This is a genomic window from Mesorhizobium salmacidum (SeqCode), from assembly GCF_037179605.1.
GTDB classification, from domain to species: domain Bacteria; phylum Pseudomonadota; class Alphaproteobacteria; order Rhizobiales; family Rhizobiaceae; genus Mesorhizobium; species Mesorhizobium salmacidum.
On sequence record NZ_JAPYKS010000003.1, the window covers coordinates 122501 to 234667 of the forward strand.

At 63.3% G+C, this 112167-nt stretch carries 105 protein-coding genes, 1 tRNA gene, 2 rRNA genes and 1 pseudogene (1 of these 109 running past the window's edge); 54 read left to right on the forward strand and 55 right to left on the reverse strand.

Going from position 1 to position 112167, the window contains the following annotated elements:
• The first annotated feature begins 290 nt into the window (after positions 1-290).
• The 3 genes from O7A60_RS05150 to O7A60_RS05160 all read left to right on the forward strand — a co-directional run bounded on the left by O7A60_RS05150 (position 291) and on the right by O7A60_RS05160 (position 3841).
• A 23S ribosomal RNA gene (locus tag O7A60_RS05150) occupies positions 291-3158 on the forward strand.
• Positions 3159-3431: 273 nt separating this feature from the next.
• Positions 3432-3546: ribosomal RNA gene (gene rrf, locus O7A60_RS05155) — 5S ribosomal RNA — on the forward strand.
• A 218-nt stretch (positions 3547-3764) separates the two neighbouring features.
• Positions 3765-3841: transfer RNA gene (locus O7A60_RS05160), tRNA-Met, on the forward strand.
• Between the two features lie 143 nt (positions 3842-3984).
• On the opposite strand, the pseudogene O7A60_RS05165 reads toward O7A60_RS05160, so the two are convergent.
• Positions 3985-4736: pseudogene (locus tag O7A60_RS05165) on the reverse strand (LysR family transcriptional regulator).
• 140 nt (positions 4737-4876) lie between these two features.
• Here O7A60_RS05165 and O7A60_RS05170 point away from each other — a divergent pair.
• Together O7A60_RS05170 and O7A60_RS05175 are read left to right on the forward strand one after the other, a co-directional pair.
• Positions 4877-5515 (forward strand): DsbA family protein, encoded by a 639-nt coding sequence (locus O7A60_RS05170; protein WP_337105325.1) that lies wholly within the window; start codon positions 4877-4879, stop codon positions 5513-5515.
• Between the two features lie 42 nt (positions 5516-5557).
• Complete coding sequence (locus O7A60_RS05175; RefSeq protein WP_337105327.1) at positions 5558-6169, forward strand: NAD(P)-dependent oxidoreductase; 612 nt, start codon at positions 5558-5560, stop codon at positions 6167-6169.
• 132 nt (positions 6170-6301) lie between these two features.
• Here O7A60_RS05175 and O7A60_RS05180 read toward each other — a convergent pair whose 3' ends face one another.
• The 8 genes from O7A60_RS05180 to O7A60_RS05215 are packed head-to-tail and all read right to left on the reverse strand — an operon-like array spanning position 6302 to position 15055.
• Positions 6302-7381, reverse strand: coding sequence for an ABC transporter ATP-binding protein (locus O7A60_RS05180; protein ID WP_337105329.1), 1080 nt, complete (start codon positions 7379-7381; stop codon positions 6302-6304).
• Positions 7378-8178, reverse strand: a complete 801-nt coding sequence (locus tag O7A60_RS05185) for an ABC transporter permease (RefSeq protein WP_337105331.1) — start codon at positions 8176-8178, stop codon at positions 7378-7380. The genes O7A60_RS05180 and O7A60_RS05185 overlap by 4 nt, the downstream gene beginning before the upstream one ends.
• Before the next feature lies 1 nt (position 8179).
• Positions 8180-9040 (reverse strand): ABC transporter permease, encoded by an 861-nt coding sequence (locus tag O7A60_RS05190; protein WP_337105332.1) that lies wholly within the window; start codon positions 9038-9040, stop codon positions 8180-8182.
• Positions 9041-9100: 60 nt separating this feature from the next.
• On the reverse strand, positions 9101-10105 hold the full coding sequence (locus O7A60_RS05195) for an ABC transporter substrate-binding protein (RefSeq protein ID WP_337105333.1): 1005 nt from the start codon (positions 10103-10105) through the stop codon (positions 9101-9103).
• A 59-nt stretch (positions 10106-10164) separates the two neighbouring features.
• Entirely contained in the window at positions 10165-11634 is a 1470-nt protein-coding gene (locus tag O7A60_RS05200) for an aldehyde dehydrogenase (RefSeq protein WP_337105334.1), read from the reverse strand.
• Between the two features lie 10 nt (positions 11635-11644).
• The gene (locus tag O7A60_RS05205) at positions 11645-12682 is read right to left on the reverse strand and encodes an LLM class flavin-dependent oxidoreductase (RefSeq protein WP_337105335.1); all 1038 of its coding nucleotides are present in this window, start codon (positions 12680-12682) and stop codon (positions 11645-11647) included.
• Positions 12679-14475 (reverse strand): alpha/beta fold hydrolase, encoded by a 1797-nt coding sequence (locus tag O7A60_RS05210; RefSeq protein WP_337105336.1) that lies wholly within the window; start codon positions 14473-14475, stop codon positions 12679-12681. Before O7A60_RS05210 ends, O7A60_RS05205 begins: the two co-directional genes overlap by 4 nt.
• The gene (locus O7A60_RS05215; protein WP_337105337.1) at positions 14468-15055 is read right to left on the reverse strand and encodes an amino acid synthesis family protein; all 588 of its coding nucleotides are present in this window, start codon (positions 15053-15055) and stop codon (positions 14468-14470) included. The genes O7A60_RS05210 and O7A60_RS05215 overlap by 8 nt, the downstream gene beginning before the upstream one ends.
• Before the next feature lie 114 nt (positions 15056-15169).
• On the opposite strand from O7A60_RS05215, the gene O7A60_RS05220 reads away from it, so the two are divergent.
• A complete protein-coding gene (locus tag O7A60_RS05220) occupies positions 15170-15847 on the forward strand; it encodes a GntR family transcriptional regulator (protein ID WP_027144617.1) in 678 nt (225 codons plus the stop codon).
• Positions 15848-15870: 23 nt separating this feature from the next.
• Here the strand turns inward: O7A60_RS05220 and O7A60_RS05225 are convergent, their stop codons facing one another.
• Both O7A60_RS05225 and O7A60_RS05230 read right to left on the reverse strand, forming a co-directional pair.
• Positions 15871-17316: an ROK family protein gene (locus O7A60_RS05225; protein ID WP_337105338.1), complete on the reverse strand. Its 1446-nt coding sequence runs from the start codon at positions 17314-17316 to the stop codon at positions 15871-15873.
• 34 nt (positions 17317-17350) lie between these two features.
• Positions 17351-18259, reverse strand: a complete 909-nt coding sequence (locus tag O7A60_RS05230; RefSeq protein WP_337105339.1) for a tagatose-bisphosphate aldolase — start codon at positions 18257-18259, stop codon at positions 17351-17353.
• A 282-nt stretch (positions 18260-18541) separates the two neighbouring features.
• Here O7A60_RS05230 and O7A60_RS05235 point away from each other — a divergent pair, with 282 nt between their 5' ends.
• The 4 genes from O7A60_RS05235 to O7A60_RS05250 all read left to right on the forward strand — a co-directional run bounded on the left by O7A60_RS05235 (position 18542) and on the right by O7A60_RS05250 (position 22770).
• Positions 18542-19447 carry a sugar-binding transcriptional regulator gene (locus O7A60_RS05235; protein WP_140503139.1) on the forward strand — a complete coding sequence of 302 codons (906 nt, stop codon included), beginning with the start codon at positions 18542-18544 and terminating at the stop codon, positions 19445-19447.
• 430 nt (positions 19448-19877) lie between these two features.
• Positions 19878-20855 carry an ABC transporter substrate-binding protein gene (locus tag O7A60_RS05240; RefSeq protein ID WP_140503137.1) on the forward strand — a complete coding sequence of 326 codons (978 nt, stop codon included), beginning with the start codon at positions 19878-19880 and terminating at the stop codon, positions 20853-20855.
• Between the two features lie 102 nt (positions 20856-20957).
• Positions 20958-22022, forward strand: a complete 1065-nt coding sequence (locus tag O7A60_RS05245) for an ABC transporter permease subunit (protein WP_337105340.1) — start codon at positions 20958-20960, stop codon at positions 22020-22022.
• Complete coding sequence (locus O7A60_RS05250; protein WP_140503133.1) at positions 22015-22770, forward strand: ATP-binding cassette domain-containing protein; 756 nt, start codon at positions 22015-22017, stop codon at positions 22768-22770. Before O7A60_RS05245 ends, O7A60_RS05250 begins: the two co-directional genes overlap by 8 nt.
• 98 nt (positions 22771-22868) lie before the next feature.
• Here the strand turns inward: O7A60_RS05250 and O7A60_RS05255 are convergent, their stop codons facing one another.
• From O7A60_RS05255 to O7A60_RS05280, 6 genes are all read right to left on the reverse strand, one after another.
• A complete protein-coding gene (locus O7A60_RS05255) occupies positions 22869-23375 on the reverse strand; it encodes an L-2-amino-thiazoline-4-carboxylic acid hydrolase (protein ID WP_337105341.1) in 507 nt (168 codons plus the stop codon).
• Positions 23372-24157 carry an ATP-binding cassette domain-containing protein gene (locus tag O7A60_RS05260; RefSeq protein ID WP_337105342.1) on the reverse strand — a complete coding sequence of 262 codons (786 nt, stop codon included), beginning with the start codon at positions 24155-24157 and terminating at the stop codon, positions 23372-23374. Before O7A60_RS05260 ends, O7A60_RS05255 begins: the two co-directional genes overlap by 4 nt.
• A 4-nt stretch (positions 24158-24161) precedes the next feature.
• The gene (locus O7A60_RS05265) at positions 24162-25037 is read right to left on the reverse strand and encodes an ABC transporter ATP-binding protein (RefSeq protein WP_337105343.1); all 876 of its coding nucleotides are present in this window, start codon (positions 25035-25037) and stop codon (positions 24162-24164) included.
• Entirely contained in the window at positions 25034-25864 is an 831-nt protein-coding gene (locus O7A60_RS05270; RefSeq protein ID WP_337105344.1) for an ABC transporter permease, read from the reverse strand. Before O7A60_RS05270 ends, O7A60_RS05265 begins: the two co-directional genes overlap by 4 nt.
• Complete coding sequence (locus O7A60_RS05275; protein ID WP_337105345.1) at positions 25861-26847, reverse strand: ABC transporter permease; 987 nt, start codon at positions 26845-26847, stop codon at positions 25861-25863. The genes O7A60_RS05270 and O7A60_RS05275 overlap by 4 nt, the downstream gene beginning before the upstream one ends.
• A 254-nt stretch (positions 26848-27101) precedes the next feature.
• Positions 27102-28712 carry an ABC transporter substrate-binding protein gene (locus O7A60_RS05280; RefSeq protein ID WP_337105346.1) on the reverse strand — a complete coding sequence of 537 codons (1611 nt, stop codon included), beginning with the start codon at positions 28710-28712 and terminating at the stop codon, positions 27102-27104.
• 364 nt (positions 28713-29076) lie between these two features.
• Between O7A60_RS05280 and O7A60_RS05285 the strand changes: the two genes are divergently transcribed.
• Positions 29077-30267, forward strand: coding sequence for a Xaa-Pro peptidase family protein (locus tag O7A60_RS05285; protein WP_337105348.1), 1191 nt, complete (start codon positions 29077-29079; stop codon positions 30265-30267).
• 206 nt (positions 30268-30473) lie between these two features.
• On the opposite strand, the gene O7A60_RS05290 is transcribed toward O7A60_RS05285, so the two are convergent.
• Genes O7A60_RS05290 through O7A60_RS05300 form a run of 3 tightly spaced genes read right to left on the reverse strand, consistent with a single transcriptional unit; the run spans position 30474 to position 32960 of the window.
• A complete protein-coding gene (locus tag O7A60_RS05290) occupies positions 30474-30890 on the reverse strand; it encodes a cupin domain-containing protein (protein WP_337105350.1) in 417 nt (138 codons plus the stop codon).
• Positions 30891-30896: 6 nt separating this feature from the next.
• Complete coding sequence (locus O7A60_RS05295; protein ID WP_027144632.1) at positions 30897-31754, reverse strand: phosphoenolpyruvate hydrolase family protein; 858 nt, start codon at positions 31752-31754, stop codon at positions 30897-30899.
• Between the two features lie 9 nt (positions 31755-31763).
• A complete protein-coding gene (locus O7A60_RS05300; RefSeq protein ID WP_337105352.1) occupies positions 31764-32960 on the reverse strand; it encodes a Tm-1-like ATP-binding domain-containing protein in 1197 nt (398 codons plus the stop codon).
• A gap of 140 nt (positions 32961-33100) precedes the next feature.
• On the opposite strand from O7A60_RS05300, the gene O7A60_RS05305 reads away from it, so the two are divergent.
• The 7 genes from O7A60_RS05305 to O7A60_RS05335 all read left to right on the forward strand — a co-directional run bounded on the left by O7A60_RS05305 (position 33101) and on the right by O7A60_RS05335 (position 39826).
• Complete coding sequence (locus O7A60_RS05305; RefSeq protein ID WP_337105354.1) at positions 33101-33778, forward strand: TetR/AcrR family transcriptional regulator; 678 nt, start codon at positions 33101-33103, stop codon at positions 33776-33778.
• Positions 33779-34143: 365 nt separating this feature from the next.
• Positions 34144-35460, forward strand: coding sequence for an ABC transporter substrate-binding protein (locus O7A60_RS05310; RefSeq protein WP_027144635.1), 1317 nt, complete (start codon positions 34144-34146; stop codon positions 35458-35460).
• A gap of 69 nt (positions 35461-35529) precedes the next feature.
• Positions 35530-36435 carry a carbohydrate ABC transporter permease gene (locus tag O7A60_RS05315; protein WP_015315632.1) on the forward strand — a complete coding sequence of 302 codons (906 nt, stop codon included), beginning with the start codon at positions 35530-35532 and terminating at the stop codon, positions 36433-36435.
• A 1-nt stretch (position 36436) separates the two neighbouring features.
• Complete coding sequence (locus tag O7A60_RS05320; protein WP_027144637.1) at positions 36437-37396, forward strand: carbohydrate ABC transporter permease; 960 nt, start codon at positions 36437-36439, stop codon at positions 37394-37396.
• Entirely contained in the window at positions 37393-37623 is a 231-nt protein-coding gene (locus tag O7A60_RS05325; RefSeq protein WP_337105358.1) for a hypothetical protein, read from the forward strand. Before O7A60_RS05320 ends, O7A60_RS05325 begins: the two co-directional genes overlap by 4 nt.
• On the forward strand, positions 37620-38723 hold the full coding sequence (locus O7A60_RS05330) for an ABC transporter ATP-binding protein (RefSeq protein ID WP_027144639.1): 1104 nt from the start codon (positions 37620-37622) through the stop codon (positions 38721-38723). Before O7A60_RS05325 ends, O7A60_RS05330 begins: the two co-directional genes overlap by 4 nt.
• Positions 38723-39826 (forward strand): ABC transporter ATP-binding protein, encoded by a 1104-nt coding sequence (locus O7A60_RS05335; RefSeq protein ID WP_337105359.1) that lies wholly within the window; start codon positions 38723-38725, stop codon positions 39824-39826. The genes O7A60_RS05330 and O7A60_RS05335 overlap by 1 nt, the downstream gene beginning before the upstream one ends.
• 7 nt (positions 39827-39833) lie before the next feature.
• Here the strand turns inward: O7A60_RS05335 and O7A60_RS05340 are convergent, their stop codons facing one another.
• Both O7A60_RS05340 and O7A60_RS05345 read right to left on the reverse strand, forming a co-directional pair.
• A complete protein-coding gene (locus O7A60_RS05340; RefSeq protein ID WP_337105360.1) occupies positions 39834-40265 on the reverse strand; it encodes a DUF4437 domain-containing protein in 432 nt (143 codons plus the stop codon).
• A 117-nt stretch (positions 40266-40382) separates the two neighbouring features.
• Positions 40383-41354 (reverse strand): AraC family transcriptional regulator, encoded by a 972-nt coding sequence (locus O7A60_RS05345; RefSeq protein ID WP_337105361.1) that lies wholly within the window; start codon positions 41352-41354, stop codon positions 40383-40385.
• A 176-nt stretch (positions 41355-41530) separates the two neighbouring features.
• Between O7A60_RS05345 and O7A60_RS05350 the strand changes: the two genes are divergently transcribed.
• Positions 41531-42745, forward strand: coding sequence for an MFS transporter (locus O7A60_RS05350; protein ID WP_337105363.1), 1215 nt, complete (start codon positions 41531-41533; stop codon positions 42743-42745).
• Between the two features lie 113 nt (positions 42746-42858).
• On the opposite strand, the gene O7A60_RS05355 is transcribed toward O7A60_RS05350, so the two are convergent.
• Positions 42859-43206, reverse strand: a complete 348-nt coding sequence (locus O7A60_RS05355; protein ID WP_337105364.1) for a GFA family protein — start codon at positions 43204-43206, stop codon at positions 42859-42861.
• A 116-nt stretch (positions 43207-43322) separates the two neighbouring features.
• Between O7A60_RS05355 and O7A60_RS05360 the strand changes: the two genes are divergently transcribed.
• Positions 43323-44618, forward strand: a complete 1296-nt coding sequence (locus tag O7A60_RS05360) for an amidase (protein ID WP_337105365.1) — start codon at positions 43323-43325, stop codon at positions 44616-44618.
• A gap of 24 nt (positions 44619-44642) precedes the next feature.
• Here the strand turns inward: O7A60_RS05360 and O7A60_RS05365 are convergent, their stop codons facing one another.
• From O7A60_RS05365 to O7A60_RS05385, 5 genes are read right to left on the reverse strand one after another with little or no spacing between them, the layout of a single operon-like run.
• Positions 44643-45032 carry a hypothetical protein gene (locus O7A60_RS05365; protein ID WP_027144646.1) on the reverse strand — a complete coding sequence of 130 codons (390 nt, stop codon included), beginning with the start codon at positions 45030-45032 and terminating at the stop codon, positions 44643-44645.
• A 39-nt stretch (positions 45033-45071) separates the two neighbouring features.
• Complete coding sequence (locus tag O7A60_RS05370; RefSeq protein WP_337105556.1) at positions 45072-46052, reverse strand: hydroxyacid dehydrogenase; 981 nt, start codon at positions 46050-46052, stop codon at positions 45072-45074.
• A 14-nt stretch (positions 46053-46066) separates the two neighbouring features.
• Positions 46067-46786 carry a FadR/GntR family transcriptional regulator gene (locus O7A60_RS05375; protein ID WP_337105367.1) on the reverse strand — a complete coding sequence of 240 codons (720 nt, stop codon included), beginning with the start codon at positions 46784-46786 and terminating at the stop codon, positions 46067-46069.
• A gap of 2 nt (positions 46787-46788) precedes the next feature.
• Positions 46789-47958: a mandelate racemase/muconate lactonizing enzyme family protein gene (locus tag O7A60_RS05380; RefSeq protein ID WP_337105369.1), complete on the reverse strand. Its 1170-nt coding sequence runs from the start codon at positions 47956-47958 to the stop codon at positions 46789-46791.
• 52 nt (positions 47959-48010) lie between these two features.
• Positions 48011-48898, reverse strand: coding sequence for a sugar phosphate isomerase/epimerase family protein (locus O7A60_RS05385; protein WP_027144650.1), 888 nt, complete (start codon positions 48896-48898; stop codon positions 48011-48013).
• Positions 48899-49298: 400 nt separating this feature from the next.
• Here O7A60_RS05385 and O7A60_RS05390 point away from each other — a divergent pair, with 400 nt between their 5' ends.
• The 3 genes from O7A60_RS05390 to O7A60_RS05400 are packed head-to-tail and all read left to right on the forward strand — an operon-like array spanning position 49299 to position 52484.
• Positions 49299-50354 (forward strand): sugar phosphate isomerase/epimerase family protein, encoded by a 1056-nt coding sequence (locus O7A60_RS05390; RefSeq protein WP_337105370.1) that lies wholly within the window; start codon positions 49299-49301, stop codon positions 50352-50354.
• A 53-nt stretch (positions 50355-50407) separates the two neighbouring features.
• A complete protein-coding gene (locus O7A60_RS05395; RefSeq protein WP_337105372.1) occupies positions 50408-51595 on the forward strand; it encodes a Gfo/Idh/MocA family protein in 1188 nt (395 codons plus the stop codon).
• A 37-nt stretch (positions 51596-51632) separates the two neighbouring features.
• Positions 51633-52484: a sugar phosphate isomerase/epimerase family protein gene (locus O7A60_RS05400; RefSeq protein ID WP_337105374.1), complete on the forward strand. Its 852-nt coding sequence runs from the start codon at positions 51633-51635 to the stop codon at positions 52482-52484.
• A gap of 87 nt (positions 52485-52571) precedes the next feature.
• On the opposite strand, the gene phnE (O7A60_RS05405) is transcribed toward O7A60_RS05400, so the two are convergent.
• The 12 genes from phnE (O7A60_RS05405) to phnG form a co-directional block, all read right to left on the reverse strand.
• The gene (gene phnE, locus O7A60_RS05405) at positions 52572-53939 is read right to left on the reverse strand and encodes a phosphonate ABC transporter, permease protein PhnE (RefSeq protein WP_337105557.1); all 1368 of its coding nucleotides are present in this window, start codon (positions 53937-53939) and stop codon (positions 52572-52574) included.
• A gap of 3 nt (positions 53940-53942) precedes the next feature.
• Positions 53943-54899, reverse strand: coding sequence for a phosphonate ABC transporter, permease protein PhnE (gene phnE / locus O7A60_RS05410; RefSeq protein ID WP_337105375.1), 957 nt, complete (start codon positions 54897-54899; stop codon positions 53943-53945).
• A gap of 57 nt (positions 54900-54956) precedes the next feature.
• Positions 54957-55865, reverse strand: a complete 909-nt coding sequence (gene phnD / locus O7A60_RS05415; protein WP_337105376.1) for a phosphonate ABC transporter substrate-binding protein — start codon at positions 55863-55865, stop codon at positions 54957-54959.
• A gap of 110 nt (positions 55866-55975) precedes the next feature.
• Positions 55976-56833, reverse strand: coding sequence for a phosphonate ABC transporter ATP-binding protein (gene phnC, locus O7A60_RS05420; RefSeq protein ID WP_337105377.1), 858 nt, complete (start codon positions 56831-56833; stop codon positions 55976-55978).
• A 130-nt stretch (positions 56834-56963) separates the two neighbouring features.
• Complete coding sequence (locus O7A60_RS05425) at positions 56964-57674, reverse strand: DUF1868 domain-containing protein (RefSeq protein ID WP_337105379.1); 711 nt, start codon at positions 57672-57674, stop codon at positions 56964-56966.
• A gap of 141 nt (positions 57675-57815) precedes the next feature.
• Positions 57816-58433 (reverse strand): DapH/DapD/GlmU-related protein, encoded by a 618-nt coding sequence (locus O7A60_RS05430; RefSeq protein WP_337105380.1) that lies wholly within the window; start codon positions 58431-58433, stop codon positions 57816-57818.
• On the reverse strand, positions 58430-59137 hold the full coding sequence (gene phnL, locus O7A60_RS05435; protein WP_337105381.1) for a phosphonate C-P lyase system protein PhnL: 708 nt from the start codon (positions 59135-59137) through the stop codon (positions 58430-58432). Before phnL ends, O7A60_RS05430 begins: the two co-directional genes overlap by 4 nt.
• A gap of 49 nt (positions 59138-59186) precedes the next feature.
• A complete protein-coding gene (phnK, locus tag O7A60_RS05440) occupies positions 59187-59963 on the reverse strand; it encodes a phosphonate C-P lyase system protein PhnK (protein ID WP_337105383.1) in 777 nt (258 codons plus the stop codon).
• Entirely contained in the window at positions 59960-60871 is a 912-nt protein-coding gene (locus O7A60_RS05445; protein WP_140712114.1) for an alpha-D-ribose 1-methylphosphonate 5-phosphate C-P-lyase PhnJ, read from the reverse strand. The genes phnK and O7A60_RS05445 overlap by 4 nt, the downstream gene beginning before the upstream one ends.
• Positions 60868-61980, reverse strand: a complete 1113-nt coding sequence (locus tag O7A60_RS05450) for a carbon-phosphorus lyase complex subunit (protein WP_337105385.1) — start codon at positions 61978-61980, stop codon at positions 60868-60870. The genes O7A60_RS05445 and O7A60_RS05450 overlap by 4 nt, the downstream gene beginning before the upstream one ends.
• A gap of 2 nt (positions 61981-61982) precedes the next feature.
• Complete coding sequence (gene phnH, locus O7A60_RS05455) at positions 61983-62594, reverse strand: phosphonate C-P lyase system protein PhnH (RefSeq protein WP_337105386.1); 612 nt, start codon at positions 62592-62594, stop codon at positions 61983-61985.
• Positions 62594-63055: a phosphonate C-P lyase system protein PhnG gene (phnG, locus tag O7A60_RS05460; protein WP_337105387.1), complete on the reverse strand. Its 462-nt coding sequence runs from the start codon at positions 63053-63055 to the stop codon at positions 62594-62596. Before phnG ends, phnH begins: the two co-directional genes overlap by 1 nt.
• Before the next feature lie 113 nt (positions 63056-63168).
• On the opposite strand from phnG, the gene phnF reads away from it, so the two are divergent.
• The gene (phnF, locus tag O7A60_RS05465) at positions 63169-63915 is read left to right on the forward strand and encodes a phosphonate metabolism transcriptional regulator PhnF (RefSeq protein WP_337105388.1); all 747 of its coding nucleotides are present in this window, start codon (positions 63169-63171) and stop codon (positions 63913-63915) included.
• An 8-nt stretch (positions 63916-63923) separates the two neighbouring features.
• Here phnF and O7A60_RS05470 read toward each other — a convergent pair whose 3' ends face one another.
• The 6 genes from O7A60_RS05470 to O7A60_RS05495 all read right to left on the reverse strand — a co-directional run bounded on the left by O7A60_RS05470 (position 63924) and on the right by O7A60_RS05495 (position 71589).
• Positions 63924-64940: a zinc-binding alcohol dehydrogenase family protein gene (locus O7A60_RS05470; RefSeq protein WP_337105389.1), complete on the reverse strand. Its 1017-nt coding sequence runs from the start codon at positions 64938-64940 to the stop codon at positions 63924-63926.
• 76 nt (positions 64941-65016) lie between these two features.
• Complete coding sequence (locus tag O7A60_RS05475) at positions 65017-65985, reverse strand: ABC transporter permease (RefSeq protein WP_337105390.1); 969 nt, start codon at positions 65983-65985, stop codon at positions 65017-65019.
• Positions 65982-67535 carry a sugar ABC transporter ATP-binding protein gene (locus O7A60_RS05480; protein ID WP_337105391.1) on the reverse strand — a complete coding sequence of 518 codons (1554 nt, stop codon included), beginning with the start codon at positions 67533-67535 and terminating at the stop codon, positions 65982-65984. The genes O7A60_RS05475 and O7A60_RS05480 overlap by 4 nt, the downstream gene beginning before the upstream one ends.
• Before the next feature lie 154 nt (positions 67536-67689).
• Positions 67690-68682 carry an ABC transporter substrate-binding protein gene (locus tag O7A60_RS05485; RefSeq protein ID WP_337105393.1) on the reverse strand — a complete coding sequence of 331 codons (993 nt, stop codon included), beginning with the start codon at positions 68680-68682 and terminating at the stop codon, positions 67690-67692.
• Positions 68683-69023: 341 nt separating this feature from the next.
• Positions 69024-70022 (reverse strand): aldo/keto reductase, encoded by a 999-nt coding sequence (locus O7A60_RS05490; RefSeq protein WP_337105394.1) that lies wholly within the window; start codon positions 70020-70022, stop codon positions 69024-69026.
• A gap of 61 nt (positions 70023-70083) precedes the next feature.
• On the reverse strand, positions 70084-71589 hold the full coding sequence (locus tag O7A60_RS05495) for a UxaA family hydrolase (RefSeq protein WP_027144671.1): 1506 nt from the start codon (positions 71587-71589) through the stop codon (positions 70084-70086).
• 244 nt (positions 71590-71833) lie between these two features.
• On the opposite strand from O7A60_RS05495, the gene O7A60_RS05500 reads away from it, so the two are divergent.
• From O7A60_RS05500 to gndA, 6 genes are all read left to right on the forward strand, one after another.
• Positions 71834-72736 (forward strand): GntR family transcriptional regulator, encoded by a 903-nt coding sequence (locus O7A60_RS05500; RefSeq protein ID WP_337105395.1) that lies wholly within the window; start codon positions 71834-71836, stop codon positions 72734-72736.
• 119 nt (positions 72737-72855) lie between these two features.
• Complete coding sequence (locus O7A60_RS05505) at positions 72856-73212, forward strand: DUF2946 family protein (RefSeq protein ID WP_337105396.1); 357 nt, start codon at positions 72856-72858, stop codon at positions 73210-73212.
• Positions 73213-73308: 96 nt separating this feature from the next.
• Positions 73309-73851: a copper chaperone PCu(A)C gene (locus O7A60_RS05510; protein WP_337105397.1), complete on the forward strand. Its 543-nt coding sequence runs from the start codon at positions 73309-73311 to the stop codon at positions 73849-73851.
• A 40-nt stretch (positions 73852-73891) separates the two neighbouring features.
• On the forward strand, positions 73892-74410 hold the full coding sequence (locus tag O7A60_RS05515) for a YcnI family copper-binding membrane protein (RefSeq protein WP_337105398.1): 519 nt from the start codon (positions 73892-73894) through the stop codon (positions 74408-74410).
• A gap of 55 nt (positions 74411-74465) precedes the next feature.
• Positions 74466-76100 carry a copper resistance CopC/CopD family protein gene (locus tag O7A60_RS05520; RefSeq protein ID WP_337105399.1) on the forward strand — a complete coding sequence of 545 codons (1635 nt, stop codon included), beginning with the start codon at positions 74466-74468 and terminating at the stop codon, positions 76098-76100.
• A gap of 135 nt (positions 76101-76235) precedes the next feature.
• The gene (gene gndA / locus O7A60_RS05525) at positions 76236-77663 is read left to right on the forward strand and encodes an NADP-dependent phosphogluconate dehydrogenase (RefSeq protein WP_337105400.1); all 1428 of its coding nucleotides are present in this window, start codon (positions 76236-76238) and stop codon (positions 77661-77663) included.
• Between the two features lie 49 nt (positions 77664-77712).
• Here gndA and O7A60_RS05530 read toward each other — a convergent pair whose 3' ends face one another.
• Entirely contained in the window at positions 77713-78645 is a 933-nt protein-coding gene (locus tag O7A60_RS05530) for a LysR family transcriptional regulator (protein ID WP_337105401.1), read from the reverse strand.
• A 93-nt stretch (positions 78646-78738) separates the two neighbouring features.
• On the opposite strand from O7A60_RS05530, the gene O7A60_RS05535 reads away from it, so the two are divergent.
• Entirely contained in the window at positions 78739-79533 is a 795-nt protein-coding gene (locus tag O7A60_RS05535) for an NAD(P)H-dependent oxidoreductase (protein WP_337105402.1), read from the forward strand.
• 57 nt (positions 79534-79590) lie between these two features.
• On the opposite strand, the gene O7A60_RS05540 is transcribed toward O7A60_RS05535, so the two are convergent.
• A complete protein-coding gene (locus O7A60_RS05540; RefSeq protein WP_027146776.1) occupies positions 79591-80640 on the reverse strand; it encodes a LacI family transcriptional regulator in 1050 nt (349 codons plus the stop codon).
• Between the two features lie 401 nt (positions 80641-81041).
• Here O7A60_RS05540 and O7A60_RS05545 point away from each other — a divergent pair, with 401 nt between their 5' ends.
• The 7 genes from O7A60_RS05545 to mgrA all read left to right on the forward strand — a co-directional run bounded on the left by O7A60_RS05545 (position 81042) and on the right by mgrA (position 88435).
• Positions 81042-82280, forward strand: coding sequence for an ABC transporter substrate-binding protein (locus O7A60_RS05545; protein WP_140503033.1), 1239 nt, complete (start codon positions 81042-81044; stop codon positions 82278-82280).
• A gap of 97 nt (positions 82281-82377) precedes the next feature.
• Positions 82378-83271, forward strand: coding sequence for a carbohydrate ABC transporter permease (locus O7A60_RS05550; RefSeq protein WP_015315676.1), 894 nt, complete (start codon positions 82378-82380; stop codon positions 83269-83271).
• Complete coding sequence (locus tag O7A60_RS05555; protein WP_140503031.1) at positions 83264-84199, forward strand: carbohydrate ABC transporter permease; 936 nt, start codon at positions 83264-83266, stop codon at positions 84197-84199. Before O7A60_RS05550 ends, O7A60_RS05555 begins: the two co-directional genes overlap by 8 nt.
• Positions 84199-85302 carry an ABC transporter ATP-binding protein gene (locus tag O7A60_RS05560; protein ID WP_415926799.1) on the forward strand — a complete coding sequence of 368 codons (1104 nt, stop codon included), beginning with the start codon at positions 84199-84201 and terminating at the stop codon, positions 85300-85302. The genes O7A60_RS05555 and O7A60_RS05560 overlap by 1 nt, the downstream gene beginning before the upstream one ends.
• A 54-nt stretch (positions 85303-85356) precedes the next feature.
• Positions 85357-86103 (forward strand): sugar phosphate isomerase/epimerase family protein, encoded by a 747-nt coding sequence (locus tag O7A60_RS05565; RefSeq protein WP_140745167.1) that lies wholly within the window; start codon positions 85357-85359, stop codon positions 86101-86103.
• Between the two features lie 11 nt (positions 86104-86114).
• Positions 86115-87257 carry a Gfo/Idh/MocA family protein gene (locus tag O7A60_RS05570; protein WP_337105405.1) on the forward strand — a complete coding sequence of 381 codons (1143 nt, stop codon included), beginning with the start codon at positions 86115-86117 and terminating at the stop codon, positions 87255-87257.
• Between the two features lie 131 nt (positions 87258-87388).
• Positions 87389-88435 (forward strand): L-glyceraldehyde 3-phosphate reductase, encoded by a 1047-nt coding sequence (mgrA, locus tag O7A60_RS05575; protein WP_337105406.1) that lies wholly within the window; start codon positions 87389-87391, stop codon positions 88433-88435.
• Positions 88436-88506: 71 nt separating this feature from the next.
• Here mgrA and O7A60_RS05580 read toward each other — a convergent pair whose 3' ends face one another.
• On the reverse strand, positions 88507-88668 hold the full coding sequence (locus tag O7A60_RS05580; RefSeq protein WP_337105407.1) for a hypothetical protein: 162 nt from the start codon (positions 88666-88668) through the stop codon (positions 88507-88509).
• 244 nt (positions 88669-88912) lie between these two features.
• On the opposite strand from O7A60_RS05580, the gene O7A60_RS05585 reads away from it, so the two are divergent.
• Positions 88913-89317, forward strand: a complete 405-nt coding sequence (locus O7A60_RS05585) for a Fur family transcriptional regulator (protein WP_140712072.1) — start codon at positions 88913-88915, stop codon at positions 89315-89317.
• Positions 89318-89460: 143 nt separating this feature from the next.
• On the opposite strand, the gene polA is transcribed toward O7A60_RS05585, so the two are convergent.
• A complete protein-coding gene (gene polA / locus O7A60_RS05590; RefSeq protein WP_337105408.1) occupies positions 89461-92418 on the reverse strand; it encodes a DNA polymerase I in 2958 nt (985 codons plus the stop codon).
• A gap of 437 nt (positions 92419-92855) precedes the next feature.
• Here polA and O7A60_RS05595 point away from each other — a divergent pair, with 437 nt between their 5' ends.
• From O7A60_RS05595 to O7A60_RS05620, 6 genes are all read left to right on the forward strand, one after another.
• Positions 92856-94241 (forward strand): M20/M25/M40 family metallo-hydrolase, encoded by a 1386-nt coding sequence (locus O7A60_RS05595; protein WP_415926800.1) that lies wholly within the window; start codon positions 92856-92858, stop codon positions 94239-94241.
• A gap of 148 nt (positions 94242-94389) precedes the next feature.
• Positions 94390-95010: a ribonuclease D gene (locus O7A60_RS05600; RefSeq protein WP_027143068.1), complete on the forward strand. Its 621-nt coding sequence runs from the start codon at positions 94390-94392 to the stop codon at positions 95008-95010.
• Between the two features lie 41 nt (positions 95011-95051).
• The gene (locus O7A60_RS05605; protein ID WP_140770679.1) at positions 95052-95255 is read left to right on the forward strand and encodes a hypothetical protein; all 204 of its coding nucleotides are present in this window, start codon (positions 95052-95054) and stop codon (positions 95253-95255) included.
• A 346-nt stretch (positions 95256-95601) separates the two neighbouring features.
• Entirely contained in the window at positions 95602-95811 is a 210-nt protein-coding gene (locus O7A60_RS05610) for a hypothetical protein (RefSeq protein WP_027143066.1), read from the forward strand.
• A 215-nt stretch (positions 95812-96026) separates the two neighbouring features.
• A complete protein-coding gene (locus O7A60_RS05615) occupies positions 96027-98294 on the forward strand; it encodes a transglycosylase domain-containing protein (RefSeq protein WP_337105410.1) in 2268 nt (755 codons plus the stop codon).
• A gap of 78 nt (positions 98295-98372) precedes the next feature.
• Positions 98373-99125 (forward strand): SDR family NAD(P)-dependent oxidoreductase, encoded by a 753-nt coding sequence (locus tag O7A60_RS05620; protein ID WP_140503016.1) that lies wholly within the window; start codon positions 98373-98375, stop codon positions 99123-99125.
• 27 nt (positions 99126-99152) lie between these two features.
• Here O7A60_RS05620 and O7A60_RS05625 read toward each other — a convergent pair whose 3' ends face one another.
• Positions 99153-100073 (reverse strand): zinc-binding dehydrogenase, encoded by a 921-nt coding sequence (locus tag O7A60_RS05625; RefSeq protein ID WP_337105411.1) that lies wholly within the window; start codon positions 100071-100073, stop codon positions 99153-99155.
• 95 nt (positions 100074-100168) lie between these two features.
• Here O7A60_RS05625 and O7A60_RS05630 point away from each other — a divergent pair, with 95 nt between their 5' ends.
• The gene (locus tag O7A60_RS05630; RefSeq protein WP_337105412.1) at positions 100169-100978 is read left to right on the forward strand and encodes an AraC family transcriptional regulator; all 810 of its coding nucleotides are present in this window, start codon (positions 100169-100171) and stop codon (positions 100976-100978) included.
• A 27-nt stretch (positions 100979-101005) separates the two neighbouring features.
• Here O7A60_RS05630 and O7A60_RS05635 read toward each other — a convergent pair whose 3' ends face one another.
• Together O7A60_RS05635 and O7A60_RS05640 are read right to left on the reverse strand one after the other, a co-directional pair.
• Positions 101006-102790 (reverse strand): cation:proton antiporter domain-containing protein, encoded by a 1785-nt coding sequence (locus tag O7A60_RS05635; protein ID WP_337105413.1) that lies wholly within the window; start codon positions 102788-102790, stop codon positions 101006-101008.
• Positions 102791-102996: 206 nt separating this feature from the next.
• Positions 102997-103446, reverse strand: coding sequence for a baeRF12 domain-containing protein (locus O7A60_RS05640; RefSeq protein WP_027143060.1), 450 nt, complete (start codon positions 103444-103446; stop codon positions 102997-102999).
• A gap of 374 nt (positions 103447-103820) precedes the next feature.
• Between O7A60_RS05640 and cysG the strand changes: the two genes are divergently transcribed.
• The 6 genes from cysG (at position 103821) to O7A60_RS05670 (ending at position 109470) form a co-directional block, all read left to right on the forward strand.
• The gene (gene cysG, locus O7A60_RS05645; protein ID WP_337105414.1) at positions 103821-105269 is read left to right on the forward strand and encodes a siroheme synthase CysG; all 1449 of its coding nucleotides are present in this window, start codon (positions 103821-103823) and stop codon (positions 105267-105269) included.
• Positions 105266-105559: a DUF2849 domain-containing protein gene (locus tag O7A60_RS05650; RefSeq protein WP_337105415.1), complete on the forward strand. Its 294-nt coding sequence runs from the start codon at positions 105266-105268 to the stop codon at positions 105557-105559. The genes cysG and O7A60_RS05650 overlap by 4 nt, the downstream gene beginning before the upstream one ends.
• Before the next feature lie 35 nt (positions 105560-105594).
• Complete coding sequence (locus tag O7A60_RS05655; protein WP_337105416.1) at positions 105595-107265, forward strand: nitrite/sulfite reductase; 1671 nt, start codon at positions 105595-105597, stop codon at positions 107263-107265.
• Positions 107240-108004, forward strand: coding sequence for a phosphoadenylyl-sulfate reductase (locus O7A60_RS05660; RefSeq protein ID WP_027143056.1), 765 nt, complete (start codon positions 107240-107242; stop codon positions 108002-108004). Before O7A60_RS05655 ends, O7A60_RS05660 begins: the two co-directional genes overlap by 26 nt.
• Before the next feature lie 149 nt (positions 108005-108153).
• Entirely contained in the window at positions 108154-108693 is a 540-nt protein-coding gene (locus O7A60_RS05665; protein ID WP_337105417.1) for a DUF934 domain-containing protein, read from the forward strand.
• 156 nt (positions 108694-108849) lie between these two features.
• Complete coding sequence (locus O7A60_RS05670) at positions 108850-109470, forward strand: DJ-1/PfpI family protein (RefSeq protein WP_337105418.1); 621 nt, start codon at positions 108850-108852, stop codon at positions 109468-109470.
• Between the two features lie 113 nt (positions 109471-109583).
• Here O7A60_RS05670 and O7A60_RS05675 read toward each other — a convergent pair whose 3' ends face one another.
• Positions 109584-110606, reverse strand: coding sequence for a fatty acid desaturase (locus tag O7A60_RS05675; protein ID WP_337105419.1), 1023 nt, complete (start codon positions 110604-110606; stop codon positions 109584-109586).
• A gap of 79 nt (positions 110607-110685) precedes the next feature.
• Positions 110686-110895, reverse strand: a complete 210-nt coding sequence (locus tag O7A60_RS05680; RefSeq protein ID WP_027143052.1) for a hypothetical protein — start codon at positions 110893-110895, stop codon at positions 110686-110688.
• Between the two features lie 238 nt (positions 110896-111133).
• Between O7A60_RS05680 and grpE the strand changes: the two genes are divergently transcribed.
• Positions 111134-111766: a nucleotide exchange factor GrpE gene (gene grpE / locus O7A60_RS05685; protein WP_337105420.1), complete on the forward strand. Its 633-nt coding sequence runs from the start codon at positions 111134-111136 to the stop codon at positions 111764-111766.
• Positions 111767-111879: 113 nt separating this feature from the next.
• Positions 111880-112167: the 5' end (the start) of a trimeric intracellular cation channel family protein gene (locus O7A60_RS05690; RefSeq protein ID WP_027143050.1), read on the forward strand. It continues 345 nt past the right edge of the window; only the first 288 of its 633 coding nucleotides appear in the window; the start codon lies at positions 111880-111882; its stop codon lies beyond the right edge, outside the window.

A 112167-nucleotide genomic window follows, 5' to 3' on the forward strand; every position in this document is an offset into this window, starting at 1 on the left:
CTGTTTGACATCGTAAAGAGAAGATTTGTTCGAACTTCATGAGCCGCAAGGGTCATGATTTGTCGCAAGGGACGCTCAATCCCTTGCATATGATGGGTTTGCCTAACCGCACCCTCGAACCGATCTCGAGAAGCTGGTCTTTTTGTGCCAATGACATCAAGTGATAATCCCGCACAGGATTGCGCTTATGCGACGATCCCTTTGGGATCGCGCTTGGGCTAATCCCGCAAGGGGTTAGCTGAAGCGACGATCTCTTCGAGATCGCGCGGGTGGATATTGGCAATGAGAACGATCAAGTGTCTTAAGGGCAATTGGTGGATGCCTTGGCATGCACAGGCGATGAAGGACGTGATACGCTGCGATAAGCTACGGGGAGGTGCGAATACCCTTTGATCCGTAGATTTCCGAATGGGGAAACCCACCTAAGGTGCTTGGAAAATCAGAGTAGCAGGGTGACTACGCAAAATCCGCAAGGATTGCGCGTGAGGCGACGATCTCTTCGAGATCGCGCAAGCTTGCTGCTGTGGTTTCCAAGTATCAGATATAGGTAACTTATCCTGAATACATAGGGATAAAGTGGCGAACGCGGGGAACTGAAACATCTAAGTACCCGTAGGAAAGGACATCAACCGAGACTCCGGAAGTAGTGGCGAGCGAACCCGGACCAGGCCAGTGGCGATTGAGAGACAAGCGGAACCTTCTGGAAAGTAGGGCCATAGTGGGTGACAGCCCCGTACGCGTAATGCAATCAATCGTCCTCGAGTAAGGCGGGACACGTGAAATCCTGTCTGAAATTGGGGGGACCACCCTCCAAGCCTAAGTACTCGTGCATGACCGATAGCGAACTAGTACCGTGAGGGAAAGGTGAAAAGCACCCCGACAAGGGGAGTGAAAGAGTACCTGAAACCGATTGCCTACAAACAGTGGAAGCCCAAGGTTCGTCCTGGGTGACCACGTACCTTTTGTATAATGGGTCAGCGACTTAGTGTGACGAGCAAGCTTAAACCGCTAGGTGTAGGCGCAGCGAAAGCGAGTCTGAACAGGGCGTTCAGTTCGTCGCATTAGACCCGAAACCGAGTGATCTAGCCATGAGCAGGTTGAAGGTAAGGTAACACTTACTGGAGGACCGAACCCATAACTGTTGCAATAGTTCGGGATGACTTGTGGCTAGGGGTGAAAGGCCAATCAAACTCGGAAATAGCTGGTTCTCCGCGAAATCTATTTAGGTAGAGCGTCGACCGAATACCCCAGGGGGTAGAGCACTGGATGGGCTAGGGGTCCTCACCGGATTACCAAACCTAACCAAACTCCGAATACCTGGGAGTACTAGTCGGCAGACACACGGCGGGTGCTAACGTCCGTCGTGAAAAGGGAAACAACCCTGACCTACAGCTAAGGTCCCCAAGTTATGGCTAAGTGGGAAAGGATGTGAGGATCCCAAAACAACCAGGATGTTGGCTTAGAAGCAGCCATCATTTAAAGAAAGCGTAACAGCTCACTGGTCTAAATAAGGGTCTTTGCGCCGAAAATGTAACGGGGCTAAAGCCATACACCGAAGCTTAGGGTTTGGTCCGCAAGGGCCAAGCGGTAGCGGAGCGTTCTGTAAGCTGATGAAGCCATACCCGTGAGGGGTGGTGGAGGTATCAGAAGTGCGAATGCTGACATGAGTAACGTAAGGGGAGTGAGAGACTCCCCCGCCGAAAGACCAAGGGTTCCTGCTTAAAGCTAATCTGAGCAGGGTTAGCCGGCCCCTAAGACGAGGCGGAAACGCGTAGTCGATGGGAACCACGTTAATATTCGTGGGCTTGGAGGTAGTGACGGATCATTGAGGTAGTCCAATCTTATCGGATTGAACGGGCTGCTGCGTGGTTCCAGGAAATAGCTCCTCCTTATAAACCGTACCCGAAACCGACACTGGTGGTCTGGTAGAGTATACCAAGGCGCTTGAGAGAACTATGCTGAAGGAACTCGGCAAATTGCACGCGTAACTTCGGAAGAAGCGTGACCCTTTTCTACGCAAGTAGAGGAGGGTGGCACAGACCAGGGGGTAGCGACTGTTTATCAAAAACACAGGGCTCTGCGAAGTCGCAAGACGACGTATAGGGTCTGACGCCTGCCCGGTGCTGGAAGGTTAAGAGGAGGGGTGCAAGCTCTGAATCGAAGCCCCAGTAAACGGCGGCCGTAACTATAACGGTCCTAAGGTAGCGAAATTCCTTGTCGGGTAAGTTCCGACCTGCACGAATGGCGTAACGACTTCCCCGCTGTCTCCAGCATAGACTCAGTGAAATTGAATTCCCCGTGAAGATGCGGGGTTCCTGCGGTTAGACGGAAAGACCCCGTGCACCTTTACTATAGCTTTACATTGGCATTCGTAGTGGCATGTGTAGGATAGGTGGTAGGCTTTGAAACCTGGGCGCCAGCTCAGGTGGAGCCACCCTTGAAATACCACCCTTATTACTATGGATGTCTAACCGCGGCCCGTTATCCGGGTCCGGGACAATGTATGGTGGGTAGTTTGACTGGGGCGGTCGCCTCCTAAAGAGTAACGGAGGCGCGCGATGGTGGGCTCAGAACGGTCGGAAATCGTTCGCTGAGTGCAATGGCATAAGCCTGCCTGACTGCGAGACTGACAAGTCGAGCAGAGACGAAAGTCGGTCATAGTGATCCGGTGGTCCCGCGTGGAAGGGCCATCGCTCAACGGATAAAAGGTACGCCGGGGATAACAGGCTGATGACCCCCAAGAGTCCATATCGACGGGGTTGTTTGGCACCTCGATGTCGACTCATCGCATCCTGGGGCTGGAGCAGGTCCCAAGGGTATGGCTGTTCGCCATTTAAAGCGGTACGTGAGTTGGGTTCAGAACGTCGTGAGACAGTTCGGTCCCTATCTGCCGTGGGTGTAGGAATATTGAAAGGATCTGTCCCTAGTACGAGAGGACCGGGATGGACGGATCTCTGGTGGACCTGTTGTGGCGCCAGCCGCATAGCAGGGTAGCTATATCCGGACGGGATAACCGCTGAAGGCATCTAAGCGGGAAACCCACCTTAAAACGAGTATTCCCTGAGAACCGTGGAAGACGACCACGTTGATAGGCCGGGTGTGGAAGAGCGGCAACGCTTGAAGCTTACCGGTACTAATAGTTCGATCGGCTTGATCGTTCTCATTCCTAATGTCCATTTGACGAAGTCAAATGGTTTGTTCTCACTCACGCTTGTTCCGCCCTTCGGGCGGCGCTACGTGGGTGCGGCGCATCGGCGCCGACGGTCGGTCGACCTTGCGAAGCTTCGCTTCGAAGGGCCAGACCCCAAGGACGGCCAAGGCACAAAAAGACCAGCGAAAAGCGCCGAGAAAGCACAAAATAGGTCCCCTATTCGCTCCTCTCTATGGCTATTCGCTCAAACCAGCTTCTCGAATAACGTGCGTTTTGCCGACCTGGTGGTTATGGCGGAGCGGCTGCACCCGATCCCATTCCGAACTCGGCCGTGAAACGCTCCAGCGCTGATGGTACTTCGTCTCAAGACGCGGGAGAGTAGGTCGCTGCCAGGTCTGCTAAGCGCACGTTCAAACTCACATCCAACCGGATGACAGAGAAATCTTCTCATTGCTTTGTTCGATGCATGTCGTTGCCCCAAAACCGCTAACACTTTTTGGGCGACATGCATAAAGGCCCGCCAAGGGATCCCGGGCCGCTCTAAGCGGCCCTTTCATTTGGTGGATACAGGAATGCCGCAGTCGCCAAAGTAGAGCGGCGATCGCGGTGGTGGCGCGGGGTGGAGCAGCCCGGTAGCTCGTCAGGCTCATAACCTGAAGGTCACAGGTTCAAATCCTGTCCCCGCAACCAAACTTACCAAAACGGCCCGCCAGGCGCAAAGCCGGCGGGCCGTTTTGCGTTCGGATAAGCGCCGCCTTGGAGTTGAAGGCCTCTTTCGGGGTGCGGCAGAACCGCTTTTTTAATGTAAGTCTTTGCCGACCTTCTGCTGCATCTCACAGCATGACGCTGCCGCGCGATCGTTTCTTCTCGGCGGTGGCGAGCAGATCCACAAACGCGCACACCTTGGCGGGCCGGAACCTTGCCGGCGGAAAGACAGCGTGAATGCCGCCAGTGGGCAAGGCCCAGTCGGCAAAGACCGGCACCAGCCGCCCCTCGGCGATGTCGTTGCTGACGCTGTAGTCGGGAAATACGCCCAGCCCTATGCCGGCAAGCACGCAGGCATGGGCAGCCGGGCTCTTGTCGCATGTGATGACCGGGTTGAGTTCGGTCAGCACCTTGTCGTCATCCCGTGAAAACAGCCATTGGCTGATGCCGTGAAGCTGGGCGTTTCCGACCCAGGCCAGTGATCGCGCCTGGCGGGGGCTCACGCCTTGCGGCAAGCTTGCGGCGAACGCAGGGCTTGCCACCACGATCTGCCGAATCGTGCCCAGGCGCCGCGCCTGGTTGGAGGAATCGGCAAGCCAGCCTACGCGGATGCCGCGCGCGAAATCTCGCCATAGGCGGCCTCCGCTTCCCGCAGGATGATCATCGCGCGATCATGGAAGAGGCGTCCCTCTTCGGTCGGCGCGACACGCCGCGTCGTGCGTCGCATGAGTGTCGCACCCAATTCCTCCTCGAGCTTGCCGATCTGATGGCTGACCACGGCTTTGGCGACGCCAAGCCGGTCGGCTGCCGATGTGAAAGAGCCGGTCTCCATGACAGTGGTGAAATAGACGAGGCGATTGAGGTTCAGCAGGTCGGCCACGGCGCTCGCTTTTGTCTGATCGGATCAGACAGTTTGTATGATTAGAGATCATTTATCGCAAGATCGTCGTCTGCCACATAGGAGCAAGACATTTGACGGTCAGATCGCGGACACGTCGCGCCAAGGGATATCAGGTAATCATGGCTCAGTTGGACGTGACTTATCTTTTCGATCCGCTCTGCGGCTGGTGCTACGGCGCCACGCCGATGCTGGACAAATTGGTGGCCAGCGGCGTGCGCGTCGAATTGCTGCCCACCGGCCTGTTTTCGGGAGCGGGCGCGAGGCCAATGGATGAAGGTTTTGCCGCTCACGCCTGGGCAAACGACCAGCGTATCGAGCGTCTAACCGGACAAGCCTTCACGCAGGCTTATCAGCGCAATGTCCTCGGCATCTGGGGCACCTTGCTGGACTCGCATGCCGCGACCCTCGGCATCAGCGCCGCCGGCCTGGAAGACCCCAGCCGCCGGTTGACCGCTCTCAAGGCGATCCAACGTGCGCGCTACGTCGACCGTCGCGATATCGTAACTGTCGAAGGCGTGTCTGCCGTGCTCGCCGACGCTGGCATGATAGATGCCGCCGCGATCCTGAACAGCCCGACCGAAACCTTGCTGACGGCGCACCTCGAGCTGGTCAATCGTGGCCGCGCGCTGTTCCAGCGCTTGCATGCGAATGGCGTGCCTTCGCTGGCGGTCATCCGCAACGAAGCGCCCCGGCTCATCGGTTCGAACGCGCTGTTCGGCAGCTTCGACAGTCTCGTCGCCCATCTCGCGGCGGCGTGATCTCCATCAATCAGCCCTCCAACAGGAACGGAAGAAGAAGACATGGCAAAAGTTGCTCTCATCGGCGCCTCCGGCGCTGTCGGTTCGCGCCTGCTCAAGGAACTCTCCGACCGTGGCCATACGGTCACCGGCATCGCCCGCAGCCCGGAAAAGATCGCGGCGCTGCCCGGCGTGACCGCCAGGAAGGGCGATGTCTTCGACCGGCAAGGTCTCGCCGATTTGATCCGTGGACACGATGTGGTGATCAGCTCCGTGCATTTCGTGGACAGCGACCCCGACACGCTGATCGCCGCGGTGCGTGCCTCTGGCGTGAAGCGCTATCTCGTCGTGGGCGGCGCGGGCAGTCTTGAAGTGGCGCCCGGCAAGCGGCTGGTCGATACGCCCGAATTCCCCGCGATCTACAAGGCCGAAGCACAGAAGGGCGCAGACTTCCTGGATAAGCTCAAGACGGTCGGCGATCTCGACTGGACCTTCCTGTCGCCGTCGGCCCTGTTCGTCCCAGGCGAGCGCACTGGCAAGTTCCGCCTCGGCAAGGACACGCTTCTCGTCTCGGACAAGGGCAGCAGCATTTCGTTCGAGGACTATGCCATCGTCATGGTCGACGAGATCGAGAAGCCGACGCATGTCAGGCAGCGCTTCACCGTCGGCTATTGATTGAGTGGCCGGTGCCGGCGGCGAGACGGGCGACGATTTTGTGCCCGTGGCTCGCCGTCACCAGCGACAGGCCCGGCCGTGCGGGCCGCCGGCGGAATTGCCGCCGCGTTTCCAAGGGAAGACTTTCGGTCTTCAGGCTGGAAACAGGAAGGCGGAAGCAGGATCGAAAAAGATCCGCCTGCCGGTGGCGCAATCCGCGCTATCCGGTTCCACCGCATCCGAAGTCGGCCTGACATCGATCTCATCGCCGCCGGCGGTTCGCGCTACGACGCGCTTGCGGTCGCCGAAGAAGGCGGTATCGACGATTTCGACGGCGAGTGCTGCGCTCGCTGGTCCAGGCGTGAGCCGGAAGGCTTCGGGGCGCACCATCAGCCGCGCCTTCTGGCCGCGATCGAAGGCCTGCGTCGTCTTCACGCCACTCACGACCGAACCATCGGCCAGGCGTACGGTCGACGCGCCATTGGCGGTTTCCAGATGCTCGGCGGGCAGGAAATTCGAATTGCCGATGAAGCCGGCGACGAACTCGCTGGCCGGCCTGAGATAAAGGTCCTCGCCGGTGCCGATCTGTTCGATGCGCCCTTCCTTGAACAGGGCGATGCGATCCGACAGATGGAGCGCCTCTTCCTGATCGTGAGTGACATAGAGGATGGTGACACCGGTCTCACGGTGGATGCGGCGGATCTCGGCCTGGATCTCCTGGCGCAGTTTCTTGTCGAGCGCCGACAGCGGCTCGTCCATCAGCAGGATCGGCGGATCGTAGGCGAGCGCACGGGCAAGCGCCACGCGCTGCTGCTGGCCGCCCGACAGCGCGCCGGGATAGCGGCCGGCGAAATTCTCCAGCCGCACCAGCGCCAGCATGTCGGCGACTTTCTTTTTCACTTCGGCGTCGGGGCGGCCGCGCACGCGCAGCGGGAAGGCTACGTTCTCGGCAACGCTCAGATGCGGAAACAGCGTGTAACGCTGGAAGACCATGCCGATGTTGCGCTTGTGCGACGGCACTGAAAGCAGCGACTTGTCCTCCAGCAGGACGTCGCCGGAGGTCGGGTCCTGGAAACCGGCGATCGCATAGAGCGTCGTCGACTTGCCGGAGCCCGACGGCCCGAGGAAGGTCAGGAATTCGCCCTTGGGCACATCGATGGTGACGTCGTGGACGGCGACGAAGGCACCGAAGGTTTTCCTCACCGCGCGTATGGACAGGAATGGCCGGGTCATCTCGATAATTTTCTGCGAAGGAGTGCGGTTACGATCATCAGGCACAAGGTCAGGCCGACGAGCAGGCTGGAGGCGGCGGCGACGACCGGACTGAGGTCGGCGCGCAAACTGCCCCAGATCTTCACCGGCAAGGTCTGCAAGGTCGGGCTCGCCATGAAGATCGCCACCACGACCTCGTCCCATGAGGCGAGGAAGGAAAAGATCGCCGCCGAGAAGATGCCGATCCGGATCGAGGGCAAGGTGATCCGCAACCGTGCCTGCAGCGGGCTGGCGCCGCAGACGATGGCCGCGTCCTCGATGGACTTGTCGAAACCCTCGAGCGCGGCGGTGATCGGAATGATGGCGAAGGGCAGTGCCAGGACGGTGTGCGCGATGACGAAGCCGATCGTGGTGCCGGCCAGCCCGATGCGCAGGAAGAAAGCGTAGACGGCGATGGCGAACACCACCACTGGCAGCACCATGGGCGTCAGCAGCAGCCCACGCAGGATCTGGCGCCCGCGAAATTCACCCCGGATCAAACCGAAGGATGCGAACAGGCCGATGCCGACGGCGAGGATGGCGGCCATGGCGGCGATTTTTGCGCTGGTCAGCGCGGCATCGATCCAGGTCGGGTCCGCCAACAGCTGCTCGTACCATTTCAGCGTCCAGCCGGGCGGCGGGAAGGCAAGCCAGCGTGAGGAGCCGAACGACAAGAGCACGATGAAAACCACCGGCAGCAGCAAAAAAGCCGCGACCAGCGCGGTAAAGCCGGCAAGCGCCATGCGCAGCCACCCGAGCCTGTCATAGTCGAGCAGCATGTCAGAGCCCTCCGGCGGGGCGCTTGGCGCCGACCAGACGAAGCTGGAGCGCGTAAAGCGCCATGGTGACGACGAGCAGGACGAAGGCGGCCGCACTGCCGAGCCCCCAGTTGAGCAGCGACTGCACCGTCTGGGCGATCATCTCGGCCAGCATCATGTTGGACGTGCCGCCGAGCAGGGCAGGCGTGACGAAGTAGCCAAGCGACATGACGAAGACCATCAGCCCGCCGGCGGCGATGCCGGGAAGCGACAGCGGCAACAGGATACGGCAGAAGGCCTGGAACGGGGTTGCCCCGCAAAGGGCGGCGGCGCGCAGCGTCATCGGGTCGATGGCGCGCAGCGTGCCGACCAGCGGCAGGATCATGAAGGGCAGCATGATGTAGACCATGCCGATGGTGACGCCGGTGAGATTGTTGATCAGCGGCAGCGGCTCCTGGATGATGCCCAGCTCCATCAGCGTCCTGTTGATCACCCCTGTGCGTTGCAGCAGCACCATCCAGGCATAGGTCCGGGTGAGGAGGTTGGTCCACATCGACAGGATGATGATGCCGAAGACGAGCGAGCCGAAGGCCGGCGGCATGATCGCCAGCATCCAGGCGACCGGAAACGCCACCACGATGGTGACGGTGGTGACGACAGCGGCGACGAGGAAGGTGTTCAGGAATACGCGCACATAGGTGCCGCTGCCGAACAGCGCGGCGTAGTTCTGCAGACCGGGCTCGGGATCGGTGACGCTGCGCAGCAAAAGGGCGACGACCGGTACGACGAAGAACAGGCCGACCAGAACGACGGCCGGCAAGGCGCCGCCGCTGCCGGCCGGCAGGCCGGCAATGGCGCCGCGTCTGAGAGAATTTCCTTGCATCGGCCGGTTCCCGTTACCCGAACGGGGCGCGGTTCCCGCGCCCCGTCGGTTTCTGTGGCGCTATTTGGTCTGCCAGGCGTACCAGCGCGTGGCGATCTCGTCGCGATGCTCGGCCCAGTAGTTCATGTCGAGGTTGATCTGGCCGTCGACATGAGCGTCGGGCAGGGCCTTGACCGCATCGGCCGGCATCTCGGCCTTGGCCTTGGTATTGATCGGCGCATAGCCGCTGGCCTCGGCGAATTTCGCCTGGCCGGCCGGGCTGGTGGCCGCGGCCAGGAACTTCATGGCGCTGTCCTTGTTCTTCGCCCCTTTCGGTACGACCAGAACGTCGGCGGCGGTTAGGTTCTGCTTCCAGGAGACGCCGACATCGGTTCCGTCCTGCTGCAACGCGAAGACGCGGCCGTTCCAGAGCTGGCCGAAGGCGGCCTCGCCTGAGGCGATCAGCTGCTGCGACTCCGCACCACCGCTCCACCAGACAATGTCCGACTTGATGGTGTCGAGCTTCTTGAAGGCGCGGTCGAGATCGAGCGGATAGAGCTTGTCCGCCGGCACGCCGTCGGCGAGCAGTGCGATCTCGATGACGCCCGGCGCCGACCATTTGTAGAAGGTCCGTTTGCCGGGGAACTTCTTGGTGTCGAACATGTCGGCCCAGCTCGCCGTGTCACCGGAGACCGCGGCCTTGTTCCAGGCGAGCACGAAGGAATAGTAGAAGCTGCCGACGGCATGCTCATTGCTGAAGCGGGGGTCGAGATCGGCCTTGGGCACGATCGCATAGTCGATAGGCTCCAGCAGGCCATCCTTGGCGGCCTTGATGGCGAAGTCCATCTCGACGTCGACGACATCCCAGGTGACGTTGCCGGCGTCGACCATGGCCTTGAGCTTGCCGTAGTCGGTCGGCCCGTCCTGGAGGACCTTGATGCCGGAGCTGGCTTCGAAGGGCGCTGCCCAGGATTTGGTCTGTGCCTCTTGTGTTGTGCCACCCCAGCTGGTGAACGCCATTTCATCGGCTTTGGCGGCGGTCGCCGCGAGCAGTCCGGCCAGAATGCCGGTCAAAATCAGTTTCATTTTGTTCTCCTCTGTTGGTCTGTTCTTGTTTTTCTCAGTGCACCTGCGTCACACGCTGTTCAGCGCATGACGAAGGGATCGGGGATCAGCTCGTCCGAGGTCTTGATCCAGACGGATTTGGAGCGCGTATAGTCTCTGATGGCATCGAGGCCGCCCTCGCGGCCGAGCCCGGAATGGCCGTAACCCCCGAAGGGAACGAGCGGCGACACGGCGCGGTAGGTGTTGACCCAGACGACGCCGGCATGGATGTCGCGCGCCATGCGGTGCGCCTTGCCGAGATTGCTGGTGAACACGCCGGAAGCCAGGCCGAAGGGGGTGTCGTTGGCGAGCGCCAGCGCTTGTGCTTCGGTGTCGAAGGCAAGCACGCTGAGCACAGGCCCGAACAATTCCTCGCGCACGCATGCCAGATTGCTATCGCCGGCAACGATGATGGTCGGCGCGTAGTAGAAGCCGGGGCCGCCGGGGCGTGTCCCTCCGGTGATCAGCGTGCCGCCCTTGGCGAGGCTTTCCACGACGATCTTTTCGATCCAGTCGCGCTGACGTTGTGTGGCGAGCGGACCCATTTCGGTGGCCGGGTCCTGCGGATCGCCGATCCTGATCGCCTCGGCCTTGCGTTTCAGCCGGGCGAGGAACTCGTCCTTCACCGAACCTTCGACCAGCAGTCGCGAGCCGGCGACGCAGCTTTGGCCGGTCGCGGCAAAAATGCCGGCCACCACCGCGTTGGCGGCGCTGTCGAGATCGGCATCGGCGAAGACCACGACCGGGCTCTTGCCGCCGAGCTCGAGCGTCGTATAGGCGAGATTTTCCGCTGTGTTCCTGACGATCGCACGCGCCGTGGACGGGCCGCCGGTGAAGGCGACGCGCGAGACCAGCGGATGGCTGGTCAGGCGGCGGCCGCAATCCTGGCCGAAGCCGGTGAGGATGTTGACGGTGCCTTCGGGAAAGCCGGCCTGCTGGACGAGTTCGGCGAAGGCAAGCAACGGCGCCGGGCCGTCCTCGGAGGCCTTGAGCACGACCGTGCAGCCGGCGGCCAGCGCCGGGCCGAGCTTGACGGCGGACAGGAAGAGCTGCGAATTCCAAGGCACGACCGCGGCAACGACGCCGATCGGCTCGCGACGGATGGTGACGTCGAGATCCGCCTTGTCGATCGGCACATGCGCGCCTTCATGCTTGTCGGCGAGCCCGCCATAGTAGCGGTAGTAGTCGCCGACATAGGCGATCTGGGCACGGGTCTCGCGAATGATCTTGCCGGTGTCGCGTGTCTCGAGTTCGGCAAGACGCCTGGCATTGGCGGCGACGAGGTCGCCGAGCTTGACCAGCAGTTTGCCGCGCGCGGTGGCGGTCATCGCCGTCCACGGGCCCGAACGCAGTGCCCGGTGCGCCGCCTCGACGGCACGGTCGACATCGGCTTCGCTTGCCGCCGGCATCCTGGCCCATGGCGCGCCGGTCGACGGATCGATGCTGTCGAAGGTCGCGGATGGCTCGTCGAAGCGGCCGTCGATGAAGTTCCTGAAAAGAGCGTCGGTCATGGGCTCGCTATCAGAGGAAGGCCGGCATCACCCGGTCGATGAACAGTTGCAGCGATTTCTTCTTGCGTTCGTGCGAGAGCCCGCTGTCGATCCAGATCGAGTACTGGTCGTAACCGAGTGCCTCATAGGCCTTCAGCCGGGCAATGACTTCGTCGGCTTTGCCGATCACCAGATTCTGCCTGATCTTGTCCGGCGCATATTGCGGCATCGCGGCGATCTCATCCTCTGTGAGCGGCTCCAATACGCCTTGATGCACCGGCTTCTCGTTCTGGAACCAGGCGCCGAACTGGCAGTAGAAATTCGACAGGTCCCGGGCGAGCCGATCGGCGTCGGCCGCATCCTCGGCGACGAATGTGTGCATCAAGAGCATGATTTCCGGCCGGGCGATGTCGGGATGCGCGTCGCAAGCAGCGTTGAAGCGCTGCATCAGGCTCGACACCTCGTCGTCGCCTGAAGCCAGCGGCGTTACCTGGACCTTGCAGTGGTTGACGACCGCAAAATCGTGCGAGTTCGGGTCGCGCGCCGCTACCCAGATCGGCGGATATGGTTTCTGCAAGGGCTTGGGCGAGGAAGTGGTCGGCGGGAACGACCAGAACTCGCCGGAGAGTTCGAAATCGCCGTCCCATAGGCCACGGATCGCCGGCACCATCTCACGCATGCGCTGGCCCGCGCCCCAGGCGTCGAGACCGGGGAAGAGACGTTGATATTCGTAACTGTAGGCGCCGCGCGCGATGCCGATGTCGAGCCGGCCGCCGCTGATGACGTCGGCCATCGCCGCTTCGCCGGCGAGCTTGATCGGATGCCAGAATGGCGCAACGATCGTGCCAGTGCCGAGACGGATGCGGCTGGTTTTGGCCGCCAGATAGGCGATGTTGACGAACGGGTTCGGCGAGATGGTGAATTCCATGCCGTGATGCTCGCCGATCCAGGCCGTCTCGAAGCCGGCCTGCTCCGCTTGCAGGACCAATTCCTCGAGCTCGCTCACCAGCTCCGAATGCGGCTTGGCGAGATCCGACCGTTCCATATGCACGAAGAGCGAGAACTTCATCTGTGGTCACCTGTATAGGAGGCAGCGGACGTGGGCGCTTTGCCTAGCGGCCTGACTTCGCCTTCCATCTCATTGCCGACATAGACGCCAAAGGCGTCCTGCATGCATTCCCTGACATAGCGGGTAAGCATCGAGCGGACCGCCGGATCGACGATCTTCAAGTCGCCGATCGCGTCGATGTCGACCAGCCGGATGCCACGATCGCTGGAGGCGGGCACGTCGAACGTGCCGCGATAATAAACATGCGTGCGCGACGAATTGCCAGCGTCGTCCCAGACGGCGAAAAGGAAGCCGAGCTGGGCCTCGATAGCCTTGGCGGCAAGCAGGCCCCGGAGGCTCGTGCCATCGCCGGCCGAGCCCAGTCCCCGGCCGCGCGGCAGGTCGAAGCCATCAGCCGTTTCCAGAAACAGGATCCTGCCGCCATTTTCGAGAATGGCGCCGACATCGGTGCCGGGCTGGGCGGCGGCAAGCGCCTCCTGGCTGAGGCCGGGTGCGATATAGGCGCCGCGGCAGTAGCCGAGAGGCTGCGAGGAGTTGTGCTCGAAATCGCGTACGCGGCCGATGAGGATGGAATGGTCTCCCGCGTCGACCAGCCGCTCCATGTCGCAGTCGAAGGACGCGACCGAGCCGTCCAGCAACGGGCTGCCGGTCTGTCCTGGACGCCAGGCCACGGATGCGAATTTGTCGGCCGCTTTCGAGGCGAAGATGCCGGACGCCGCCTTCTGATCCTCATTGAGGATGTTGATGGCGAAGCTCTTCGAGGTGGCGAAGACGGGATGGCCCAAGGCTTTGTGGGCGATACAGACGAGTACCAGCGGCGGATCGAGCGACACCGAGGTGAAGGAGTTGGCTGTGAAGCCGCGCGGCTCGCCTTCGGGCCCGATCGTGGTGACGATGGTGACGCCGGTAAGGAAGGAGCCGAGCGCGCGGCGGAAGTCGCCGCTGTCGAAACCGGAAGTCACCGTCCCGTCCCCTCGCTCCGTTGCTTCGAGGAAGCCGACGATGCGGCGCGTGGTGCGGTCCGGTGCGGCCACCGCCATCATGTGCCGTTCGCCGGCAAGCACGATGCAGCGGCCATGCGGCGCCAACCGTGCCAGAGCGGCCGACATCGCTGGCGAGGAGTTCCTGTCCTCGGACCCGGTCATGAACAGAGCCGGCACGGCAAGCGTTTGCAGGCGCTCGGCGTGGTCGCCGTCGGCGCGGGCGAACAGGCGATAGGTGCGGGCGTAGCCTTCCGGGTCGACCGCGCTGAGCGCGGACGCCGTCTTGCCCGCCGCCGCCTCGAGTTCGGCGGGCACCGGATCCCCGAACCAGCGGGCAATGGTCTGTGCCGTGCCAGTCGCGTCGCCCTGGCCGGTGAGGGCGGCCGCGCGCTGGCGGACGGCCTCGGCCAATTCGGGTGGGCGCCGGAACACGGCATTCAGCGATACGATGCCGCGAACGCGCTGCGGTGCCCGCAACGCAAGCTCCTGGGCGACGAGCGCGCCCATCGAGTGGCCGACGACCGACACCTTGTCGAGGCCGAGATGATCGAGCAAGCGAATGGCCTGGTCGGCATAGTCGGCCAGTTCCGGGCTCGGTGGCGGGAGCGGCGACCGGCCATGGCCGAGCATGTCGATGGCGATCACATCCCAACTGCCGGCCATCCTGTCGATCTGCGGCTGCCAGATCGCGGCATTCATGCCGACGCCATGGATGAACAGTACCGGCGCGCCCGAGCCGGCTCGAATGAAGCCGGTGCCATCAGGCGCCGTACCCTGTCGAGCCCATGCCGATGCGGGTGCGTCAGCCATGCAGGTCGCCCACTTCCTTGAGGTCCTGGTAGCGGTCGCCGATACGATGGTGCGGCCGGCCGCCGATCGAGGCGCCGAGAGCCACCACCAACTCGTCCGGCGCCGGCGCGTCGCCGATCTGGAAATGCACTGTCAGGTAGTGCGAGCGCCTACCCTCGTCGTTCTTGTCCATCAGCGGGATCATGATCGGTGTGTTCGGGCCGCCGCGCAGATTGGTGAAGGCGAGATAGGTCTTGGCGCCCACGGCACGGCGGTAGTAATTGCCGAAATGCAGCGTGTGGATCAGTGCCGAAGCGTGTTCGATCTCGCCCGACGTGCCGCAGATCGCGGCCTTGCCGTAGCCCTCGATGGCGTCGCCCGAACCGGCGACGGCGATGATTTCCCGGGTCAGCGTCTCTCCCAGCACTGGCGCACAGGCGCGGATTTCGGGCGACAGATCGTCGGTGAAGCCGCGTCCGGCCCACGGATTGGCAAGCACTGCCGCGACGCCGATCAGGCGCAGCGGCCGAGGCGCTGCCTTGCCGCCCTCAATCAGCGTGTTTTCGGTGTAGGTGACGATCTTGCGAATGACGGGCTGCATGAAGTCCTCGGTCGTCTATGCCATATCATCTTATGGTATACCATGGTATGGAGCGCCAAGAAACTTGTCAACCGGCCATGGAATCTGTTTTCGTGGCGAGGCAGGAGACCGCCCATGTCAGACGACACGCTTCGCATCGACCGCAGCGCCAAGACCTTGAGAACACTGGCGCTGGAGCGCATGCGCGAGGCGATCATGGATTTCCATTTCCAGCCTGGCGAAAGGCTGGTCGAGCGGCCGCTTTGCGACCAGCTCGGCGTCAGCCGTTCGGTCGTACGCGAGGTCTTGCGGCAGCTAGAGGCTGAAGGCCTGGTGCAGATGATACCGGGGCACGGGCCGGCGGTGGCCAAGCCGGACCTTGGTCGAACCGACGAGATCTATGAGCTCAGGGCCCTGCTCGAAGGCATAGCCGCGCGTGCCTGCGCCATGTCGGCGACGAACGCGCAACTGACCCTGCTCGACAGTGCGCTCGCCAATCTTTTCGAAGCTTGGGCATCCGGCAAGCCAGCCGAGGTAATGCGGGCGACGACAAAGTTCTACGAAGTGCTTTTCGAGGCAGCCGACAAGCGCGTCGCCTGGGAGATCGTGACCGGGCTCAATGTGCGCATCAATCAGCTGCGTTCCATGACCATTCTTTCGGTTAACCGTCGCGGACCGGCGATTGCCGAGATGACCGAGATCATGGACGCCATCAGATCGCGCAGGCCCGACGAGGCTGAAGCGGCGGCACGGCGGCATGTCAAATCCGCCTGGCAGATCGCCCGCGCGACGCTTCGGCTGCCACCGGCATAACCGGCGCTGGCACCTGAAGCGGCTCAGGCGTCGCTGGCCAGGGTCGCGCGCAGCCATGCGGCGATGGCATCGAAGTCGATCGGCTGCGTCGTATCGACGTCGAACAGCGGCCCGCGCCGCAGCGGTTCGGCGCGCTTGGCCAGTTCAATCAGTTCAGGGATATAGGCAGCGCCGGGATGGCCGGGTAGGCGCTGACCGAGCCGGGCGCCATAACGTTCGGCCAGAACCTCGCCGGGCGCGTGGCACCAGAATTCGACTGTGTGTTCGACGCCGGCCTTGCGCAGATGATCTTCGAGCACTTGCCGCGGCTGGAAACCGAACCAGGCATCGACGATGAAGGTGCTGCCTGCAGGGGCGTCGCCGACGAGCGACCAGATTGCCTGATAGCTGGCGCGGCCGAGCGTGCGATTGAATTCGCGGTCGGCGCCGCCGAGCACTTCGAGGAACGGATTCTTGACGGTATCGAGTGCAAGCAGCGGCCATCCCATGCGATCGGCGATGCCGCGTGACACTGTGCTCTTGCCGCTGGCCGGGATGCCGTTGACGAGCACGGCGCGTCTGGCGCGGCCAGGCTGAACGGAAGGCGATGTCGACGCTGTCGCCGAAAGCGCCTGCAGCGCGGCGCCGATCACACCGGCATCGTCGCCGAGCTGCGCCGGCGCTACCGGGCATTGGTACCACGGCGCCAGCGCCGGCGCGTGGCCAAGCGCTCTGTGTGCCGCCAGGCCAAGCCCACCGCCAAGCAGGACGAGATCGGGGTCGAACATGGCGACGGTGGTATCGATCGCCGCGCGCAGCGGCCTTGCCCAGGTCTCCAGTATGCCGCGCGCCTTGATGTCGCCGGCCGCGTCGCGGGCAAAGAGCTGGTCGACCGAAACGTTGGGGTCAAAGCCGGCGCGCGCGATATGGCGGCCAAGTGCCGTGCCGGAGCTGGTGGTTTCGACACAGCCGCGACGCCCGCAGGCGCAGACCTCGCCGTTGACGTCGACGGTGATGTGGCCAAGTTGCCCCGCCGTTGCCCGGCCGCGCATGATCCGTCGGTTCTGGAGGACGGCGCCGCCGATGCCTGTACCGATGGTGAACATCGCGATGTTGTCGTGGCCTTGGCCGGCGCCAAGGACCATCTCGGCGGCCAGCGCCATATTGCAGTCATTGTCGAGGACAACAGGCTTGCCGGTCATGCTTTCCAGCCGCTGCGCGAGCGCGGCCGAGGCAAGGTTGACGTAGCCTCCCGACAGGACCGCGCCGCGGCGCGCATCGACGCGGCCGGGAACACCGACGCCGATGGCCACCACATCAGGCGTATCGAGAAGGCGCACCATGTCGGCAACGCGGCCAAGCACCAGTTCCGGATCGGGCGCGCTCTTCTCGGAAAGGCGTTTTAGGATTTCACCGGTGCCCGAGATGCGGGCGGCACGCAAATTGGTGCCGCCGATATCGATCCCTATGGCCATCGACTTTTGTGGCATGACATCCTGCACGTGCCGGTGATCCAACAGGATATCAGGCGGCGGCCTTCTGCCGATAGTGCCCGATCACCGCCTGGATCTCGCGCAGTCGCGGCACCGCGATGGTCTCAAGCCTTTCGCGTTGAATGTCACGGTCGAGCGAGATGCAGTCCTTCCACAGTGAACGGCCGGCGATCACACCGGAGGCGCCGTTTTGCATGGCGATCTCGACCTGGCCGAGAAAGGTGGCGTGGTTGACGCCAGCCGAAAGCACGGCCCACGGCACTTCGCCGGCCATTTTTGTGATGTTGGCGCAGGCTTCCGGCGTTCCGGGGTAGGGAAGCTTCAGCACCTTCGCGCCGCAGTCCAGCGAGATCCTTGTACCCTCCTCGATCAGCCAGGGTGTCTTGGCCGCATAGTCCTCGGGGCTTTCACCTTCGAGCTGATAGGTCAGGAATTCGACCACGAGCAGCAGGTCCTCCTTGCCGAAATCGGTGATGCATTGGCGCAGGATGGCGATGTTGTGTTCGTTGGCCTGCGGCTTGTCGGCTCGCAGATACACCATGATCTTGCCGCCCGTGCCGCCGAGTTCGCGCACGCGCCGAGCATCGATGTCGGGAACCAGCCGAGACAGGCGGTAGCCTTCCGGCGAGACATCGAAACCGGAGGCGTCGAGGCCGATGAGGAGTGCGGTATCCCGGTTCAGCACGCCTTCATCGACAACCCGCGGCACGGCGCAGAGCGGGTCGAGCAGCACGCAGGAGGCCGCACTTGCCAGGTAGCGCGTGATGTCGGCCTTGGTGTCGCCGAGCATGTCGTTGGTGATCCTGGCCTGGTCCGCGGGGTCGGACGCCAGCAAGGTGCGCATGCCGCCGCGCTGGTCGCAAGCGATGGCCACCATGGCCCCGTCCTTGCCGCATATCTGCTGGTAGCCGCGCCGTTCCGCGGTGGTCATCTTCGTCATGGTCTTCTGTCCGATGTTGGCGCTCTCTCGCCGAGGGCGCTGATCCCGTGGATACAATGGTCAGTTTGCCCGCCTGCCGGCAGGGAGATTTTTGCCGCCTGAGGCATCGCCGGCCGCTGGGATAAGGAGCCTTGCCGGCGCTTGGCCTGGTATGGCCCTCAAGTTGCGAGTTCGCCGGATTTGCGCGATAACTCCCATCGGCGTATACGTGTGTAACACGTTGCTGAAAGGAATTGCAAGCTGTCTGTTCCCTCCGTCCAGGACGCGACCGCATCGCGCACCATGCTGCACACGGTTGCCAAGCTGCACTACGTGGAGGAGATGTCGCAGGTCGACATAGCGCGGCAGCTCGGTGTCTCCACCGCGACGATTTCGCGTCTGCTGCAGCGGGCGCGGGCGGAGGGTATCGTGCGCATCGAGGTCATCGACCTGGCGACGCCGGAAGATATCACCAGGGAACTTGTCGACGGATTGAAATTGCGGGACGCCGCCGTTGTCGAGACGCCGGCGGCGGGCGCGCTGACGGCGCTTTCCGCCCCGCTTGGCGCTTTGCTCAGGCAGGCGCAGCTGGTGGCCGGCTCCGTGGTCGCCATCGGCTGGGGGCGCGCCGTGCGCGAGGTCATTCGAGCCGGCCTGCCACGCATGCCAGGCGTGCTGACGGTGGCCGCAACCGGCGGCATGCAGCAGCACGCGGCGCATTTCCAGGTCAACGAATTCGTGCGGCTTGCCGCGGAGGAGTTCGGCGGCACGCCGCACTTCATCCACGCCCCCTATCTGCCGTCGAGCGAGCTGCGCGAGGTCTTCCTCGGAGACGCCACCATCCGCGATGCCGTCGCGCTGTGGGACAGGACTGATGTGGCGATCGTCGGCATTGGCCTGCCGCATGCCATCAACGCGCCCGAGGCGAGTGCCGCCACGCCGAGCGAGCAGGCGCTGGTCCATGCGGCCGGCGATGTCCTTCGGCATTATTTCGATGCCGATGGCGTGCTGATAGCCTGGGAAGGAGAGGGCCGGATGATCGCCATGTCGCCGGCGCAACTTCGGGCCGTGCCCTTGGTGATCGGTATCGCCGCGACGCCGGAAAAAGCGACGGCCATCATTGGCGCCGCTCGCGCCCGGCTGATCAACGCGCTGGTAACGGATACCAAGACGGCGCAGGCCATCCTCGCGGTTCTTGCAACGCGATAGCCGCCGGACTGATGCCTCGCTGTCGGCGCGGAGAGAAGCTGTTGCGAAATCGATTGTGTCGCCGGAGAGTCGGGACGATAGTTCGCCGGGGGCTCCGAGGAGCAGTCAGATGATGTCTGGAAAAGCCGGCGTTGTGGCCTCGGAAAAAACCGTGTTGCAATTTATTTCTGCAAAGTGTTACAAACTGCGAACCCGGCGTGCAGGCATGCCGGACGCGGTGGTTCCCTAACCTCGCGGAGGCGAGGAAAGCGAGCACGGCGATTGTGCCGGTCGGCTGGACCGGCTGACATTTAGACTGGAGGGCGCTTGGGAGGAGCTGCCCGCGAAAGGCAACAGGCGTTCCCGGCCGTCGGCATCCTGCCTCCGCGCGGATGACGGCCATTCCAATGTCACCGAAAACGGCAGAACTGCCAACAATGAGGAGGATGTCATGAAGAAGATCGTTGCCGCGCTCGCGGTACTTGCCGTCAGCGCGACGGTGCTGATGGCGCCGGCACAGGCGCAGGACAAGAAATACACCATTGCGCTCATTCCAGGCCTCACCACCGACGGCTTCTACATCACCATGCGCAAGGGTGCCCAGGCGGCGGCCGATGCGCTCGGCGTGAACCTGGTCTTCCAGGGCGCTCCAGACTTCAACCCGGTCACCCAGGTGCCGGTGCTCGACGCGGTCATCGCCAAGAAGCCGGATGCGATCCTGATCGCGCCGACCGACAAGGTTCAGCTGGTCGAGCCGCTGCGCAAGGCCAATGACGCCGGCATCCCGGTCATAACAGTCGATACCTTCATCGGCAGCGGCGTCTACCAGACGGGTGCCGGCGATGCCGATTTTCCGCTGGCCTACATTGCCTCGGACAATGTGCTGGGCGGGGAGATCGCCGCGCGCGCGCTGGCCACCGCCATCGGCGACAAGGGCAAGGTCTATGTGTCGAACGTCAAGCCCGGCATTTCGACGACCGACCAGCGCGAAGAGGGGTTCAAGAAGGAGATGGCCAAGCATACGGGCATCACCGTGCTGGAGACCCAATTCAATGATGACGACGCCAACAAGGCGGCCTCGCAGCTGCAGGCTGTCTTCGCGCGCAATCCCGATCTCGTCGGCGTGTTCGGCGCCAATCTGTTCTCGGCCCTGGGTGCCGCCAACGGCGTCAAGCAGGCGGGCCAGACGGGCACCGTCAAGGTCGTTGCCTTCGATGCACCGACCAGCATCGTCGACAACATCAATACCGGTCTCGTGGATGTGGCAATCGCCCAGCATCCCGCCGAGATCGGTTATTTCGGGGTCGTTTCGGCCTATGCCCATCTGACCGGCCAGTCGATCCCGGTCGCGATCGGCACCGGCTTCACGATCATGGACAAGTCCAACATCGCGGACCCGAAGATCTCGAAGTATCTCTACTCCGAGTAGGTCCAGACGAGCTTGGCTCCTCCCGGTATCGCCGGGGGGAGCTCGTGCCGGGTCCCGCGAAAGGCGGGGTCTTTTTGAAGGCAGCCGCGCCGCGGAGTATTCATGACCTCGACATCACCAGCCCAGCCGGCCGAGAAGCATGTCGCCCCCCAGGCCGATCATGGCGATCCGGCCAGGACCCTGATCGGACGCATCGCCGAAGGGCGCGCCTGGTTGTTCCTCGCCGGCCTGATCATCTGCTTCGAGATATGGTCGAGGTTCGCCTTCGGCGCGACGTTCGTGCTCAACCCGTTCAACTTGCAGTCCATCGCGATCTTCGCGATAGCGCCGCTGCTGCTGGCGACCGGACAGACCTTCGTCATCATTTCGGGCGGCATAGACCTGTCGCTCGGCTTCATCATGGGGCTTGCCGCCGTCGTTGCCGCGCATGCCACAAATCTGGCGGGTGCCGCCGCCATTCCCTTGCCGCTGGCCATGCTGGCTGGCATCCTTGCGGCGGTGATCGTCGCCAGCTTGCCCGGCATCATCAATGGCCTCCTAATCTCGCGCCTCAGGGTGCCGCCGTTCATCGGAACGCTCGGCATGTTCGGCGTGGCGCGCGGTGTCGCCTTCCTGCTTGCCGGCGGCACGACTGTGCCGGTGCAGAATTCCTGGTTCGCGCTGCTCGGCAACGGCAAGTTCCACGGCGTGCCTTATCTGGTCATGATCGCTGCCGTTTTCGTCATCGCGATGCATTATCTGCTCGGCCAGACACGGTTCGGCCAGCACAATTATGCCATCGGCGCCAATGTGCAGGCGGCGCGGCGTGCCGGTATCGACATCAGGGGCCACATATTGCGGCTCTATGTGCTGTCGGCGATGTGCGCCGGCCTTGGCGGGGCGCTCTACGCGGCGCGCTTCACCGCCGGCGCGGCACAAGCCGGCGAGCCGCTGCTGCTCGACAGCGTCGCTGCGGTGGTGATCGGCGGCGCCAGCCTGTTCGGAGGCTCCGGCACGATCCTGGGCACGGTCGCCGGCGCGCTGGTGATCGCGGTGATCCAGTACGGGCTGGTCTTCGTCAATGTCGAGCCGTTCTGGCAGTTCATCGCCGTCGGCGTCGTCATCATCATTTCCGTGCTCATAGACCAGGCGCAGCGCCGGTTCAGTGGAGGCCGCCAGGATGAATAGCACCAACGCGAACACCCCCTTGCTCGAAGTCCGCAACCTGTCCAAGCATTTCGGCGCGGTGCGTGCGCTCAGCGATTTCTCCATGGCCGTGAGGCCGGGCGAAGTGGTGGCGCTTGCCGGCGACAATGGTGCAGGCAAGACAACGCTGATCAAGGCGATCTCGGGCGTGTTCCAGCCAACAGGCGGCGAAATCCTGCTCGGTGGCCAGCCGGTGGCATTCGCGACGCCGCAGGAGGCGCGCGAAAAAGGCATCGAGACGATCTACCAGGATCTGGCCCTGGCCGACAATCTATCGATCGGCGCCAACATCTTCCTTGGCCGCGAACCGATGCGCAAGGCGTTCGGCTTTCTGCCGGTGCTCGACCGCAAGGCGATGGCCGACGCGGCCAGGGAGACGATGAAGCGGCTGGATTTCCACGTCAGCCGGATGAACGCCCCGGTCAGCAATTTCTCCGGCGGCCAGCGCCAGGCCGTCGCGATCGGCCGCGCCGTCTACTGGGACGCGCAGATCCTCATCATGGACGAACCGACGGCGGCATTGGGCGTGCCGGAGCAGCGCAAGGTGATTTCGCTGATCCACCAGCTCAAGGCGCAAGGACGCGGCGTGATCTTCATCTCGCATAATCTTCAGGATATCTTTGCGGTCTCGGACCGCATCGTCGTGCTGCGGCGCGGCGTCCAGGCCGGCGAGCGCAAGATTTCCGAGACCAACCATGATGAGGTCGTCCGGCTGATGGTCGGGGGTTAACGTGTGTCGATGTTCAGGTGATGCTCCGGTTCTCGGCATCAGCCGCTTTGGGCTCAGCCAGAGCTGAACCTCAACGCATTCTTAGGACGATAAATTGCTTAGCCGGCATCGCGATTGGTTAGTACGATGTGGCAGCAGCCGGAGCCGCGGCCCGGCGTCCAGGTGATGTTGTCGAAGCGCACGCCGGTCGCCTCGAAGAGGCCGCGGTCGAAGGCGCCGGCGATGCGGCAGAGCGTCGCGAGTTTGTCGTCGCCGACACCAGCCTCGACCCAGGCATCCTTCAGCGGGCAGCGCTTGACCTTGAAAGCGATGCGGTCATCGCCGCGTTCGATATCGGTCGGGTACATCAGGCCGCCATCCGGGCTGACAGCCAGAAACGCCTCGCCGATTGCTGGCGCATCGTTGGGGCCGAAGGCGGCAAAAGCGGCCGCTGCAACCTCCCTACCACGCTGTTCGATGGCGCGGATCATGATCGCCTCGGCCTTTTCGGCGCCCAGTTCCTCGGTCAATTCGTCGAGAAACAGGCGATAGAGATCGGCGCGGTTGCGGAAGGCGGAATCGAGCTCGCGCGACAGTTTCTCTGCTCTGGCTTCGGGATCGGTCATGATGCGTCCTGTGTGGTCCTGTGTAATCTCGGGGCGGCTGCCACCAGCGCTTGGCCGATGGCCGATTGCGGTGCACCGATGACGGTTCGGGCATCACCGTTCTCGGCGATCCGACCGGCATCGAGAAGGATGACACGGTGGGCGACCGCCCGGACGACGCCGAGATCATGCGAAATGAAGAGATAGGCGATCCGTTCCTCGCGCTGCAGGTCGAGCAGCAGATTGAGGATCTGGCCGCGCACTGAAACATCGAGCGCCGATACCGCTTCGTCAAGCACGATCAGCGACGGTTTGGTGGCGATGGCGCGGGCAATCGCCACGCGCTGCCGCTGTCCGCCGGAGATTTCGTGGATGGCGCGGGGCGCAAGATCGGCCGCCAGGCCGACCCGTTCCAGCAGGGCAGCGATGCGGCGCGGGCGCTCGGATCGCGAGGCGACGCCGTGGATGCGCAAGGGGTCGTCGAGGACGCGCGCCACCGTGGCGCGCGGATTGAAGGCGGCGAGCGGATCCTGGAACACCATCTGCAGGCGGGCGCGGCGCGCAAGCAAGGCCGCGCCGCGCAAGGCAAGGAAATTATCGCCTTCGAATTCGATGCGTCCGCCATCCGGCTCGATCAGTCGCAGCACCAGCCGCGCGATTGTCGACTTGCCGCTGCCGGAAGGGCCTGCCAGCGCCAACGTTTCGCCTGGCTCGATATGGAAGGAGACATCGTCCACCGCGGCGAGAGTCTTGCCGCCGCGACTATAGCGTTTGATGAGATTGGATACCGTCAGCAGGTTCATGGATTCAGCCGCTTCGGTTCAGCAAGGGCTCGGCGTCGAGGCCGATATGGGCGTCGAGCAGCGCGCGTGTATAGGCTTGCGTCGGTGCGTTGACGATTTGCCCAGTGCCGCCGATTTCGATCAGTTCGCCATGACGAAATACGGCGATGCGTTCGGCAAGCTCGGCGGCGAGCGCAATGTCATGGCTGATAAACAGCAGCGTCATGCCGTCCTCGGCCACCAGCCGTCGGATCAGCGCGACGATCTCGGCCTGCACGATGGTGTCGAGCGCGCTGGTCGCCTCGTCGGCGATCAGCAGTTTCGGCCCGGCGGCAATCGCGGCGGCAATGGCCACGCGCTGCTTTTGACCGCCGGAGAGTTGGTGCGGGAAGGCGTGAATGGTGGAGTCAGGGTCGGGCAGGTGGACGCGTTCGAGCAGTGTCTCTGCCCTGGCATAAGATGCTGGCCAGCCGAGACCAAGATGGGTGCGCACCACTTCCGCGATTTGTTTGCCGACGGTCATCACCGGGTCGAGGCTGGCTGATGGGTCCTGGAAGACGAAGCCGATGTCGCGGCCGCCGAGGAGGGTATGGTTTGGCACGGAGGCAGACTTTTGCCCCCTGCGCCCTGCGAGGCCCCCCTCCGGCAGGACAGAGGGGGGCGTCTTGGCACCCAACGATGAAAGGGAGAACCACTCGATGCTCCCTTCTGCCCTGGCGGACTGCGGCAACACCCCCGCCATCGCCAGCGCCAGCGTGCTCTTGCCCGAACCACTCTCGCCGATGATCGCCAGCCGTTCGCCTGCCTGGACATTGAGAGTAATGTTCTTCAGCGCCGCGACCTCGCTGCCATCGCGGCGGTAGGTCACCGTCAGATCGCGGATCGACGCCATCACCGTCACGACAGACCCCTGCGCACGGCCGTCGTCTCGACGATGCCTTCGCCGGCGAGATAGACGCCCAATACCGTCAGCACCAGCGCAATGCCCGGGACGATCGACAGGAACGGCGCGGTGCGCAGGACAGCGCGCCCTTCCGCGATCATGCCGCCCCAGGTGACGCGGTTGGGATCGCCGAGGCCAAGGAAGGACAGGGCCGCTTCAGTGAGGATCGCGGCGGCGACGATGACCGACGACATCGCCAGCACCGGCGGCAAGGCATTGGGCAGCACTTCGCGAAAGGCGATCTCCAGCGGACTCATGCCGATGACGCGGGCACCGGCGACATAGTCGCGCTCACGGATCGACAGCACTTCCGCGCGCGCAATGCGCGCTGGCCCGGTCCAGGTGCCGAGCGCTATCGCCACGACGACGACGCCGAGCGAGGGGCCAACCACGCTGACGAAGGCCAGTGCCAGCAGGAAGCCAGGTACGGTCTGGAACGCGTCGGTGATGCGCATCAGCACTTCGTCGACGAGGCCGCCGGCAAAGCCGGCCAGCGTGCCGACGATCGCGCCGATGACGAGGGCCGTGGCGGCCGCGGCAAGGCCGACAGCAAGCGAGGTGCGGGCGCCATGGAACAGTTCGGCCAATACGTCGCGGCCGAGCCGGTCGGTGCCGAGCGGCAGCGACCAATCCTGGAATGGCGGCAGCAGCGCGGGGCCGGCAATCGCTTGCGGGTCCCCGGGAAACAACAGCGAGGCCGACAGCGCCATGGCAAACAGCACCGTCAAAAGGATAATGCCGGCAACTGCCTCGGGCGTGCGCAGAAAGCGACGCAGACGGTTCATGCGCCCGCCTCACTGGCGCCGACGCGCGGGTCGAGGAAGGCATAGGCGATGTCGACAAGAAGGTTGATGAGGATGACCAGCACTGCGCTTGTGAGGATGATGCCAAGCAGCAAGGGGGTGTCGCGCGCGGCCACCGCTTCCTGCGCCAGCCGGCCGAGGCCGGGCACGGCAAAGACGCTCTCGATGACGACGCTGCCGCCCAGCATCTGCGCCGATTGCAGACCGAGCATGGTGACCAGCGGCAGCAGTGCGTTGCGGGCGACATGGGCGAGCACGATGCGGCGGCGCGACAGCCCCCTGGCGCGGGAGGCCAGCACAAAATCCTGGCGCCAGACCTCGGCCATGCCGGCGCGCATCATGCGCAGATAGAGTGCCAGATAGATGAAGCCGAGTGCGGAAACCGGCAGCACCAGATGGATGGCGATGTCGGCGGCGCGGTCGAGACCGGTCTTGTCCGAGGCCAGCGTCTCGACGCCGCCGACCGGCAGCCAGCGCAGGTCGACGGCGAAGATTACGATCAGCACCAGGCCGAGCCAGAAGCCGGGCACCGCGTAGAGCGCCAGCGAGGCGACGGAGAGAAAACGGTCACGCAAACCGCCGGGCCTTGCGCCGGCATAGATGCCGAGCGTAGAGCCGAGGCCGAAGGAGAGCGCGGTGGCGCTGACCATCAGGATGAGCGTGGCCGGCAGGCGCTCGAGGATGACGTCGCGGATCGGCCTGGAGAAGGTGACGGACTGGCCGAGGTCGAGATGCAGCAATGCCCAGAGATAGTTGGCGAGCCGCGTCAACTCCGACTGGTCAAGGCCCCAGCGGTGGCGCAAGAGCTCGATCATGCCGGCATCGCCGCCGGTCGAGACGATGTAGGCGTCGACTGCATCACCCGGGGCAGCTTCGAGCAAAAGGAAAGTGCCGATGACGACGATCAGCAGTACGAAAATGCTGCCGACGAAGCGACGGCGGAGGAGGACCAGGGCACGGGTCATGGCAGCAGGGCGCCGCTTGCAAACGCTAGAGGTCGCGCCCTACGGCGCCCCCCTCCGTCCTGCCGGCCCCCACACGGGGGGAGATTGGCGGCTTCAGCGCGGTGCCCAGTCCTGCAAAGTTGGCAATTGTTCGGGACGGCGATAACAGCCGATCTCCCCCCTTGCGGGGGAGATGTCCGGCAGGACAGAGGGGGGCGCGAACGAACTCTCATTCTCCGAAGCTGAGCACCCCGACAGGCAATCCGCAAGGAAGATCAGCCTGCCAAATATGTGTCCGCCCAGTTCGAAACCGCCCAGCGCGGGTTGTTGGCGATGTTGCCGACCTTGTCACTAGCGACGCTGATGAAGCTCCATTCGGCGACGTTGATCAGCGGCAGGTCGGCCGCGACCTGCTTCTGGAATTCCTTATAGAGGTCGGTGCGCGCCGTGGTGTCGAGCGTTTCGGAGGCCTTGGTGATCAGCGCGTCGAGCGCGTCGCTCTTGTAGCCGCCTTGGTTGGAGAACGGCACGCCATCGGGAATGCCACTCTGCACCAGGATGGTGGTCGAGATGGCCGGATCGCCCCGGAAGACCGGCGGGCCGACCGCGAGGTCGAAGGCGTGGTCGGTGTAGACCGCCTTGATGTGCGCCGCCGAGTCGTTGTTGACCAGTTGCGCGTCGATGCCTATTGCCGCGAGCGCCTGGCGCAAATAATCGCCGAACTGTTTTGTCTCGTTGAAATAGGGGGCCGGCAAGAGCTTGAGCGAGAAGCGGTTGCCGTCAGCGCCTTTCTTGTAACCGGCTTCATCGAGCAGCGCGTTGGCCTTGGCGACGTCGAAGGCATAAGTCGGCACGTCGGCGGTGTAGAATTGCGGATCGTTCTTCGGCACCGGGCCGGTGGCGGTGGCGGCATAGCCGAGGAACACCGTCTTGACGACGAAATCCTTGTCGATGGCATGCGCGATGGCCTGGCGCACCTTGATGTCGGCCAGTTCCTTGCGGCGATGGTTGATTTCGACCACGAGTTGGTAGGTCAGGCCCTCATAACCCTTGGTGATGACCTTCAGGCCGGGAACCTTGGAGATGCGGTCGAGGTCGGCCAGTGGCACGGCGGAGAAAGCCGCGAGCTGGATTTCCTCGGCTTCGAGCGCGGCAGCGGCCGAGGTACGGTCGGGCAGGACCTGATAAATGATTTCGTCGAGATATGGCTCGTCCTTGCCCCAGTAACCGGTGTTCTTCGTCAGCCGGTAATACTGGCCGGCCTTGTACTCGCCGAACTTGAACGGCCCGGTGCCGACCGGAGCATTGTTGGCCGGGTTGTCCTCGATCTTGCCGACTTCGTAGACGTGCTTCGGCACGACGCTGCTCAGCGCCGGCAAGGCATTTCGGATCAGCTGAAACGGTGTCGGCTTGGCGAATTTGAACACGGCGGTCAGATCGTCTGGTGTGTCGACCGCGCTGAGGTCCTTGAACACCGTGCGGCCGAGATTCTGCAGCGGCTTCCAGATCTGCAGCGCCGAGAAGGCGACGTCGGCCGAGGTGAACGGCTTGCCGTCATGCCATTTGACTCCTTCGCGCAGCTTGAACGTCGCCGACAACCCGTCGGCGGCCCCTTCCCAGCTCACCGCCAGCCGAGGTGCAAGCCCATCCTTACCGTCGAAGGAGGCTTCGGCCAACGTCTCGACGATCTTGCTGGAGATGAAGAAGACGCCGTTGGAGGCGACGATCGCCGGATTGAGGTTGCGTGGCTCGGAATCGGCGGCAAGCACGAGCCGGCCGCCCTTCTTCGGTGTCTGTGCCCAGCCCCGTGCCGGCATGGCCGTGGAGGCCAGCAGTATTGCCGAGCCGGTAAGCATGGTGCGCCTGGAAATGGTGAAACCTGACATGATCGAACTCCGTCCTCTCCGCGACCGGGCGCGACAACACCCCTCGAACGCCGGCGCGTGCATCGGCATTCTTGCGGCGGGATTATGAGCCTTGCCGAGGGTTTCGCCAGACATGGAATGGCGCATCCTTGCTTGGCTTTGAAATTTTCGTCCGCTGGACCAGTTAGCACAAGTCCATTCAATTCGACTGGCTGGTAGGACCAGATCCGCAGATATATGGACAGATGACGCTTGGTGACCGTCCGGGCGTTGCGTCGTAAACATTCTGGCTAGACCACAGTGGGAAAAATGGTGCAGATTTGATCGCGAGCCGGCGGATCGAGTGCGAAACAGCACCGATCCCGGGCAATTCAGGGAGAGAACGATGAACATTGCGCCGGGCAAGAGCGCCGTCAGCAATATCCCGTTCGACCAGGCGAGGGTCGACCGGCTTATGGAGGAGGCCGGCATCGACGTGCTGCTTGCGACCTCCAAGCACAACACGCAGTATCTGTTGGGCGGCTACAAGTTCATCTTCTTCGCCGCCATGGATGCGATCGGCCACAGCCGCTATCTGCCAATCGTCGTCTACGAGAAGGGCGGGCCGGACCATGCGGCCTATATAGGCAACCGCATGGAGGGCGGCGAGCACCAGAACCATCCGTTCTGGACGCCGACGCTGCATGCCGCCTGCTGGGGCACGCTCGACGCCGCCAATCTTGCCGTCGAGCATGTCAGGAAGATCGGCAAGGGCGGTGCTCGCATCGGCATCGAACCCGGTTTCCTGCCGTCGGACGCCTATGCCCTGATCCGCAGGGCTTTGCCCGACGCGAAATTGATCGACGCGACCGACATGCTGGAACGCATGCGCGCCATCAAGACGGACGCGGAGCTCGAAAAGCTGCGCACCGCCTCCGAACTGATCACCGATTCCATGCTGGCGACCATCGCCTGGGCACGTGAGGGCACGACCAAGAGCGAGATGATCGAGCAGCTGCGGCGCGAGGAGACCAATCGCGGCGCGCATTTCGAATATTGCCTGCTTACGCTGGGCTCCAGCCACAACCGCGCTTCGTCAAGCCAGGCGTGGAGGAACGGCGAGGTGCTGTCGATCGATTCCGGCGGCAATTATCACGGCTATATAGGCGACCTCTGCAGGATGGGCATTCTGGGCGAACCGGACGCAGAGCTGGAAGATCTGCTGGCCGAGGTCGAGACCGTGCAGCAGGCGGCCTTCTCGAAGGTGAAGGCGGGCACGCTTGGCGGCGACATGATTGCTCACGCCGAGGGTGTGCTGAAGACATCCAAGGTCGCGCCCTACACGGATTTCTTCGCCCACGGCATGGGCCTGATCACGCATGAGGCGCCGTTCCTGATGACCAACCATCCGGTGACTTATGAAGGCACTTATGCCGCCAAGCCGCTGGAGAAAAACATGGTGCTGTCGGTGGAGACCACCATGCTTCACCCGACGCGCGGCTTCATCAAGCTGGAGGATACGGTGGCGGTGACGGATGCTGGTCATGTGATGTTCGGTGATCGGGGCAGGGGCTGGAACAAGGGTGGTACGGCCTGATTGGATTGAGGTGCGCTGCCCCTCATCCGGCTGCCGCCACCTTCTCCCGTATAGGGACGGGCAGAAGGGAGCTGTCGCAACCTCCGCGCTCGTCCTGCACCGTTGAAAATTGACGAAAGCATCGGTGTAGCGTCTTTCTCACCGTCACTTCACGGGGAGAAATGTCCGGCAGGACAATGAGGGGCGGCGCCGCCCCGAGCAGATCATCACTGTCCCGCCGGGATCAGCCTGAAATCCGGCAATTCACGCAACCCAAGCTCCGGTCCCGCCGGCGAATAAACCACGAAGAGCCGCATAGGCCCGTCACCAGTGTTGAGCGTCGAGTGGAACCGGCTTTCCGGCACATAGATGGTGCAGCCGGGGCCGACATTCTCGACCACCGGATTGCCCTTCTCGTCCTCGACCATCTGTTCGCCATGGCCCGAGATGACGAAGATGATTTCCTCGGCGCCCGGATGGTTATGGCGGGTATGGCCCTTGCCCGAGGGCAGGTCGACGACGCCGCCGGAAAAGCGGGTCGCGCCATTCACTTCGGGCGCAACGGTCAGGGACAATTTCCCCCAGTCGAAACCGAAGGCGCTGACGTCCTTCGGGTAGACAAACACCTTGCTCTTGTCGGCCATCTCTCATCATCCCTTCTTTTTCTTGGCGGTCTTCTCGCCGCCGAGCGCCTTGAAATCCGCTGTCTGCCTGGCGATCGCGGCTTCCGCGGGCAGCCGTTCCATCGAGCTCGCGCCATAAAAGCCGTGCAGGCCTTTGGCATGGGAGAGGATGTAGCGCGCATCGTCGGGCATTGAGATTGGGCCGCCATGGCAAAGCAGGATGACATCCTTGCGTACCGAGCGCGCGGCCTCGGCAATGGCGTCGATGGCAACGACGCAGTCGTCGAGCGACTTGGCCGAGGTGGCGCCGATCGAGCCGCCAGTCGTCACACCCATATGGGCAACGACGATGTCGGCTCCGGCCTTGGCCATGGCGCGAGCTTCTTCGGGGGTGAAGACATAGGGCGTGGTCAAGAGATCGAGCTTGTGCGCCTCGGCGATCATGTCGACCTCGAGGCCGAAGCCCATGCCGGTCTCCTCGAAGCTCTGCCGCATGGTGCCGTCGAAGAGACCGATAGTCGGGAAATTCTGCACGCCGGAAAAGCCCATCGTCTTCAGTTCCGCCAGCAGCAGCGGCATGATGACGAAGGGATCGGTGCCGTTGACGCCGGCCAGCACGGGCGTGCGCCTGACCACCGGCAAGACCTCATAGGCCATCTCCTTGACGATCTCGTTGGCATTGCCATAGGCGAGCAGGCCCGCGGCCGAACCGCGTCCGGCCATGCGGTAGCGGCCGGAATTGTAGATGATGATGAGGTCGATGCCGCCGGCTTCCTCTGCCTTGGCCGACAGGCCGGTGCCGGCACCGCCGCCGACGATCGGCACGCCCTTGTCGATCATTCCCCGGAATTTCTTCAATATGTCCTTGCGCGGTATGGCTGGCATGTCTGGGTCTCACTGTCTGGCGATATCGAGAAAGGCAGCGACCGCGGCCCTGGCGAATTCGGGATCGTTGATGTGCAGCGGCAGGCGGGTGACGCGGCGCGTCGCACCTGGCCTGATGGTGCGCTCGATGGCGTCGAACAGGACGGCATCGGCTTCCGGATCGAAGAAGGCGCCGCCTTCGATATCGAGTGCGGAGACGCCTTTTTCCGGGATCAGGAAATGCACTGGACCTTCGCAATGGGCGAGCCTGGTGCCGATCCATTCGCCGATCGCGCGGCATTCCTGTGCGGTCGTGCGCATCAGGGTGACGTTCGGGTTGTGCTCATAGAACAACCGGCCGCGATAGCGCTCCGGAATGGTCGAAGGGGCCCAGAAGTTGACCATGTCGAGCGCGCCCACCGAACCGACATAGGGCAGGCCGGTGCGGGCGATGGCACCGAAACGATCCTGCGTCGCCGGCAGCACGCCATTGAACAGCAGGTCGCAGACCTCCGTCGTGGTGATGTCGATGACACCCGACAGCAGGCTGCTGTCGGCCAATTTCTCCATGCTGCGGCCGCCGGTGCCGGTGGCATGGAAGACGATGCAGTCGTAGATGTCGCGCAATTGATCGGCGATTGCGGTCACGCAAGGCGTGGTGACGCCGAACATGGTGAGGCCGATCGATGCTTTGCCGTCCGCTGCCGGCGCCGGATTGCCTGCCATGCCCGCTATCGCCTGGGCGGCGTTGTGTAGGACGACACGAGACAGCCGGTTGAGGCCAGCCATGTCGGTCACCGACGGCATCATGATGATGTCGGATATGTCCACATAGGGAGCGGTGTCGCCCGAAGCGAGCGTCGAGACCATGATCTTGGGCAGGCCGAGCGGCAGCGCGCGCATGCCCGCGGTGACGATCGAGGTGCCGCCACCACCGCCAATGCCGACCACACCTGATATGTCGGTGCACGACTGGACAAAGCGCGTGAATGCCCCAGCCATCGCCGCAACCGATCTGCCGCGGTCGTCGATGCCGAGCACCGCACCGCGGCCATCGGGATGACAGGCGGCGACCTCCTCAGCCGAGACGTCGACCGGCACGGTCGCGCCTCGCGTGCCGATATCGACACGGCAAACGACGGCGCCCGTGGCTGCGATCGCATCCGCGAGGAAGCCGAGTTCCTCGCCCTTGGTATCGGCCGTGCCCACCACATAGACGCGCTTCATCTGCGCCCCCCTGTGCTGGATGGCCCAAAGGTGGTGGTGCTCAGCAGATGAAAGCTTTGTGCGCCATAAAGCGTCAACATAGCCACTCCGGGATAAGGGGCTGCCATTGCAATTTTTTGAGACGCGCGTATCGTATTGGTATGAATGTCTCACGTCAACAACCCGCAACGAACGAAGACACCGGTGAGAGAGCCGATCGCGGACCCCGCGCGCGTACGAAACGGCTGATGCTGGAGACGGCGACAAGGCTGATGCAGGCGGGGGCGACGCCCTCGGTCAGCGAGGTGGCGGAGGCGGCCGAGGTTTCCCGCGCCACCGCCTATCGCTATTTCCCGAGCCAGGCAGCCTTGGTGCAGGCGGTCGTCGACGAGGGGCTCGGGCCGATCCTCACTTGGAAATCCACCGCCGCCGATGCCGAGCGCCGGGTCGCAGACCTGTTCGATACGGCCATGCCGCGCATCGAGGCCTTCGAGGCGACATTCAAGGCAGCGTTGAAGCTGTCGCTCGATCAATGGGCGCGACGCCAGGCGGGTACGCTGGGCGGCGAGCCGGCCTTCACGCGCGGCCATCGCGTCGAATTGCTGAAAGAGGCGCTCGCGCCGCTCAAGGGCCGCTTGCCGCCGCGCGATTTCAAGCGGCTGGCGCAGGCGCTGTCGCTCATCTTCGGCGTGGAGGTGCTGATCGTGCTCAAGGATATATGGGGGCTGGACAGCCGCCGGACGATGTCGGTCGCGCAATGGGCGGCGAGTGCGTTGGTGCGCGCGGCGATCGCGGAGTCGGCCACCGATACGGCTGGGATGACGCTGGCGACGACATAGGAATAGCGCTAATCTGGTTCTACCAGATTGGCGCGTCGACCACTGACAATACCCGCAATGCAAAAGTCCGCACAAGGCCAAAGCATATCAATGAGTAGGAAAATACAGAGAAAACAGCTGGATAAGTCTGAAATTCGACGGCTTGGCAGGCATTGTTGCGCAAGAAGGGGCTTGACGGGCATTCATAATTGGTAATACCAGATTTGGAAAGAAAAGCGGATCGAAAGTGAGGGCTGCGACCCGTTTCCGGACAGAGCGAGGAGGCTCCGAATTTCGGAAAGCGCGACCACCGGAGGAACTACCAGGGCCAGCTCCGTCGCCGGCTCGCAAGACAAGGTAGAATGCGCACAAGGGAGGAAATCATTATGCGCAAGTTAGTGACCAGCGTGCTTGCTGGTATCGGCTTAACGCTTGCCTGCGGAACATCCGTCTACGCGCAGGAAAAGTCGCTCACCATCTTCTGGGCGGAGTGGGATCCGGCCAATTACCTGCAGGAACTCGGCAACGAGTACGAGAAGGAAACCGGCGTCAAGATCACGGTGGAGACCACGCCCTGGTCCGACTTCCAGACCAAGGCCTTCACCGAGTTCAACGCCCATGGCGACGCCTATGACCTGGTCGTTGGCGACTCGCAGTGGCTCGGCGCCGGCTCCACCGGCGGCCACTATGTCGACCTGACCGACTTCTTCAAGAAGCATGATCTTGGCAACGTCATGGCACCGGCGACGGTGAAATACTATGCCGAGTATCCCGGCAACAGCGGCAAATACTGGGCGATCCCGCTCGAGGGCGATGCCGTCGGCTGGTCCTATCGCAAGGACTGGTTCGAGGATCCGAAGGAGAAGGAAGCCTTCAAGGCCAAGTACGGCTACGACCTCGACGTGCCGAAGGACTTCAAGGCGCTGCGCGACATCGCCGAGTTCTTCCACCGGCCGGATCAGAAGAGATACGGCATCGCCATCTACACCGACAATTCCTACGACGCGATGGCGATGGGCTTCGAGAACGCGCTGTTCTCCTATGGCGGTGAGTTGGGCGACTACACGACCTACAAGGTCGATGGTCACATCAACTCCGACAAGGCGGTGGCCGCGCTCGATGCCTATAAGGAACTCTACAAGTTCACGCCTCCGGGCTGGGCCAAATCGTTCTTCGTCGAGGACAACCAGGCAATCACGGAAAACCTGGCCGCGATGAGCATGAACTTCTTCGCGTTCTTCCCCTCGCTGATCAACGAAGCGTCGAACCCGAATGCCAAGAACACCGGCTTCTTCGCCAACCCTCCCGGTCCCAATGGCGACCAGTTCGCCGCGCTCGGCGGGCAAGGCATCTCCGTCATCTCGTACTCGCAGAAGCAGGAAGAGGCGATGAAGTTCCTCGAATGGTTCATCAAGGACGAGACCCAGAAGAAGTGGGCGGCCCTTGGCGGCTATACCTGCAGCCAGGCAGTGCTCAAGTCGCCTGAGTTCCAGAACGCCACGCCCTACAACAAGGCCTTCTACGAGACCATGTTCAAGGTGAAGGACTTCTGGGCGGTGCCGGAATATGCCGAACTGCTGCAGCAGCTGAACCAGCGCGTCTATCCCTACATAATCGGCGGCAGTGGCACCGCCAAGGAAACGCTGGACGCTTTGGCTGGAGACTGGAACGCGACCTTCAAGAAATACGGCCGCGGCCAATAATCATTCATGTCCCGCGGAGGGGGCGGTGTCGCCTCCTCCGTTTCTTTTTCTTGAACCGGGAGCAGGGTCTTGGCGACCACGATGATCACCACCCTCGACAGATCCTCGCGTGCCGCGGCGCGCGGCCTGAGCGATATTTCCATCCGCAATCTCTTCATCATCCCGACGGTTCTGTTCCTGATCGTCTTCAACATTTTTCCGCTGATCTACTCGCTCGGCTATTCCTTCACCGACTTCCGCGCGTCGACCAACGCGCCGGCGAATTTCGTCGGGCTGCAGAACTATCGCGACCTGCTCAACGACCCCTATGTCTGGTCGAACTTCGCCATCACGGCGAAATACGTGATTGTCTCGGTCGTCGGACAGCTGCTCGTCGGCTTCGGCGTGGCGATGCTGCTCAACCGGGATATTCCGCTCAAGGGTCTTATCACCACGCTGCTGCTGCTGCCGATGATGCTGTCGATGGCGGTCGTCGGGCTGTTCTGGAAATTGCTTTACGACCCGTCATGGGGGGTCATCAACTATGCGCTCGGGCTCGGCAATTTCGAGTGGCTGGCCGATCCCAAGATGGCGCTTTACGCCGTCGCGCTGACCGACATCTGGATGTGGTCACCCTTCGTCATGCTGCTGTCGCTGGCCGGCCTGTCGGCGGTGCCGAAGCATCTCTACGAAGCCGCCGCGATCGACCGCGCCGGGCCGTTCTACACCTTCTTCCGTATCACGCTGCCGCTGGTCGCTCCGATCCTGATGATCGCGGTCATTTTCCGTACCATGGAAGCGTTTAAGACCTTCGACCTTGCCTACATCCTGACCAGCCAGCCGACGGCCGAGCTGATCTCGATCCGGCTCTACAAGATGGCGTTCCAGGAATGGCAGACCGGGCGCTCCTGCGCGATGGCCTACATCGTGCTGATCATGGTGCTGGCGATCACCAACATCTACGTCAAATACCTCAACAAGGTGAAGGAGCGCTGAGATGGCCGCCGTCCGCACTTCTTCCGAGATCACCTTCAACCGCGTCGCCATCGTCGCCGTGCTGCTGGTGACGATAATATTCCTGGCGCCGATCTACTGGATCGCATCAACGGCGTTCAAGCCGCGCAATCTTGCCACGACCATTCCGCCGACCGTCGTCTTTCAGCCGGAGATATCGCCCTTCGTGAAGCTGTTCACCAAGCGATCTCAATTGCGCAGTCCGCCGTCGCCGGAAGAATACGCGGCGGCCCCATGGTGGGAGCGCGTCGTCTTCGACGGTGGCGAAAAGATCGTGCGCGACGGCAAGGGCCAGGTCCAGTGGTCAGGCTATCCGAGCCGCTTTCTGAACTCGCTGATCATCGCCATCACATCGACGGTGCTGGCGGTCGGCATGGGCACGTTCACCGCTTATGGGTTCTCGCGCTTCAAGGTGAAGGGAGAGGCGGACCTGCTCTTCTTCATCCTGTCGACACGCATGCTGCCGCCCGTGGTGGTGGCGATCCCGATGTTCCTGATGTACCGCGCGGTCGGCCTCAACGATACCCACATCGGGCTGATCATCCTCTACACCGCCTTCAACCTGTCCTTCTCGGTGTGGCTGATGAAGGGTTTCATGGATGAAATCCCGAAGGAATATGAGGAGGCGGCACTGGTCGACGGTTACACCCGCATGGAAGCCTTCTTCAAGATCGTGCTGCCGGAGGCCGCCACCGGCATCGCCGCCACCGCCGTCTTCTGCTTCATCACGGCGTGGAACGAATATGCCTTCGCGCTGATCATGACCAACCGCCGCGCCCAGACCGCGCCGCCGTTCATTCCCAGCCAGGTCGGCTCCGGCCTGCCGGACTGGACGGTGATCGCCGCCGGAACCTTCCTGTTCCTGCTGCCGGTCGCCATCTTCACCTTCCTGCTCCGCAATCATCTCTTGCGCGGCATGTCCTTCGGAGCAATCCGCAAATGAGCTTTCGCGCCATCAATCAGAAATATCTGGAACCGGGTTCGCAAATACTCATGGTGCTCGGCATCGTGGCCCTCTGCCAGCCCTGGAACATGCTGCTGCACGCCTATGGCCTGACCATCATCCTGGTCGGGCTGATCGGCTTCAACATCACCTCGAAGATCGCGCCCGAGGAACAGACCGGCACCGGCCATGGCGCGGACGCGCGAAATCCGGGAGCACAGCATTGACCCAGATCGAGCTTCGCGGCGTCCAGAAATTCTTCGGTGCCGTCCAGGTCATCAAGGACCTCAACCTCAAGATCGCGGACAATGAGTTCATCGTGCTGCTCGGCCAGTCCGGCTGCGGCAAGACGACGACGTTGCGCGCCATCGCCGGGCTGGAAACCATCGACGAGGGGGATATCCTCATCGACGGCAAACCGGTCCAGCATCTGAAGGCGGCCGACCGCGATATCGCCATGGTGTTCCAGTCATTTTCGCTCTATCCGCATATGAGCGTCTACGAGAACATCGCCTTTCCACTCCGCGCCACGCGCAAGAGCAAAAGCGAGATCGATCAGGAAGTACGTTCGGTCGCCAAAACGCTGCAAATCCTGGACCTGTTGGCCAAGAAACCGTCGGCGCTCTCAGGCGGCGACATGCAGCGCGTCGCCATCGGCCGGGCGCTGGTGCGGCGGCCGAAGGCGATGCTGATGGATGAGCCGATCGGTGCGCTCGACGCCAAGCTGCGCGAGGAGATGCGGGCCGAGATCAAGCGGCTGCACATCAAGCAGGGCTCGACCACCATCTATGTCACGCACGATCAGATCGAGGCGATGAGCCTGGCCGACCGCATCGTCATCATGCATGAGGGGGTGCTGCAGCAGGTGGGAACGCCCGACGAGGTCTATTCGCGTCCGGCCAACCTGTTCGTGGCGCAATTCGTCGGTAGCCCGGTGATGAACGTCGCCGACGCGGCGGTCGCCGAGACGGCGTCTTCCGTTTCGGTCTCGGTCGGTGGAGCGGCTTCCGGCTTCGAGTTTCCCCGCACATTGCTGTCGAAGCTCAATGGCCATGCCGGTGGCAGCCTGGCGCTCGGCATTCGGCCCGAAGGGGTGCTCATTCGCCGTGACGCGGCCGATGGCTTCATGGCCGTCGAGACGCAGATCGTCGAACCGCTCGGCTCCTTCGACATCGTCGACCTCAAGGTCGGCTCCAAGATGCTGCGTGCCCGCACCAAGAGCGGCTACATTTCAGGCCCCGGCGAAAAGGTCTTTGCCAGGATCGATCCGACGCAGGCGCATTTCTTCGACAAGGCAAGCGGCAAGTCGCTTGAGGTGAGGCTCTGATGGCCCATATTCAGCTCAAGAACATTTCCAAGAGTTTCGGCAACCACACGGCCTTGACCGGACTGGACCTCGACATCGCCGATGGCGAATTCTTTGTCCTGCTCGGCGAAACGGGTGCCGGCAAGACGACGACGCTGCGGCTGATCGCCGGCCTGGAGAAGCCGAGCGAGGGGCAGGTCTTCATCGACGGGGTCGACGTTGCCGACTGGGGCGCGGCCGAGCGCGACGTGGCGCTGGTGCTGCAGCAATACTCGCTTTATCCGCGTTACACGGTGCGCGAGAATCTCGAATTTCCGCTGAAGCCGAAGATCCGCCGTCTGCCGGACGCCGAGATCAAGGACCGCGTCGACCGCGCAGCCCGCACGCTGCGGATCGAGCACCTGCTCGACCGCAAGACCGACCGGCTATCCGGCGGCGAGATGCAGCGCGTCTCCATCGGCCGCGCCATCGTGCGCAAGCCGCGCGTGTTCCTGATGGACGAGCCGCTGTCGGCGCTCGACGCCAAATTGCGCGAGGCGCTGCGCACCGAGTTGAAGAACCTGCAGATACAGCTCGGCGCCACCTTCCTGTTCGTGACCCACGACCAGATCGAGGCGATGTCAATGGGCGACAAAGTCGGCGTGCTCAACCACGGCCGCATCATCCAGACCGGCACGCCGCACGAGATCTACAACAACCCGCGCGACACCTATGTAGCGAGCTTCGTCGGCTCGCCGCCGATGAACCTGATCGACGGCAGGCTGGTGAACGGCCGGGCGGTGATGGCGCCGTTGAATTTCGAACTGCCCTTTGCGGGGGCGGCCAAAATCTTTGGGGGGGCTGGGGCGAGTGGGGCGACCGACGGTCGCCCGCTCGTCTTCGGCATCCGTCCGGAGGATGTCTATCTGGAAAGCGGCGCACCGATCGAGGCGCGTGTCCACGACGTCGAGAATCATGGCGTGGAAAAGATCCTGACGCTGCGGGTCGGCGATACGACACTGCGCGCCACCGTGCCGGCCAGGACCGATGTCGCGATCGAGCAACCGGTGCGCTTTGCCTGGAACCCAGACAAGGTGGTGCTGTTCGATAAGGGCAGTGGGGTCAGCTTGCGGCACGCGTCATAGGGCGCGGCTATTTTGGCAGGTAGGTCTCGTATGGCGTGTCGTTGATCAACAGGATCACGCATTCCGTCTGCGAGAGGCAAGCGTCGTCATGCATCTCATTGGCCTTTTGCGTCCAGTAGGAACCAGGCGGCAGTTCGACCTTGGTCGCCTCACCGCCTTCCATCTGCCAGTGCGCCCACAGACCCTGGATGACTACGGCGCGATAGTCGGCGGTGTGCGCGTGAACAGGAGCGCGCCAGTTGCCCGGAACTTTCAGCAAGGTGCCGGCAGGCCCCTTGGCCCTTTCGCCCCACAGTGGTCCCAGGCGCTGCGGCTGGTCCGGCGCCTCGGCGACGTAAGGGATCTTGCCTGCCGGCAGATAGCTATCCTCGAGGGCAAAGGCGCGTCCGGGAATGACCGACAGGACACCAAGCGCCAGCAGTGCGAAATGATTGGCCATGGGATTTCCTCCACGGACCAGATTATCCGCCGGAAGCTGGCCGGCAATGACGCTGCGTCCAAAAGACCTGGCAATTCCTCCAGCCGGGAAGGATTGGAGCGATTTCGTTGCCCGAGGTCAGGACGGGTCGTCGCCGGCACCAATGTGGCGCAGATGGCTCGGCGCCACGCCCATCACCCGCTTGAAGGCGCGGCTGAAGGATGCTTCCGAATCATAACCCAGTTTCGCCGCCGCCACCGATACCCTCATGCCATCCCGGGCCAACCATTGCCTAGCCTGGTGCATGCGCACGCGCAGCACATATTTGGCCGGCGTCTCTCCGACCACTGTGGCGAAGCGCTGGGCAAAGGCGGAGCGCGAGGCTCCCATCATCCGCGCCAGCGTCTCGACGCTCCAATCGCGATCCGGCTGCAGGTGGATGGCTGCCAGCACTTTGCCGACGTCGGGATTGCGGACGGCGGCGATCCAGCCGGTGGCATCGCCACAGCCGTTCTCCACCCAGGAGCGGATGATCGTGGCGGCGAGCACATCGGCAAGGCGGGCAAGGATTCCGCCGGAGCCGACCCGGTCCATCGTCACCTCGCCGGCCATCGCGTCGAGCAGATGCTGGATACCGGGCGCGTTCGCCATCAACTTATGCGCCTGCATCAGGTTTGGCATCATGTCGAGCAGCGGGTGCGAGCCGTCGAGATTGAAATGCATGCTGCCGCAAAACAGCAACGTCTTGGGCCCACCGCACTCGTTGGAGACGTCGTATATGTTCTCGCACACCGGTTCGATCGTGTAGCGGCCGATCGGCACCGGGGGCACGCCGGGCGCGCTGGCCAGGACATTCGCGTCGCCGCGCGGGATCAGAAGCGCGTCGCCTACGGAGAGTTCGATCCACTCGCTGGCCGGCGAGAACAGCCAGCAACCCTGCTGGCCGATGAAATGAAACCGCGCTGCCTTCTGTGCGGGGAAGGAAACGGCCCAGGGCTCGCCCAACACGCAGCGGCCATAGTCGACGCCGTCGAGCCGTAATCCGCGCAGCATGTCGGTCAGCGGATCGCCAGAAGTCGGCAGCGCCATTTTGGACGAATTGTAATTCATTCTGGTGTTTCTAGCATGGAAACTCCAACTCGTCACTCCCATGTTGCGCTGCAGCCAAATGCTGCGCTGCAAACAAACCGAAGACCGGCCGCATAGCCAAGCCATGGCGGCAAGGCGTGTCACGGTAGCCCGAGCCGGTTCGTTTCTATGTGGCGCTGCAGACATCGGAGACTGACATGGCCGAACCCGCGACAGGCGCCATTGACGCCGCACTTCTGAACCCCCCAGAATCCGATGAACGAACCGAGCCCGCATGGGGCGCCGTGGTCTCACTCGCCCTTGGCGTTTTCGGTCTGGTCACCGCCGAATTCCTGCCCGCCAGCCTTTTGACGCCGATGGCGCGCGATCTGGGCGTAAGCGAAGGCGTGGCAGGGCAGGCGGTGACGGCAACCGCCATCGTCGGCGCCATCGCCGCCCCCACCATGGCCATCATCACAAGGCGCATGGACCGCAGGCTGGTGATGTGGATGTTGACGATGTTCCTCATCCTGTCCAATCTTCTCGCCACCTTTGCCTCGTCGCTGCCCATGCTTCTGCTTGCCCGTGTCGTGCTCGGCGTGGCCCTTGGCGGCTTCTGGGCGATGTCGGCGGCCATGGCGTTGCGGCTGGTGCCGATGCGGCTGATGCCGCGCGCCATGTCGATCATCCTGACCGGCGTGTCGCTTGCCACCGTTACCGCAGCTCCGGTCGGCGCCTACGTCGGCGACGTCTGGGGCTGGCGCACGGCCTTCATGATTGCGACGATCGTCGGGGCGCTGGCGCTGCTGGTGCAATTGGCCACCATTCCGAAGCTGCCGCCGGTGGGGGTCGCGAGCTTCCGCACCTTGCTCGAGGTGCTGGAGCGGCCGTCGATCAGGATTGCCCTGCTGGTCGTGCTGCTGGTCGCGTCCGGGCACTTTGCCGGCTTCACCTATGTCCGTCCCTTCCTTGAGAAGGTGCCGGTGCTCAACATCGAGACGATCTCGCTGGTGCTGCTGGCCTACGGCATAGGCGGTTTCTTCGGCAACATCGCCGGCGGCATCCTGGCCGAGCGCAACCTCAAGGCCGCGGTGGCCCTGGCGCCCCTGCTGATTGCATTGGCGGCCGCCTCGATGCTGATCCTTGGCACTTCGCCCATGGTCGCCGCCGCCGCCGTCGCGGCCTGGGGCTTTGCCTTCGGCGCGGTGCCGGTCGGGTTGCAGAGCTGGCTGGTGCGGGCAGCGCCGGACCAGGCTGAAAGCGCCGGCGGCCTGATGGTCGCGACCTTCCAGGTGGCGATTGCGATGGGCGCCGTCTTTGGCGGTCTGCTGGTCGACCATGCCGGCGTCGCCAGCGCCTTTGCCTATTGCGGCGCGGCGACGTTGCTGGCTGCCGTCGTGGTGTTTCTGCGCGGTCCGAAGCAGGCCGAATAGTTTCCCCCAACGGTCGTCCCTGGCAGCGGCCCGAGAAACCTTATGGTTTTCGGGCCGCCGTTATTTTGAGGTCGCGGTGAACGAATAGTGGTCGATGGGAGATACTGGGAAGCTCAGACTGCCCGCCCGTCGAAGTCGAAGATCGGCAAGGCGGACGGGTCGAGACCGGTGACGCAATTGATGTTGACGTAAGCGCTGCGTTCGCCGCCTTCGCTGGTGTCCTCGGCAAAGGGATGGATGCCGCAGGTTCGGCAGAAGCGGTGCGCTATTCTCGCCTCGCCGAATGTGTAGCGGCCGAGGTCATAGCCCCAGGCGACGAGGGTAAGCCTGTCACGTGGCACGGCCCATAGCAGCGCACCCTTGCGGGCGCAGATCGAGCAATTGCAGCGCACGACGCCCTCAAGCTCGCCCTCCACCTCGAACGCAACCTTGCCGCAATGGCAGCTGCCTTTGTACAGCATCAGTATCTTCCTATCGCTGGCAGGTGCAAAGGCACGCTGGCCGGGTTATCCCTTCGGCAGGCTTAGCGGCTGCTTGCCCTAAGGACGTTTCTATCCTGGCGGAGTCCGACATCGACATGCAATCAATCCGCGACCGTCTCGAAAACATCCTGTCACGTCTTGCCGATCGTGCGGCCGACGAGAAGGTCTTCACGAAGCTCTATGCCGAAGCGGCGCGCGCTGCCGCTGACGCCAGCGATGCCCGCAAAAGAGTGGGCGTGACACTCGGCCCGCTCGACGGCACCATTGTCTCGATCAAGGATTTGTTCGATGTCGCCGGCGAGCCGACCACGGCCGGTTCCCTGATGCGCAAGACCGCCGCGCCCGCTATGCGCGATGCCACCATCGTCGGCAGGCTGCGCCAGGCCGGCGCCGTCATTATCGGCAAGACCAACATGACAGAATTCGCCTTCACCGCGATCGGCGACAACATGCATTACGGCACGCCCGGCAATGCCGTTCATGCCAGCCGCATTCCAGGTGGTTCGTCCTCGGGCGCCGGGGTGTCTGTGGGCGAGGGGACGAGCGAAATTTCGATCGGCTCCGACACCGGTGGTTCGATCCGCATTCCGGCGGCGCTCAATGGTGTCGTCGGTTTCAAGCCGACAGCGCGGCACGTGCCGCTCTCCGGCGCCTTTCCGCTTTCGGGAACGCTGGACTCGGTCGGACCGCTCGCCCGAACCGTCCCGCAATGCGCCGCCGCCCACGCGGTGATGGCCGGCGAGGAGCCGAACGAGTTGGTGGCCATTCCACTCGCCGGGCTCCGCATCGGCATTCCGCGCGGCGTTCTCTTCGGCGACACGGAAGGCGAAATTGCCGCGGCCTTCGAGCATTGTCTTGGCAAGATCGAACAGGCTGGCGCACGCATCGCGGATCTGTCGATCGACGATATGATCGCGGATCTGCGCGCGGCCACCAAGCGCGGGTCGATCGCGGCGATGGAGGGCGCGGAAGTGCATGCCGACTGGCTGGCGACAGGCGCATCGGTGCCGGTGGATCCGCATGTCAGCGGGCCTCTGTCGCGCGCCGCACTGCTGCCGACGCCGGTTTATATCAGGGCGCTCCGCCGCCGTGCCGCGCTTACCGCCGCCATGGATGAGCGGCTGGCGTCGATTGATGTGCTGGCGTTGCCAACCGTGCCGGTGACGGCGCCGACAATCGCTGCATTGGCCGAGGATGCCGAACTGCGTGATCGTATCGAAGGACTGCTTTTGCGCAACACGCAGGTCGCCAACCAATTCGACCTCTGCGCGATCTCGTTGCCGATGCCGGGTGCATCGCTGCCAATGGGACTGATGCTCGTGGCGCGCAATGGCCATGACAGTCGTCTGCTAAGGATCGCCGCGTCGGTGGAGAGGCTGCTGGGTGGTTGATCGGCAGTGGCCGTAGATGACGGATCAGTGCGACGAACAGTGCTTGCGTTCGCCGTCCTTGGCGGTGCGCACGATGCGGGTCGCGACCAGCCAGGGCAAGCTGTAATCCTTGCCGGTGATGGTCTGCGTGCGCTGCTCGATCGCGCCCCTGACCACGATCTTTCCGCTATAAAGCACGTCGGACTGATCGGTTATCGCCTTGTCGGCCTGCGGCAATCCGCTGGTGTCGATCGACACACCCTTGATGATCGTGCCGGTGACGAGATCGAGCGCGCTGCTCGATGGACAGGGCGCCTTGAAGCAGCGCATCCCGTTGTCGCAATAGACATAGCTGCTCTCGGCCGCAGCGAGTGCCGGCAAGGTGCAGATGGAGGAAGTTGCGGCAATCAGAGATGCAAGGCGAAGACCGGACATGGCCTCAACGTCGCGGAGAATTGGGGCGAAACCGCGATGCTATATCTGCGCCGGAAACCGTCGCCGGTAATGATCGACCACTTCCGGATTGCGCAGATTGACCGGCAGCTTGCCGGCCAGCACCAGCAAGACTTCGCTGGCCGCGCCGACGCCCATGCGCATCATCGATTCCTCGGTAATCCCCGCCATATGCGGGGTGATGACGACATTGTCGAAGCCGAAATAGGAATGATTTGGCGGCAGCGGCTGCGTCGAAAAGACATCGAGCGCGGCGCCGCCGATGCGGCGCTCCCGCAAGGCCTCGATCAACGCGTCATCATCGACGACCGGTCCGCGCGACACGTTGATCAGCAGTGCGTTGGGCTTCATGCGGGCGATGCGTTCGCGGCTGATCAGGCCGCGGGTCTCCGGCGTCAGCGGGCAGCAGAGAACGATGATGTCGCTCTGCTCGACCAGCGCGTCGATCGACAGGAAGCCGACTTTTTCCGGCGCCGGCTGCATGCTGCGCGTCGTTGCCACCACTTTCAGGTCGAAGCCGTGCGCGGCGATGTGGCCGACGGCCTGCCCGACGGCGCCGAGACCAACAATGCCAATGGTCTTGCCGGCGAGTTCGATGTTGGAATTGGCATGCTCGCGTCCGGCAAGCCAGCCCTTGGCGCGCAGGTCGCGGTCGACCCTGCGGAACTGCCGCAGCAGTGCAAGCGCGGTGAACATGACATGTTCGGCGACCGAGCGGGCATTTACCGCCGGCACGTTGGCCACGAGCACGCCGGCTGCCGCGGCCGTTTCCATCGGGATCATGTCGAGCCCGGCGCCATGGCGGATCGCGGCCCTGAGCTTCCAGGCTCCCTCGAACAATGCCGGCGGCAGAGGCGCCCGCACGATGACGATATCGGCGTCCTTGGCCTCCCTGGTCAAGGTGCCGGCGTCGAGCGCGGAGGCAATGACGAGCTGACCGGCGCCGGCGAGCCTGGCCGTGGCGCGCGGGTGCAGCGGATGGGTCGACAGGATCTTGGGCATGGCCTGGGTCACGGTCAGGCCTTTTCGAGTGTCGCGCCCGCGGGCGCAGCCGCCATGCCGCCCTCGATCAAGCCCTTCCAATAGCTCTCCGCGCCTTGGAGGTGGGCGCTCATCAGCGCCTGGGCGAGATTGCCATCGCGGCGCAGCAGCGCCTCGTAGATCTGCACGTGCTCGGCATGCGAGCGCACGCTGCGTTCGGGATCGTTGAAGTAGATCGGCAGGCGCTGCTCGCCCATCAGATAGTAGACGCTGCAGATGTTGTGGAAGACGCTGTTCTTGGTGGCGCGCACGATCTCCAGATGAAATTCGCGGTCCTCCTTGGCCAGGCCTTCGCCCGCGGCGATGCGGTCTTCCGATGCCCTGAGGATTTCGCGCAGGCGCTCGAAATTCTCCTCGGTGGCGCGCGAGCAGGCAAGCTCGGCGGCCTTGATCTCGTGGATCTTGCGTAACTCGACCGTTTCATAAATCTGCAAGGGATCGAGCGGCAGGCCGGCGCGCGCGAACAGCGCCAGCGCCTCGACGCTTGCCTGCTTGGTGTCGATGTAGATGCCCGACTTGGCGCGGCGCTCGACGATGCGCATGGCTTCGAGGATGGCGAGCGCTTCGCGGATCTGGCCACGGCTGACGCCGAAATGCTCCGCCAGCTCGCGTTCCGACGGCGTGCGGCCGCTCTCCTTGTCCGAATGGGAGAACAGATAGGCGGCGAGTTCCGCGAGAAGGTTCTTTTCTTTCATCGTCAATTGCGTTGCGCGTGCGCCTCCAGGAATCGCTCCGAAACGGTGAATCCCAATCCGGGCTTTTCCGGGATCGCTATCATGCCGTCCCTTGCTTCGACAGTCTCTTCGATCAGATCGTGGATCATCGGGTTGGCGCCGAGCGAATATTCGACCGTGAAACTCGACGGCGAGGCGGCGCAGACATGCAGCCCGGCGAAGAAGCATGGCGCACCGGCCCAAAGATGCGGCGCGAAGCGCAAATTGAAGGCGCTGGCGATGGTGCCGATCTTCATCGCCTCGCTGATGCCGCCGCAGAAGGCCGGGTCCGGCTGGAAGATGTCGGCGGCCTTGAGCACGGCGAGGTCGCGGAAGGCATAGCGCGTCGCCTCGCTCTCGCCGGTGGCGATCGGAACCGCGCCGGCGGTGCGCACTTCGGCCATGCCCGGCTTGTCGTCGGCGATCACAGGCTCCTCGAACCAGGCGAGATCGAGATCGCCGACGAGATGGATGAAGCGCTTGGCCTCCGCGACCGTATAAGTGCCGTGGGCATCGACCATCAACTCGACGTCGGGGCCGAGCGCCTGGCGCGCGGCGCGCACGCGGGCGGCGGAAATGTGTGCCGCGCCATCCATGGCGCCCACCCGCATCTTCAGCGCCTTGAAGCCCCCCCTGGCGACGTAGGATCTCAATTGCTCGCCGATGGCATCGGCGGAGGCCCAGCCGCCGGAGGCATAGGCCTGCATGCGATCGGCCTTGCGGCCGCCGAGCAATCGCCAGACCGGCTGGCCCAGCGACTTGCCAAGGATGTCCCAGAGCGCGATGTCGACGGCGCTGATAGCGGCGATGCTCATGCCGCGCCGCGCCAGTTGCGGCATGGCGTGGCCGGCATGGGCGGCGCTCTCATGGCGTACGCCGTTGTAGAGCATCTCCCAGATGATGCCGATATCGGCCGGATCGCGGCCGATCAATTGCGGGCCGACCTCGTGGTTCAGCATGTGGACGAGAGCGCCGTAGCTGCCGGCGCTGCCAGCTGCGTTCTTGCCTTCGCCCCAGCCGACCAGCCCGTCATCGGTTTCGATGCGCAGAATGGCGGCGTCGAAGGTCGTCACCTGGCCGAAGTCGCTACGATGCTGCTTCGCGGCTTCGATCGGCACGCGGACCCACCAGGCCTGGACTGTCTTGATGCGCATTTTGTTCCCCTGCCCGCCGCCGGTAGGGCGGAAGGCAAATTCCAGGCGTCGACTACTTGATCAGCGGCAACAGCGTTTCGGCGGTGATGCGCATCTGGTCGGTGTAGAATTTCTCGGTGAGCACGCTGGAGCCGTGATCCTGGATGAACTTCAGCTGCTCGGGCGAGATATCGACCGGGTGGCGCTCGACCATTTCGGGATAGGGTGCTGCCGGCGTGCGGTCGACCGGGGCGACGAACTCATTGGTCAGCGCGCCGTCATAACCGACTTCCTTCAAGGTCGCGACGATCCTTGGCCAGTCGATCTGGCCGAGCCCGGCGGCGAAGCGATTGTTGTCGGCGACATGGAAGTCGAACAGGCGCTTTCCGACCTGCCGGATGGCGTCATGGACGTTAAATTCCTCCATGTGGATATGATAGGCGTCAAGGCAGACGCCGCATTCGGGGCTGACCGCATCGGCCAGCGCCAGCGCCTGGGCGCCGCGATTGAACAGATAGGTTTCGAAGCGGTTGAGCGGTTCGACAGCGATCTTGACGCCGACCTTCTTGGCGTGGGTGAAACATTCGCGGGTCGCATCGACGACCCACTTCCACTCCTCCTCCTCGGTGCCGTCCGGCACCACCTTGCCGACGGTAGCCGGAACCAGCGTGATGATCTCGCCGTCGAGTTCGCTGACCATCGTCAGCACGTCCTTGACGTATTGCACGGAGCGCTCACGCTGGCCCTGGTTCCTGGCGGCAAGGTTACGTTCACCCAGCATCAAGGTGACCGCGCCCCAGCAGCGGATGCCATGCTCCTTCAGCAGCGCCCGTGTCTCCTTGGTCTTGTACTGCGCGGGCTCGCCGGAAATCTCGATCGACTCATAGCCGAATTTCTTGATGCGCTTGAGCGTCGTCTCAAGCGGTTCCGCGCGCATCCAGTTGTGCGTCGAAAGATGCATGGCCTGTCCTTCCCAGATTCGTCCGTATGGTTTGCCTGCGACATGCATCGCCGAAAGACGACGCAAGGGTTCCTCCCCAAGGCATCCCCAGACTTTTCCTGCAAACTGGTTCGACCAATTGGGCCTGAAATTAGGTCTACAGCAAATTCCTCGAGACGGCAACAACTGTGGTGTCGCAACTTCCAGGATGGATTAGTTTGTTGATTACATTGGGATATGTGCCATTATTTTGCGCGTCCGGAGCGCCTTTTTGGCGCATTCCGAGACTTGACCAAATTGCCTTATTTGGTCATACCAGAATGGCATTGTCGGCCGAGCGTCCGACGCGAAAAGACCAAAGTGACTGGCCCTGCTTTCATCAGGCGCTATGCTTGGTCGTGACAAAACGAGGAGGATGCCGATGCCGACGACAATGAAGGGCCCTGGACTGTTTCTGGCGCAGTTCGCGGGCGATGCCGCACCGTTCAATTCGCTGGCGTCGATCACCAAATGGGCTGCCGGTCTCGGCTACAAGGGCGTGCAGATCCCAACCTGGGACGCGCGCCTGTTCGACCTCGAGAAGGCGGCGTCCTCCAAGGCCTATTGCGACGAGGTGAAGGGCACCTGCACTGACGCCGGCGTCGAGATCACCGAACTGTCGACGCATCTGCAGGGGCAATTGGTGGCGGTGCATCCGGCCTATGACGCGCAGATGGATGGATTCGCGCCAGCTTCGGTGCACAACAACCCGCAGGCGCGGCAGAAATGGGCCGTCGAACAGATGAAGTTCGGCGCCAAGGCGTCGCGCAATTTCGGGCTGAATGCATCGGTGTCGTTCACCGGCTCGCTGGCTTTCCCTTACCTTTATCCCTTTCCGCAGCGGCCCGCCGGACTAATCGAGGAAGCCTTCGGCGAACTCGGCAAGCGCTGGAAGCCGATCCTCGACGTCTATGAGGACAATGGTGTCGATGTCGGCTACGAAATTCATCCTTCAGAGGACGTGTTCGACGGGGCGACCTTCGAGATGTTCCTCGACGCGGTCGGTGGCCACAAGCGCTGCAACATCAATTACGACCCTTCGCATTTCCTGCTGCAGCAGCTCGACTATCTCGAATTCATCGACATCTATCACGAGCGGATCAAGGCCTTCCACGTCAAGGACGCTGAGTTCAATCCGACCGGACGGCAGGGCGTGTATTCCGGTTACCAGAGCTGGACGAACCGCGCTGGCCGTTTCCGTTCGCTCGGCGACGGGCAGGTGGATTTCGGCGGCATCTTCTCCAAGCTGACGCAGTACAATTACGATTCCTGGGCGGTGCTGGAATGGGAATGCTGCCTGAAGCATCCGGAGGACGGCGCGGCCGAAGGGGCACCCTTCATCCAGCACCACATCATCCGGGTGACGGAGAAGGCATTCGACGATTTCGCCGCCGGCACCACGGACAAGAAGCTGCTGCGCGCCATGATGGGAATTTGACACGGCTTTCGCTTCCCCTCGGCGGAGGGGAATCTCACACGAGGGAGAAAAACATGGTTGCTGCATCGAAGTTGGAAACGGGAGGCGGCCCGATCCGCTACGGCATGGTTGGCGGCGGGCAGGGCGCTTTCATCGGCGCCGTGCACCGCATTGCGGCACGCATGGACAATGATTTCGTGCTGGTCGCCGGCGCCCTGTCGTCCGACCCGGCGCGTGCGAAAGCCTCGGCCGCCGAACTCGGGCTCGATCCCTCACGCAGCTATGCGTCCTACGCCGAAATGGCCAAGGCCGAGGCGAAGCGCCCGGATGGCATCGAGGCGGTGGCCATCGTCACCCCCAACAACGTGCATGTGCCGGCAGCCAAGGCTTTCCTGGAGGCAGGCATCCACGTGATCTGCGACAAGCCTCTGGCCACGACACTGGCCGAAGCCAAGAAGCTCGCAGCGATAGTCGAGAAGACCGGCAAGGTGTTCGTGCTCACCCACAATTACACCGCCTACCCGATGGTGCGGCAGGCCCGCGAAATGGTGGCAAAGGGCGTGCTCGGCGACATCCGCATCGTGCAGTCGGAATATCCGCAGGACTGGCTGACCGAGGACCTCGCCGCCACCGGCCAGAAGCAGGCGTCATGGCGGGGCGACCCCAAGCAGGCGGGTGCCGGCGGCGCGCTCGGCGATATCGGCACCCATGCCTACAACCTCGCCCGCTTCGTCTCCGGGCTCGAGCTCGATACCCTGTCGGCCGATCTCGATGCCTTCGTGCCGGGCAGGCTGCTCGACGACAATGTCAATGTCATGCTGCGTTTCAAACCGACGGGAAAAACGCATCCGGCAAAAGGCATGATTTGGGCAAGCCAGGTGGCGCCTGGTCATGAGAACGGCCTGAAGCTGCGCATCTACGGTTCGAAGGGCGGGCTGGAATGGGTGCAGGCCGACCCCAACTATCTCTGGTACACGCCGTTCGGCCAGCCGAAACAATTGATCACTCGCAACGGCGCCGGCGCGCTGCCGGTGGCCGGCCGTGTCAGCCGCGTTCCGTCAGGCCATCCCGAGGGTTATCTCGAAGGCTTCGCCAATATTTACCAGGAGGCGGCACGCGCCATCCGCGCGGCACGCAAGAGGGGCGGCAAGCCGGCAAAGGATGTCGTCTTCCCGACCATTCAGGACGGCGTCGAAGGCATGGCTTTCATCGAGGCCTGCGTGAAGTCGTCGAAGAAGAATGGGGCGTGGACCAAGCTGTAAGAGGCGCCTGGCCAGCGGAAAATGGGGGAGGGCGTCGATGAAAATCGGCATGTGCATGTTCTTGTGGACAACGGCGGTGTCGAAGAAGCACGAGCCATTGCTTCGCGACATCAAGGCAACCGGCTTTGACGGTGTCGAAATCCCGATCTTCGCCGGCACGCCGGACGACTACAGGAAACTGGGCGAGCTGCTGGACCGGATCGGGCTGGAGCGGACGGCGGTCTCGGCGATGGGCGATCCGGCGATGAACCTGATCGCGGCCGATGCGGCAACGCGCAAGGCTGGTGTCGATTACATGAAATGGGCCATCGATTGCGCCGATGCGCTTGGCGCCCGCACGCTGAGCGGACCGCTGCATTCGACCCTTGGCGCCTTTTCCGGGTCCGGACCGACTGCCGCCGAGAAGAAGCGCTCGGTTGCCTCGCAGCGCACCATCGGCGACCATGCCGGCAAGCGCAACGTCACCGTCGGGCTCGAGGCGCTGAACCGCTTCGAATGCTATCTCCTCAACACGATGGCCGACCTGTCTGAGCACATCGACGCCATCGACCGGCCGCACATCAAGGCGATGTACGACACTTTCCACGCCAATATCGAGGAGGCCGACCCAATCGGCGCCTATACGAAGCACCGCAGGAAGGTCGTGCATATCCACATATCGGAGAACGATCGCGGCGTGCCGGGGCGCGGCAACATCCCGTGGAAAGAAACCTTCGCGGCGATCCGCAAGAGCGGCTACGACGACTGGCTGACCATCGAGGCGTTCGGCCGCTCGCTGAAGGAATTGGCGGCTGCGACCAAGGTGTGGCGCGATTTTTCCGAAACGCCGGAAGCGGTGTACCGGGAGGGGTACAAGCATATCAAGAACGGGTGGAAGAAGGCGGCTTAGGCTCCTCCTTTCGTCATCCACGGGCGGAGCGGGAGCGTAGACCCGAGGATGACGAAGGTGATAGCTGCAGGCCACAGAGCAGGTTGATCAACCCTGCTTGGCCTGGATCCTGTTGTAGTCGTGAATCGTCCGGCTCAGCCTACGGCGCAGGAAGTTGGATATGTTGTCGAAGATGAAGACGACGAGCAGGATCAGCAGCACCATGTAGAAGACGTTGGCCCAGTTGGAGTTGGTGCGCATCGCTTCCCACAGTTTCAGGCCGATGCCGCCGGCGCCGACGGCGCCGATGATGGTGGCGCCGCGGGTGTTGGATTCCCACTGGTAGAGCGTCTGGCTGATGAAGACCGGGATCACTTCGGGCATGACGCCGTAGCGCTGCACCAGGAGGCCGTTGGCGCCGGTCGAAAGCACCCCTTCACGTGGCTTGTCGTCGATGTTCTCCAGACCTTCCGAATAGACTTTGCCGAGGGTGCCGATCTCGGTGAAGAAAATCGCGGCACTTCCCGCCAGCGGGCCGGGGCCGAAGGCGCGGGTGAAGAACAGCGCCCAGATCAGCATATCGACCGAGCGCATGAAGTCGAAGAAGCGCTTGAGCACCTGGCTGAGCCCGCCGCTCGGCGTGATGTTGCGCGCCGCGAAGAAGGCCAGCGGGAAGGCGACGATGCCACCGAGCAGCGTACCGAGGAAAGCCATGACAATGGTCTGCAAGAGCTTCGTCCAGACATCGCCATGTTGCCACTGGGCGTTGTTCCAGATGTTGTCGCCGGCCAGCGCGAGGTTCGAGGTGCCTGGTTTCAGTTCTGGTCCCGACATGACCAGCGAGATCACCTCCCCCGCTGATTTGCCGAAGAAAGGCGAGCGTGTGTCGAAGACGAAGTTCGCCCAGCCGAGGAAGCGCTTGCGCACCTTGACGCGGTCGACGGTGACGCGCACCTCGCCGACAAAGCCCATCTTGGCCACCACCTCGTCGTCATGCGCGGTGATCCAGTTCGGCACCGGACCCGTGATCACCGGCTTGCCGCTGGTCAGCGCCACCGGCACCGTCTGGCCATGAGTGAAAATCGTCGCGTAGGTCTTGTCGAAGGTGACGGATTTGGCCTGGCCGTCGATCCGCACGGTGAAGGACCCGTCGACATTCTTGATCACCCAATCCGGATTGGGATTGTCGCCCAGTGCCGAGAAACGCGGATATTTGGGTGTGATCTCCGGCTGGTCGAGACGGAATTCCGGCTGCAGATCGTAGCTGATCCATTGTGTCAGGAAGAGGGGGAGGCGCTCCCAGTGCGATTCCCGCAATACCTGCGGCAGGCTGAAGAACCACAAGGCATAGACCAGATAGAGGAGGGTGCCGGTAAACAGGAGCAGCGGACCGAAGCGCTTGTATGCCGGGCGCCGGAACACCTGCGGGTGGCGCGCCTCGATCGACAGCATCTCCTCGGCGGTCATGGTCGCTATGATTTACGCCCCCATCATAAAGGCTTGTTCGCCGACCAGCTTGCGACGAAGCCAGGCGGAAAACTGGTCGATGATGAAGATGGTCGTGAACAGCAGCAGCACCAGCGCCAGCGTCTTGGCGCCGAAGCCGCGCGAGATGTACAGCTTCAGTTCCTCGCCGATGCCGCCGCCGCCGACGGCACCGATGATGGTGGAGGCCCGCACGTTGATCTCGACCCGCAGCAGCGTATAGGACACGAAATTGGGCAACACCTGCGGCAGGTCGGCGAAGCGCATCCGCTCGAACCAGTTGGCGCCGACCGCCGTCAGGCCTTCCTCGGCACGCATGTCGATGTTCTCGTTGATCTCGTAGAACAGCTTGCCGAGTGCGCCGATCGAATGCAGGCCGATGGCGATGATGGCGGCGATCGGACCGGTCGAGACGATTGCCGCGAAGAGGCCGGCGATGACGATCTCGGGAAAGGCGCGCAGCAATTCCATGAAGCGCTTGACCACCAGCCTCAGAGCCGGATGGGGCGTCAGCTTGCGCGCGGCGATGAAGGAAAAAGGCACCGCGAAGATAAAGCCGATGAAGGTCGAAACCAGCGCCACGTTCACCGTTGTCAGCATCAGCTCGAAATATTCGGGGACGTAGAAACCGCCCCACACATAGACGCGACCAAGCGGGAAGTTGAATTCCTGGGTGCCGGTATCACGCGGCGAGGCGATGTCGAACAGCGCCCGCCAGACGTCGTTCCAGTTCTTCGGGACCAGCCAGCTCAGGAAATCCAGAATGTGCGGCAGCCGGTCGAAGAAGTGCCCGGCATTGGCTTCGTCGGCGAACCACATGCTGGAGAGCATCGCGGCAAGCAGCAGTCCGACGCCGAGCACTGTATAGAGCCGGCGCAGCGACGTCTGGCGTCGCCAGGCATCGGCCGTCTGGTGGGTGGCGCCGGAGGCGGCTGTCACGGAAAGGGTCATGATCGGAGATGCAAAAAGGGGCGGTATCTGAGATACCGCCCCTTTGCAATTTCGCCGTTAGCCGCCGATGGCTGCCTTACGGGCTTCGACGATGACGCTGTAGAAGTCCGGCTTCACCGGAACATAGCCGGTGAAATCGCCGCCTTCGACGCCTTCGAAGCAAGCCTTGTCCTTCTTGGGCAGGTCGGTAAAGAAGGCGGTCAGCTTGGCGGTCATGTCGTCGCCGATCGCGGTGCGCACGACGAGCGGACCGTTCGGGATCAGGCCCGAACGCCAGACTTCGACGAAATCGTTGGGGTCGACGGCGCCCTTGGCGACTTCCTTGTGGAAGGTGCCGGAGGTGTAGCCGTTCTTGAAGTCGCCTATACCCGAGGAATCGTCGACCGCGACATCGACCTTGCCGTCACGCACGGCCAGAACGTTGTTTTCGTGGCCGCCATTGAACTGGGTCGAGGCGAAGAAGGTTTCGTTCGAGGCGCCGGTGGTCTTCGGAATCTGGGTCAGCGGGATCAGGTAGCCGGAGGTCGAATCCGGGTCGGCATAGCCGAGCTTCTTGCCCTTGGCCGACTTGATGTCGGTGATCCCCGAGGTCTTCAGCGCCAGGCCGACGGAATAATAGCCGGTGGCGCCGTCGGTCTGCTGGGTGGTGAGGATTGGGGTGACCGCCTTCGGGTCCTTGATGTAGACGCTGGCATAGCCGGAAGCGCCGAGTTCGGCGAAGTCGAGCGTGCCGCCGAGCAGGCCCTGGATAACGCCGTCATAGTCGGCGGCGGGGAACAGCGAAACCTTCTCGAAGCCGAACTCGGCCTTCAGGTGGTCGGCCAAGCACTGGTAGTTACGCAGCCGGTCGGTTTCGTTTTCGCCGCCGAGAATGCCGACGCGAAATTCCTTCGTATCGGCGGCGTGGGCCATGCTGGTGGCCATAGCGAGCACCGAAACGGCACCGAAAACCATCTTCCTGAACATTTGCTATCTCTCCTGTAGGTTCCGGCCCCGCGCCGGCAGCGTTCTTGATCTTGACAAGTGCCCTTGACGCGGGCGGACGATCCAGGCTGCTCGCTATGCCCGTAATGGGCTCAGTATCCCGGGAATGCGGGTTCGAGCGGTCCGGCGGATGCGGCGATCTTCTGCTTGAAGGCAACGCTGGTGGAGGTGATGACCTCCGATATCTCACCGCCATTGCTGTCGGCGCCATAGACTAGACGCACCGCTTCGCGGTTGAGCTCTTCGGGCGGCCCGTCGAAGACGACCTTGCCGGCGGCCATGCCGATGATGCGGTTGCAACAGGTGCGGGCGGTATCGAGCGTGTGCAGGTTGGTGACGACGGTGATGCCTTCGCGCAGATTGATGTCCTGCAGCGAATCCATCACCACCTTGGCGTTGAGCGGGTCGAGCGAGGCGATCGGCTCGTCGGCGAGGATCACCTTCGGCTGCTGCATCATGGCGCGGGCAATCGCGACGCGCTGCTGCTGACCGCCCGACAGGGTGCCGGCGGGTTGAAGTGCCGTACGGGCGATGTCGAGCCGCTCGAGCGCGGCGACCGCCTCGGCGCATTCGGCACGGGAGAACATGCCGAGAAGGTTGGACAGGGTCGAACGGTGGTTCAGTTTGCCGAGCAGCACGTTGGTGAGCACATCGAGGCGCGGCACCAGGTTGAACTGCTGAAAGATCATGGCGCAGTCGCGCTGCCAACGCCGCAACGGCGACCCGCGCAGGCGGGAGACCTCGGCGCCGTCAAAAAAAATCGACCCCTGGCTGGGGTCGACAAGACGGTTGATCATGCGAAGAAGCGTCGACTTGCCTGCACCCGAACGACCGATGACGCCGACCATCTGCCCCTGCGGGATCGAGATGTTGACGTCGCTGACGGCGGTGTTCTTGCCAAATCGTCGGCTGACACCGCGAATTTCGAGCGTGGCAGAGCTTGCTGACATGGGCTGGTTCCAGTCCGGTCCATATTGATCGTCAGGCACTCGCCTAACGCAGCCACATGAACCTGCCGTGTCGCCAGCATGTCAGTTTTGTTACGCTCCACAGATACGACCGCCGGCGTCCTGCCGGCGATCAGCCGAGCACCAGCAATTCCTCGAAATGCTCCATGTCGCGGAATGCGCAGAAGGCTGGAGCCTTGATCTCGATCACCGGCGCCTGCCGCGCGAAAAGCGCCAGGAAATCGTCGAACAGCGTCTGCCATGCGACGGCCCTGTCGTCGGCAAGACGCTGGATCTGATAAGCGAAGGTGATGTGAAAGACGTAATTGTCGTGGTCGGGGTGCCGGTAGCCGAATGGCACGGCCAGCGCATCGCGCCATTCACGCATGATGCGCACATCCTCGTCGGTCGCGCCGGCAACGGTGAGCCCGGTCGGCACGATCTCGAGCACCTTGATGTTGAACGGACCGGCGCCCTGGAAACCCTTCAGGCGCTCCAGATAGAGGCGGGTCATGGCGTCGATGCCGGTGTCGAGCGGCACGTCCCGTGGCCAGTAAGGTAACCGGCGGCGATATTCGATGATGCCCTGGAACAGCGTCATGTGCAGGCTGGAGACAGGCGTGAAGGCAAGGCGGTCGGCATCCGGCATCGCCATCATCCGATCGCGCACAGCGAGCACCACGGCTTCGGATGGCGAGCCGCTGACCAGATGGCTCACGACGGTGTTGCCGGGCTCGAGGAGAAAGTTGCCTGACACGTCATAGCGCGTGCCGAGATGCGCCGGTGGCGTCGGATTGGAGCCGGCAAAGAATCCCGCGAGCGAGGGTCTGATGGTGTCGAGCATGGCAATCTCCTTGGAACACCCCTGCCCCGGTGATGTGTCAAGGATATGAAACAGTGTCGCTCATGACGTCGATGTGAGGGCTATGTCTCCTTGCCTGCAATTGCGAACGGAAAACCGGTTCCCACTTTTTCTGGAGCTGCTCTATCCCTCGTATTTCTCCAGGAACGCCTCGGCCGACAGCTCGCGGAAGTCGGCGAGCGAGGCACGCAGTCTGGCATGGTCCCAGTCCCACCAGGCAAGCGCCTGGTAGCGCTCGGCGGTGCGGCGGTCGAAGCGCTCGCGGATCGGTTTGGCCGGCACGCCGGCGACGATGGTGTAGGGCGCGACGTCCTTCGAGACGACCGCGCCAGCGCCGACCCCAGCACCATCGCCAACGGTGACGCCGGGCAGGACGGTCGAGCCGTGGCCGAGCCAGGTGTCGTGGCCGATGGTGACGCGTTTGGCGCGGCGCTGAGCGAAGAATTCGCTCTCGTGCTCGGCGTCGTCCCAATAGTCGGAGGCACGGTAGGTGAAATGGTGCAGCGTCGGCCGCCATGTCGGGTGGTTGGTGGCGTTGAGGCGCACGCTGGCCGCGATGTTGGCGAACTTGCCGATCGTCGCGCACCAGACGGCGCAGTCCTGCATCATGTAGGAATAGTCGCCGAGTTCGCTTTCCGAGACCCGGCTGCGGTCGGCGATCTCGGTCCAGCGGCCGAGCGTCGAGTTGTGCACCTCCGCTGTCGGGTGGACCAGCGGCGTTTCCGACAATTTCCTGGTCATGCGGCGAGTTTTCCCGGAGCGAAGGCGGTGACGTCGATGATGCGGTCGGCCACCGCCTCGCGCACTTCGTGGTCATGGAAGATGCCGAGCAAGGCGACGCCTGCCGCCTTCTTGGCGGCGATGAGTTCGATCACCACGTCGCGATTGGTTACGTCGAGCGATGCGGTCGGCTCGTCGAGCAGCAGGATCGGATGTTCGGTGATGAAACCGCGCGCGATGTTGACGCGCTGCTGCTCGCCGCCCGAGAAGGTCGCCGGCGGCAGCATCCAGAGTTTTTCCGGCAGGTTGAGCTGGGCCAGCAAGGAGCGTGCCTTGGCCCGGGCCGCCTCGCGCTCCTCGCCGCGTTCAACCAGTGGTTCGGCGACGACATCGAGAGCCGAGACGCGCGGCACGGTGCGCAGGAACTGGCTGACATAGCCGATCGTTTGCCGGCGCACGGCAAGCACGGTGCGTGGGCTGGCATGGGCGAGATCGATCAACCCATCCTCGTGCGTGACGATGATCTGGCCTTCGTCGACGGCGTAGTTGCCGTAGAGCATCTTCAGGATCGAGCTTTTGCCGGCACCGGACGGACCGCCGAGCACGGTGCATTCTCCGGCCTTGATCGAGAACGAGACACCCGCGACGACGGGCAATTTGATGCCGTCGCGCAGATGCATGGTGAAGCTTTTGACGACATCGGAGACAACGAGAGGCGTCGGCATCAGAAAGTTCTCCAATCGTCAATCGTCGGGGGGCGTACACGGGCCATCATCACACCTGCAAAATCGAGGAAACGAGCAATTGCGTGTACGGCGCGCGCGGGTCGTCGAGGACGCGGTCGGTGAGGCCGCTTTCGACGACGCGGCCGTCCTTCATCACCATCATGCGCTGCGACAGAAGCCGCGCCACCGCGAGGTCGTGGGTGACGACGATCGCGGCAAGACCAAGGTCGGTGACCAGGCCGCGCAAGAGGTCGAGCAGGCGCGCCTGCACGGAAACGTCGAGGCCGCCGGTGGGCTCGTCCATGAACACCAGCCGTGGCCCGGTGACGAGATTGCGGGCGATCTGCAGGCGCTGGCGCATGCCCCCGGAAAAGGCGCGGGGTTCGTCGTCGATACGGTCTTCCTCGATTTCGACGCGCGACAGCCAGTCGACAGCCGTGGCGCGGATCTTGCCGTAGTGACGGTCGCCGACCGTCATCAGACGCTCGCCAACATTGGCGCCGGCCGAGACCGTCATGCGCAGGCCGTCAGCCGGGTTCTGATGGACAAAGCCCCAGTCGGTGCGCATCAGGAAGCGGCGCTCGGCCTCGCTCATGCGGTAGAGCTCACGAAACTGGCCGTCGCGCATGCGGTAGCTGGCGGTGCCGGAGGAGGGCAGCAGCCGCGTCGACAGGCAGTTGAGCAGCGTCGTCTTGCCGGAACCGGATTCACCGACGACCGCCAGGACTTCGCCCGGCCACAGGTCGAAGCTGACGTTGTCGCAGCCGACCCGCGAGCCGTAGAACTTGGAGAGCGCCGAGACGCGCAGCAGCGGTTCGTCGGTCATTGCGCCGGCTCCAAATTTTCTGGGGCAAGATGGGTTTCGGGAGCAAGGTGGCCACGATGGCCCTCTTCACGCCGCTTCTCGCAGTAATCGGTGTCCGAGCAGACGAACATGTGGCCGCCATGGTCGTCGAGGATGACCTCGTCGAGATAGACATTTTCGGCCGCGCACAGCGCGCAGGGCTGGTCGAAAGTCTGCACCTCGAACGGATGATCCTCGAAGTCGAGGCTCACCACATCGGTGAAGGGCGGCACTGCGTAGATGCGCTTTTCGCGGCCGGCGCCGAACAGCTGCAGGGCCGGGGAGCGGTGCATCTTGGGGTTGTCGAATTTCGGCGTCGGCGACGGGTCCATCACATAGCGGCCCTCGACCTTGACCGGATAGGCATAGGTGGTGGCGATGCGGCCGTGCTTGGCGATGTCCTCATAGAGCTTCACATGCATGAGGCCGTATTCCTCCAGCGCATGCATTTTCCGCGTTTCGGTCTCGCGCGGCTCGAGGAAGCGCAGCGGTTCGGGGATCGGCACCTGATAGACCAGCACCTGGCCCGCGGTGAGCGGATGCTCGGGAATGCGGTGACGGGTCTGGATGATGCTGGCGGTAGCGGTATCGGTGGTCACCGCGACATTGGCTACTTTCTTGAAGAAGGCGCGGATCGATACGGCATTGGTGGTGTCGTCGGCACCCTGGTCGATGACCTTCAGCACATCGTCGGGGCCGATGATCGAGGCGGTAACCTGGACGCCGCCGGTGCCCCAGCCATAGGGCATCGGCATTTCGCGCGAGGCGAACGGCACCTGGTAGCCGGGGATGGCGATGCCCTTGAGGATCGCCCGGCGGATCATCCGCTTTGTTTGCTCGTCGAGATAGGCGAAGTTGTAGGTAGCGATGTCGGTGGATTGCGCGGTCATTCCGCAGCCTCCTTCTTTTCTTCCGCCTTCGCTGGATTTTCGCGGGCCTCATATTCGGCGCGCATGCGGCGCACGAGGTCGAGCTCGGCCTGGAAGTCGACATAGTGCGGTAGCTTCAGGTGCTCGACGAAGCCGGTGGCCTGGACATTGTCCGAGTGCGAGATGACGAACTCCTCGTCCTGCGCGGCGGCAACGACGTCCTCACCGAGTTCGGAGGCGCGCAGCGCCCGGTCGCAGAGCGCCATGGCCATCGCCTTGCGCTCGCTCTGGCCGAAGACGAGACCGTAGCCGCGGGTGAATTGCGGCGGCGCCTTGGCCGAGCCCTTGAACTGGTTGACCATCTGGCATTCGGTGACGCGCACCGTGCCGAGCGGCACGGCGAAGGGCAGTTCGGGAACGTCGAGCTCCAGCTCGACCTCGCCGATGCGGATCTCGCCGACGAATGGATGGTTGCGGGCATAGCCGCGCTGCGTTGAATAGCCGAGCGCCAGCAGAAAACCCTCGTCGCCGCGCGACAGCGCCTGCAGGCGGATGTCACGTGCCATCGGGAATTCCAGCGGCTCGCGGGTGATGTCGCCGGGAACATGGTCCTGCGGCATGTCGCCATCGGGTTCGATCAGGCCTTCGCGGGCGAGGATCGCCGAGACACGCGGCATGGGCTCGGTCTGCCCGGCGCGCTGCACCGGTTCGGCGACGCCTGCGCCGGCGGCAAGCTCCGGGTCGAGCAGGCGGTGCGTATAGTCGAAGGTCGGGCCAAGCAGCTGGCCGCCAGGCAGATCCTTGTAGGTCGCCGAGACGCGCCGTTCGACCAGCATCGCGCTGGTGTCGATCGGGCTGGTGTAACCGAAGCGCGGCAACGTCGTGCGATAGGCGCGCACCAGAAAGATCGCCTCGATCATGTCGCCGCGCGCCTGGGCGATGGCGAGTGCCGCCAGCTCACGGTCATAGAGCGAGCCTTCGCTCATCACCCTGTCGACGCCGAGCGCCAGCTGTTCGACGATCTGGTCGAGGCGCAGCGCCGGCACCGAGCGGTCGCCACGCCGGCGGTCGGCAAGCAGGCTGTGAGCGTTGGCAATTGCGGCTTCGCCACCTTTTACCGCGACATACATCTTCAAGCCTCCATCGTCTTGATGCGCGTCGTGCGCGGCAGGCAGGCTATGCCGTCCGATGTGGCGAGGACGATGTCGACGCCGCGCGGAAAGCGCTTGTTGTTTTGCTTCCACTGCTCGACGAAGTGACGCGGCATCTGCGCCGGCGCGATCGTGGCGCTGGTTTCGATGCCAGGGCCTTCGAGCAACAGCGGGGACCCTGAAGCGAGGTCCCCGACCTGCAGGATCAGCGTCGTCGATCGGTCGGGATAATCCTGCGTGCCCTGCGAAAAACCGTCGAGCGCCATCATCTCGGCCGGTGTGGCAATGAACGCGAAATGCGCGTCGGCCGGCGTGTTGGCCAGCGGCGCACCGGTGTGGAAGCCAAGCCAGGAGCCGATCGCCGCGGAGGCATGCAGGGCCGGGTCGAGCCAGAGCGGCGTGTCGTTGTCGCACAACGCCAGGGCTATAGCGCCTGACGTTGCCGAAAGCGGCGCCGGCGGGCGGGCCAGGGCGGGCAAGGGCTGGATGCTGCCTGGCCGCGCCATGGCATCCATGACGGCCCGAAACACGGTCTGGGCGTTGAAGACCGGATCGGCGAAACCGCCTTCGATCGATTGTGCCGCGATATCCATCAATCTTCTCCGCGAACCATGGTGAAGAAATCCACTTTCGTCGCCGCCGTCTCGGCGCGGCGTTTTTCGTGGGCAGCGGTCAGAGCCGAGCGCAAGGGCGCAATGAGCCTGGTCTCGACCTCGGTGCGGCGGGCAGGGTCCTGCCAGAGCGCGTCGGCGATGGCTGCCAGCTTCGCCTTCTGCTTGTCGCGGCCAAGCGCGTAGCAATGGCCGACCTGCCCGGATGGCAGCCGGACGGTGGCACGCGTGATGGTCGCCTCGCCGACATTGAAGGGCGCGCCGCCGCCGCCGATGCGGCCACGCAGCGTGACCAGGCCGGTCTCGGGGCCGCGCAGCAGCTCGGCTTGCGAAGGCAGGCCGGCCTCGTTCCAGAGCCGCACGATGTCGTCGCCGCTCGATTGCGCCAAGGTGGCCATGGCGGCCTTGCGCTCGGCCTGGTCGCGGGCTTCCTGTCCTCGCATCGCCAACTTTCCTCTTCATTAAATTTGTCTATTGATATAGACAACTATACAAATTATACATATTACCTAGCGCGAGTCCATGACGGGTGCGTGACAGGCCGGGAGGCAAAAACATGACCGGGCAAGCGGCCGATACCATCGAGCGGCGCAGTGGTGTCTCACTTTGGCGCCAGATCGCCGACAGGATCCTGCAAGCGATTGCCATTGGCGATTTAGCCGAAAATGCCGCGCTGCCGCCCGAGGTCGCGCTGGCGGAGCGTTATGGCGTCAACCGTCACACCGTGCGCAGCGCCATATCGGCCCTCGTACAGGAGGGCGTATTGCGGGCCGAACAGGGGCGCGGCACGTTCGTCTTGTCGCGCAAGCGGCTGTCCTATCCGATCGGCGCGCGCACGCGCTTCTCTGCGGGGCTCCAGGGGCAGACCTCGGAACGGCACATCGTGCTGCTTGCTTTCTCGGTCGAGCCTGCCAGCCAGCGCGTTGCCGAGGGGCTTGGCCTTGCCCGGGGTGCCGAGGTAATCCGGCTGGAAACGCGCGGCGAGGCCGACGGACGGCCGGTGTCGCGCGCTGCCGCATGGTTCGAGGCGAAGCGCTTTGCCGGCATCGACAAGGCGATGGCGCAAACCGGTTCGATCACCGCGTCGCTCGCTCGTTTCGGTATCGACGACTATCTCAGGCAATCGACCGTGCTGTCCGCGCGCCATGCGGATGCCGCCGATCTCGCCGATCTCGATCTGCAGCCGGGCGCCATCGTGCTGGTGACAGTGGCGGTCAACGTCACGCCCGACGGCCAGCCAATCCAGTTTTCCGAATCGCGTTTTCCGGCCGAGCGAGTGGAGCTGAAGCTCTCGGCGCTGTAACGCGCTGGCTATCCGATCTCGATCACGGCCTTGATCAGGCCCGACTTTTCGTGCGCCCAGCGTGCGAGATCCCCTGGCGTATCGGCCAGCGTGGTGCGGTGGGTGACGAGCTTGGTCAACGGCACGGCACCATTGCGGATCGAGGCGGCGACATGATCGAAGTCGGCGCGCAACGCATTGCGGCTGCCTGCCAATGTCATTTCGCGCTTGTGGAATTCAGGATCGGAAAAGCCGATATCGTCCTTGACGACGCTGACCAGCACCAGCGTGCCGCCATGCGCGACGTGGGCGAAGGCCGATTGCACCGACCGGGTGTTGCCGGTGGCGTCGAAGACCACGTCGAAGCCTTCGCCGTCGGTCGCATCACGCACCAGATCGGACACGGGTCCTTGCGAGCCGTCGAGAATCGAAAAGCCGAGCTCACTCGCCGCGAAGACCAGTCTTTCGGTGCTCATGTCGAGAAGTGTCACCTCGAGTCCGGCAATGCGTGCGAAGATGGCGGTGCCAAGCCCAATCGGGCCGGCGCCGATGACCAGCGTGCGTGCGCCGGGCTCGGAACGCGCGCGGCGCACGGCATGCGCCCCAATGGCCAGGAATTCGACGGCGGCGGCGTCGGCGAGCGACAGCCCGTTTGTGGGATAGAGATTCTCAGCCGGCACCAGGATCTGTTCGCACATGGCGCCGTCACGATGCACGCCGAGCACTTCGATCCTGACACAGCAATTTGGTTTGCCATGCCGGCAGGCGATGCATTTGCCGCAGGAAAGATACGGGTTGATGATGACCGGTTCGCCGACCGCAAGCCCGACTCCTTCGCCGACTTCGACGACGATGCCAGACACCTCATGGCCCATGATGCGGGGGTAGGCGAGGAACGGGTGCTTGCCCTCGAAGATATGATAGTCAGTGCCGCAGATGCCGACATGGCTGACCGCCACCAATGCCCAGCCGGGAGGCGGCTGGGAGGGTGCGGGACGGTCTTCCAGAATGAGTTCGCCGGGCGAGCGGCAGACGACGGCTTTCATGTTTCAGTCCATTTTGGGTTTACGAAAACGCCGGCCCGTTTTGATACCGGGCCGGAGATCGTTTTCGGCTCGTTGACTACTTGCCGCCGCGGCGGCGCAGGCCGTCGAAATAGACAATGACGATGATCAGCACGCCGGTGATGACACGCTGCCAGAAGGCGTTGACGTTGAGCAGATTGGCGCCGTTGTTGATGGTGGCGAGAATGAAGGCGCCGAGCAGTGGCCCGTGCACCGAGCCGACCGCGCCGAACAGCGAGGTGCCGCCGATCACCGACGAGGCGATCGCCTGCAGTTCCCATCCTTCGGCCTGGGTCGGATTGCCGATGCCGATGCGCGAAGCCAAGAGCACGCCGACGAACGCCGCGCAGAGACCCGACAGCGTGTAGGCCATGAAGATGGTGCGCTGGACATTGACGCCGGACAGGCGCGAGGCCTCGGCGTTCGACCCGACCGAGAACAGGTACCGGCCCCAGCGGCTGTGATGCAGGAAGACATAGGCGGGTATGCCGACCAGCAGGACCATCCAGAACAGATTGGGGACGCCGAGGAAGGAGTTGCGCGAGAATTCCTGGAAAGCATCATTGTTGATCGAAATCGAATTGCCGTTGGTCATCAAAAGGCCAATGCCGCGCAGCGACGTCAGGGTCGCCAGCGTGATGATGAAGGGCGGCAGGCCCATCTTGACGATGCCAAAACCATGGAAGAGGCCGATGGCGACTCCGACCAGCAAGGTGAGCAGGATGGCGAGGAAGACCGGGACGCCGGCATTGATCAACATCGCGGCGATGACGGTTGCGAAGCCGACCACCGCGCCGACGGACAGATCGATGCCGCCGGTGATGATGACGAAGGTCTGGCCGACAGCCAAAATGGCGATCATCGAGCCCTGACGGAGCAGATTCGAGATGTTGTTGGCCGACGCGAAGCTCGATGTGGACAACGACAGAATGATCCACAGCAGCACCAGCAGCGCCAGCAGCGTCAGTCCGAACAGGGCGTTGTAATTGCGCTTCGGTTTTTCGGCAGGAATCGCCTCGGTGCTCATGTCTTTCCTCCCAACTTTTCTTGTTTCTCGGCGAGCGCCTGTGTGAGAATGTCCTCGTGATCGGCGGTGTGTAACCCGTGCGTGGCCACCAGCTTGCCGCGGCGGAACACGTGCAGCGTGTCGGCCAGTTCATAGACCTCCGGCAAATAGGACGAGATCAGGATGATGCCGGCGCCCTTCGACAAGAGCGCGCTAAACAGGCGGTAGATCTCCGCCTTGGTGCCGACATCGACGCCAACCGTCGGCTCGTCGAAGATGAATAGCTTGGCGCCGTGCGCCAGCCATTTGCCGATGACGATCTTCTGCTGGTTGCCGCCGGATAGGCTGGAAGCCAACGCATGGCGCGTCGGAGTCTTGATCCTGAGGCCAGCGATCTGGCGGTCGGCCTCGGCCTTCTCTTTCGCGTTCGAGATCAACAAATTGCTGGAGATGCGCTTGTAGATCGGCAGGTTGAGGTTGAGGCCAACCGGCAAATTGAGGCAGAGACCCTGGTCGCGACGGCTTTCCGGCGCCAGCGCCATGCCGAGCTTGATCGCGTCATGCTCGGAGTTGATCTGGACATCCTTGCCTTCCCACAGGACCTGACCGGCCGACTTCTTGTGCCGGCCGTAGAGCGTGGTGACGAATTCGCTGCGCCCGGCGCCGATCAGGCCGTAAAGCCCGACGATCTCGCCGGCACGGACCGTCATCGACACGTTTTCGAAGCCCTTGCCCGAGAGGTTCCTGGCCTCGATGATCGCGGCACCGGGGGTGAAATGCTCCTTGTGGTAGATTTGTTCGATCGAGCGGTTGATCATCAGCTTGACGAGTTCTGCATCGTTGGTCTCGCTGATGTTCCTGGTGCCGACCAGCGTGCCGTCGCGCAGCACCGAAACACGATCGGCGAGCTCGAACACTTCCTCCATGCGGTGGCTGATATAGATGATCGTCACGCCCTCGGTCTTCAGGCGGCGGATCAAGGTGAAGAGCTGGTCGGCCTCCTTGCGGGTCAGGTAGGCGGTCGGCTCGTCGAAGATCAGGAATTTGGTGCCGCGCACAGTGGCGCGGGCGGCGGCGATCAGCTGCTGCTGGCCGATGGTGAGGTCGCCCAATGTGACATGCGCCGGCAAGTCGAAGCCGAGATCGTCGATGATCTTCTGCGCCTCCTTGACCATGGCGCGCTGCTGCAGGATGCCGAAGCGCGAATTCTCCTCGCCGAGGAACATGTTGGCGGCGACGGTCAGATGACGACAGAGCACGACTTCCTGGTGGACGGCGTTGATGCCGAGCGCCATCGCCTCATGCGGGGTCGCCAGTGCAGCCGGTTGACCCTCCCAGATCACTTCTCCGGAGGTGCGCGGCATGACGCCGGTCAAAAGCTTGATGAGCGTGGATTTGCCGGCGCCGTTCTCGCCGACGATGGCGTGGATCTCGCTTGCCTTGAAGGCAAGGTCCACCGGCTTCAAGGCGTGAGTGCCGGGATAGCGCTTTTCCAGCCCGCGCAATTCGAGGATGGTCCTGCCGGGCTCCAGCGCGGGAGCCGGATGCAGTTCGTGCGCCGTCGGCGTCATGGCGATCCTCCCAGATTGGCCCCGCGGCTGGCACCTGGCGAGGCTGTGATCGTCTTTTCAAACAGCCTAGCCGAAGCCGGCCGATTGCCAAGCCGCTCGCGGCGGCGGATGTTTCCGGGGCGAGACGCCCCGGAAACGGTTTCGAACGGGCTGCTCAGAGCTTCGGATTGAGCAGCGCGTCGATCTTGGGATCCTTCATGTTGTCCTTGGTCACGAGATTGGCACCGGTGTCGACATCTGCCTCTACCTTCTCGCCCTTCGAAGCGGCGAGCGCCGTCTTGATGCCGTCATAGCCCATCCGGTATGGATCCTGGACGACGAGGCCCGAAATGACGCCGTCATTGAGGAACTTGATCAGCTTCTCGTCGCTGTCGAAGCCGATCAGCCCGACCTTGCCGGCAAGTTTGTTCTCGGCGATCGCCTGGCCGACGCCTTGCGCCATGATCAGGTTTGACGCGAAGATGCCCTTCAGGTCCGGATTGGCGGTGATCAGGTCGGTCGCGATGTTGAGGCCGGTGGTGGCCTGGCCGTCGGCGTATTTGTCGGCGATCAGTTCGAGGCCGGGATATTTGGCCTTGAGCTGTTCCTTGAAGCCTTGCGCGCGCTGTTCGAGCGAGCCAGCGCCAGGGAGCGCCGTGATAAGCGCAACCTTGCCTTCGACCTTGCCGCCGTTGGCGGCGCCGATCGCGGCGGCGAGACCGTCAGCGGCGACGCGGCCGCCCTGGACGTTGTCGGTGGTCAGGAACGAGGTGAAGGCCTTGGAGTCGGCGCCGGAGTCGATGCCGATGACCTTGACCTTGGCCGCGGCCTCGTCGATCGGCTTGCCGAGCGCCTTGGCTTCGGTCGGCGCGATGACGACGGCGGCCGGGTTGCCGGCGACGGCGTTCTCGAGGATCGAGATCTGGCCGTTGACGTCGGTCTCAGCCTGGGCGCCGAGTTCCGGCACATTGACGCCGAGATCCTTGCCGGCCTTGCGGGCGCCGGCCAGGACGATCTGCCAGTAGAAGGACGTGGTATCCTTGACGATGATCGGAATGGTCACGTCCGCCGCCGAAACCGGTGCGGTATGCATGACGCCGGTGAGCATCGAGGCTGCCGCCAGGGCCATGACGGCGCGGCGGTTGAGAATGCTGGTCACGAATTTCATAGGATCCTCCCTAAGTCGCCTGGTGAACGTTACGGAAGCCCGGTTCGGATAGGCGTGGCCCCAAACAGAACTTTATCAATAAAAAACAGTTGCACTGTTTTGATAGTCCATCGATCCAGCCGATGCAAGCGGTGTTTCCGGCCAACTCTCCCAAAGGCCTGACAACGACTCACCTCCGGCGTCGGCTCCTCTCCAGTCTTGCTCGGGCGCTCCCGTTTCCGTTCTGCGGAAACATGGAATATTAATTCCATACACCAGTCAATATGGAATGTTCATTCTTTTTGAGATCGCGACATTGTGAAGCCGGCCCACGACCCTGTGAACATCCGAAAGTGCGGGCTTCAAGACAGTTCCTGCACCACCGTGTAGGGACGATACTTGGCATATTCCGTCTCCGGCACGTCGATATCGAGCAATTCGAGGTTCCGCGTCAGGTTCGCCAATTTTGCGGTGCCGGTCAGCACGGTGGCGACTGTTGGCTCGTGCAAAGGAAACTGGAACGCGGCCGCCGCCAGCGGATAACCGCCTTCACCGGCGATCTTCTCCATGGCGTCAACACGACCGAGCACATCGTGGCTGGCGGGTACGTAGTCGAAATGCGCGCCTTGCACCGGCCCAGTCGCCAATATGCCCGAGTTGAAAACACCACCGATCACCAGCGAGGTCTGTTGCGCGCGGCACAGCGGCAGCAGTTCGGCTTCCGCGCTGCGGTCGAGCAAGGAATAACGGCTGGCGAGCAGGATGCAGTCGAGCGGCGCCCGGCGCATGACTTCGAGGCAGATCTGGACTTCGTTGACGCCGAGCCCATAGGCCGAAATCGTGCCGGCCCGCTTCAGCTCTTCGAGCGCCTTGAGTCCGCCGTCCATCAGCTGGCGAAAGTGCAGTTTGGTCTTCTCGACTCCGTGCGTGTAGACGCCGATGTCGTGCACATACAGGATGTCTATCCTGTTTAGCCCAAGGCGCGCATAGCTGAAGTCGACCGACCGCATGATACCGTCATAGGAATAGTCGTAGTCCAGCGCGAAGGGCAGCGGATCGACATAGGAGTGGTCGGGAACCTGGTCTTCCGGCACCGGGCGGAACAGCCGGCCGACCTTGGTCGACAGCACGTAGGAATCACGCGGCTTGTAGCGCAGAAAGTCGCCGAAGCGACGCTCCGACAGGCCGAAACCGTAGAACGGCGCGGTATCGAAATAACGCAAGCCGGCTTCCCACGCGCCCTGCAATGTTTCCATAGCCGCCTCACGCGAACAGGCCCGGTATAGACCGCCGATCGCGGCGCCGCCGAAACTGACTTCGGTCACCTCCAGCGCTGTCTGGCCGATACGGCGTTTTTTCATCCACAACCTCCCTATGCCCGGCCACTTGTGTGGCCGGGCAGTCTACCAGATACCAATCGAATTAGAGCGTTGCGCCGAGATGCCAGGGCACGAACTCGTTGTCGCCGTAGCCGAAATCCTCGCTCTTGGTCTTGCGGCCCGAAGCCGTCTCGACGATCAGTTCGAAGATCTCGCGGCCCATGCCGGCAATGGTCTTTTCGCCGGAGGCGATGACGCCGCAATTGACGTCCATGTCCTCTTCCATCTGGTTATACATGGTCGAGTTGGTGGCGACTTTGATCGAGGGTGTCGGCCGGCAGCCGAAGCAGGAACCGCGGCCGGTGGTGAAGACGATGACATTGGCGCCGCCCGCGACCTGTCCGGTGGCCGAGACCGGGTCGTAGCCGGGCGTGTCCATGAACACCAGCCCGTTGCCGGTGACCTTCTCGGCATAGCCGAACACGCCGTTGAGCGGCGTCTGGCCGCCCTTGGCGACCGCGCCGAGCGACTTCTCCAGGATGGTGGTGAGGCCGCCGCGCTTATTGCCGGGCGACGGGTTGTTGTCGATCGAGGCGCCATGCTTGGCGACGTGATCTTCCCACCATTTCACGTAGCCATCGAGTTTCTTGGCGATCTCGGGGCTTGCGGCGCGGTAGGCGAGCAGATGCTCGGCGCCATAGATTTCCGTCGTCTCGGAAAGGATGCCGATGCCGCCGACGCCGGCCAGGATGTCGACCGCCGCGCCCAGCGCCGGGTTGGCCGTGATGCCCGACATGCCGTCGGAGCCGCCGCATTGCAGGCCGACGACGATCTCGCTGACCGGAATCGGTTCGCGCTTCAACTGGCCGACTTCCTCGGCGATCTCAGCCAGCACGCCCATCGCCTTTTCCACCGATTTGCGCGACCCGCCGGCATCCTGGATGTTGAAGTGGCGCTTGCCGGCGGCGGCACCCTTTTGGCCGTAAAGCGTGAGCTGGTTGACCTCGCAGCCGAGGCCGACCATCAGCACGCCGCCGAAATTCGGGTGGCGGGCATAGCCGGCCAAGGTCCGATGCAGCACCATCATGCCGTCGCCGGTGGCGCTCATGCCGCAACCCTGGCCATGGACGATCGGCACGAAGCCGTCGATGCCGGGATATTTCGGCAGCAAGGTCCTGTTGGCGGTGTCGGCGATCGAATGGCAGACAGTGGCCGAGCAATTGACGCTGGCGATGATGCCGATGAAGTTGCGGGTGCCAGCGCGGCCATCGGCGCGGCGATAGCCCATGAAGGTGCGGGCGCGGTCGGCCTCCGTCGCATGCTCGGCCTCGCTCGGCGGCACCACCGGCAGGCGGCCGGCCTCGAAGACCAGATTGTGCGAATGGACATGCTCGCCCGGTGCGATGTCCTGTGTGGCGCGGCCGATCGCCTGGGCGTATTTGACGACGGCTTCACCCGCGGCGATCGGCTTGATCGCCACCTTGTGGCCAGGCTCGATGACGGCGGCAGCGAGCGCGCCGCCCGGCAGCGTGGTGCCGATCTCGATACGGCCATTGGCAACGGCGACATTGTCGGCGGGGGACAGAAGAATGGTGTTCGAGACGTTCACGGGCGTTTCCTGGGTGATCCTGGGATGCGCGGATTGACACGCGCCTGTTAAGAGTTAATGTCTTTTATCGTGAAAAAACAGTTTTGCGTCAATTGTTTTTTCGCCGCGGTTCGCCCTGAGGCAAGTGGTGGTGCCGGAACAATGAACCGGCCCGGAGAAAGAGATTCCTGCTTTTCAGGGTCATTGGAACACATATTGCGCTTCAAGCCGGCCGCCGCAAGCGCGGGCATGAATGGGTCAGGGGATGTCGAAGAGCAACAACGTCTATAAGGACGCCTATAACCGCTGCCTCAGGCTGCTCGACGAAACGCGCAGCCTGCCGTCGGAACCGGAGTTGGGCGCGCTGCTCGGCGTCAGCCGTACGACGGTGCGCAGCATCCTGGCGCGCATGGAAGAGACCGGACTGATCGCCTGGAACAAGCGCGCCAAGACGGTGCTGCGCGATCCGCATCCCGATGATTTCTTTCCCGAGGAAGAGACCGACACGCTGGCCGAGATTATCGAACGGTCGTTCATGCGCAGGCTGTTGGCCGGCGGCGCCGAGGCCGGCATGCAGATCAACGAGCTCGAACTGGCGCGCGAGATCGGCGTCGGCACCACCAGCGTGCGCGAGTTCCTGATCCGCTTCTCCCGCTTTGGCCTGATCGAAAAACGCCGCAACAGCCATTGGGTGCTGAAGGGCTTGACGCGGGCCTTCGCACTGGAACTGACCGAGATCCGCGAAATGTTCGAATTGCGCTCGGCCGCCGCTTTCACCGCGCTGCCGCAGGACAGTCCGGTCTGGGGCGATCTCGACCGGCTGGAGGGGGAACACCGCGTTCTGGCACGCGAGATCGCGACGCGCTTCAATGAGTTCTCGGAGCTGGACGAGCGCCTCCACCGGCTCATCCATCGCGCCTCGCGCAACCGCTTCATCGTCGATTTCTACGACGTCATCGCCATGATCTTCCACTACCACTACCAGTGGAACAAGGCGCAGGAACGCGAGCGCAACGAAATCGCGATCGGCGAACATCTGGCCTATATCGAGGCACTCAAGTCGCGCGACCTCGGCAAGGTCGATGCCGCCTGCCGCAGGCACTTGAAGTCGGCACGCCAGACATTGCTGACCTCGATCCCGGAAAGCCGGCCATCCCAAAACAGCTGACCTGCCGTGTTGCCGCAGTGTCGATTTGGCGATTTTCGACCTGTCCCGGCCGTGGTAGGTATCGTCATCGATTGTTTGAAGAGGCAGATGGTTTGAGCCGCCGGGGGAGACAACGGTGCATGCCGGTCGCGCTTGTCGCGGCCTGTCTGCTGTTGCTCCAGTCGACACTTGGTGCGTTCGCCTTCAGCACCGGGCCGAGTGCCGCGCAGCTCGATGCCTTCGGCAACGTCATCTGTACCCGCGACGGCGCCACCCAGCTTCCCGGCGGCGACCAGCACCCGTCACATCTACCGGCCTGCTGCACGTTCGGCTGCAGCATGTTTTCGCCTGCCTATGCGCCGCCGCCCGACGCCGGGCTCGCGCTTGCGTCCCTTTCCTTCGAGACCGTCGCCTTCGTCTTCCCGGCGACCACCCATCTCGACTTCGCCCGAGAACGCTCCCCATCGAACCCGCGCGCGCCGCCGCTTGCGGCCTGAGCCTGCTTGCTTGCGGAACCTTTCGCGAGCGTACTCATCCAAGATCAAAACCATTCGCGACCGGCGACGGCGCGATCATCACGTCATGGAGCAACCATGTCCCATTCTTTCCGTATGTCGGCGGGCACTGTGTTCGGCCGCATCCTGCCTCGGTGCAAAGCCGATCTCGGCATTGTCACGCTGGCCTTTGCCCTGTTGTTCGTCGGCGTCCAAGCCGTCCTGGCGCATGAATTCAAGGTGGGCGATCTCGAAATCGAACACCCCTGGTCGCGCGCCACCCCTGCCGGCGCCAAGGTGGCCGGCGGCTATTTCACCATCGTCAACAAGGGCAGCGCCGCGGACCGCCTGCTGTCGATTTCCTCCGACGTCTCCGATAAGGCCGAGCTGCATCAAATGGGCGTCAAGGATGGCGTCATGACCATGCGGCCAGTTGACGGTAGCCTGGAAATCCCGGCCGGAGGCAAGGTGGCGCTGGCGCCCGGCGGCTATCACCTGATGTTCATCGGCCTGAAGCGGCAACCCAAGCAGGGTGAAAAATTCGCTGCCACGCTGACTTTCGAGAAGGCCGGCGCCGTCAGCGTCGAGTTCGCCGTCGAGGGCATGGGTGAAATGGGCGGCATGGACGACCACGCCAATTGATCGCGCCGATCCACCATTTTTTGAAATCAGAGGGACCATCATGATCAAGTATCTTTTGACGGCCGGCGCGTTTCTCGTGCTGGGGACAAATGCCGCCTTGGCGCACATCACGCTCGAAACCCAGGAGGCGGCAGTCGGCTCGACCTACAAGGCTGTGCTGCGCGTGCCGCATGGCTGCGACGGCAAGGCGACGACGGCCGTGCGCGTGCAGATCCCGGAAGGCGTGATCGCGGTGAAGCCGATGCCGAAGCCCGGCTGGACGCTGCAGACCAAGAAAGGCAAATATGAAAAATCCTACCAGCTCTATGGTCAGGCGGTGGCCGACGGAGTCAAGGAAGTCGACTGGAGCGGCGGCAATCTGCCGGATGAATTCTACGACGAGTTCGTCTTCCGGGCGACGCTGACGGCCGATCTGCCCGCCGGCCAGGAGCTCCACTTCCCGGTGGTGCAGGAATGCGGCGATGCCGCCGCCCGCTGGATCGAGATTCCGGCGGCCGGACAGGATGAGGACGCGCTGGAGACCCCGGCGCCCGGCATCAAGCTCACGCCGAAGAAATGATTTTCTGGCGGCGCGCCCTGTCCGCAAGGTGCGCCGCCAATTCCATGGCGGCAGCATGAACCCAACATCCCCACTCCAAAGGACCGCAAGGGCCGGCAAGCGATTCGGCCGGGCTGGTGGGCTCTTCGCGGTGCTCATGGCGCTCATCGTCATGGCCTCGACAGGCCAGGCCTTTGCCCATGCGGCGCTGATCAAGACCGACCCGGCCGACGGCGCCGTTCTGGCGCAGGCGCCGGCGCGGTTCTCGCTGAGCTTCAGCGAGCCGGTCTCGCCGTTGGTGCTGACGCTGGTGACGCCCGATGGTACGCCCATCCCGCTGACATCCTTCCGCCTCAGCGACCAGACGGTCGAGATCGACAATCCGCAAACACTCAAATCCGGCACGCATGTGCTGAGCTGGCGTGTCATCTCCGCCGATGGCCATCCGGTCGGCGGTTCGCTGCTGTTTTCCATCGGTGCGCCAAGCGAGCCTCCGGCTGTCTCCGAAGCGATCGACTGGCCGTTGCGGTCGGCGATCTGGATCGGCAAGGTCGTTCTTTATGCCGGCCTTTTCCTCGGCATTGGCGGTGCTTTCGCCCTTGCCTGGCTGGCCGGGGATGGCCGTGCCGGTCAATGCTTTGTTGCCGGGGCAATCCTGTGCGGGCTGCTGGCGGCGCCCTTGTCGCTCGGCTTGCAAGGTCTCGATGCGCTCGGTGCGCCGCTCTCCCATCTGGCGCAGCCGGTGGTCTGGCGCACAGGGCTCGGCACCAGCTTCGGCTGGACGGTGCTGATCGCCCTGATCACGCTGGGGCTTGGCCTGCTGTCGCTGGCCGGACCGCGCGCGGTTGCCAGGCCGCTTGCGCTTGCCGGGCTGGTCGGTGTGGGCGCAGCGCTTGCCGCGAGCGGCCATGCCAGTGCCGCCGAACCGCAATGGCTGACACGGCCGCTGGTCTTCGTCCATGGTGTCGGCATCACCTTTTGGGCCGGCGCTCTGGTGCCGCTCGGGCTCACGCTGAAGCGTCAAGCGGCCGGCGCCGTTGAATTCCTGCGCCGCTTCTCATGGGCAATCGTGCCTGTGGTCGCCCTGCTTGCCGTGGCAGGCATCGTGTTGGCCGTGATCCAGGTGCAGACGCCCTCGGCGCTGGTCGACACTGCCTATGGCCGGCTGCTGCTGGTCAAGCTCGCGCTGCTGGTCTTCCTGTTCACGCTGGCCGCCGTCAATCGCTGGAAGCTCACCGCATCGGCCGAGGCGGGAGCGACCGAGGTGCAACGCAGGCTCACCCGCTCGGTCGGCGTCGAAGTGCTGATCGTGCTGGCGATCTTCGGGGTCGCCGCGGGCTGGCGCTTCACGCCGCCGCCACGGGCGCTGGCGATCGCTGCGGCCCAGCCGGTTTCGGTCCACGTCCACGCGCTGCAGGCGATGGCCGATCTCAGCATCACGCCTGGCCATGCCGGACCGGTCGCCGCCTCGATGATCATCATGAGCGGCGATTTCGGACCGCTCGACGCCAAGGAAGTGACGCTGGTGCTGTCGAAGCCCGATTCCGGCATCGAGCCGCTGAAGCGCGCGGCAACCAGGCCCGGCGATGGCAGCTGGCGTGTCGACAACCTCATCATCCCGGTTCCCGGCCGCTGGACGGTGCGCATAGACATCCTGATCTCGGACTTCGACATGGTGAAGATCGAGGCGCCGGTCGACATCAGGCCGTAATGGCCGCGACAACACAATTGGGCGAGGCGGTTGACGCGGGCCTGAAGGCCCGTCAATCATCCAAGCAATAATGGGCATCGAGGCAAGAACGGGCTCGAGCTCGAAAACACCAGATCCGGAAACAGGGAAGAAACGATGGAAAAAGCCGAAATCGGCCTGATCGGCCTTGGCACGATGGGCTCCAACCTGGCGCTGAACATCGCCGAGCACGGGCACCGCATCGCCGTCTTCAACCGCACCAAGGCACGCACGGACGCTTTCGTCGAGAATGCCGGTGCGCTCAGGGACATGGTCATTCCTTGCTACAGTCTGGAGGAACTCGCCGCGGCGATCCGGCCGCCACGCCCGATCATCATCATGGTGCTGGCCGGCAAGCCGGTCGACGAGCAGATCGAAGCCTTGCGCGGCGTGCTGTCCGACAACGACATCGTCATCGATGCCGGCAACGCCAATTTCCGCGATACGATGCGGCGCTTCTCGGAACTGTCCGGCTCGGGCTTGACCTTCATCGGCATGGGTGTCTCCGGCGGCGAGGAGGGCGCGCGCCACGGACCGTCGATCATGGTCGGCGGCACCGAAGACTCCTGGAAGCGTGTCGAGAAGGTGCTGACCGCCATCTCCGCCAAGTTCAAGGACGAGCCCTGTGCCGCCTGGCTCGGCACTGACGGCGCCGGACATTTCGTCAAGACCATCCACAACGGTATCGAATATGCCGACATGCAGATGATCGCCGAGATCTACGGCATCCTGCGCGATGGTCTGGGCATGGGGCCGAAAGAGATCGGCACGGTGTTTTCCAACTGGAACAAGGGCCGGCTCAATTCCTACCTGATCGAGATCACCGCCAAGGTGCTCGCCGCCGACGATCCGAAAACCGGCAAGCCGGTGGTCGACATCATCCTCGACCGCGCCGGCCAGAAGGGCACCGGCAAATGGTCCGTCATCGAGGCGCAGCAGCTCGGCATTCCGGCGACAGCGATCGAAGCGGCGGTGGCGGCGCGCGTGCTGTCGTCGATCAAGGACGAACGGCAGGCAGCCGAAAAAGCCTATGGCAATATCGGCGTGACGAAAATTTCCGGCGACAAGGACGCGCTGCTGAAAGACCTCGAACTGGCGCTGTTCGCCGGCAAGATCGCCGCTTACGCGCAGGGTTTTGCGGTGATGAGCGGCGCTTCGAAGGAGTTCAACTGGAACCTGCCGATGCCGACCATCGCCAAGATCTGGCGCGCCGGCTGCATCATCCGCTCGCAAATGCTCGACACGATGGCCGAAGCGTTCGGCAGCGGCGGCGCTTTGACCAACCTTTTGATGGCGCCGGCCTTTGTCACCATGATGCAGGAGGCGCATCCGTCGCTGCGACGTGTCGTCGCGAGGGCTTCCGAGGCCGGTGCGCCGGTGCCGGCGCTGTCTTCGGCGCTTGCCTATTTCGACAGCTACCGCCAGGGCCGCGGTACCTCGAACCTGATCCAGGCGCAGCGCGACTTCTTCGGTGCGCATGGTTTCGAGCGCATTGGCGAGCAGGGTGCGTTCCACGGGCCGTGGGGCAGCGGCGCGGCTGGTTAATCGTTCTGATGGAATATCTGGCATTGCTTGCATGCCGTGCCGGAAATACTCACCGATCCACATGCGTTTTCCCGATCCCGGGGATGCCGCCGATCTGTTGGGCAAGAAAATCGACCAGCAGCCGGACCCGGGCGATGCCCGCGCGTTGGGGGACGATCAGCATACTGAGCGGAACCGACGGCAGCGCATAGTCCGGCAGGATCGCCTCAAGCCGGCCGGACGCCAGGAGATCGCCGACAAGCCATTGATGGGCGGGCGCAATGCCGCGCCCGGCGAGCAAGGCTTCGCGTGCGGCAAGTCCGTGGTCGACCCGAAGGCGCCCGGCAAGCGGCACGACATGGCGCTCGCCGTCCGGTCCTTGCAGCACAAGGGTGTCGCTGCCCGCCACGTTTGACATGCGGATGCCCTCGTGACCGGCCAGGTCATGGGGACCTTCAGGCCTGCCGCGTTCAGCGAGATAGCCGGGCGCCGCCACGAGCAGACGCCGGGACTGGCCGAGCGCCCGCAACTTCATGGAACTGTCGGTGAGCGGGCCGAGACGAAGCGCGACATCCACGCCTTCCGTGACAAGGTCGATGCGTTCGTCGGTGAGGCTGAGATCGACGCCGATGTCGCGATAGCGGTCCTGAAACGCGAAGATCAGCCGGCTGACATGCAGCACCCCGATAGCCGCGGTGCAGGAGAGCCGGATCGTGCCCGCGGGCGCTCCGCGCGTGCCGCGAGCCTCGTCGCTCGCCTGTTCGACAAGGCGCAGGATCTGTACGCTGTCGGCATAGTAACGGCTGCCCTCATCGGTCATCGTGACACGCCGCGTGGTTCTGCTGAGCAGAGCCACCCCGACGGCCTCCTCGAGTTCACGCAGATGCCGGGTGACGGTCGACTGACCGATCCCGAGTTCACGTGCGACCGCAGAAAAGCTGCCCCGTTCGGCGACGCGAACGAAGGTGCGCATGCGCTCCAGAGTGATGTCCGATTTAGCCATTAATCGGCATAATTTTATGCATTATCAAGACATAGCGGATCATTCGGGCATTGGCTATCTCAAGGCCAACGTCTTCCAACAGGATCGCTCATCATGAAAGTGTTGCTTGTCTTCGCCCATCCCGAGCCACGGTCGCTCAACGGCGCGCTCCGTGACGTCGCCGTCAAGGAACTCGAGGCTCAAGGCCACGAGGTGCTGATATCGGACCTTTATGCCGACGGCTGGAAATCGGAGGTCGACCGTGCTGATTTCCCCGGCCTGTCGCCGGATGCGCGGCTGGTGCCGGTGGCGGCCTCCAAAAAGGCGTTCGAGACCAATGCGCTGACCGAAGACGTCAAGACCGAGATCGAGAAGCTGCTTTGGGCCGATGCGCTGATCCTGCAGTTTCCGCTGTGGTGGTTCGCCATGCCGGCGATCCTGAAGGGCTGGGTCGATCGGGTCTTTGCCTACGGCTTTGCCTATGGCGTCGGTGAACATAGCGACAAGCGATGGGGCGACCGGTACGGCGAGGGCACGCTCGTGGGCAAACGAGCAATGCTGATCGTGACCGCCGGTGGCTGGGAGGACCATTATTCCCCGCGTGGCGTCAACGGCGCGATTGACGATCTGCTGTTCCCGATCAATCACGGGATCCTTTATTATCCGGGCTACGACGTGCTTCCGCCGTTCGTGGTCTATAGCGTGGACCGTTTCAACGAAGCCGGCTTCGAGCCTGTCGCCGAACGCCTGCGCGAACGGATGCGGACGCTTGCGACCACGGCGCCCATTCCCTACCGGCGCCAGAATGATGGCGACTACCTGATCCCGAGCATGCGGCTTCGTGCCGAACTGGGTGATCCGGGAGCGGCAGGCTTCGAACTCCATTTGAACCGCGGCGCGGCCGACTAGAACGGTTCACTGTTTCACGAAACGCATGCGGATTTGCGCTCCGACCTGGGCCGATGCTCAGTCGGAGCGCCGATAGGCCACGACGCCCTTCGGCTCGCTCAGGCTCTGCAGCGAGCCGGGCGCGGCACCACCGATCCAGCCGAGCACCGAGCGGGCGAGTTCGGACCCGGCCAGCCGGAAGTCTTCGTTGACGACCAGCAATTCATGCCTGAACAGATGCAGCAGTTCCGACGATTGCTTCGACACAACGTCGACGTCGCGGCCGAGCTTCAGGCCGGCATCCTCGATGCCGGCGACGATAGCGAGCGTCGCGGCTGCAGCACTGCTGATGATGCCGTCCGGCCTGATGTCGCGCCGCATCAGCTGCGCCGTCCTCATCCTGATCTGCTCGATCGAGTGGTCGATAGAGACGGTGTTGAACGGCACCTCGCTGGCGCCGACTTCACTCAGCGCGTCGGCAAAGCCGTCGACCGTATGACGGTAGTAGCTCAAACCGACCGGCGGCGTCACCAAAGCGAGCCGGCGGCGGCCCATGCCGGCGAGGTGGCGCACCGCCTCGGCCGCGAAGGCGTAGTTGTCGAAATCATGATAGGGATGAACCAGCCCCATATCGGTACGGCCATGCGTGGCAAAGGGAATGCCGCGCTCCAGCATGTAGCGGGCGCGGGGATCGTTCGGCTGCGTGCGCGAAATGATGACGCCGTCGGCGGAGCCGGTCTCCACGAGATAGCGCACCGGATCCAGCGGATCCTGCGAGCGCGAATAGGGTGTGACGATCAGGTGGTAGGGCGTGTCGGCGATGACTTCCGTCACGCCATAGATGATGTCGGAGACAAAGCTCATGAGTTCGTGCTCGGTGTTGAGCACGAGGCTGATGACATTGGTCTTGCCGGTCCGCAGGCGCACGCCGGCGCGGTTCGGCCGATAGCCGATCTGCTTGGCCACGAGCTGGACACGACGCCTGGTCTCGGCGCCGATCTCGGGCGCGTCCTTCAAGGCGCGCGAGACGGTGGTGACGCCGAGGCCGGTCATGAAGGCAAGCGTCTTCAGCGTCGGCCGCTCCTGTGCCGTCGCCTCGTCATCCTTGTCCGTGCGCTGTCTGTCCATCCGTCCCGCCCATCAGGCGCATAGCAGCCGCCGGGCAGCCCGGCAATGTTGCGGCCACTTCCCATGGCGCGTCATCTGCATTGGAAGCAATATACTGAAACGTTACAGCTTGTCACGATCGGTGTAAAAATGGGTGCTGGCGGATACGGAAAGACATCGTCAACCGCGTGGTGAAAAATCGTTGGGATTCAGAGGGAAACATGCTCCTAGCAAGTTTCTTGCTGCTTTTGCTCATTGTGCGGCGCAGCCTTGCTCATTGCGTCGCACATAAGGCCGCAACGAAACCATTTTGTTCGCGGCTCGAAAAATATCAAACCGACTCTTGCCGGAGGGGTTGCGCATAGTCTTCAATTGCCGTATCGAAAATCTGTAACGTTTCAGATTTCTGGGAGGAAGCCGAAATGCGATATAAATTCCTGACCGCTGCGTTTGCAGCGACGGTTGCGCTCAACTTCGCCGGGCCGGCGGCCGCGACCGATCTGGAAGTCACCCATTGGTGGACTTCCGGCGGTGAGGCGGCAGCGGTCGCCGAACTCGCCAAGGCATTCGACGCCACAGGCAATCACTGGGTCGACGGCGCCATCGCCGGATCCGGCGGCACGGCGCGGCCGATCATGATCAGCCGCATCACCGGCGGCGATCCGATGGGGGCCACCCAATTCAACCATGGCCGGCAAGCGGAAGAACTGGTGCAGGCCGGCCTGATGCGCGACCTCACCGATGTCGCCACCAAGGGCAAGTGGACGGAGGTGGTACGGCCCAAGAGCCTGCTCGACTCGTGCACGATCGACGGCAAGATCTATTGCGTGCCGGTCAACATCCATTCCTGGCAGTGGCTGTGGCTGTCGAACGCGGCCTTCGAGAAGGCCGGCGTTCCGGTGCCGAAGAACTGGAATGAGTATGTGGCCGCGGCCCCGGCGCTGGAGAAGGCAGGCATCGTGCCGCTCGCGGTCGGCGGGCAGGCCTGGCAGGCATCGGGCGCCTTCGACGTGCTGCTTGCCGCGGTCGGTGGAACCGACGCCTTCCTCAAGGTCTACAAGGACAAGGACGCCAAGTTCGCCGCCGGTCCCGAAGTCGCCAAGGTCTTCAAGGCCGCGGACGACGCGCGCAAGATGGCCAAGAACACCAATGTGCAGGACTGGAACCAGGCCACCAACATGGTCATCACCGGCAAGGCTGGCGGCCAGATCATGGGCGACTGGGCTCAAGGCGAGTTCCAGGTCGCCGGCAAGACCGCCGGCAAGGACTATACCTGCCTTCCCGGTCTTGGCCTGAACGAGGTCATCGCCACGGGCGGCGACGCCTTCTACTTCCCGCTGCTCAAGGATGCCGACAAGGCCAAGGCGCAGGAAGTGCTGGCCGAGACGCTGCTCGATCCCAAGACCCAGGTTGCCTTCAACCTCAAGAAGGGTTCGCTGCCGGTGCGCGGCGACGTCGACCTCAACGCGGCCAATGACTGCATGAAGAAGGGCCTCGCCATCCTGGCCAAGGGCGCGGTCATCCCATGGACGGACCAGCTGCTCTCGCAGGACAGCCAGAAGCAGAAGGAGGACCTTTTCTCCGAATTCTTCGCCAAGCCGGACATGAGCCTCGAAGATGCGCAGAAGCGCTTCGCCGACATCATCGCTTCGGCTGACTGACGACTGTGAGCCGCCTCGCTCCCGACCTTGCCAGGCAGGGCCGGGAGCCCAGGCGTGCTGACTTTCCGCCCTTATCCGATCCAGCACGACTGTACCGATGAGCAAGAGCGAACGCCCGAGCCAACTCTTCCGCAATCTCAATGCGAAGGTCGCTTCGATCCCGATGATCCTCACCGCAATGGTGGTCTTTGTCGGCGGCACCGCATGGACGGTGCTCTATTCCTTCACCAATTCGAAGCTCCTGCCGCGGCTGAATTTCGTCGGGCTCGACCAGTATTACCGTCTGTGGGCGACGCCGCGCTGGCTGATCTCGATCGAGAACCTCCTGATCTACGGCGTGATCTCACTGGTGTTCTCGCTGGTGATCGGGTTTCTGCTGGCTGCCCTGCTTGACCAGAAGATCCGTTTCGAGGACACGTTCCGCACCATCTTTCTCTACCCCTTCGCACTCTCCTTCATCGTCACCGGCCTTGTCTGGCAATGGCTGCTCAATCCGGATTTCGGCGTCCAGGGCGTGGTACGAAGCCTCGGCTGGACCAGCTTCGACTTCAATCCGCTCTACAATTCCAGCATCGTCATCTACGGCATATCGATCGCTGCGCTTTGGCAAGGCACGGGTCTGATCATGTGCCTGATGCTGGCGGGCCTGCGCGGGATCGACGAGGACATCTGGAAGGCCGCACGGGTAGACGGGATACCCATGTGGAAGACCTATCTGTTCATCATCATCCCGATGATGCGGCCGGTGTTCATCACCACGCTGGTGATCATCGCGTCAGGCATCGTGAAGGTTTACGATCTCGTTGTCGCGCAGACCAGCGGCGGGCCGGGCATCGCCTCCGAAGTGCCGGCCAAATATGTCTACGACTACATGTTCTTCGCCCAGAACCTCGGCCAGGGTTTTGCCGCCTCGACCATGATGCTGCTGTCGGTGATGATCGTCATCGTGCCGTGGGCCTATCTCGAATTCGGAGGCCGCAAGCGTGTCTGACCATGCCGTCGCCTTGTCCGCCACGTCGTCAAATCCGCGGGATGATGCCGCCGGCCCGAGCGGGCCAAAGCCGCGGCACATGTTCTCGCGCCGCAACATTTTCCTCTACGGCACGCTTGTGGTGGTCGCGCTCTACTACCTTCTGCCGCTCTATGTGATGGTCGTCACCTCGCTCAAGGGCATGCCGGAGATCCGCCTCGGCAACATTTTCTCGCCGCCGCTCGAGATCACCTTCGAGCCCTGGGTCAAGGCGTGGTCGCAGGCCTGCACCGGCCTCAATTGCGATGGGCTTTCGCGTGGTTTCTGGAACTCGGTGCGCATCACCGTTCCTTCAGTGATCCTGTCGATCGCCATCGCTTCGGTGAACGGCTATGCGCTGGCCAACTGGCGCTTCAAGGGCGCCGACACGTTCTTCGTCATCCTGATCGTCGGCGCCTTCATTCCCTATCAGGTGATGATCTATCCGATCGTCATCATCCTGCGCGAGATCGGCCTCTATGGCAGCCTTACCGGCCTGGTGATCGTGCACTCCATCTTCGGCATGCCGATCCTGACGCTTCTGTTCCGCAATTATTTCACCTCCATGCCGGAAGAGCTGTTCCGGGCGGCGCGCGTCGACGGTGCCGGCTTCTGGGGCATCTATCTGCGCATCATGCTGCCGATGTCGCTGCCGATCTTCGTCGTCGCCATCATCCTGCAGGTGACAGGCATCTGGAACGACTTCCTGTTCGGCGTCGTCTACACCCGCCCCGACACCTATCCGATGACGGTGCAGCTCAACAACATCGTCAACTCGGTGCAAGGCGTGAAAGAATACAACGTCAACATGGCCGCCACCATCCTGACCGGGCTGGTGCCGCTGATCGTCTATTTCATTTCCGGCAAATTGTTCGTGCGCGGCATCGCCGCCGGCGCGGTGAAAGGGTGATGGCGATGGCGGCGAACGGTACCAGTGTTTCGATCCAGGATCTGTCGCTGAACTTCGGCGCCATCTCGGTGCTGCAGACGCTCAACCTCGATGTCGCCGAAGGCGAGTTCATCGTGTTGCTCGGGCCCTCCGGCTGCGGCAAGTCGACCTTGCTCAACTGCATCGCCGGCCTGCTCGACATTTCCGAAGGCCGTATCTTCATCAAGGGCAAGAACGTCACCTGGGAAGAGCCCAAGGACCGCGGCATCGGCATGGTCTTCCAGTCCTATGCGCTCTATCCGCAGATGACGGTAGAGAAGAACTTGTCCTTCGGGCTGCGCGTCGCCGGCATCGCCAGGGACGAGATCGCCAAGCGCATCGCGCGGGCCGCCGAGATCCTGCAGATCGAGCCGCTTTTGCAGCGCAAGCCGGCCGCACTCTCCGGCGGCCAGCGCCAGCGCGTAGCCATCGGGCGGGCGCTGGTGCGCGATGTCGATGTCTTCCTGTTCGACGAACCGCTGTCCAATCTCGATGCCAAGCTGCGTTCCGAACTGCGCGTCGAGATCAAACTTCTGCACCGTAAATTGCAGAACACGATGATCTACGTCACCCATGACCAGATCGAGGCGATGACGCTGGCCGATCGCATAGCGGTGATGAAGGGCGGTGTCATCCAGCAGCTCGACGCGCCGCAAACCATCTACAACCGTCCGGTCAACCGGTTTGTTGCCGGGTTCCTCGGCTCACCGGCGATGAACTTTGTCGAGGGGCAGTTGGAGACCGGCACGACGGCAGTGTTCAAGACCGGGGATTTGACCATACCGCTCGATCGCTACAGCTTCGACGGCACCGGCGACAAGAGCGGGCCTTGCGTGTTCGGGATCCGGCCGGAGCACGTTGCCTTTGGCGAGGCCGCGAATTCCATGCCCTTTGCCACCGATGCCGCCGTCGAAATCGTCGAGCCCATGGGCTCCGATACGCTGGTATGGACGAAGCTCGGCGGCCGCATTTTTTCCTTCCGTGTCGAAGCGGAAAAAACGCTGCGCAATGGCGATCCGATCCGAATCGGTTTCGATCCCGCCCGCGCCTCGCTGTTCGACACCCCATCCGGAAACCGCATGTAGCTCCCAAGAAAACCATCCTCCCAAGGACAATCCCAAGCAGAACGGACAGAGACGATGAACTGGTCATTCCAACTTTACAGCGCTCGCAATTTCTTGCCCTGGACCGATGTGCTCGAAATGCTCGGCAAGCTCGGTTACGCCGAGGTCGAAGGCTTCGGCGGCGTCTATGACGATCCCAAGGCCTTCCGCGCCGAACTCGACAAGAACGGCCTTTCGATGCCGACCGGGCATTTTTCCATCGATGCGCTGGAGAAGGATTTCGACGGTGTGCGCAGGATCGCCGAAACGCTCGGCGTCAAGCTTTTGATCTGCCCCTATCTGATGGCCGAGGACAGGCCATCCGACGCCGCCGGCTGGCGCGCCTTCGGCGAGCGTCTGGCCAAGGTCGGCGACGTGGCCTCGAAGGCCGGCTATGGCTTTGCCTGGCACAACCATGATTTCGAATTCAAGACGCTCGCCGACGGCTCGCTGCCGCAGGACCATATCCTGTCGTCCGCCCCCAATATTGGCTGGGAAATGGACGTTGCCTGGGTGGTGCGCGGCGGCGCCGACCCGCTGCCCTGGATCGAGAAGCACGGCCAGCGCATCGTCGCCGTCCATGTCAAGGATATGGCGAAGCCTGGCGAGGGGCTGGATGAGGATGGCTGGTCGGATGTCGGGCACGGCACAATCGACTGGGCCGGCTTGATCAAGGTGTTGCGGGCCAAGAGCGCGGCAAAATACTTTGTCATGGAACAGGACAATCCCAACGACATCGAGCGCTTCGCCCGCCGCTCGATCGCAACCGTCAAGAGCTACTAGGAACAACCACCATGGCAAAGAAACTGGGTATTGGCGTCATCGGCTGCGGCAACATCTCGAAGGCCTATTTTTCGCTGGCGCCGCTGTTTCGCGGCATCGAGATGCGTGCCTGCGCCGACATCAACATGGATGTGGCCAGGGCGCGGGCGAAGGAATTCAAGCTCCGCGCCGAGACCGTCGAGGATCTGCTCAAGGCCGACGACATAGACATCATCGTCAACCTGACCATTCCGGCCGTGCATTACGAGGTGTCGAAGCAGGTGCTCGATGCCGGCAAGCATGTCTATTCGGAAAAGCCGTTCGTGCTGTCGCTTAGGGAAGGCCAGGACCTCAAGGCGCGGGCCGAGAAGAAGGGGCTGCGCATCGGTTCGGCGCCGGACACGTTCCTGGGCGGCGCGCACCAACTGGTGCGTGAACTGATCGACGAGGGAAAGCTCGGCAGGATCACCAGCGGCACCTGCCACGTCATGGGCCACGGCATGGAACACTGGCATCCCAATCCCGATTTCTTCTTCCAGCCGGGCGCCGGGCCGGTGCTCGACATCGGGCCGTATTACATCACCAATCTGATCCAGCTGATCGGGCCGGTGAAGCAGGTGGCGGCTTTCGCGACGACTCCGGCCAAGGAGCGGACCATCAGCTCAAAGCCTCGCGCGGGTGAAAAAATCCCGGTCAACACGCCGACCACCATTCACGGCCTGCTCGAATTCGAGAACGGCGCCGTGGTGACGCTGAACACCAGCTGGGACGTCTGGGCTCACGGCCACGCGCCGATGGAACTCTATGGTGAGGCCGGGACCGTGTTCGTGCCGGATCCGAACTTCTTCGGTGGCGACGTGCGCTTCACCGAAGAAGGCAAGCCGGTCAAGAAGCTGCCGAAATGGAAGCACCCGCTCGGCATCCCCAATGAGATGCACGGCCAGGGCATGATGGCCAATTACCGCACATCAGGCCTCGCCGACATGGCGCTGGCGATCGCTGAAGGCCGGCCGCACCGCTGTTCGATGGAACTCGCGCTGCATGCCGTCGATGTCATGACCGGCCTCCTGCGCTCGGGCGAAACCGGCAAGTTCGTCGCCATGCAAACCACATGCGAGCGCCCGGCCGCGCTTGGCGTCAAGCAAGCCACGGATCTTCTGGCAAAGAAGAAATAGGTCGCGGATTATCGATAATTTTGCTTGCCCCTCTCCCCGTTCCTCCGGGGAGGGGTTAAAGGATGGGGTACGGGCATGCTCATCGCCTCTGCGATGACGGTGCCCTGTCCGTTCAGATTCGAGGATTTCCCATGCCCTATGTCGCCGCTGAGAACCGCTACAAAAAAATGATCTACAACCGTTGCGGTCGTTCCGGCCTCAAGCTGCCGGCGATCTCGCTCGGTCTGTGGCACAATTTCGGCGACGACACGCCGCACCGGACCAAGCAGGCGATCGTGCGCAAGGCCTTCGACCTCGGCATCACCCATTTCGACTTGGCCAACAATTATGGGCCGCCGCCCGGCTCGGCCGAGACGGCTTTCGGCGAGATCCTGCGCACCGATTTTTCCGCCTATCGCGACGAACTGATCATCTCGACCAAGGCCGGCTATGAAATGTGGGCGGGTCCCTACGGTGAATGGGGCGGGCGCAAATACATGCTGGCCAGTCTCGACCAGAGCCTGAAGCGGATGGGCCTCGACTATGTCGACATCTTCTATTCGCACCGCTTCGATCCCGACACGCCGCTCGAAGAAACCATGGGCGCGCTCGACCATGCGGTGCGTTCGGGCAAGGCACTCTATGCCGGCATCTCGTCCTACAATTCGCAGCGCACCCGCGAGGCCGCCGACATATTGAGGCAATTGGGCACGCCCTGCGTCATCCACCAGCCGAGCTATTCGATGTTGAACCGTTGGGTCGAGGAAGACGGCCTTCTCGATACGCTCGAAGGGCTCGGCGTCGGCTCCATCGTGTTCTCGCCGCTGGCGCAAGGCATGTTGACCGATAAATATCTCGGCGGCATTCCCGATGGCAGCCGGGCGTCCCAAGGCAAGTCGCTGAAGACTGCTTTCATCAACGACCGCACCATCGCCAACATCAAGGCGCTCAACGCGATCGCCGGCAAGCGCGGCCAGACGCTGGCGCAGATGGCGCTGGCCTGGGTGCTGCGCAGGGCCCGGGTTACTTCGGCGCTGATCGGCGCCAGCCGGCCCGAGCAGGTCGAGGATTGCGTCGGCGCGCTCAAGGTGCTCGATTTCAGCGATGCCGAACTGGCCGAGATCGATACTTACGCGCGCGAGTCCGACATCAATCTGTGGGCGGCCTCCGCCGAGCGCAAAGGTCCGCCGAGGAAATAGTCCGCCTCGCAAGCGGCAGACAAAACGGCGGGAATTCCCGCCGTTTTCCATGGCAATCCGAAGTGGTCGCGTCAGGGCGACTTTTGCTTCTGGGCGGTGCCGAGCCCGGCCTTGGGCTTTTCGAGCAGCGCATGGTAGGTGCGCGACGCGGCAAGTGCCCGGAACGAAACCGTGCCGGCGGTCATCAACGCGGACGCGCCGACAAGCAGCGTCCGGCGTGTCAATTTGATCATATTGCTCCCCAAGCCCCGATCGAATTTCCCAAGCGAGACCATCCTCGTCGAGGATTTTGTCAGTATTTTGAACGTCGCTCCGTCATAAGGCCTGTCATCACCAATGTGCCGGCACGTCATCGATCGGCTCGGGACAGCAACAGAAGAGTAGCAAAGAAGGCGGTTCGTCGCTATCTGAATGGGATCAGGCCGTTTGCAAGAGCAAACAGCCTATGGATGGCGCAGGGCAGGTTGGAACAGAACCATGGCGGCAAGGGATGTGCTGACGAAAAACCAGTTGTGCGTGCTCGAGAAACTTGAGACCGCCAGCGGGCCGCTCAGCGCCTACACCTTGCTCGACCAGCTGCGCGAGCGCGGTTTTCGCGCGCCGCTACAGGTCTATCGCGCGCTCGACACGCTGGTAAAGTCGGGCTTCGTGCACCGGCTGGAAAGCATCAACTCCTTCGTCGCCTGCGCCGAGCCGCACGACCACAGCCACTCGATGACCGCTTTCGCCATTTGCGACGGCTGCGGGCAGGTGACCGAAATGTCCGACCACGATGTCGACCACCGGCTGAACGAATGGGTCAACTCGACCGGCTTCGCCGCCAAGAAGGCGGTGATCGAATTTCGCGGGACGTGCGCGAAGTGTTTGGCGCAAGCGGCCTGAGGGCATTCGCCAGAGCGGTTCAGCGATTGATAGAATCGCCTAACCGGTCTAACTCTTTGTTTTCACGCAATTTCCAAGGAAAACCGCTAAGCGCTTTTCCTGGGAAAACCGCTATACACTTTTCCTGAAATTGCTCTAGCGCGTCAGTGCGCCTCGTCCCAATTGTTGGCGGCCCGCGCGTCGACATGCAGCGGCACCGACATCGATACCGCCGGCATCGCCGCGTTTTCCATGACATGGCGCACGACCGGGATCGTCTCCTCGACTTCCGCCTCGACCGTTTCGAAGATCAGTTCGTCATGCACCTGGAGGAGCATGCGGGCGGACAGCTTGGCCTTGTCCAAGGCTTCCTCCATGCGGATCATGGCGCGGCGGATGATGTCAGCGGCGGTGCCTTGCAGGCGGGCGTTGATCGAGGCGCGCTCGTTGAACGCCCGTAGCGACGGGTTCGACGATCTGATGTCGGGATAGTGGATGCGGCGGCCGAAGATTGTTTCGACAAAGCCGTGCTCGCGGGCATAGGCCTTGGTCTCCTCGATATAGTCGCGGATGCCGGGAAAGCGCTCGAAGTACTTCTTGATGTAGGCGCTCGCCTCCTCGCGCGGGATAGACAGCTGGTTGGCGAGGCCGAAAGCCGAGATGCCATAGATGATGCCGAAATTGATCGCCTTGGCGCGGCGGCGCACTTCCGACGGCATGCCCTCCACGGGCACATTGAACATTTCAGAAGCGGTGATGGCGTGGATGTCAGCGCCATCCGCAAAGGCCTGCCGCAGTTGCGGGATTTCGGCGACATGGGCGAGCACGCGCAGTTCGATCTGGCTGTAGTCGGCTGACACCAGCCGGTGGCTCTTGTCGGTGATGAAGGCGGTCCTGATCTTGCGCCCTTCAGCCGTGCGCACCGGAATGTTCTGCAGGTTCGGGTCGGAAGACGACAGCCGGCCGGTCGTCGTCGCGGCCAGCGCGTAGGAGGTGTGGACGCGCTTGGTTTCGGGATTGACGAAGCCCGGCAGCGCATCGGTGTAGGTCGATTTCAGCTTGGTCAGCTGGCGCCAGTCGACGATTTTGCGCGGCAGTTCGTGACCTTCGGCGGCAAGGTCTTCGAGCAGCTGCGCCGAGGTCGACCACTGGCCGGTCTTGGTCTTGGAGCCGCCGGGCAGGCCCATGCGGCCAAACAGGATATCCCCGAGCTGCTTGGGCGAGCCGATGTTGATGCGCTCGCCGATGAGCAGGTAGATTTCCTCTTCGAGCTGGGCTGCACCTTGCGCCAGCTCGCCCGAAAGCCGTGACAGGATCTGCCGGTCGACCGAAATGCCGCGCTGTTCCATGCGCGCCAGCACCGGCACCAGCGGCCGCTCCAGGCGTTCATAGACCGAGACCAGGCCCTTGGCGGCAAGGCGGGGCTTCAGCACCAGCCACAGCCGCAACGTCACGTCGGCATCCTCGGCGGCGTGAGCCGTCGCCCTATCGATGTCGACCTGATCGAAACCGACAGAGCTTTTGCCGGAACCGGTCACGTCCTTGAGCTGAAGGGGCCTATGGCCAAGCCATTTGTCGGCAAGGGCATCCATGCCGTGGCCGTGCGGAGTGCCGGCGTCGAGCACGTAAGAGATCAGCATGGTGTCGTCGAAGGGCGCGACATCGATGCCGTAGCGGCTCATGATGACCAGGTCATATTTCAGGTTCTGCGCGATCTTCAGCACCGACCTGTCCTCAAGCAGAGGTTTCAGCACCGCCAGTGCCTCGCGAAGCGGTATCTGGTTTTCGAGCGCGCCGCCGCCGAGCAAGTCACCATTGCCGCTCTTGTGGGCGAAGGGAATGTAGCCGGCGCGGCCGGGCGCCGTGGCCATTGCCATGCCGATCAGTTCGGCCTGCATCGGATCGGTCGACGTCGCCCTGACGTCGAAGGCAGCGATACCAGCCTCTCGCGCCTCGGCGACCCAGGCTTTCAGCGTCGCGATATCGCGGATGCACTGATAGGCCGAGGTATCGATCTTGCGTGTCGCCGCGCCCTCCAGCCGCAATGCGGCCAGGAGGGAAGGGGTGTCACCCTGTTTTGGCCTCTCCGTCGTCTCGGCTTCAGCAGCCTGGCCAGGTTCGGAGCCCACGCCGGTTCGGGCAACGGGCGATGTTCCGGCACCGATGTCGGGGCCATGTGCGTTATCGGCGCGTTCGACGGTCACAGCGACGGCCTGGACGTCGCCGGCTTCGGTGCCGGTCGCTTCCGCGACGCGGCGGGTCAGCGAGGTGAATTCCATGGTCTTGAGGAAGCCGATCAGCTTCGGCCCGTCGGGCGCATGCAGCAGGAAATCGTCCAGCCCCTCGGCCACCGGCACGTCGTTCTTCAGCGTCACCAACTGGCGCGAGATGCGCGCCTTGTCGGCGTTGGCGATGATCGATTCCCGCCTTTTCTCCTGCTTGATCTCGCCGGCGCGGGCGAGCAATCCCTCGAGATCGCCGAACTGCTCGAGCAGTTGCGCCGCGGTCTTTGGCCCGATGCCGGGCACTCCAGGCACATTGTCGACGGAGTCGCCGGTCAGCGCCTGCAGGTCGATCATCTTTTCCGGCGGCACGCCCCATTTCTCGACGACTTCGGGGATGCCGATCTGGCGATCCTTCATCGGGTCGTACATGCCGACCGTGTCGCCAACCAGCTGCATCAGATCCTTGTCGGAGGAGATGATGGTGGTGTCGCCACCGGCCTCGCAGGCCAGCCGGCAGTAAGTGGCTATGAGATCGTCGGCCTCGAAGCCTTCCATCTCGACGCAAGGCAGGTTGAACGCCCTGGTTGCCTGGCGGATCAGGCCGAATTGCGGGACCAGATCCTCGGGCGGCGCCGAACGGTTCGCCTTGTATTCGGGATAGAGGTCGTTGCGGAAGGTTTTCGAGGAATAGTCGAAAATGACGGCAAAATGCGTCGGCACAATGCCCACATCGGTGTTGCGGGCATCCTGCATCAGCTTCCAAAGCATGTTGCAGAAGCCGGAAACGGCACCGACCGGCAGGCTGTCGGACTTGCGGGTCAGCGGCGGCAGTGCGTGATAGGCCCGGAAGATGTAGCCAGAGCCGTCAATGAGGAAGAGATGATCGCCTTTTTTCATGCCGGCAGGGATAGCGCGGCGCGATGGCTTGGTCCATGCCAAAGACATCGCCAGATATAGGTTCCGTCAACACCCTGACAGATCGGGACCCTGACGGATCGGGGTTATACAAGCCCGCTCACGGGCACGTTACAAAAGTGTAACGTTGGTGCCCTTGAATCGCCACGTTCAGGGACCCAAATACAGTCCATCGGCAGTTTTCGCCGAAGTCCGGAGCAAGGCCCGTCCCCCGCCTATACCGGACAATTGCGGCAGCCTATCCCCCCTCTCCGGGCTGCCGCATCGTTTCGAGTAAAAGGCCGCCGTGGTTCCCCCTCCACCACGGCGGCATTTTTTTGCCCGCGGCGACCGTCTCGGGCCGTGGTCCAATCGTCCCGGGCTTTTCGTTTCGCCGCTCTGCCTTTACGGTTCCGGCACTGAATCGAAAGGCTATGCAAATGTCCGCAGTTTCCCCTGTCCTCGACCGTCTCGACCAGAACCTCGACCAGAGCCTGGAACGGCTCTTCGGCCTGCTCGGGATCAAGTCGATCTCCACTGATCCAGCCTATGCCACCGACTGCCGCAAGGCGGCGGAATGGCTGGTGGCGGAACTCAAGCTGATCGGCTTCGACGCCAGCGTGCGCGACACGCCCGGGCACCCAATGGTGGTTGCGCATCACGACGGGCCGGCGGGCGCGCCGCATGTGCTGTTCTACGGCCATTATGACGTGCAGCCGGTCGACCCGATCGAGCTGTGGGAAAACGATCCCTTCGCCCCGGCGATCAAGGAGATTGCACCTGGTCACAAAATCATCACCGGGCGCGGCTCGGCCGACGACAAAGGTCAGCTGATGACTTTCGTCGAGGCATGCCGTGCCTGGAAACAGGTGCATGGTGGTCTGCCGTGCCGCGTCACCATCCTGTTCGAAGGCGAGGAGGAATCGGGGTCGCCCTCGCTGAAGCCGTTCCTCGAGGCCAATGCCGAGGAGCTCAAAGCCGACTTCGCGCTGGTCTGCGATACCAGCATGTGGGACCGCGACACGCCGTCGATCTGCGTCGGGCTGCGCGGTCTGGTCGGCGAGGAGATCACGGTTAAGGCCGCCGACCGCGACCTGCATTCGGGCCTCTATGGCGGCGCTGCCGCGAACCCGATCCGCATCCTGGCCAAGGTGCTGGCAGACATCCACGACAAGGACGGCCATATCACCATTCCGGGCTTCTATGACGGCGTCGAGGAAACGCCTTCGCAGGTGCTGAAATCATGGGAGACGCTGGGCGAGACGGCCGAGACCTTCCTCGGACCTGTCGGCCTGTCGATTCCGTCGGGCGAAAAAGGCCGCTCGGTACTGGAACTGACCTGGGCGCGGCCCACCGCCGAGTTCAACGGCATCATCGGCGGCTATACCGGCAAGGGTTTCAAGACGGTGATCGCCGCGGAAGCCTCGGCAAAGGTGTCTTTCCGCCTCGTCCACAAGCAGGACCCGAAGAAAATCCGCGCGGCTTTCCAGAAATTCGTCAAGGAGCGCATCCCGGCCGATTGCTCGGTCGAATTCCACGCTCATGGCGGTTCTCCGGCAATCCAGCTCTCCTACGACTCGCCGTTCCTGGCCAAGGCCAAGACCGCGCTTTCGGACGAATGGCCAAAGCCCGCGGTGACGACCGGCAGCGGCGGCTCCATTCCGGTGGTGGGCGACTTCCAGACCCATCTCGGCATGGAATCGCTGCTGGTCGGCTTCGGCCTCGACGACGACCGCATCCACTCGCCCAACGAGAAATACGAGCTCAGCTCCTTCCACAAGGGCCAGCGCTCCTGGGCGCGCATTCTGGACGCGCTGACACGGTAAGGCGGACAACCCTGGACGGCGGAAAATCAACTTTCTGTTGATTTTTCCGCCGATCACGGCGAGGACGGGTCGACAGCGCAATTGTTGGAGCGCGTGTGCGCTTCTTCGATGGATGCGCGACGCCGAAGGCCGCGACCCGGAGAAGACGATGAGCGATATCCGCTTCCATAAAAACGATCTGCCTGACCTCTCTCGCTACGATGTCGCTGCGGTGGCCATCGATACGGAAACGCTCGGCCTCAATCCCCACCGTGACCGGCTCTGCGTGGTGCAGATTTCGCCTGGCGACGGCAGTGCAGATGTCATCCAGATCGCGCCGGGGCAGAAGGAAGCACCGAACCTGGTCAAGCTGCTGGGAAACGACAGCGTGACCAAGCTGTTCCACTACGGTCGCTTCGACCTCGCTGTGCTCTACCATGCGTTTGGCGTGATGGCCGAGCCGGTGTTCTGCACCAAGATCGCGTCGCGGCTGACGCGCACCTACACCGACCGGCACGGGCTGAAGGACATCTGTTTCGAGCTTCTCGGCGTCGGCCTGTCCAAGGCGCAGCAATCGTCGGATTGGGCGGCCGAAACGTTGTCGCCCGAGCAGCTCGAATACGCGGCCTCGGACGTGCTCTATCTGCATCGGTTGCGCGATGTGCTGGCCGGGCGGCTGGCGCGCGAGGGGCGCACGAAGGAGGCGGACGCCTGTTTCCGCTTTCTGCCGACGCGGGCCAAGCTTGACCTGATGGGCTGGGACGAAGAGGATATCTTCGCTCACAGCTGATGGCCCTCGTGGCGATCAACCGTCTGGAAGAAGGGGATGAGATGGCGGACAGAAAGCCGATATCGACCGCGCCGACCGACGGCTCCAAGGTCACCGTCACCTGGAAGGACAGCGACGGCGTCCTCAATGAATCCATCGCTCAATACCGCGACGACGGCTGGTGGGTCTACATCGACAGCCACACGCAAAAGAAGGTCGAGCCAACCAGCTGGCGGCCCGCCGCCGGCGACGACGACGACCAATGAGCGCGCCGCTGGCCGGGCGCTTTCGCATAGCCTGACGCTATTGAAATCGGGGCCGATTCGGAGCCTTCCGCTCCGCAACCGTGCGCCTGCTCGAAGAATCAAGCGTGAGTGTCTCGTCGCCTTGCCACAGCAGGCTGATGATCCCGACTAACCGGATGTGAAATTCGCGCGGATTATGAAGAGACCCGGGTTGGGCCAGCCTGCATCCGCATCCTGGCGGCAAAGGCCTTCATACCCTTCTTGATCACCCTGCGCGCTTCATCGGCGTCGTGGGGCCGGGTTTGCTCTCAATGGAACTCCAAGGCGAAATGAATGTTCCATAAGACAGGCGGAGGATGTTTCAGGCATGACAACAGCTTCTCTGCACTTGCTCAAGGGGGTGGGTTATCTGATTTCCACCGCCAGTGTCGTCCTGCTGGCCATAGTGAGTTGGTCGAGCGCTTCAAAAAGCCCGCTGCTGGTCGTCTGCCTGCTTGTCGGCGCCGCCGCGTCGGTCATGGGTATGTTCTGCCGGTGGCTGAGCTACGAGATAGAAAAACGCCAAGGCCACAAATGAGGGCTCGCCACGAGCGTTCGGACGCCGACGGTGCTTCGGGTGCGCGGAGCCTGTCACGTCCGTCGCGCTGCGCGACGCTGGCAATGGACAACAGATTAACAAATTCCTAACGGAATTCAGACGGTTGCCCGAACCTCTGCTTAACCCGCCCTTAAATCGCCGCATCTACTCTTCACCCCGAGCGCCATTGGCACCGGGGACATCAAGCGCAGCGCATGGCGAACCGCAGAGACAGTCGCATCGAGCCCAGCTTCGAGGGACCGCCACGGGCGAAATCCCAGACGGGCCTTTCGGTGAGCGAGGAGGACCGCGTCGTGCCGAGCAATCGCAAAGCCTCCGCCAAACGCAAATCATCGAAGGGGAAATCGTCGCGGGGGAGGCGTGGAGGGAGTGGACGCGGCCTGTTCGGCGTGCTCGGCCGGCTGGTCTACTGGTGTTTCGTGCTCGCCATATGGGGCGGCATCGCGGTGGCGGGCGTCGTTATCTACTACGGCGCCAAGATGCCCGCGGCGACGACCTGGTCGATCCCCGACCGTGCGCCCAACATCAAGATCGTCTCGGCCGACGGGCAGCTGCTGGCCAATCGTGGCATGAGCGGCGGCGAGGCCGTTGGCCTGCACGAAATGTCGCCTTATATTCCCGAGGCGGTGATCGCCATCGAGGACCGCCGTTTCTATTCGCATTTCGGCGTCGATCCGATAGGCCTGTCGCGCGCCATGGTGACCAACCTCATCGGCGGGCACTTCTCGCAAGGTGGTTCGACGCTGACGCAGCAATTGGCCAAGAACCTTTTCCTGAAGCCCGACCGCACGCTGGAACGCAAGGTGCAGGAGGTGCTGCTGGCGCTGTGGCTGGAGCACAAGCACACCAAGGACCAGATCCTCGAAATGTACCTCAACCGGGTCTATTTCGGCTCCGGCGCCTATGGTGTCGAAGCGGCCTCGCGCCGTTATTTCGGCAAGAGCGCGCGCGATGTCACCTTGTCGGAAGCGGCACTCTTGGCTGGCCTGCTGAAGGCGCCGTCGCGGCTATCGCCGGCGCGTGATCCCAAGGCCGCCGAGGAGCGCTCGCAGCTGGTGCTCGCCGCCATGCGCGAGGAGGGCAAGATCAGCGAGAAAGAGCTCAAGACGGCGCTGAGCGCACCGGCGACGCGCTCGCCATCCTACTGGACCGGCTCGGAAAATTACGTCGCCGACACAATCATGGAAGAACTGCCCGACCTGATCGGCGATGTGCGCGGCGACATCGTCATCGATTCTACCGTAGACCTGAACCTGCAGAAACTCGCCGAACAGTCGATCCGCCGGCTGATCGACGACAGCGGCAAGAAGCTCAACGTCACCCAGGGCGCGCTGGTGTCGATCGACGATTCCGGCGCGGTGCGCGCCATGGTCGGCGGCTATGACTATTCGACCAGCCAGTTCGACCGCGCCTCCGAGGCGCGCCGGCAGCCGGGCTCGGCGTTCAAGCCGTTCGTCTACATGGCTGCGCTCGAGGCCGGCCGCACGCCCGACAGCATCCGCAACGACGCACCGATCAAGATCGGCAACTGGACACCCGACAATTACGGCGGCAAGTACTTCGGCAAGGTCACCTTGGCGACGGCGCTGGCCAAGTCGCTCAACTCGGTTGCCGCGCAGTTGACCATGGAAGTCGGGCCGAACGCGGTGGTGGAAGCCGCGCACCGCATGGGCATCCAGTCCGACCTGCTGGCAAACACCTCGATCGCGCTCGGCACCTCGGAAGTGACCCCGCTGGAACTGACCTCGGCCTATGTGCCCTTCGCCAATGGCGGCTACAAGCCCGACATCCATTTCATCCGCCGCGTCACGACAGCCGACGGCAAGGTGCTCTATGACAGCGCTGGCGGCAATGCGCCGCGCGTGATCAAGCCCGAGATCGTCGGCATGATGAATTCGATGATGACCGGGACGGTCGAGGTCGGCACCGCCAAGAAGGCGGCCTTCGCCTGGCCGTCGGCCGGCAAGACCGGCACCAGCCAGAATTCGCGTGATGCATGGTTCGTCGGCTACACCGCCAATCTGACCACCGGCGTGTGGTTCGGCAATGATGACGGCACGGCTATGAAGAAGGTCACCGGCGGCGCGCTGCCGGCACAGGCCTGGCACGAATTCATGGTCACCGCGCATGAGGGCGTGCCGGTGCGGCCACTGCCCGGCACCTGGAAGTCGACGCCGGCGGACACCATCGTGCCCGACGACATTCCCTCGGCCGACAACAACCAGCCGGCACCGGTTCCGTCGGCTTCGGTTGGCCAGCAGGCGCCGGCCGCGCAGGCGGCGGCACCGCCGGCGCCGGTCCGTGCGGCGCGGCCTGCTCAGACCGTCGATGCCGATGGCTTCAACATGCCGGCGGATGGCGGCACCACGGCTTCGGTCGGGCACCCGGTGCCGCCAGGCAGCGTCGGCGGTCGGCTCAAGAAGCGGCAGACCTCGATCCTGGATATTCTTGGCGGCGGCTGAGCAGCCGGCTAGCGGCGTCAATCCGCCTCTCGCCACCCCGGCGGCGTTCGGCTACATGTCCTGGCTGGAGACCGCGACATGACCGAGACAGACACCAGAAAAACCATCGTGCTGACCGGCGCCAGCCGCGGTATCGGCCATGCCACGGTGAAGCGCTTTTCGCGCGAAGGCTGGCGCGTCATCACCTGCTCGCGCCAGGCCTTTGCCGAGGACTGCCCGTGGCCGGCCGGTCCGGAGGACCATATCAAGGTCGACCTCGCCGATCAGGAAGATGTCGGTATTGCGGTGTCGGAGATCCGTCATCGGCTCGAAGCGCATGGCGGGCAGTTGCACGCGCTGGTCAACAATGCCGGCATTTCGCCCAAGCTCAAGGATGGCAACAGCCGGATGGACTCGATCGACACGCCGATGCATGTCTGGCGCGACGTGTTCCAGGTCAATTTCTTCGCGCCTATCATGCTGGCGCGCGGCCTGTTCAAGGAATTGGCGGCTGCCAGAGGCTCGATCGTCAATGTGACGTCGATCGCCGGCACCCGCGTGCATCCCTTCGCCGGCACCGCCTATGCGACGTCGAAGGCGGCGCTCGGCTCTCTGACGCGCGAGATGGCGCATGATTTCGGCCCGCACGGCATCCGTGTCAACGCCATCGCGCCGGGCGAGATCGACACCGCGATCCTGTCGCCGGGCACGGAAAAGATCGTCGAGACCATTCCGCTTCGGCGCCTGGGCACCACGGCGGAGGTCGCCGACATCATCTTTTTCCTGTGCTCCGGGCAGGCGTCCTATGTGACCGGCTCGGAAATCCACATCAATGGCGGCCAGCACGTATGAACTGGTCGACTTCAGGCTAGGGCCGGCTCACCCGCCTATGGTGACGACAGCCTTGCCGCTGAAGCTGCGCTGTCGCAGTGCGTCCAGGGCTTGGCCGATGTTCGTCCATGGCACGGTCAAGGCAATGCGGGTGTCCAGCCGACCAGCGGCGACCAGGGCGAGCAGCGCGGCGATGTCGGCGCCGATGGCTGAACCGGACGTGTAGTAGGCGAACGTCTGGAGCCTCGCGCCTTCGTGACCCGGAACGAACTGACGGAACCCAATCGGCGTGAGTTCACCGCTGCTCGAGCCGAACATGACGATTGTGCCGGCAGGGGCGATGCGTTCGATCGCGCGTGCGAGGCTTTCGCCGCCGACCGACTCGGTGATCAGCGAAAACGGCCCCTCGGCCTGCTCGATCGACTCCACGATCTGCTCGGCTCCGAGTTCACGCAAATCCTCGTGGTGCCTGGCGGCGGCGATGGCGGTCACCGACGCACCCTGCTCGCGGGCGATCTGGATCTGGAAGCGACCGACGGCGCCGCTTGCACCGGTGATCAGGACCTTTAGGCCGGCCAGGTCACCGCCGTGGCGCAAAGTCCTGAGCGCCGTCGTGCCGGCGACCGGCAGCGTGGCTGCCGAGGCGAAGCTGACCTCATCCGGCAGGACGGCGAGACGGTCTGTTGAAACGGCGACCCGTTCAGCCCAGCCGGCCTGGTCGACCAAAGCCGCGACCCTGGTGCCCGTGATCGGCCCGGAGCCATCGGCGGCCGCGCGTTCGACAATTCCGACGATGTCCTGGCCGGGTGTCCAGCCGTCCGGACGGATGGTGAGCAAGCGCAGTTCACCCCGGTTCAACGAGGTTGCGTGGACCGAGACGAGCGCCTCGTCCGCGAGGGGCCGAGGTTCTTCGACCTCGGCTAACCTCAATCCCGTGGCGCTGTCGGAAGATATGACTAAGGCGAGCATGGGCGCGTACCTTCTTGCTGGAGGCCGGAACTTATCGGCTTCCCTCCTTGAAGAATTTAGCTATCATGGCATTTAATCGCTAAAAGCAGTCAATCATGAGACAGCCTCTTCGCTACCCATGGGTCAATTTCGATGTCGATGACGTGCTGGCGCCAGCCATCGCCGTGCGTGTCGATGTCACCGAGACCAAAGCGGAGGTACCCGCCCATTGGCACCGCAAAGGCCAACTCGTCTTTGCGATCGGAGGCGGCGTCACATGCCACGTTCCGAGCGGCCTTTGGATGGTGCCGCCGCATTGCGGCGTATGGATCCCGGGCGGCATGGAGCACAGCAACATCGCGACGGCCAACGCGCGGATCTTCTTCGTCTATATCGAGCCGGGAGCCGCCGAATTGCCGGACCGGTGCTGCACCCTTTCGATCTCGCCGCTGCTGCGCGAACTGATCGTCGAGCTGTCCGACAGCGTGCAGGACGACCAGGCAAGGGATGAGCTTCTGACCAGGACCCTGCTTGCAGAACTGCCGCGCATGCCTGTCCAGCAGCTACATCTGCCGATTTCATCCGAGCCGCGCTTGAGGCGGATCGCCGAGGCGCTGGCGCAAGACCCTGCCGATCGCAGTACGCTGGCACAATGGGCCAACCGCGTCGCGCTCAGCGAAAGCAGTCTGGCGCGTCCCGTCGTCAAGGAGACTGGCTTGAGCTTCGGGCGCTGGCGCCAGCAATTGCACCTGATCGTCGCCATTCGGGAGCTGGCGTCCGGTGCCAGCGTGCAGCAAGTCTCGGGCGATCTCGGCTATGGCTCGGTTACCGCCTTCATCACCATGTTCAAGAAGGCGCTTGGCAAGCCCCCGGCAAAATATCTCGGCGGTATCGCGCAAAATGGCGGCTCGGCATTCGTGGCATGATTGAACGCGCCTTTGGGTAGCGTCGACTCAGGCAGCGGACGGTTCAGAAACCCGCGGCTCGTGGCCAAGCACCTCTTCGACAATGCCGCGCGCGATCTCGCGTTCGCCCATGATCACGGTATCGGCGCCGAGTCCCTTCAGATGCTCGACCTCGGCGTCGGAATGGGCGCGGGCGATGACATTGATGTTGGGATTGGCGGCGCGTGCCCGCAGCACGATCTGTCCGGCCTCGAAGGCGTTGGGGATGGCAAGGATCAGCCGCTTTGCGCCTTCAGGATTGGCCGCGGCGAACACCTCGGCATTGGCGGCATTACCGGCGATGGTTTCGATGCCGTCTGCTTTCAGCCTCGCCAGCGTCTTATCGGCATCCTCGATGACGAGGAAAGGCTGTGCCGCTTCCTTCAGCGCGGCACCGACGAGGCCACCGACCCGGCCATAGCCGATCAGGATGGCATGACCGGCAAGCGTCGTCGTCGTCGGCGGGCCGTCTTCCTTGCTCAAGGTTGCGGCGACCGAGGCCACCTGGCCCGGTTCCGTCGCCGGGCCGACCGGTTTGGTATCCGCTGGTTGCGCCGTCCTGACGGCGCGGGCCTCCAGCCACGGCTTCATCCAGTCGATAACTAGGAACATCAACGGGTTGAGCACGATCGACAGGATGGCGCCGGCCAGGATCAGATCGCGGCCTTGCTCGGGCAGAAGTTTCAGCCCGACGCCGAGTTCGGCCAGGATGAAGGAGAACTCGCCGATCTGGGCAAGGCTGGCCGAAATCATCAAGGCCGTGGCCAGGGGATAGCCGAAGGCTACGACGATCACGAACGCCGCCAGCGACTTGCCGATGACAATGATGGCCAGCGTCGCCAGGATCGGCAGGCTGTTGCTGATCAGGCTGAACGGATCGAACAGCATGCCGACGGAGACGAAGAACAGCACCGAGAAGGCATCGCGCAGCGGTAGCGATTCTTCGGCCGCGCGGTGGCTGAGCTCGGATTCGCTCATGATCATGCCGGCGAAAAAGGCGCCCAGCGCCAATGAGACGCCGAACAGTTTTGCCGCGCCGAAGGCGACGCCGAGCGCAATGGCGAGCACCGAGAGACGGAACAGTTCGCGCGACCCGGTATGGGCAACGTAGTGCAGGATCCAGGGAATGACCCGGCGGCCGACCACCAGCATGACCACCACGAAGGCGGCGACCTTGGCCAGCGTGATGCCCACGACACCCCATATGCCGTAGCTGGCCGGCAGCGACAGCAGGTCGCCCGAATGGGCATTGGCGTGTTCCTGGCCGCCGAGTACACCGGCAAGCGCCGGCAGCAACACCAGCGCCAGCACCATGGCCAGGTCCTCGACGATCAACCAGCCGACGGCGATGCGGCCGCGCTCGGTCTCGATCAGGCGGCGTTCCTGAAGCGCGCGCAGCAGCACGACGGTCGAGGCGACCGACAGCGCCAGGCCGAACACCACGCCCGCGCCCATCGACCAGCCGAGCATCCAGGACAGCCCGGCGCCGAGCGCGGTGGCAAAGCCAATCTGAACGATGGCGCCAGGCACGGCGATAGCGCGGACCGAAAGAAGGTCCTTGAGCGAGAAATGCAGGCCGACACCGAACATCAGGAGAATGACGCCGATTTCGGCCAATTCGTTGGCAAGCCCTGCATCGGCGACGAAACCGGGCGTGTTCGGGCCGACCAGAACGCCGGCTACGAGATAGCCGACCAATGGGGGAATACGGAAGCGATTGGCGAGAGCGCCGAAGACAAAAGCCAGCCCCAGACCGGCGACGATGGTGGCGATAAGGGGCGTGTCATGCGGCATTGTCTATGGAGCGCCTTTCAAGCTAGCGATGTCGGATATGCGGCGCCCGAGAGCCGTCGCCTGTTTCGCAATATGGTGGAAGGGGCAACGGTGATGCAACCCGCAAGGTGCGAAAAGCGACGGCGCGGCGACAAAATGCCGGACCGGCGACCGGGATGCCGCCGATCTGTTTGAGCCCGCGATGGCATTCGCCTTGTTGCCGGCGATCAGGCTGCCTGCAACAGGGCCTCGATCTCGGGGATGCCGTGGTTGGTCATGGTCTTCGGGATTTCGGCCGTCACCTTGTCACCAACCTCCTTATGCAGCTTCTTGCGCATGGCGCCGAGCACCACTGGTGGGGCGACAAGCACGATGCTGTCGAACTCGCCGTCATGGGCAAGCTTGTAGAGCCGGGCGGCAATCTCCTCGGCGAAGCGTTCCTTGCCGATACGGTGCCAATCGGTCTCCTCGACCGCGCTGCGGTGCACGGATGGGCCGTCATTGTACCGGCCGGGGCTGTCGCTTCCCTGTTCGCGTGTGGGCGGGTTTTCCTGTTCCATCAGATGAACGACTTCAAGGTTGGGAAACTTGGTGTCGCCGACGTTCTTGAGCAGGAGCGCCTTTTCACCGTCTGCCACCAGAACCCAAATGCCATGCTTCAGTTTGATCGTGTTCATGAGGACGCTCCTTGTTGAGTGATAGCTATACCGGGAACGCGTTTCAGCCCGTCAACGTTCCAACCCACGCGGCGCACCGAACAGCCGTGCAGGCCGGGCGCTGAACAGGAGATCGCCACCGGACGGCTTTAATCTACTAAATAATTAGAAAAAACTGTTTTGCGGGACAGGTCGCCGGCAGCTAGAAGCGCCTGAAATCAGGGCCGACTTCGGCGACCCGGCGTGCTCATGGGCATGGGCGTGGAATATTTTTCTCCTGCCCTTCGCGGTTGCGAAAAAGCGATTGCCTGCCATCACCGGATGCGCGAGTGCTTTGCTTCTGCTTTTTTACGCCTCGGCGTAAAACTGCGAAACTGTCCCGGATCGCTATTATCATGCCGCAAGCCACCACCAAGCTCAACGCCTTTCCCGTCTTCCTGCGGGTCGAGGGCGAAGCCGTGGCCATTGTCGGCGGCGGCGAGGAGGCTCTGGCCAAGGCGCGGCTGATTGCCCAGTCGAGTGCCGTTCTGCACATCATCGCCAGAAATGCCGAGCCGGAGTTGTTGACCTTCATCGCCGAAGCCAGCGCGAAGCATGTGGCCGCCGCGTATGATGCCTCGCAGCTCGAAGGCGCCGTGATGGTGTTTGCCGCCAGCGGCGACGAAGCGCTCGATCGCCGCGTAGCCGCCGACGCGCGCCGGCTGGGCATTCCCGTCAACGCCGTCGACCGGCCAGATCTCTGCGATTTCTTCACTCCGGCGCTGGTCAACCGCGCACCCGTCGCCATTGCCATCGGCACCGAAGGTGCAGGTCCGGTGCTGGCACAGATGCTGCGTGGCCGCATCGACCGCATGCTGTCGCCGTCGCTTGGCGCGCTGGCGGCGCTTGCAATGTCGTTCCGCAATGCCGCCGAGAGATTACCCCGGGGCAATGTGCGCCGCCGTTTCTGGAGTGACTTCTTCGGCGGAGCGCCGGCGCGCGCCGTCGAGGCCGGCGATTTTTCGCAGGCGCATGAAGCCGCCACCGATCTGCTGTTGTCCGACGCGCCCGTTCACGGCCACATCGCCCTGGTGGGCGCCGGTCCCGGCGCCGAGGACCTCCTCACCCTGCGGGCGCATCGCCTGCTGATGGAGGCCGATGTCATCGTCCATGACGCGCTGGTACCGGAGGCGGTCGTCGCCATGGGCCGCCGCGATGCCGAGCGCCTGCCGGTCGGAAAGCGCAAGGGCTGCCATACCAAGAGCCAAGCCGAGATCAATGCGTTGCTGGTGGAGCTTGGCCGTGAGGGCAAGCGTGTCGTGCGGCTGAAATCGGGCGATCCGCTGGTGTTCGGCCGCGCCGGCGAGGAGATGGCAGCACTTCGCGACGCCGGCATCGCCTATGAGGTGGTTCCAGGCGTCACCGCGGCCTTCGCCGCTGCCGCCGATTTCGAACTGCCGCTGACGCTGCGCGGTGTGTCGTCGTCGATGGTGTTCACCACCGGCCACGACCTCAAGGGCAATTCGTTGCCGGACTGGGCCAAGCTCGCCATTTCCGGCGCTACCGTCGCCGTCTACATGGGCCGGTCGGTCGCCGCGGAAGTTGCCGGCCGGCTGATCGAGGCCGGCCTGTCGCCGGACACGGCGGTCGCGGTGGTCGAGAATGCCAGCCTGACCAATCGCCGACGTTTCCACGGCACGCTTGCCGACCTGCCGTCACTGGAGGCGCGCGCCGATCTGTCGGGCCCGGTCATGACCATTATCGGCGACGCCGTCGCCGGTGCCAATTTCGAGCGGTCCGAGCCGCTCGCGGCACACAGGCATGAGAGTGCGCCCGTAGCGGCCGCCGAGGGAGTTCAGCCATGAAGATACTGACCGCCAATCGCCTCGGCGACGGCATTGCCGTCTGGTACGCCGATGGCGGCTGGGCCGAGACGGTGGACCATGCAGACCTTGCCCATGACAAAGCGGCAGAGGATCGGCTGGAGGCGATCGGCGCCAAGGCCCACGCCGACAATGAAGTAGTCGACGTCAATCTGATCGACGCGGAAGTCGTCGACGGCATTGTCGAGCCGGTGCGGCTGCGCGAGAAGATCCGCGCCGCCGGTCCCACCATCCGCCACGATCTCGGCAAGCAGGCTGCGCGGGCAGCCTAACCAGGCACGGGCGGACGCGCCCTGAAAGACGAAGCATGTACCGTTACGATGAGTTCGACCACGATTTTGTCCAGGCCCGCGTCGCCGAGTTCAGCGATCAGGTCCAGCGCCGGCTGTCCGGCGAGATTACCGAGGACCAGTTCCGGCCGCTCAGGCTGATGAATGGCGTCTATCTGCAGCTGCACGCCTACATGCTGCGCATCGCCGTGCCTTATGGCACGCTCAACGGCAAGCAGCTGCGCATGCTCGGCCACATCGCCCGCAAATACGACAAGGGCTACGGCCACTTCACCACGCGCCAGAATATCCAGTTCAACTGGCCGGCGTTGTCGGACATTCCGGCGATCCTGGCGGACCTGGCCAGCGTGGAGATGCACGCCATCCAGACCAGCGGCAATTGCATCCGCAATGTGACCGCCGACCATTTTGCCGGGGCGGCCGCCGACGAGGTCGCCGATCCGCGCCCCTATGCGGAAATCCTGCGGCAATGGTCGTCGGTGCATCCGGAATTCTCGTTCCTGCCGCGCAAGTTCAAGATCGCGGTGACGGGAGCCGAGCGCGACCGAGCCGCCATCCAGACGCATGACATCGGCCTGCACCTGAAGAAGAACGCCGCCGGCGAGCTCGGCTTTGCCGTCTATGTCGGTGGCGGCCAGGGTCGCACGCCGATGGTGGCGAGGAAGATCCGCGACTTCCTGCCGGAAGCCGACCTTCTGTCCTACTGCACGGCGATCCTGCGCGTTTACAATCTCTATGGCCGCCGCGACAACAAGTACAAGGCGCGCATCAAGATCCTGGTCCACGAGACCGGCGCAGAGGAAATCACCCGCCAGGTCGAGGCCGAGTGGCAGGAGTTGAAGGACGCGGAGCTGAAGCTGCCGGAGGCCGACATTCGCGCCATCGAGGCCTATTTCGCCCCGCCGGCGCTGACCGGGCGGCCGGACGGCGACACGGCAGTCAAGGTGGCGCGCCTGGATTCCAAGGGCTTCTCTGACTGGCTCGACCAGAACGTGGTGACGCACCGCCACCCCGACTACGCGGCGGTGACGATCTCACTCAAGGGTATCGGCGAGGTGCCGGGCGATGCGACCGACAGCCAGATGGAAGCAGTCGCCGACATCGCCGAAAAATACGCTTTCGACGAGCTTCGCGTCAGCCACGAGCAGAACCTGATCCTGCCGCATGTGGCGCGCGCCGACCTCAAGACAGTCTATGACGCGCTGGTCGACATCGGGCTGGCGACGGCCAATTCCAACCTGATCTCGGACATCATCTCGTGCCCGGGCCTTGACTATTGCGCGCTGGCGACCGCGCGCTCGATCCCGATCGCACAGGAAATCTCGCAACGCTTCGCTTCGCTGGAGCGGCAACGCGAGATCGGCGAGCTGAAGCTGAAGATCTCCGGCTGCATCAATGCCTGCGGCCACCACCATGTCGGTCATATCGGCATCCTGGGTGTCGAGAAGAAGGGCTCCGAACTCTACCAGGTGACGCTCGGCGGTTCCGCCGACGAAAACACCTCCGTCGGCGAAATCATCGGCCGCGGCTTCTCGTCGGAAGAAATCACCGACGCCATCGAGACGATCGTCGATACCTATCTCGGCCTTCGGCTCAACCCACACGAAATATTCATCGACGCCTACCGCCGTGTCGGTCCCGCGCCGTTCAAGGAGGCGCTCTATGCTGGCGAAGCCAAGGCCGCTTGACCATATTGTCGACGTCGAGGACGGCGCCGCCGCCAAGGCGGCGGGGTTTGACGCGCTCTACGGTCATCTCAGCCCGATCGAGATCATCGAACGATCGGCCAATGAGCTGTTTCACGACGAGATCGCCGCCGTGTCTTCGTTCGGCGCGGATTCGGCGGTGCTGCTGCACATGATCGCCAAGATCGACCGCACGCTGCCGGTCGTCTTCCTCGATACCGGCAAGCATTTCGAGGAGACGCTCGGCTATCGCGACGCGCTGGTCGCCGATTTCGGGCTGACCAACATCCGGGTCATCAAGCCTGACGAAGCGGCGCTCGAACGGATCGATCCGACCGGCAATCTGCACCAGAACAACACCGACGCCTGCTGCGACGTGCGCAAGGTCGAGCCGCTGGCACGTGGCATCGCACCCTTCCGCGCCTGGTTCACAGGCCGCAAGCGCTTCCAGGCCTCGACACGGGCCGCACTTCCGGTGTTCGAGGCGGTCGGCCCGCGCATCCGCATCAATCCACTGGCGCGCTGGACGACGTCGGATCAGGCCGGCTACATGCGCGCGCATGCGCTGCGCGAAAATCCACTGGTCGCCTATGGTTATCTGTCGATCGGCTGCTTTCCCTGCACGCAGCCGGTGCAGCCGGGCGAGGACGCGCGCAGCGGCCGCTGGGCCGGTCATGCCAAGACCGAGTGCGGCATTCACCTGTCGGGACTGGAAGTGTCGCTGACCGACGCATCACTATAGGGTATGTTGCAATTCAGGTGAGGCCTGTGCTTCCGGTGCTCACGTACTTCAAGTACGCTCCGCTCCGGTTCTCGGAAGCAGCCGTTTTCGACGCGGCCTGACCTGAATTTCAACACACCCTGGAGCGCTTCGAATTTTTAGGAATTTTGATGACTGAACCGACGACACCGGAGACCCGGCTCTGGACCCCGGAGGGTTTTCGCGAGGACGAGTGGACCCATGCCGAAAGCGCCGATGCGCTTTCCGGCAATGGCCGCTTCATCCTGCCGCTGCAGGCGTTCCTCGACCTCGACCCGGAGGTGCGCCGCTCGGCGAAGGAGCGGCTCGGCGTCCTGTTGCAGCCCGGCGATCAGCTCGAGAAGATCGCCGGCCTGCTCGACCAGCTGTCGCTGGTGGCGCTGGCCTTCCCGGCCTTCGGTGATGGCCGCTCCTTCTCCAAAGGCGAACTGCTGCGCAGCCGCTATCATTTCACGGGCGCGCTGCGTGCCACCGGGCAGGTCCTGGTCGACCCGTTGCCGCATATGCTGCGGCTTGGCTTCGACGAGTTCGAGGTCTCGAATCCAGTGCTCTTGAAGCGCCTGGAAGAGGGCCGCACCGGCGGGTTGGGGCTTTACTACCAGCCGGCCGCCATAGCGGAAGCGGAGCCCAAGGGGCCGAAATATTCCTGGCGCCGGGTTCGCGGCAGCTGACGCGTTTTCTACGAAGCCAAAGCCCTCTCAATCGAGGAAGACCCAAACTGGTCGTACCAATTGTGCGATTTGCGCTTTTCCCTGCATCATCTTGCCCTTAGGATAATGCGATTATTTCGGAACCCGAAATAATGGCCACAAAGGGAGGAACCGGGAATGGCTGGCAAGAAGATATTGATGCTCGTTGGCGAGTTCAGCGAGGAATATGAAATTTTCGTCTTTGAACAGGCCATGCATGCCGTCGGCCACACCGTGCATGTCGTCTGCCCCGACAAGAAGGCCGGCGATGTGCTGAAGACATCGCTGCACGATTTCGAAGGCCACCAGACCTACACCGAAAAGCCCGGCCACGATTACATCCTCAACAAGATGTTTTCCGAGGTGGATCCGGCCCAGTACGATGCCGTCTACGCGGCGGGCGGCCGAGGTCCGGAATATATCCGCATCGACAAGCGCGTGCAGGCGCTGGTGCGGCACTTCCATGAGACAGGCAAGCCGATCTTCACCATCTGCCATGGCGTGCAGATCCTGATCGCGGTCGACGGCGTGGTGCGGGGCAGGGAAGTGGCGGCGCTTCACTATTGCGAGCCGGAGGTGACGCTGGCGGGCGGCATCTATATCGACGTCGCGCCGAACGGAGCCCATGTCGACGGCAATCTCGTTTCGGCCAAGGGCTGGCCGGGCCTGTCCAATTTCATCCGCGAATGCCTGAAGGTGCTGGGCACTGAGATCCGCCATGGCGAGATCCTGATGCGCGACGAGCGGCAGGCGGCCTGAGGCTTTGAGGACTGGCCGGACGGTTGAGAAGCTTTGCGCTGCCTCTCATCCGGCCCTTGGTCATCGGACGAAAAGCCAAGCAATTGGCTTTTCGTCCGCTGCGTGGACCGCGCCTATAGCGCCGCGTGTGCCTCGCGGAACGATATCAGCTTGCTGCGGCTTTCGTCCCACAAGGCCAGTTTGACGCAGCGCAGGCTCTCGAGCAGAGTGACGCGGCCGATACCGCGCAACTCGGGATAGTCCCGCAGCACTTCCTGCAGCCGGTAGCCGGGCACCCTGGCGGAGAGGTGGTGGACGTGGTGAACGCCGATATTGCCGGTGAGCCAGTTCAGCACCGGCGGCAGGTCGTAATAGGACGAGCCGTGCAGGGCGGCGTGCTGGAACTCCCATTCCCCATCCTTCGCCCACTCGGTCTCCTCGAACTGGTGCTGGACATAGAACAGCCAGATGCCGGCCGAACCGGCGAGAATGACGATCGGCAGATGGACAATCAGGAACGCGCCGGGACCGATGACCCAGATGAGGATGGCCGCGACAAGCGCGATGCCAAGATTGGTGGTCATTGACGAAACCCAGGGCGTCAGGCCGCCGCGCATCATGCCGACGGGCAGCCTTTGCGAGAAGATGAACAGCCAGACCGGCCCCAGGCCGAACATCACCAGGGGATGGCGGTAGAGACGGTAGGCCAGACGGCCCCGCCAGGACATCCGCCGGTATTCGGCGACGGTCAACGTCCTGATGTCTCCCATGCCGCGCTCGTCGAGATTGCCGGCGCTGGCATGATGCGTGGCATGGGCGCGCCGCCAGCAGTCGTAAGGCGTCAGCGTCAGGATGCCCAGCGCACGACCGATCCAGTCATCGGCATGGCGATTGGCAAAGAAGGAGCCATGGCCACAATCGTGCTGGATCATGAAAATCCGCACCAGGAATCCGGCCGCGGGCAAGATGAGGATCAGTCCCCACCAATGACCATAGGCATAGGCCGCGGACGACAGAGCCCACAGAGTGGCGAAGGGAATGAGGGTGATGGCAAGTTCAAGTGCGCTGCGTCGCCTGTCAGGCTTTTTGTAGCGCGCCAGGATCTTGAGCCAGGCGCGCTTGCTATTGGCCGCCGCTTCGGGGGAAATCATGTTCATCAGGAAGCATAGGCGGGGTGCGCCGCCACCGCAAGTCGATGATCACGTAAAGTTACTGTGCGTAATTGTCGCGTAAGGCCTAGTCGATCCTCACTGCCCGTCGCCAGCCGACGTCGCCATCCTCGACCCTGTCGAGGTGGTCGAGCAATTGCCCGAAGCGGTCCGGGATGTCGGTTTCGGTGCGGAAGGCTGGCAAGGTGCGCAGAAAGCGCTTCATCGCCTCGGCGCCGATCTGGCGCCGAACCTCCGCAGCGAGCCTTTCTGTTTTTTCGAGCTTGTTGCGGGTCATCGGTTCAAATCCTGCGTCGGGTCCCAAACTCCTCCAGCAACGGAATGGTTCCCGCATCACGGCCTTGTGGCAAGCAAAGCCGGCAAGCACGGTAAAATTTGAATTAAAATCGGATTACCGCCTTGGTGCCTTCCAGGTCCGGTGAAAGGTCCTTACGGTCGCTTTCCCCTTGATTTTTGGCCTGCGAACCTCGATATCGGGCACAAATCCATACCATTCGAGATGACGGGAAACGGCGATGAGCGACCAGGCAAAAGACGAACGCGCGCCCAGTGAAGCCGAGGCGGCCGAGGCCAATGTCGAGCGTACGGAAGGCAGCATCGATGGCGACTATGAAGCGCTTGTGCGCCTGCTGAAGGAAAACGAAGAGCTGAAGGACCGCGCACTACGCGTCGCGGCCGAGATGGAGAACCTGCGCCGCCGCACCGCGCGCGACGTGCACGACGCGCGCACCTACGCGGTGGCGAATTTTGCCCGTGACATGTTGTCGGTGTCGGACAATCTGCGCCGCGCGCTGGATGCCATTCCCGCCGAGGCCAAGGCGTCGGGGAATGCCGGCTTCAAGGCACTGATCGAAGGCGTCGATCTGACCGAGCGCGCCATGCTGTCGGCGCTGGAACGGCATGGAGTCAAGAAACTCGCTCCGGAAGGCGAGAAGTTCGATCCCAATTTCCACCAGGCGATGTTCGAAGTTCCCAATCCCGATGTCCCTGCCAACACCGTGGTCCAAGTCGTGCAGCCGGGCTATTCGATCGGCGAGCGGGTGCTGCGCCCGGCCATGGTCGGCGTCGCCAAGGGCGGCCCGAAAATCGCGGCCGACGCGCCGGTCGAGCCAGGGCCGGTCAATGAGCAGGCCGAGAAGGATGCGTGAGGATAGTGAGTAGTGAGTAGCGAATAGGGAGTAGCGAATAGGAAGTAGGGGCTGACACTAAGCTGCGGCTTCGTGCTATTCCGCTACTCGCTACCTCACTATTCGCTCGGCCCATGAACCCCATCGCCCTTCTCGACTATGCCGGCGTTGCCGTCTTCGCGGCGACAGGGGCGTTGGCGGCGTCGCGCAAACAGCTCGACATCATCGGTTTCCTGTTCCTGGCCAGCGTCACCGGTATCGGCGGCGGCACGCTTCGCGACGTCATCCTCAATTTGCCGGTTTTCTGGGTCGCCAACTCCAGCTACGTGCTGATCTGCGCGGCGGTCGCGGTGCTGGTGTTCTTTGGTGCGCACCGTGTCGAATCCCGCTGGAAGTGGCTGCTCTGGCTCGACGCCATCGGG

Excerpts from the sequence above, each read along its gene's own strand:
- phnH (WP_337105386.1), bottom strand. The coding sequence starts at position 62,594 with ATGGATATCGCGGCACAATCGATCGAAGGCGGTTTCGCCGATCCGGTC.
- O7A60_RS05310 (WP_027144635.1), top strand. The coding sequence starts at position 34,144 with ATGCGCAAGTTAGTGACCAGCGTGCTTGCTGGTATCGGCTTAACGCTT.
- O7A60_RS05180 (WP_337105329.1), bottom strand. The coding sequence starts at position 7,381 with ATGACCCGGCCATTCCTGTCCATACGCGCGGTGAGGAAAACCTTCGGT.
- O7A60_RS05395 (WP_337105372.1), top strand. The coding sequence starts at position 50,408 with ATGGTTGCTGCATCGAAGTTGGAAACGGGAGGCGGCCCGATCCGCTAC.
- phnG (WP_337105387.1), bottom strand. The coding sequence starts at position 63,055 with ATGCGAGGACAGGAAGCCCGCGACCAGGCCGAGCGCAAGGCCGCCATG.
- O7A60_RS05300 (WP_337105352.1), bottom strand. The coding sequence starts at position 32,960 with ATGAAGCGCGTCTATGTGGTGGGCACGGCCGATACCAAGGGCGAGGAA.
- O7A60_RS05230 (WP_337105339.1), bottom strand. The coding sequence starts at position 18,259 with ATGACGAAGATGACCACCGCGGAACGGCGCGGCTACCAGCAGATATGC.
- O7A60_RS05325 (WP_337105358.1), top strand. The coding sequence starts at position 37,393 with ATGAGCTTTCGCGCCATCAATCAGAAATATCTGGAACCGGGTTCGCAA.
- O7A60_RS05235 (WP_140503139.1), top strand. The coding sequence starts at position 18,542 with ATGCTGCACACGGTTGCCAAGCTGCACTACGTGGAGGAGATGTCGCAG.
- O7A60_RS05470 (WP_337105389.1), bottom strand. The coding sequence starts at position 64,940 with ATGAAAGCCGTCGTCTGCCGCTCGCCCGGCGAACTCATTCTGGAAGAC.
- O7A60_RS05625 (WP_337105411.1), bottom strand. The coding sequence starts at position 100,073 with ATGCTCGCCTTAGTCATATCTTCCGACAGCGCCACGGGATTGAGGTTA.
- phnC (WP_337105377.1), bottom strand. The coding sequence starts at position 56,833 with ATGTCAGCAAGCTCTGCCACGCTCGAAATTCGCGGTGTCAGCCGACGA.
- O7A60_RS05255 (WP_337105341.1), bottom strand. The coding sequence starts at position 23,375 with ATGACCGATCCCGAAGCCAGAGCAGAGAAACTGTCGCGCGAGCTCGAT.
- grpE (WP_337105420.1), top strand. The coding sequence starts at position 111,134 with ATGAGCGACCAGGCAAAAGACGAACGCGCGCCCAGTGAAGCCGAGGCG.
- O7A60_RS05190 (WP_337105332.1), bottom strand. The coding sequence starts at position 9,040 with ATGCAAGGAAATTCTCTCAGACGCGGCGCCATTGCCGGCCTGCCGGCC.
- O7A60_RS05565 (WP_140745167.1), top strand. The coding sequence starts at position 85,357 with ATGAACTGGTCATTCCAACTTTACAGCGCTCGCAATTTCTTGCCCTGG.
- O7A60_RS05270 (WP_337105344.1), bottom strand. The coding sequence starts at position 25,864 with ATGAACCGTCTGCGTCGCTTTCTGCGCACGCCCGAGGCAGTTGCCGGC.
- O7A60_RS05545 (WP_140503033.1), top strand. The coding sequence starts at position 81,042 with ATGCGATATAAATTCCTGACCGCTGCGTTTGCAGCGACGGTTGCGCTC.
- O7A60_RS05540 (WP_027146776.1), bottom strand. The coding sequence starts at position 80,640 with ATGGACAGACAGCGCACGGACAAGGATGACGAGGCGACGGCACAGGAG.
- O7A60_RS05680 (WP_027143052.1), bottom strand. The coding sequence starts at position 110,895 with ATGACCCGCAACAAGCTCGAAAAAACAGAAAGGCTCGCTGCGGAGGTT.
- O7A60_RS05675 (WP_337105419.1), bottom strand. The coding sequence starts at position 110,606 with ATGAACATGATTTCCCCCGAAGCGGCGGCCAATAGCAAGCGCGCCTGG.
- O7A60_RS05295 (WP_027144632.1), bottom strand. The coding sequence starts at position 31,754 with ATGCCAGCCATACCGCGCAAGGACATATTGAAGAAATTCCGGGGAATG.
- O7A60_RS05340 (WP_337105360.1), bottom strand. The coding sequence starts at position 40,265 with ATGGCCAATCATTTCGCACTGCTGGCGCTTGGTGTCCTGTCGGTCATT.
- O7A60_RS05225 (WP_337105338.1), bottom strand. The coding sequence starts at position 17,316 with ATGCCACAAAAGTCGATGGCCATAGGGATCGATATCGGCGGCACCAAT.
- O7A60_RS05490 (WP_337105394.1), bottom strand. The coding sequence starts at position 70,022 with ATGAAAAAACGCCGTATCGGCCAGACAGCGCTGGAGGTGACCGAAGTC.
- O7A60_RS05505 (WP_337105396.1), top strand. The coding sequence starts at position 72,856 with ATGCCGGTCGCGCTTGTCGCGGCCTGTCTGCTGTTGCTCCAGTCGACA.
- O7A60_RS05250 (WP_140503133.1), top strand. The coding sequence starts at position 22,015 with ATGAATAGCACCAACGCGAACACCCCCTTGCTCGAAGTCCGCAACCTG.
- O7A60_RS05290 (WP_337105350.1), bottom strand. The coding sequence starts at position 30,890 with ATGGCCGACAAGAGCAAGGTGTTTGTCTACCCGAAGGACGTCAGCGCC.
- O7A60_RS05615 (WP_337105410.1), top strand. The coding sequence starts at position 96,027 with ATGGCGAACCGCAGAGACAGTCGCATCGAGCCCAGCTTCGAGGGACCG.
- O7A60_RS05320 (WP_027144637.1), top strand. The coding sequence starts at position 36,437 with ATGGCCGCCGTCCGCACTTCTTCCGAGATCACCTTCAACCGCGTCGCC.
- O7A60_RS05485 (WP_337105393.1), bottom strand. The coding sequence starts at position 68,682 with ATGAAATTCGTGACCAGCATTCTCAACCGCCGCGCCGTCATGGCCCTG.
- phnL (WP_337105381.1), bottom strand. The coding sequence starts at position 59,137 with ATGCCGACGCCTCTCGTTGTCTCCGATGTCGTCAAAAGCTTCACCATG.
- O7A60_RS05350 (WP_337105363.1), top strand. The coding sequence starts at position 41,531 with ATGGCCGAACCCGCGACAGGCGCCATTGACGCCGCACTTCTGAACCCC.
- O7A60_RS05500 (WP_337105395.1), top strand. The coding sequence starts at position 71,834 with ATGTCGAAGAGCAACAACGTCTATAAGGACGCCTATAACCGCTGCCTC.
- O7A60_RS05275 (WP_337105345.1), bottom strand. The coding sequence starts at position 26,847 with ATGACCCGTGCCCTGGTCCTCCTCCGCCGTCGCTTCGTCGGCAGCATT.
- O7A60_RS05210 (WP_337105336.1), bottom strand. The coding sequence starts at position 14,475 with ATGGCTGACGCACCCGCATCGGCATGGGCTCGACAGGGTACGGCGCCT.
- phnE (WP_337105375.1), bottom strand. The coding sequence starts at position 54,899 with ATGACCCTTTCCGTGACAGCCGCCTCCGGCGCCACCCACCAGACGGCC.
- O7A60_RS05195 (WP_337105333.1), bottom strand. The coding sequence starts at position 10,105 with ATGAAACTGATTTTGACCGGCATTCTGGCCGGACTGCTCGCGGCGACC.
- O7A60_RS05280 (WP_337105346.1), bottom strand. The coding sequence starts at position 28,712 with ATGTCAGGTTTCACCATTTCCAGGCGCACCATGCTTACCGGCTCGGCA.
- phnF (WP_337105388.1), top strand. The coding sequence starts at position 63,169 with ATGACCGGGCAAGCGGCCGATACCATCGAGCGGCGCAGTGGTGTCTCA.
- O7A60_RS05620 (WP_140503016.1), top strand. The coding sequence starts at position 98,373 with ATGACCGAGACAGACACCAGAAAAACCATCGTGCTGACCGGCGCCAGC.
- O7A60_RS05580 (WP_337105407.1), bottom strand. The coding sequence starts at position 88,668 with ATGATCAAATTGACACGCCGGACGCTGCTTGTCGGCGCGTCCGCGTTG.
- O7A60_RS05605 (WP_140770679.1), top strand. The coding sequence starts at position 95,052 with ATGGCGGACAGAAAGCCGATATCGACCGCGCCGACCGACGGCTCCAAG.
- O7A60_RS05345 (WP_337105361.1), bottom strand. The coding sequence starts at position 41,354 with ATGAATTACAATTCGTCCAAAATGGCGCTGCCGACTTCTGGCGATCCG.
- O7A60_RS05390 (WP_337105370.1), top strand. The coding sequence starts at position 49,299 with ATGCCGACGACAATGAAGGGCCCTGGACTGTTTCTGGCGCAGTTCGCG.
- O7A60_RS05220 (WP_027144617.1), top strand. The coding sequence starts at position 15,170 with ATGTCAGACGACACGCTTCGCATCGACCGCAGCGCCAAGACCTTGAGA.
- O7A60_RS05450 (WP_337105385.1), bottom strand. The coding sequence starts at position 61,980 with ATGTATGTCGCGGTAAAAGGTGGCGAAGCCGCAATTGCCAACGCTCAC.
- O7A60_RS05530 (WP_337105401.1), bottom strand. The coding sequence starts at position 78,645 with ATGGCTAAATCGGACATCACTCTGGAGCGCATGCGCACCTTCGTTCGC.
- O7A60_RS05305 (WP_337105354.1), top strand. The coding sequence starts at position 33,101 with ATGAATGTCTCACGTCAACAACCCGCAACGAACGAAGACACCGGTGAG.
- O7A60_RS05665 (WP_337105417.1), top strand. The coding sequence starts at position 108,154 with ATGACTGAACCGACGACACCGGAGACCCGGCTCTGGACCCCGGAGGGT.
- O7A60_RS05375 (WP_337105367.1), bottom strand. The coding sequence starts at position 46,786 with ATGAAAGAAAAGAACCTTCTCGCGGAACTCGCCGCCTATCTGTTCTCC.
- O7A60_RS05260 (WP_337105342.1), bottom strand. The coding sequence starts at position 24,157 with ATGAACCTGCTGACGGTATCCAATCTCATCAAACGCTATAGTCGCGGC.
- O7A60_RS05205 (WP_337105335.1), bottom strand. The coding sequence starts at position 12,682 with ATGAAGTTCTCGCTCTTCGTGCATATGGAACGGTCGGATCTCGCCAAG.
- O7A60_RS05175 (WP_337105327.1), top strand. The coding sequence starts at position 5,558 with ATGGCAAAAGTTGCTCTCATCGGCGCCTCCGGCGCTGTCGGTTCGCGC.
- O7A60_RS05635 (WP_337105413.1), bottom strand. The coding sequence starts at position 102,790 with ATGCCGCATGACACGCCCCTTATCGCCACCATCGTCGCCGGTCTGGGG.
- O7A60_RS05185 (WP_337105331.1), bottom strand. The coding sequence starts at position 8,178 with ATGCTGCTCGACTATGACAGGCTCGGGTGGCTGCGCATGGCGCTTGCC.
- O7A60_RS05650 (WP_337105415.1), top strand. The coding sequence starts at position 105,266 with ATGAAGATACTGACCGCCAATCGCCTCGGCGACGGCATTGCCGTCTGG.
- O7A60_RS05360 (WP_337105365.1), top strand. The coding sequence starts at position 43,323 with ATGCAATCAATCCGCGACCGTCTCGAAAACATCCTGTCACGTCTTGCC.
- cysG (WP_337105414.1), top strand. The coding sequence starts at position 103,821 with ATGCCGCAAGCCACCACCAAGCTCAACGCCTTTCCCGTCTTCCTGCGG.
- O7A60_RS05335 (WP_337105359.1), top strand. The coding sequence starts at position 38,723 with ATGGCCCATATTCAGCTCAAGAACATTTCCAAGAGTTTCGGCAACCAC.
- polA (WP_337105408.1), bottom strand. The coding sequence starts at position 92,418 with ATGAAAAAAGGCGATCATCTCTTCCTCATTGACGGCTCTGGCTACATC.
- O7A60_RS05380 (WP_337105369.1), bottom strand. The coding sequence starts at position 47,958 with ATGCGCATCAAGACAGTCCAGGCCTGGTGGGTCCGCGTGCCGATCGAA.
- O7A60_RS05215 (WP_337105337.1), bottom strand. The coding sequence starts at position 15,055 with ATGCAGCCCGTCATTCGCAAGATCGTCACCTACACCGAAAACACGCTG.
- O7A60_RS05480 (WP_337105391.1), bottom strand. The coding sequence starts at position 67,535 with ATGACGCCGACGGCGCACGAACTGCATCCGGCTCCCGCGCTGGAGCCC.
- O7A60_RS05425 (WP_337105379.1), bottom strand. The coding sequence starts at position 57,674 with ATGCTCGACACCATCAGACCCTCGCTCGCGGGATTCTTTGCCGGCTCC.
- O7A60_RS05610 (WP_027143066.1), top strand. The coding sequence starts at position 95,602 with ATGACAACAGCTTCTCTGCACTTGCTCAAGGGGGTGGGTTATCTGATT.
- O7A60_RS05445 (WP_140712114.1), bottom strand. The coding sequence starts at position 60,871 with ATGACCGCGCAATCCACCGACATCGCTACCTACAACTTCGCCTATCTC.
- O7A60_RS05640 (WP_027143060.1), bottom strand. The coding sequence starts at position 103,446 with ATGAACACGATCAAACTGAAGCATGGCATTTGGGTTCTGGTGGCAGAC.
- O7A60_RS05245 (WP_337105340.1), top strand. The coding sequence starts at position 20,958 with ATGACCTCGACATCACCAGCCCAGCCGGCCGAGAAGCATGTCGCCCCC.
- phnD (WP_337105376.1), bottom strand. The coding sequence starts at position 55,865 with ATGTTCAGGAAGATGGTTTTCGGTGCCGTTTCGGTGCTCGCTATGGCC.
- phnK (WP_337105383.1), bottom strand. The coding sequence starts at position 59,963 with ATGACCGACGAACCGCTGCTGCGCGTCTCGGCGCTCTCCAAGTTCTAC.
- O7A60_RS05385 (WP_027144650.1), bottom strand. The coding sequence starts at position 48,898 with ATGCATCTTTCGACGCACAACTGGATGCGCGCGGAACCGCTTGAGACG.
- O7A60_RS05365 (WP_027144646.1), bottom strand. The coding sequence starts at position 45,032 with ATGTCCGGTCTTCGCCTTGCATCTCTGATTGCCGCAACTTCCTCCATC.
- O7A60_RS05475 (WP_337105390.1), bottom strand. The coding sequence starts at position 65,985 with ATGAGCACCGAGGCGATTCCTGCCGAAAAACCGAAGCGCAATTACAAC.
- O7A60_RS05370 (WP_337105556.1), bottom strand. The coding sequence starts at position 46,052 with ATGCCCAAGATCCTGTCGACCCATCCGCTGCACCCGCGCGCCACGGCC.
- O7A60_RS05655 (WP_337105416.1), top strand. The coding sequence starts at position 105,595 with ATGTACCGTTACGATGAGTTCGACCACGATTTTGTCCAGGCCCGCGTC.
- O7A60_RS05595 (WP_415926800.1), top strand. The coding sequence starts at position 92,856 with ATGTCCGCAGTTTCCCCTGTCCTCGACCGTCTCGACCAGAACCTCGAC.
- O7A60_RS05515 (WP_337105398.1), top strand. The coding sequence starts at position 73,892 with ATGATCAAGTATCTTTTGACGGCCGGCGCGTTTCTCGTGCTGGGGACA.
- O7A60_RS05535 (WP_337105402.1), top strand. The coding sequence starts at position 78,739 with ATGAAAGTGTTGCTTGTCTTCGCCCATCCCGAGCCACGGTCGCTCAAC.
- O7A60_RS05510 (WP_337105397.1), top strand. The coding sequence starts at position 73,309 with ATGTCCCATTCTTTCCGTATGTCGGCGGGCACTGTGTTCGGCCGCATC.
- O7A60_RS05630 (WP_337105412.1), top strand. The coding sequence starts at position 100,169 with ATGAGACAGCCTCTTCGCTACCCATGGGTCAATTTCGATGTCGATGAC.
- O7A60_RS05560 (WP_415926799.1), top strand. The coding sequence starts at position 84,199 with ATGGCGATGGCGGCGAACGGTACCAGTGTTTCGATCCAGGATCTGTCG.
- O7A60_RS05550 (WP_015315676.1), top strand. The coding sequence starts at position 82,378 with ATGAGCAAGAGCGAACGCCCGAGCCAACTCTTCCGCAATCTCAATGCG.
- O7A60_RS05600 (WP_027143068.1), top strand. The coding sequence starts at position 94,390 with ATGAGCGATATCCGCTTCCATAAAAACGATCTGCCTGACCTCTCTCGC.
- mgrA (WP_337105406.1), top strand. The coding sequence starts at position 87,389 with ATGCCCTATGTCGCCGCTGAGAACCGCTACAAAAAAATGATCTACAAC.
- O7A60_RS05240 (WP_140503137.1), top strand. The coding sequence starts at position 19,878 with ATGAAGAAGATCGTTGCCGCGCTCGCGGTACTTGCCGTCAGCGCGACG.
- gndA (WP_337105400.1), top strand. The coding sequence starts at position 76,236 with ATGGAAAAAGCCGAAATCGGCCTGATCGGCCTTGGCACGATGGGCTCC.
- O7A60_RS05670 (WP_337105418.1), top strand. The coding sequence starts at position 108,850 with ATGGCTGGCAAGAAGATATTGATGCTCGTTGGCGAGTTCAGCGAGGAA.
- O7A60_RS05355 (WP_337105364.1), bottom strand. The coding sequence starts at position 43,206 with ATGCTGTACAAAGGCAGCTGCCATTGCGGCAAGGTTGCGTTCGAGGTG.
- O7A60_RS05520 (WP_337105399.1), top strand. The coding sequence starts at position 74,466 with ATGAACCCAACATCCCCACTCCAAAGGACCGCAAGGGCCGGCAAGCGA.
- O7A60_RS05660 (WP_027143056.1), top strand. The coding sequence starts at position 107,240 with ATGCTGGCGAAGCCAAGGCCGCTTGACCATATTGTCGACGTCGAGGAC.
- O7A60_RS05430 (WP_337105380.1), bottom strand. The coding sequence starts at position 58,433 with ATGACCAGGAAATTGTCGGAAACGCCGCTGGTCCACCCGACAGCGGAG.
- O7A60_RS05285 (WP_337105348.1), top strand. The coding sequence starts at position 29,077 with ATGAACATTGCGCCGGGCAAGAGCGCCGTCAGCAATATCCCGTTCGAC.
- O7A60_RS05585 (WP_140712072.1), top strand. The coding sequence starts at position 88,913 with ATGGCGGCAAGGGATGTGCTGACGAAAAACCAGTTGTGCGTGCTCGAG.
- O7A60_RS05200 (WP_337105334.1), bottom strand. The coding sequence starts at position 11,634 with ATGACCGACGCTCTTTTCAGGAACTTCATCGACGGCCGCTTCGACGAG.
- O7A60_RS05570 (WP_337105405.1), top strand. The coding sequence starts at position 86,115 with ATGGCAAAGAAACTGGGTATTGGCGTCATCGGCTGCGGCAACATCTCG.
- O7A60_RS05400 (WP_337105374.1), top strand. The coding sequence starts at position 51,633 with ATGAAAATCGGCATGTGCATGTTCTTGTGGACAACGGCGGTGTCGAAG.
- O7A60_RS05170 (WP_337105325.1), top strand. The coding sequence starts at position 4,877 with ATGGCTCAGTTGGACGTGACTTATCTTTTCGATCCGCTCTGCGGCTGG.